Genomic DNA, 115,343 nt, shown 5'->3' with positions numbered 1-115,343 from the left:
ATAACTTAGAGAATTGTGCACAAGTCGTGTTACTCGTCGGATTTCGATTGTAAGCAAGCGAAGCCAGCCTCAGGATCGCGCCGTCATCCCTTTGAGGCTCCTCTATGAAGTTCTCCTCCATTCTCTTGTTGTCCCTTAGCCTGGCCAGTGGCATCGCTTCCGCCGGTGGTACTGCCGAAGCAGGTGTGGGCGGCGCATTGGGCGGGGTTTTGGGTTCGGTCGTCGGCCAGTCCCTGGGCGGCAACACCGGTTCCACTATCGGCGCGGCGCTGGGCGGTGCGGGCGGTAGTGCAGTCGGTGCAGACAGACACAGTCGCGGCGAAGCGGCAATCGGCGGCGCGCTCGGGGCGGCCGGCGGTAACGTAGTCGGCCGTAGTGTCGGCGGCAGCACCGGCAGCCTGATCGGTGCGGCGGCGGGCGGTGGCGCCGGTGGTGCCCTGGGTAACTACATGGGCAAGGACGATGACGATGACCGTCGCTACGACGGTCGCCGTGGTGATCGCCGTTACTACCGTGACGGCCACCCAGGTCGCGGCCATGCCTACGGGCATCGCAAAAAACATCATCGCTACTACCGCGACTAACGGCTGACCAATATCGGCCGTTGAAGATCGCAGCCTCCGGCAGCTCTACGAGCTGACAGGAGGCTGCGATTTTTTGTTTCAGACCACCAAGCGCTCCAACGCCCCGCGCAGCCGATCGGGAATCGCCACCGGCCGATTCGACGCCCGGTCCACAAACACGTGAACGAAACGCCCCGCCGCGCAAGCCTCCTCCTCACCCACTTTGAACACCGCCAGCTCGTACTGCACCGAACTGCTGCCCAACTTGCCGACCCGCAGACCGATTTCAATCCGGTCTGGAAAGGCGATCGAGGCGAAGTAGTCGCAGGCCGAACTCACCACGAACCCCACCACTTCTCCCTCATGGATATCCAGGCCGCCGACTTCGATCAGGTAGGTGTTCACGGCGGTATCGAAAAAGCTGTAGTAGGTGACGTTGTTGACGTGACCGTACACATCGTTGTCGTGCCAGCGCGTGGTGATGGGTTGCAAGTGCGGGTATTCGCTACGTTGGGGCATCAAGTGTTCTTCATGGTTGTTCAATGATTTCAGGATAAGCCTATCGGTTCGCGAATCCCTTGCCCTGCGCCGCCAGCTCGCCGATCAGGCGTGCGGGCTGCCATTGGTCGCCCTGCTTCGTTTCGAGCTCCAACAGGCGCTCGTGGATAGCTTCCAGCCCCTGCCCGTCGGCCCAGGCCATCGGCCCGCCCTTGTCCGCAGGAAAACCGTAGCCGTTGAGGTAGACCAGGTCGATGTCATGGGCCGACTCGGCAATGCCTTCCTGCAGGATCTTCGCCCCCTCGTTGACCAGCGCCAGCAAGCAACGCTCAAGGACCTCCTCCGGGCCGATCTCGCGACGCTGGAACCCCAGCGCTTCACTGACCCCCAGCACCAGCGCATCGACCTCAACGTCATGCTCAGCCTGTCGACTGCCCGGCTCGTAGTGATAATACCCATTGCCGCTTTTCTGGCCGTACCGCCCCAGTTCGCATAAACGATTGTCCACCTGCACCTCGGGCGCGTCCTGGCCCTTGCCCGCCAACTCACGGGCGCGCCACTCCAGGTCGATGCCAACGACGTCGTACATGCGAAACGGCCCCATGGCAAAACCAAAACCTTGCAACGCCGCATCCACCTGATGGGGAAATGCGCCCTCCAGCAGCATCTTGCGCGCTTCCAGCACATACGGATGAAGCATCCGGTTGCCGATGAAACCATGGCAGTTACCCGATATCACGCTGACCTTGCCCATGCGCTTGCCCAACATCAGTGCCGCGTCCAGCACCGCTTTGGCGGTTTGCGCACCGCGAACGATCTCCAGCAGCTTCATGATGTGCGCCGGGCTGAAAAAATGCAGGCCCAGGACCTGGGCTGGCCTGCGGGTAACAGCGGCGATGGCATCGATGTCCAGCGCCGACGTGTTGCTCGCCAGGATGGCCTCGGGCTTGAGCAGGCCGTCCAGTTCGCGAAAGATCGCCTGCTTGAGCTCCAGGTTTTCGTAGACCGCTTCGATCACCAGGTCCACCTCGCGGATCGCCGCGTAGTCCTCCGCCCGCGTTACCCGGGCGATCCGCGCATCCGCCTCGCCTTGGTCGATACGGCCCTGGCGCACGCCATGAGCGTAGGTCTCGGCCACGGCGACCAGCGCCTGCTCAAGCATCTGCGGATTGTTGTCGACCCACTGCACCGCTACGCCGGCGTTGGCCAGGCACATCACGATGCCCCGCCCCATGGTGCCCGCACCCACCACCGCGGCGCGCTGAATATCGAAAGATGTCTGGCTCATGTTGGTTCTCTTGTTGGCGATCCGAAGACAGCCTTCACCTTAGTCAGCCGCCGAATATTTTTGAAATTTATTCGTGTGATGAAGGGCATTCAGCGGATGGATGCAGCTCACAGGTGCGCTTGAGCCCACTGGCGAACTTCAGTGTATGGATACGCTTCCAGTGCGCCATACCCGCCGATCTTCCGCGCCTTCAATCGGGTGAACAGCGGCACGCTGATCCCGCACAGGAAGCGCGTGAGGCGCTCGGCAGACGGCACGCTGCCATTGTGCTGTTCATGCTTGTGGATAAAGTCGCCACACAGCACCTCGAAGTTTTTATCCACAAGCGCTGCTAACGCAGGCGGCTCCGGCAGGCGAGCGATATGCCCATGGCACACCGAACAATGGCCGCACTGGCGTGGCGCATTGCCGTCGCCGAAATACTCCGCCAAGCGATGACCCAGGCAACGGTCGGTGGCGAACAATTCGAGCATGGCGTGGATCCGCGCGATTTCACCCTGCTCGTGCCGGGTGAAATAATCGTGTAGCTCCATGCTCAAGACCTGCGCATCCAGGTCCGCCTCCAGCACGCTGTACACCTCGGTCATCTGTTTGCTTTCCAGCTCGATCCAGCCCTTCTCCTGGAAATAATCCAGCGCCTTGACCACGCGACTACGCTCGGCGCGATACAGCTTGTACATCCCGTCGAAATCCACCGTGGCCCAGCTCCGCGCGCGACTGGAGGTCTGGATGATGGCCGCGACGAAGTCCCTTCGCTCACCTTCGAAGCGTTCCAGCAACTCGTGCGGCTCGGCCAGGAATTTGAAGCGGTACTCAGCGAAATAGGCATAGCGCGGCGCGATCAACCGGCGCAGTTCCAACTGGACCAGCAGCGTCTTGAGCGGCAATTGCCGGATGTTGCTCTGGTCCGCCAGCGGTCCCAACAAGAATTCCCACTGTCCATCGGCTGCAGCGGCCTTCAATTCATCGAGCACGCAACGAATGCCGGCAAGCTCCGGCGTATCGCCATACACGAAGTTCTCCAGCACGTTGAGGCTGTCGCGGTTGGCCAGCACCAGGCAATCGGACGACAGCCCGTCCCGCCCGGCCCGGCCGATCTCCTGGCTGTAGTTTTCGATGGACTTGGGCAGGTCGAAATGCACGACGTTGCGGATGTCGCTCTTGTCGATGCCCATGCCGAAAGCGATGGTCGCGACGATGCAATTGGATCGGCCGTCCATGAATCGCCGCTGGATGACTTCGCGCTGCTCATGGGGCAAACCGGCGTGATAGGCCTCGGCCTGGATACCGTTGCGGCCCAGATGTTCGGCGATCTGCTCGGCGGTTCGCTGCAAGGTGACGTAGACGATGCTCGGCTGCCCGGCACGCGCGCCCAGCCATTGCACCAGCCGTGCGCGCTTATCGACACCCGCCACGGGCTCGACCAGCAGATTGAGGTTCGCTCGGTAGAAACCGGTCGTCACCACATCGGCGGCGGCAATGGCGAATTTCGCCTGCATGTCGGCGATGACCTTGGGTGTCGCGGTGGCCGTCAGCAGCAATACCTGGGGAATGTTGAACTGATGCTGGTAATCGGGAAGCTTGAGGTAATCAGGTCGGAAGTTATGCCCCCATTCCGAAATGCAGTGGGCCTCGTCCACCACCAGCAACGAGATCGGCACCTGCTGCAGGAAATTGCGAAAACGTTCGTTCTTCAGGCGCTCCACGGAAATCATCAGGATCTTCAATTCCCCCGAACGGGCCCGCGCCATGGCGTCGTTGGCTTCGTCACGGCTCTGGGCCGAGTCGATGCTGGCCGCCGCGATGCCGTGGCGCTTGAGGAACGCCAGTTGGTCCTGCATCAACGCCAGCAGTGGCGAAACCACCAGGGTCAGGTGCGGCAAGAGCAGGGCCGGCAATTGATAACACAGGGATTTTCCCGAGCCGGTGGGGAAGATGGCCGCCGCCGACCGACCGGCCAGTACGGCGCCAATGGCCACCTCCTGACCGGGACGAAACTGTGGATAACCGAAAACCTGTTCCAGGGTGCTGAGCATGCGCGGTCGCTCCTTTGACTGCTGCGATGCCCAAAGCCTAGCGGGACAACGCAGCGAGTCGAGAAAAGGTCGGGGGCAAAAACGATACCGGATGATACAGCCTCGGCGCCCTTCTGCTTTGCCATGAAGCGATACAAACTCGGGCACTTTGATGCCTCGTCCCCTTTCTGTTTGCAGGTTAAGGTACCCCCCGCACTCATGCGTTACACCAGGCCAGGAGGCCTGGTGCTCAAGACTTTGTTCAAGGAACGAACGATGCCCTACCCATTTTCCGCTCTACGCGCCCTGGCGATATCCTCGGCCTCACTGCTGGTCGGTTGCCTGACCACTCCTGAACGACCCAACGTGGAACCGGCTGTCTTCGAAACCCCGGAATACCACGCGCAACAAGGCTTGGCCGTGGTCAAGGCTTCGGCGTTGTATGCGCGCGGCGGCACGGGCCAGGATGTGACCGTGGCGCTGATCGACTCGGGGCTCAACGCCGGCCTGAAGGAGTTCGAAGGCAGGCTGAGTGACCCGGGATTCGATTATGTCGAGAACCGTCCCGGCACGGTCGACCGCGTCGGTCACGGCACGCAAATGGCCGGCATACTTGCCGCCAACAAGGACGATCAGGGCATGCATGGCATCGCATTCAATGCTCGCCTGATCCCTTTTCGCTTTGGCGACAATAACGAACCCTTCTTTTTCGACAGTGAGATCGCGCAATCCTGGCAAAGCGGCTTCGACAAGGGAGCCCGCCTGTTCAACAACTCGTGGGCCAACGCCATCCCTGCCACCGAGATCAATGAGACGCGCTACAACCAAGTGATGCCCGACGCCTTGGCCGCTGCCCGGAAATTGGTCTCGGATGGCGCGGTGTTCATCTTCCCGACCGGCAACGAACTCAAGCGAGAACCCCTGGCCGAACCAGGATTGCCACTGGCCTTGCCTGAACTGGAGAAAGGTTGGATCGCAGTCGTTGCGTTAAAAAAAGATGGCAGCGCCATTAACGCAAAGTCCAACTATTGCGGCGTTGCGGCCGCCTGGTGCATCGCCGTTCCCGGAGGCGATGCGGGCGCACAGGCAGGCTTGCTCACAGTGGGCAAGGACGGCCGTTACGTCCAAACCGCCGGCACTTCCCCGGCCGCAGCCCTGGTCAGTGGCGCCTTGGCAGCCCTGCAAAGCCGCTACCCACAACTCAGTCCGCAGCAAGTGCGCGAACACCTGCTGGCGACAACCAACCGCACAGGCATCTACGCCAACAGCGAAGCCTATGGCCGAGGGTTGATGGACCTAGAGGCGGCTTCACGGCGCGGTCCTGGGCCCATGGCTGACTAAGTCTTTCTTCTTTTTCCAACAGGCAGCAATTCCCCCTAAACTTTCCCTCCAGACGGACGCACGCCAACATCCCGGAAACCTCGCCATGCACCTCGCCCCAGACTTCCCCGACGATCAAACCATGCGCCAGCTGATGGAGCTGCTCCACGAAGAAATCGGCCTGCCTGAACGCAAGACGATTCGCCTGGACACGTCGATCAATCTCGACCTGGGTTGCGATGGCGCGGACGCTAGGCACCTGATGGAGGCTGTGGAGGAACGGTTCGCCATCGAGCTCATCGACTACGACGCCTACCGCTATTTTCAGCCTGAAGGGTTCGATGTGTTTCAAAAGCGCCGGGCCAAGGGCCGCGGGAACAAGCTGCCACTGACCATCGGCATGCTTTACAAAGCGATCAAGGTACAGCGATGGGATACGCGGGAAGTGGAAGAGGCCTAGTTGATCGGGGCGCCTCGAATAGCCGGCCATAAAAAAACCGCCCATGAAGGGCGGTTTTTTCATTCAATCACCAAGCCTTACAACTGCGGACCCGCAGCCTTGATCGCGTCGCTCACTTCGAACTTCTTGAAGTTCTCGATGAACAGACCGGCCAGCGCCTTGGCAGCTTCGTCGTAGGCGGCTTTGTCGGCCCAGGTGTTACGTGGGTTCAACAGGCCAGTCTCGACGCCTGGAACAGCCAGTGGCACGTCCAGGTTGATGATGTCCAGGTGTTCGGTTTCAGCACCGATCAGCGCGCCGCTCTGGATCGCGGCGATCACCGCACGGGTGGTCGGGATGTTGAAGCGCTTGCCGACGCCGTAGCCACCGCCAGTCCAACCGGTGTTGACCAGGTAGACCTTGGAACCGAAACCGCGGATGCGCTTGATCAGCAGCTCAGCGTACTCACCGGCTGGACGCGGGAAGAACGGGGCGCCGAAGCAGGTGGAGAAGGTCGATTTGATGCCGCTGCCCGAACCCATTTCGGTCGAGCCCACCAGTGCAGTGTAGCCGGACAGGAAGTGGTAGGCGGCTTGTTCTTCGCTGAGGATCGACACTGGCGGCAGTACGCCGGTCAGGTCGCAAGTCAGGAAGATCACGGCGTTTGGCTCGCCGCCGAGGTTTTTCGGCGCGCGTTTTTCGATCAGCTCACGCGGGTAGGCGGCGCGGCTGTTCTGGGTCAGGCTGTCGTCGGCGTAGTCGGCTTTCTTGGTGGCCGGGTCCAGCACCACGTTTTCCAGTACGGCGCCGTGCTGGATGGCTTTCCAGATGACCGGCTCGTTCTTCTCGGACAGGTCGATGCACTTGGCATAGCAACCGCCTTCGATGTTGAAGACCACACCCACGCCCCAGCCGTGCTCGTCGTCACCGATCAGGTAACGGCTTTCATCGGCGGACAGGGTGGTCTTGCCGGTGCCCGACAGGCCGAAGAACAGGGTCACATCGCCCTCTTCGCCCATGTTCGCGGCGCAGTGCATCGGCAGCACATCAACAGCCGGCAGCAGGAAGTTCTGCACGGAAAACAGGGCTTTCTTCATTTCACCGGCGTAGCGCATGCCGGCGATCAGCACTTTCTTGGCCGCGAAGTTGATGATCACGGTGCCGTCGGAGTTGGTGCCATCGCGCTCAGGCTCGCAAACGAAATTCGGCGCGTTGAGGATCTGCCACTCGTCCTTGCCGCCGGCGTTGTATTGCTCGGGGTTGATGAACAGGCAACGGCCGAACAGGTTGTGCCACGCCGTCTCGGTGGTCATCTTGACTGGCAGGTAGTGCGCAGGATCGGAACCTACATGCACATGGGAGACAAAACGCTCGCGCTCGCCCAGGTAGGCTTCGACGCGGTTCCACAGGGCATCGAACTTGTCGGCCGGGAACTTGCGGTTGATCGGGCCCCAGGCGATGGCGTCCTGAGTGGTTGGCTCTTCCACAATGAAACGGTCGACTGGCGAGCGACCGGTACGATGACCGGTACGGACAACCAGCGCGCCAGTATCGGCAAGCTCGCCTTCACCGCGATTCAGGGCTTCTTTGACCAGATCATCGACACTCAGATCGGTGTACACGGCGTTATTGGCTTGCGTCATGAGATTCCCCGTCGGCCCGTGGCCGAGTGCTCCAAACGTTTTGTAGTAGGAAGTCGCGCACTACTACCCGAAAAAAGTGGGCCGGATTATGCCAGAAAACCCCAAAAAGAGTAGGGCCCTCCCGTCAGTACGGCGTAAATCCGGCGTTTGCCAGGAGATTTACCTGCGCTGAACCGTTTTAGTGTCGAGTATCTGACGGTGTGTCGACACCCGCACCGGCGAACAATTGAGCGATGTCCGCCGCGTCGAACAGGTAGCGCTCATTGCAAAACTGGCAGTCGACCTCGATGGCGCCGCCATGCTCGATCACCAGTTGCTGCGCATCTTCCAGACCCAGACTGACCAGCGCATTGCCGGAACGTTCACGAGAGCAACTGCATTGGAAGCGCAACGGCTGGCCGTCGAACAAGCGTACCTGCTCCTCGTGGTAGAGGCGATGCAGCACCGTTTCGTTGTCCAGGCCCAGTAGCTCATCGGCGCTCAAGGTGCTGGCCAGAGCGGTGATGTGCTGCCAGCTGGCGTCACGTTCTTCCGGGTCGCGCAGGCGATCGGCAGGCAGTTGTTGCAGCAGCAAACCGCGCGCGCGCCGCCCGTCGGCGTAGAGCCAGAAGCGGGTATTGGTCTGCTGGGACATGACGAAGTAGTTGGTGAAGCAATCGGCCAGGGTTGCCCCGTCCAGATCGACAATGCCCTGGTAACGCTGGCCTTGGGTCGGATCGACCGTCAGGGCCAGCACACCGTTGGGCATCATGTCGGCCAGGGTCGCGTCGGGCGCGATCTGTTCAGCGTCATAACGGGCCAGGCCACGGATTTCGCGCTCGCTGGAGCACTCGATCATCAGCAACGGCACCGGGCCATCGGAGCGGGCCTGGAGAATCAGCAAGCCATCGAACTTCAAGGTGCCCACCAGCAACGCCGCAGCCGCCATCAGCTCGCCGAGCAGTTGTGCGACCGGCTCCGGATAGGGGTGCTTGGCGAGGACTTCGGCGTAGCTACGCTCCAACGCCACCAGCTCGCCCCGGGCGTCACTGTCATCGAAGATGAAACGTTGGGTGTAGTCGGTATCCGGTAAATCAGTCATAGGGTCTGGTATCTGAGGTGATGACAAATGATAGCGGGCATTTTATGGGCATTCAGGGAGGGTTCCAAGCAAGGCTTGGGTTTGCCTGACGGGAAGGCGCTAAAGCTTGTTCCCGCTGGATCGGAGGTACTGGCGTAGGAGCTGTCGAGTGCAACGAGGCTGCGATCTTTCCCCAGACAATTGAATCTCAAGCGAAAGATCAAAAGATCGCAGGCTTCGCCAGCTCCTACAGCGCCCAGCGGGATGACCGGCGCTTTATTCACTATTGCTGCCATGAAACTTGAACAGGTCCCGACGCTGCTTCTTGCTCGGCTTACCATCGGTGCTGACACCCAGGGCGCCAGCCTTGCGTTGCGCGGCGGCGGCTTCGCGCTTGGCGAGGCTGGCTTCGGTTTCGCGGTACAGTGCCTGCGCTTCAGGTGCGCCGCGCCGCACGATCGACAGGGCCTCGACCACCACAGTCTTTTCATCGAACCCCGTACGGATGACAAACTCATCGCCAATACGTGGTTCCTTGCCCGGCTTGCAACGCTCGCCCCGGTGATGAACCTTGCCACTTTCGATAGCGGCCTTGGCCAGGGCCCGGGTCTTGTAGAAGCGCGCCGCCCACAACCATTTATCGAGACGGACCTTGTCGTCCTCTTCTTTTTTTTGTGCCACTGCAATTCCTCTCTTCTGCCAATAGCCGGAACTGTACTACCGTTTTTGTCGGGCGCACGAATCCAGCCCGACGGATAGAATGCCCGCCAAGCCGTCTACATGCCCGTCGCTTGGAGCGGAATCGGTTACAAGCAAAAACAAGTGCGTAGATAACTGTCGCCATTTTGTGATTATTCTGCGTGAATACCGCGATTCGCGGAGTCCACGGTCCGATGCACTGATCGCAGGTTTTTTTATTGAAGACGTTTGACCATTTGACCGTTGTCGGTCTGCGCGAGTGGGTCGCGCTCCCGGATCTGGGAGTCGCGGGCCTGCGGGCAAAAATCGACACCGGGGCCAGCACCTCCAGCCTGCATGCCACTGACATCGAGCCGTTCGAGCGCGATGGCGAGAAGTGGGTGCGCTTCACTGCGCACCTCGGCACGGTGGTGCAGTTGCGCCATCGCCGTTGCGAAGCCCCGCTGGTGGCGCGCAAGACCATCAAGAGTTCCAACGGCCACGCTCAGGTTCGCTACGTGATCAGCACCACGTTGGCACTGGGTGACCGGGTCTGGCGGGTCGAGTTCACCCTTGCCTGCCGCAAATCCATGCGATATCGCCTGTTATTGGGTTCCAAAGCCTTGATCGACGGCCAACTGGTGGTCAATCCGGGTACCAAATATGTTCAAGAAAAGCCGGCATTCCCGGTGTCCACTACCTCTGCCACAGGTGTTGCATGAAGATCGCTGTGCTGTCGCGTAATCCGCGTCTGTATTCCACTCGTCGCCTGGTTGAAGCCGGGACCGAACGTGGCCATGAAATGGTGGTGATCGATACCCTGCGCGCCTATATGAACATCGCCAGCCACAAGCCGCAGATCCATTACCGTGGCAAGCCGCTGGAAGGCTTCGACGCGGTGATCCCGCGCATCGGCGCATCCGTGACGTTCTATGGCTGCGCGGTGTTGCGCCAGTTCGAAATGATGGGGGTGTTTCCCCTCAACGAGTCGGTGGCCATCGCCCGCTCTCGGGACAAACTCCGCTCGCTGCAACTGCTGTCACGCCGAGGGATCGGCCTGCCGGTCACCGGTTTTGCCCACTCCCCCGACGACATTCCCGATCTGATTGCGATGGTCAACGGCGCACCGCTGGTGATCAAGGTGCTGGAAGGCACCCAGGGCATCGGCGTGGTCCTGTGTGAGACCGCGACCGCGGCGGAGTCGGTGATCGAAGCGTTCATGGGCCTGAAGCAGAACATCATGGTCCAGGAATACATCAAGGAAGCCGGTGGTGCCGACATTCGCTGTTTCGTGGTCGGCGACAAAGTGATTGCCTCGATGAAACGCCAGGCCAAGCCCGGTGAGTTCCGCTCCAATCTGCATCGCGGCGGCAGCGCCAGCCTGATCAAGATCACGCCGGAAGAGCGCATGACCGCCCTGCGGGCCGCAAAGGTCATGGGTCTGGCCGTGGCGGGCGTGGATATCCTGCGTTCCAATCACGGGCCGTTGGTGATGGAAGTCAATTCCTCGCCAGGCCTGGAAGGCATCGAGACCACCACGAACAAGAACGTGGCGGGGATCATCATCGAGCATCTGGAAAAGAATGGCGGGCCGAACATGACCCGGACCAAGGGTAAGGGTTAACGCACCAGTACAAAACCTGTGGGAGCTAGCTTTTGTGGGAGCCGAGCTTGCTCGCGATAGCGGTGTGTCAGTCAAGATCAACTTTACTGATCCACCGCTATCGCGAGCAAGCTCGGCTCCCACAGGACTCGCTCCCACAGCTTCCCTGTCTTGCTTGAGAGAGATCGCTACACCGCATCCCGAGGCAGCATCAAGCCCAACGGCAGCCGCACCCTGGCCTCCAACCCACCACCAACGCGGTTGCGCAGCTCGACGTTGCCGCCGTGCATCGAGGCGATGCGCTTGACGATCGCCAGGCCCAGCCCCGTGCCCTTCCCACCTCGGGCGCGATCGCCCCGGGTGAAGGGATTGAAAATGGCTTCCAGTTCCGAGGGATCGATGCCGGCGCCACGGTCCATGACACTCAGCACCACGTAAGGCGCGCTGGTGTCGCCGGAGACATAGGCCGCGACTTCGACACCGGCGCCGGCATGGTTCAGGGCATTGCCGATCAGGTTGTTCAGCAAACGCTTCATCGACACCCGGCGCAACGGGAACGGCTGGATCGGCTCCAGGCGCAGGTGCACTTTCTCGTCGTTCTGGTTATAGGGCGCGACCACTTCCCGCACCAACTCGCTGAGGTCCACCTCTTCCACGGATTCATCACGACCGTCGCGTATGAACGCCAGGAACTGGTCGAGAATCGCGTCCATGTCCTCGATATCACGGACCATCTCGTCGGTCAGGTCGGTGTGTTCGCCCATCAATTCCAGCGATAACCGCAGCCGGGTCAGCGGCGTGCGCAGATCGTGGGAGACGCCAGCCAGCATCAGTTCGCGTTCGCGACCAGCCTGTTCCACATCTTCGGCCATCTGGTTGAAGGCGCGGTAGACCTCGGTCATTTCACTGGGCGTATCGCTGATGGGCAGCCGCACGCTGCGCCCCTGGCCCAGTTGGCGAGCGGCGTAGACCAGGCGTTTCAACGGTTGATTGAGCTGACTGACGAAGATCCACGCCGACGCCGTCGACAGCAGGCCGATGGCCAGGAACCAGCCGAGCACGTTCCAGATTTTCTGGCCGCGCAGCGGATGCGGGTACAACGGCACTTTCAGCCAGCCATCCCCCAGGCTCGGAGCCCGCACCCAAAGCGCCGGCGGCGAGTGCATGCGCAATCGCACCTCGGTGTCGGCGCCCAGTTCGGCCTGCATCTGGCGTTGATAGATCTCGCTGTAGGGCCAGTGCTGCTCGCCCTCCGGCACGCCGGCGCCGACGACGCGGATCAGCGTGGCCGCCTCGGCGATTTTCGCCCGATTGGTTTCGTCCGCAGCCCAGTAAGCCCGCAGGGTCAAGGCAACGCCGTGGCTGTACTGCCGGTCCACGAGCACGTCTTCGTTCATCAGCAGGTACACCAGCGTCAATGCCTTGGAGAAGAGCACGACGATCAGCACCAGCCAGAGGGTGCGGGAGAAAAAACTCTGGGGGAACCAAACGGGGGTTTTCATGGATAACCGCTACACACTTGCAGGAGCGAGCGATGCTCGCACAATGACAGACCGCGAGTCGCCTGGAAGAAGACATTTCAACCGGCCAGGCCACCCGCTCCTACAAATCGCCGATCACTTGCTGGCGGCGCCATCCGGCACGAACACATAACCGACGCCCCAGACGGTCTGGATGTACCGCGGCTTGGAAGGATCAGGCTCGATCATCCGGCGCAGGCGGGAAATCTGTACGTCGATGGAACGCTCCAGCGCATCCCATTCGCGACCACGGGCCAGGTTCATCAGCTTGTCGCGGGTCAACGGCTGGCGGGCGTTCATCACCAAGGCCTTGAGCACGGCGAACTCACCGGTGGTGAGCATGTGGACCTCATCGCCGCGCTTGAGCTCGCGGGTAGCCAGGGACAGCTCGTAGTCGCCGAAGGTTACGCTTTCGTCTTCGCTGCCCGGCGCGCCAGGTACCGGCGCCGACTGGCGACGCAGCACCGCCTTGACGCGGGCCATCAGCTCGTCGGGGTTGAACGGCTTGGCCAGGTAATCGTCGGCGCCCAGTTCAAGGCCCTTGATACGGCTCAGCTCGTCGCCCTTGGCGGTCAGCATGATGATCGGGATCTGGTTGTTGGCGCCGCGCAGGCGGCGGCAGGCGGTCAGGCCGTCTTCGCCGGGCAGCATCAGGTCGAGGACGACCAGGTTGAACACTTCACGGGCCAGCAACCGATCCATTTGCTCGGTGTTCGGGACGGTACGGGCGCGGTAGCCCTTGCTGACGAAAAAGCGTTCCAGCAGGCTGCTCAGCCCTGGATCGTCGTCAACAATAAGAATTTTTTCGCCTTCAGCAGTTTGTGCAGTGCTGCTCATAGGAAGCTCCTTTGATCTCGGCGCGCATTATGGCCTAGCTGCCGTTATACGCACCGTGTGCATTGTTAGCAGATTTTTCCTCTATCTCCACAAATCCGGGTACCAAGCCTACAGACCCTGTCCCCCCTCAGGGACGCAACGCTGGTTATAATGCGCGGCCTTTTGTGCCAGGGAATGTCGGATCGAGACTCCGGCGTGCCATTTTTTCCCTGGGCCAGGCAGCACTTTTTGAATTTCGCGGGTCAACAGGCAGCCTTTTGACCCAGGCAGCGGCGCATCCCAGGCCGCTCAACCAGTCTCGCCGAACCCGACTTCTGCGGTGGCGAGCCTGATTTCATAATTTGTCAGGTGGTTTTATGGACAGCATCAACAGCCGCATCGCCGAGGAACTCGGTGTACGCCCACAACAGGTCGAAGCGGCCGTCGCGCTACTCGATGAAGGCTCCACGGTGCCTTTCATCGCCCGTTACCGGAAAGAAGTGACCGGCAGCCTCGATGACACCCAATTGCGGCACTTGGAAGAGCGCCTGCGCTACCTGCGAGAACTCGACGAACGGCGCATCAGCATCCTGGCCAGCATCCAGGAACAGGGCAAGCTGACCCCGCAACTCGAGCGCGACATCAAGTTGGCCGACACCAAGACGCGCCTCGAAGACTTGTACCTGCCCTACAAGCAAAAGCGCCGCACCAAGGGCCAGATCGCCCTGGAAGCCGGCCTCGGCGAGCTGGCCGACGGCCTGTTCAACGACCCGACCCTGGCCCCGGAAGCCGAAGCCGCGCGTTTCGTCGATGCCGAAAAAGGCGTGGCGGACGTGAAAGCGGCGCTGGAAGGCGCCAAGTACATCCTCATGGAGCGTTTCGCCGAAGACGCCAACCTGTTGGAAAAGCTGCGTAACTACCTCAAGCAGGAAGCCACCCTCAGCGCCCGGGTGATCGCCGGCAAGGAAGAGGAAGGCGCGAAGTTCCGCGACTACTTCGAACATGACGAACCGCTCAAGAGCATGCCGTCCCACCGCGCCCTGGCGATTTTCCGCGGTCGCAACGAAGGCATTCTCAGTTCTGCCCTGAAAGTCGGTGAAGAATTGCCCGGCACCATGCACCCGTGCGAAGGCATGATCGGCCAGCAATTCGGCATCCAGAACCAGAACCGCGCCGCCGACAAATGGCTGGCCGAAGTGGTGCGCTGGACCTGGAAGGTCAAGCTCTACACCCACTTGGAAACCGACCTGCTGGGCGAGTTGCGCGACAACGCGGAAACCGAGGCGATCAACGTGTTCGCCCACAACCTGCACGACCTGCTGCTGGCCGCACCGGCCGGCCCGCGTGCGACCCTGGGCCTGGACCCGGGCCTGCGCACCGGCTGCAAGGTGGCGGTGGTGGATTCCACCGGCAAACTGCTGGACCACGCCACGGTCTACCCGCACGTGCCGCACAACAAATGGGACCAGACCCTCGCCGTGCTCGCTGCCCTGTGCGCCAAGCACTCGGTGGACCTGATCGCCATCGGCAACGGTACCGCCAGCCGCGAGACCGACAAACTGGCCGCCGAGCTGATCAAGAAATACCCGGCCATGAAAATGACCAAGGTCATGGTCTCCGAGGCCGGCGCGTCGGTTTACTCGGCATCGGAACTGGCCTCCAAGGAATTCCCCGACCTGGACGTGTCGATCCGTGGCGCGGTGTCGATCGCCCGTCGCCTGCAGGATCCACTGGCGGAGCTGGTGAAGATCGACCCGAAATCCATCGGCGTGGGCCAGTACCAGCACGACGTTTCTCAACTGAAACTGGCACGCGGCCTGGACGCAGTGGTAGAGGATTGCGTGAACGCCGTGGGCGTGGACGTGAACACTGCTTCGGTGGCGCTGCTGGCGCGTATTTCCGGCCTGAATGCCACGCTGGCGCAGAACATCGTCAGCCACCGTGACGAACACGGTGCGTTCAAGACCCGCGCCGCGTTGAAGAAAGTCCCGCGCCTGGGTGAAAAAACCTTCGAACAGGCCGCCGGCTTCCTGCGCGTCATGAACGGCGACAACCCGTTGGATTCTTCGGCTGTCCACCCTGAAGCCTACCCGCTGGTGCAACGCATCGCCGCCCAGACCGACCGCGACATCCGCTCGCTGATCGGCGATGCCGGGTTCCTCAAGCGCCTGGATCCGAAGAAATTCACCGACGAAACCTTCGGCCTGCCCACCGTCACCGACATTCTCCAAGAACTGGAGAAACCGGGCCGCGACCCGCGCCCCGAGTTCAAGACCGCCGAGTTCCAGGACGGCGTCGAAGACCTCAAGGACCTGCAACCGGGCATGATCCTCGAAGGTGTGGTGACCAACGTCACCAACTTCGGTGCCTTTGTCGACATCGGTGTGCATCAGGACGGCCTGGTGCACATCTCGGCGTTGTCCGAGAAGTTCATCAAGGACCCACGCGAAGCGGTGAAGGCCGGTGATGTGGTGAAAGTGAAGGTCATGGAAGTCGACATCCCGCGCAAACGCGTCGGCCTGTCGATGCGCATGAGCGACACGCCAGGCGAGAAAGTCGACGGTGCCCGTGGTGCGCGTCCTGGCTCGACACCTCGCCAGTCGCAGAACACCGCGCCGCGCAAGGAAACCGCCACCGCGGCCCCGGCCAACAACGCCATGGCCTCGCTGTTCGCCAACGCCAAGCAATTGAAGAAACGCTGATGGATGCGCCAGCCGGGTTGGTGGAGAGCGCGTTCTTCAAGCTGCTCGGCTGCCGTCTGCACAGCCTGGGGGACGGGGTGGCGCAAGTCGCCCTGAGCCTTGAGCCGCCGTTGCGCAATCGCGGCGGCAAGCTGCACGGCGGTGCTCTGTTCAGCCTGGTGGACATCGCCATGGGACTGGCCTGTTCCAGTGTCCATGGCTTTGACCAGCAGAGCGCGACCATCGAATGCAAGATCAACTACATTCGCGCCGTGTCCGACGGCGACGTGTTGTGCACCGCCCGGGTCATCCATCCGGGCCGGCGCACGCTGGTGGTCGAGGCCGACGTGATGCAAGGCGACAAATTGGTCGCAAAAGCGCAAGGCACGTTCGCTGTCCTATAGCTCCCTGTCATCGATTTGCGGTAATTTCGACGCCACGAATGCGGTGTCGGGCTTTCCTGTGGGAGCGAGCTTGCTCGCGATAGCAGTGGACCGGTCACTATTAAGTTGACTGACATACCGCTATCGCGAGCAAGCTCGCTCCCACAAAGGGACGGCGGCGATTTTCTTCAGCCATATGAAAACCAGGCGAAAACGCCAGTTTTAACTTCACCCTTGTAGACCGTCTTGCCCACCCCCATATTGGGGCGACTGACGCGTGAAGGAATTCAACTTGAGCGACCTTTTAAACCGCCGCCTGGCCCTGCTCGGCGAGCGCGCCAACCTCTCCCTGCTCGAACAGTGCCTGCACGGCATCGAGCGTGAATGCCTGCGCGTCACCGGCGATGGGCACCTGGCACAGACCCCGCATCCCAAGGCCCTGGGCTCGGCGCTGACCAACGAACAGATCACCACCGACTATTCCGAGTCGCTGCTGGAGTTCATCACGCCGGCCCTGGCCAACCCGGCCGATACCCTGCGCAGCCTCGACAAGATCCACCGGTTCGCCTATAGCAAGCTGGGCGACGAGTACCTGTGGAGCCCGTCGATGCCGTGCCCGTTGCCGACGGAAGAAGAGATCCCGATCGCGTATTACGGCACCTCCAATATCGGTCGGCTCAAGTACGTCTATCGCCAGGGCCTGGCCCTGCGCTACGGCAAGACCATGCAATGCATTGCCGGGATTCACTACAACTTTTCCCTGCCGGAAAAGCTCTGGCCCCTGCTCCGGCAGAACGAAGCCGCCGATGTGAGCGACCGTGACTTCCAGTCGTCGGCCTACATCGCGCTGATTCGTAATTTCCGCCGCTACAGCTGGTTGCTGATGTACCTGTTCGGTGCCTCGCCGGCCCTGGACGCCGGTTTCCTGCGGGGCCGTCCGCACCAGTTGGAACAACTGGATCCGGACACCTTGTACCTGCCCTATGCCACCAGCCTGCGCATGAGCGACCTGGGTTACCAGAGCAACGCCCAGGCCGGCCTCACGCCGTGCTACAACGACCTGGCGAGCTACACCGACAGTCTGCGCAAAGCGGTGGCGACGCCCTACGCGCCGTACGTCGAAGTCGGTACGCACCAGAACGGCGAGTGGGTGCAGCTCAATACCAACATCTTGCAGATCGAAAACGAGTACTACTCCAACATCCGCCCCAAACGCGTGACCTACACCGGCGAACGGCCGATCCAGGCCTTGATGGCCCGGGGTATCCAGTACGTCGAAGTGCGTTGCCTTGACATCAACCCGTTCCTGCCGATGGGCATCGACCTCACCGAATCGCGCTTCCTCGATGCATTCCTGCTGTATTGCGGCCTCAATGACAGCCCGCAGTTGGAAAACAACGAATGCGGCAACGCCACGAGCAACTTCCTGACCGTGGTCAAGGAAGGCCGCAAACCCGGCCTGCAATTGCAGCGTCAGGGCCAAGCGGTGGACATGCAGGCGTGGGCCGTCGAATTGCTGGAAAAAATCGCCCCGCTGGCCTCTCTGCTCGACCATAGCCAGGGTGGCGATGCCCACCGTCAGGCGCTGGACGCGCAATTGGCGAAAGTCCGCGATCCATCCCTGACGCCTTCGGCCCAGGTGCTGGCTGCCATGGCCGAGCATCAGGAAAGCTTCGCCCAGTTCTCCCTGCGCCAAAGCAAGGCCCACGCCGAATTCTTCCGTGCCGAGCCGTTGCCTGCCCAGGAGCAGGCGGCGTTCGAGGAAACTGCCCGGCAATCACTGGTCCAGCAAGCCGAGCTGGAACAGAACGAGGTGGGGGATTTCGACGTGTTCGTAGGTTCGTATCAGGCGAGCATCCTGGCGATCAGTAACTGACACCCCGCTGGCGAGAACGCTTTTTTTGGCGAGGGAGCTTGCTCCCGCTGGACTGCGCTGTAGGAGCTGCCGAAGGCTGCGATCTTTTGATCTTTTTGATCTTTCCCTTGAGACTCAAGTCGCAGCGGAAAGATCGCAGCCTCGCTTCGCTCGACAGCTCCTACAAGCCGAGCGGGAGCAAGCTCCCTCGCCACAAGGGGTCTTAGCCACTTCCAATAGATTTTTTCGCAAATAAGCTCATTCGAAAAAGTTATTTATTTTCTAATTCTTAGATCATTTAGTCTCCTTCAACGCCGAACTTCCGGCGGCCTGTTGAGGAGCTTTCCCATGTCTTTGCGCTTCCCCCTTCGCCTTCTCGCGGCCGCCTCCCTGGCTGCAACGAGTTTTTTTGCCCAGGCGGCCGACCTGACCGTCGCTTACCAGACCACCGTCGACCCGGCCAAAGTCGCCCAGGCAGACGGCGCCTATGAAAAAGCCACCCAAGCCAAGATCGACTGGCGCAAGTTCGATAACGGCGCCGACGTCATCACCGCCATCGCCTCGGGCGATGTGCAGATCGGCTACCTCGGTTCCAGCCCTTTGACCGCGGCTATCACGCGCAAGGTTCCGGTGGAAACCTTCCTGATCGCCACCCAGATCGGCGCGGCCGAGGCCTTGGTGGTGCGGGACGGTTCCGGCATCAATTCCCCGCAAGACCTGATCGGCAAGAAGATCGCCGTGCCGTTCGTCTCCACCGGTCACTACAGCCTGCTCGCTGCGTTGAAGCACTGGAACATCGACCCGTCGAAAGTCACCGTGCTCAACCTGGCGCCACCGGCCATCATCGCTGCCTGGAAGCGCGGCGATATCGACGCCACCTACGTCTGGGACCCGGCCCTGGGCGTGGCCAAGGAAAACGGCAAGGTGCTGATCACCTCCGCGGAGCTGGCCAAGTTCGGCGCACCGACCTTCGACGCGTGGATCGTGCGCAAGGATTTTGCCCAGAAGCATCCTGAAATTGTCAGCGCCTTTGCCAAAGTGACTCTCGATGCCTACGCCCAGTACCGCAAGGACCCACAGGCCTGGCTGGCCGATGCGTCCAACGTCGACAAACTGGTGAAGCTCTCCGGCGCCAAGGCCAGGGATATCCCGCTGTTGCTGCAAGGCAACGTCTTTCCCCTGGCGGCCGATCAGGTCGTGAGCCTCGGCGCACCGACCACCCAAGCCATCACCGACACCGCGGCGTTCTTGAAAGAACAAGGCAAGGTCGAAGCCGTGCTGCCGGATTACGCACCGTACGTCAGCGCCAAATACATCACTCGCTGATCAAAAAAGGGAGACATACGATGGCCTTGCTACAGCTGGAGCGCATCAGCGCACAGTACCCCGGCGCGACGGAACCGGTGCTGGCGGATATTTCACTGACCCTGGGGCCCAAGCAATTGCTGGTTGCCCTCGGTCCGTCCGGCAGTGGCAAGACCTCGCTGTTGAACCTGATTGCCGGGTTCGTCGAGCCCAGCGCCGGACAGATCACCCTCGACGGCACGCCGGTCAAGGGCCCGGGCGCCGAGCGCGGCGTGGTGTTCCAGGACGATGCGCTGCTGCCTTGGCAGGACGTGTTGGCAAACGTTGGGTTCGGCCTGGAACTGGCCGGGGTCGCCAAGCAAACGCGCGAAGCCCGGGCTCGGGAAATGCTGGCCCTGGTGGACCTGGCCGGCTTTGAGCAACGACGCGTCTGGCAGCTCTCCGGCGGCCAGAAGCAACGTGTTGGCCTGGCCCGGGCGCTGGCGGCCGACCCTCGTGTGTTGTTGATGGACGAACCGTTCGGTGCGTTGGACGCCTTCACTCGCGAGCAGATGCAGGAATTGTTGCTGCAGGTCTGGCAACGCACCGCCAAGCCGGTGTTCCTGATCACCCATGACATAGAAGAAGCCGTGTTCCTCGCCACTGACTTGATTCTGCTGGCACCGGACCCGGGGCAGATCGTCGAGCGCCTTAGCCTGGATTTCGGCCAGCGCTACGGCGCCGGGGAATCGGCGCGGTCGATCAAGTCCGACCCGCGCTTCATCGAAACCCGCGAGCATGTGCTCGCCAAGGTGTTCTCCCAACGCAGCGCCACTCGACCCCAGGAGCGCGCATGAGCAGCTACGAAATTCCCGCCGTGGTCCGTGACGCGACGAGCAAGCCCACGGCCAGCGGTTTGAAAGCCCACCTGAGTACGCGCTGGATCAGCGGCTTGACCCTGATCGCCTTGCTGGCGATCTGGTGGGCCGTCACCGCCAGCGGCTTGATCGAACCGCTGTTCCTGCCCTCGCCGTCGGCCGTGCTGGAAAAAGGCTGGTTGCTGGCGACCCGCGGCTACATGGATTCCACCCTCTGGCAGCACTTGGCCGCGAGCCTTGAACGTATCGGCCTGGGCCTGTTGTTCGCGGTGCTGACGGCAGTGCCGGTGGGCATCGCCATTGGTGCCAACCGCATCGCCCGCGGCGTGCTCGATCCGTTGATCGAGTTCTACCGGCCGATTCCACCGTTGGCGTACCTGCCGTTGATCGTGATCTGGTGCGGCATCGGCGAGCTGTCGAAGGTGCTGCTGATCTACCTGGCGATCTTCGCCCCGATTGCCATTGCCACCGCCACTGGTGTGCGCACGGTCGACCGGGCCAAGCTGCGCGCGGCGCAATCGTTGGGCGCCACGCGGGCACAGTTGATTCGCCATGTGATCGTGCCCAGTGCCCTGCCGGATATCCTCACCGGGATCCGCATTGGCCTGGGTGTGGGTTGGTCGACATTGGTGGCCGCTGAGCTGATCGCCGCCACCAGCGGCCTGGGGTTCATGGTGCAGTCAGCGGCGCAGTTCCTGGTCACCGACGTGGTGGTGCTGGGCATCCTGGTGATCGCACTGATCGCCTTCGCCATGGAAATGGGCCTGCGCGCCCTGCAACGCAAACTGGTGCCGTGGCACGGCCAGCCCCATTGATACCCAATGACCACGCCGACCCTTCGGCGCCCAGACCGAGAACATTGCGATGAACCGCCCGACCATTACACCTTTGAGCACCGCCCTTGGCGCGCAGATCGAGGGGATCGATATCAGCCAGCCGCTGAGCCTGGCGGATCGCGACACCGTTGAGCAGGCGCTGCTTGAACATCAGGTGCTGTTTTTCCGCGACCAGCCGATCGAACCGCCACAGCAGGCACGCTTCGCCGCTTATTTTGGCGACCTGCACATTCATCCGATCTACCCCAACGTGCCGGAGCAGCCCGAAGTATTGGTGCTCGACACCGCCGTCACCGATGTCCGCGACAACGCCGTGTGGCACACCGACGTGACCTTCCTGCCGACGCCCGCCCTGGGCGCGGTGCTCAGCGCCAAGCTGTTGCCGGCGTTTGGTGGCGATACGTTGTGGGCCAGTGGCATCGCCGCCTACGAAGCCTTGTCGACACCGGTGAAACGCTTGCTCGAAGGCCTGACGGCGACCCACGATTTCACCCGATCCTTTCCATTGGAACGGTTTGGCAATAGCGCCGAGGACCTGGCGCGCTGGGAAGAAGCACGGCGGAAAAATCCGCCGCTGTCCCATCCGGTGATCCGCGCTCACCCGGTGAGCGGACGCCGGTCGCTGTTCGTCAATGAAGGCTTCACCACGCGCATCAACGAGCTGTCGGAAACCGAAAGCGAGGTGATCCTGAAACTGCTCTTCGCCCACGCCACCCGCCCGGAGTTCACCCTGCGCTGGCGCTGGCAGGTCAACGACGTGGCGTTCTGGGACAACCGCGTCACCCAGCATTTTGCCGTGGACGACTACCGCCCCGCCCGACGGGTGATGCAGAGGGCGACGGTGTTGGGGGATGTGCCGTTTTTCAGGTGAGTGTCTTGCCCGAATGTTTACACCTTCTGAATAACTTCAGGGGTACACATTTCCCGTGGCGAGGGAGCTTGCTCCCGCTCGACTGCGCTGTAGGAGCTGCCGAAGGCTCGGGCCGCGTTCGGACGATCTTTTGATCTTTCCCTTGAGACTCAAGTAGCAGCGGAAAGATCGCAGCCTCGCTTCGCTCGACAGCTCCTACAAGTCCAGCGGGAGCAAGCTCCGTCGCCACAGGGATTTGTGTGCACCCTACTTGCGTTATTCAGCCGACGAAGGCTTTTCCCAAAGATTGATCCCGCCTTCCTGGGCGAACCGGTCGATCTCGGCCAGTTCTTCGGTGCTGAAGTTCAAGTTCTGCAACGCCGCGACGTTCTCGATGATTTGCTCCGGCCGGCTGGCGCCGATCAGGGCAGAAGTGATCCGTGGGTCGCGCAAGGTCCAGGCCAGCGCCATCTGGGCCAGGCTCTGGCCGCGTCGCTGGGCGATCTCATTGAGCGCGCGCACGTGGGCAAGGTTCTCCTGCGACAAGTGCGAAGCCTGCAGCGAACCGCCCCCCGGACGATTCACCCGCGCATCGGCCGGAACGCCCTTGAGGTACTTGTCGGTCAGAAGGCCTTGGGCCAGTGGCGTGAAAGCGATCACACCGGTCCCCAATTCCTCGGTGGCATCCAGCAGGTCTTTTTCCACCCAGCGGTTGAGCAGGTTGTATGCCGGCTGGTGGATCAGCAGCGGGACTTTCCACTCCTTGAGCAGCGCCGCCATTTCCCGGGTCTTTACCCCCGAATACGAGGAAATGCCGATGTACAGCGCCTTGCCCTGCTGCACCGCGGTGGCCAGCGCACTGGCGGTTTCTTCCAGTGGCGTATCGGGGTCGAAACGGTGGGAATAAAAGATATCCACATAGTCCAGCCCCAGGCGTTGCAGGCTCTGGTCGAGGCTGGCCAGCACGTATTTGCGCGAGCCCCCGCCCTGGCCGTAAGGCCCCGGCCACATGTCCCAACCGGCCTTGCTGGAGATGATCAACTCATCGCGGTACTGCTTGAAATCTTCGCGCAGCAAGCGGCCGAAATTGATCTCGGCGCTGCCGTAGGGCGGGCCGTAATTGTTCGCTAGGTCGAAATGGTTGATGCCCAGGTCGAACGCCGTGCGCAGCAAGGCGCGTTGGGTGTCGATGGGCGTACTGTCGCCAAAGTTGTGCCACAACCCCAGCGACAACGCCGGCAGCACCAGCCCGCTGCGCCCGACGCGGCGGTAAGGAATGGACTCGTAGCGGTTTTGCGCAGCGGTGTAGGTCATCGAAAAGGCTCTCTGTTCGGACGGCGAGTGGCAGAAGCTAACATCTCACAGACGCCTCGGTCAGGCTGAAAGTTCGCAAATAGAGTGGGAGCGAGCTTGCTCGCGATAGCGGTGGATCAGCCAATGAAAATATCGATTGGCAAGGCCCCATCGCGAGCAAGCTCGCTCCCACAAGGACAACGATAACTACGGGACACACTAACGCGCCTGCGCAAACACCTCCGCCACCCAATCCACGAACACACGAACCCGCGGCGACATGAGTCGATTGTGTGGATAGAGCACCGACACTGGCATAGACGGTGGTGGGGTGGCGGTGAGGACTTCCTGCATCAGGCCCTGCCGGATCGGCTCTTCCATCCGGTAATGCGGGCATTGGATCAGGCCCAGGCCGGCGATGGCCGAGGCGGCGTAGATTTCGGCGCCGGACACCGACAACGTGCCCCCGATCGGAACTTCCTTGAGCTCGCCATCGACCATGAACTCGAATGGATACAGCTTGGCCGTGGTCCGCGAGACGTAATTCACCGCCCGGTGATGTTTCAGGTCATCGAGACTTTTCGGTTCGCCGTACTGGCGCAAGTAACCAGGGCTGGCACAGGTGATCTGCCGAAGATTGGCGACACGCCGGCCAATCAATGAAGAGTCCGCCAGCGTACCGGAGCGCAACACGCAATCGACGCCCTCGGCAATCAGGTCGACGAAACGATCCGCTTCGCTGATGAACAGTTCTATTTCGGGGTAGCGGGCCATGAATTGTGGCAACGCCGGAATCACGAAATACCGAGCCTGGGTGCCGTGCAGGTCTACTCTCAGTTTGCCTTTGGGCGCCACGCCGCGAAACGCCAGTTCGGCTTCTTCCAGCTCCGCCAGCAATTGCACGCAACGCGGGTAATAGGCTTCGCCGTCGAGAGTCGGGCGTACCTTGCGGGTGCTGCGCTCCAGCAAACGAACCCCCAGCCAGGCTTCGAATTGGTTGAGCGTGTGGGTCAGCGTGGCCCGGGGCATGTTCAAGTCTTCAGCGGCCAGGGTGAAACTGCTGCGCTCGTAGATGCGGACAAACACCCTCATTGCCTTGACCTGATCCATCGGAATCCTGCGTTGTGATTGTTGGGAAATATTGAACAGTCAAGGCAACTCTCGTGCATTTATCGGCAGGAGTAAACATGTGAATCTGGCCTCAACGAATCACCAAGCCTCAACAGCAAAAGGACCCCTCACATGACTGTTCAGAACTCGAAAGTTGCCATCGTGACAGGCGCCTCCCGCGGCATCGGCGCCGAAATCGCCAAGCAACTGGCTGGCGAAGGTTTTGCCGTCGTCGTCAACTACGCCAACAGCGCCAGCGAAGCGTCTAAATTGGTGGTGCAGTTGCGCCAGGCCGGCCACCAAGCCATAGCGGTCAAGGCAGACGTATCCTCCGCCGCCGATGTCCGTCGGCTGTTCGATGAAACCGAAGCGCAGTTGGGCAAGGTCGATGTGTTGATCAACAACGCCGGCATCCTCCAGGTGATGCCCCTGGCACAGCACAGCGACGAGCTGTTCGACCAGACGTTCGCCATCAACACCCGTGGCACCTTCAACACCCTGCGTGAAGCCGCAACGCGCCTGAACGACGGTGGTCGGATCGTGAATTTTTCCAGCAGCACCGTAGGCCTGAACCTGCCCGGCTACTCGGTGTACATCGCCAGCAAGGCGGCGGTGGAATCCCTGACCCAGGTGTTTGCCAAGGAACTGCGCGGGCGCCAGATCACGGTCAATGCCGTGGCCCCCGGCCCGGTCGCCACCGAACTGTTCATGCACGGCAAGAGCGAAGAACAGGTACAACACTACGCCAAGATGCCGCCCCTGGAACGCCTCGGCCAGCCGCAAGACATCGCCAGCATCATTGCGTTTCTGGTCAGCCCGGCCGCTGGCTGGGTGAATGGGCAGATCTTGCGGGCCAATGGCGGGCTGGTCTGAAGCTTAGTTCTGTGGCGAGGGAGCTTGCTCCCGCTGGGTCGCGAAGCGGCCCTGTTTTTGGGGCTGCTACGCAGCCCAGCGGGAGCAAGCTCCCTCGCCACGGTTTGTATGTTTGCCTGTGGCATCTACTTAACTGACAGGCATTAGGCACTGCGGTCCCTTTGGGTCAACGCACCAAATGCAGGAACTGCAGGTGCCGCTCGTACTGGTCAAGGATGTCGTTGATGACTTGCTCCTTGGTATAGCCCACCAGGTCGTAATCCTGGCTGCCTTCGCTCAAGTGCACCTCGGCACGGTAGTAGCGACGGTTGTTCAGTTGCTTGGACCCCATGCCGCCACGGGCGAAGGACGGCGTGAAGTAGCCACGCATCTGCACCTGGTAGATGAACGGATGCTGTTCGCCGTGGCCGATCTCCAGGCTGACGCTGTCGTTGGCCGGGTCGGGCTGGGTCACCACCGTCAGGCCCTTTTCAACGAACACCGCCGTCACTTCTTCAATGGCCGGGCGTACCGTGGTGTCGAGGAAACGGTACACCTCATCACGGGACGGGAAATGCACCGCCTGACTCAAGCGCTGGCGCCAACCACCTGTGCCCCGGCGCGAACCCGACACCGGCGCCAGGGAATGCAATTGTGCGATCTGTTTCTGGGACTCCAGGTAGAACGCCTTGTGCAGACCCCACATCATCAACAAGAGAATCATCGAGAACGGCAAGGATGTCAGCACCACCGCCGACTTCAAGGCATCGATGCTGCCGGAGAACAACAACGCACTGGTGACCAGGGCGGTCATCGCGCCCCAGAACACCCGCAGCCATTTCGGCCCGTCCTCATCGGGGTTGCCGCCCTTGGCCGACAACGTCGAGAGCACCACGGTGCCCGAGTCGGCGGACGTGACGAAAAATACGAAGCTGATGAACACCGTGACTGCAATAACAGTCTTGCTCCAGGGGTAGGTTTCCAGCAGCAGGTAAAGGCTCATCGATGGATTTTCCAGGGCGGACATGCCCAGGGCACTCATGCCGTGGTTCAACACTTGGTCGATGGCGCTGTTGCCGAAGATCGACATCCAGGCCAAGGTGAAACCCAGGGGAATCAACAGCACGCCAAACACGAATTCACGGATGGTGCGACCACGGGAAATCCGGGCGATGAACAGCCCCACGAACGGCGACCACGCGATCCACCAGGCCCAATAAAACACCGTCCAGCCGCCCAGCCAGTCACTGGGCTCGTTGTAGGCGTACAGGTCGAAACTTTTCATCGGCAAGGCGCCGAGGTAATCGCCGATGTTCTGGATCAAGGTGTTGAGCAAATGCTGGGTGGGCCCGGCGAACAACACGAACAGCAGCAACGCACAGGCCAGCAGCATGTTGATGTCGGACATGACCCGTACACCCTTGTCGACACCGGCCACCGCGACGATGATCGCCGCGCCCATCATCAGCACGATCAGGCCGACTTGAATCCACTGGGTGTGGGCGATGCCGAACAGGTAGTCGAGCCCGGAATTGAGGTGCAGCACACCAAAGCCCATGTCCGCGCCGAGGCCGAACACCGTCGCGATAATGCCGAAGCCGTCCACGGCGTAGCCGATGGGGCCGTTGATGCGCTTGCCAATCAGCGGGTACAGCGCCGAACGCAGGGCCAACGGCAAATTATGCCGGTAGGCGAAGTACGCCAGGGCCATGCCGACGAACGCAAAAACGCCCCAGCCGTGCAGGCCCCAATGCAAAAACAAAATCTGCATGGCCTGGCGCGCCGCCTCTGCGGTACCGGCCTCGCCCTGGGGTGGCTGCACCAGGTGAGTCAGCGGCTCGGACACGCAGAAAAAAAACAGCGTGATGCTGATGCCAGCGGCGAACAGCATGCCGGCCCAGGACAGATAACTGAATTCGGGCTCGTCGTGGTCGGCACCAAGCTTGATCTTGCCGTAGCCGGACAAGGCGGTGACCACCACGAAGACCAGATACAGCGTCATCGCCAGCATGTAGTACCAGCCGACCGTATTGGCCGCCCAGTTCTGCGCGGCCAGCAACCAGGCGCCGGCCTGGGCGGGCATGGCGATCACCACCAGGCCGAACAGCAGGATAAAGGTCGCGGCGAAGTAAAAGACCGGCGGGTTCATGCGGACCAGGCCGCTGGGTGGCAGGGACGAAGCGCTCATGAACGAAGCACCTCGAGAAGCGAAAGGGTGGCAATGGAATACGGACTCGGCAAAGGCAAGCCTCCTGTTGTGAGCGGGCAGCAAACCGACGGTTTAACTTGAATGAACGTTCAAGTTAAACATGAATAGGCAGCTAAGGACTAATCGCAAGGCTCAACGGCATGCTTCCTACGCTAGCCTACGGGAGGGTATGACGTTGCCTGGCGAGCATTCGTTCAGTGTTCAAAGACAGATGTCCAGCCAAACACAATCCCTGTGGGAGCGAGCTTGCTCGCGATGGCGGCCTGACATTCAACATCTTCATTGACTGCTACACCGCTATCGCGAGCAAGCTAGCTCCCACAGGTTTTTCGGCGTTCACAAATCATTCGCCACCCCGTTTACACCCCGACAAATGATTGCCGGTTGCCCCTGAATATCCGCGTGCCTATAGTCCAGGCATCGCCTACAACCAGTACGGACCCATGATCAAAGAACAGTTGTCTCGCTTTAACCGTCTCGACCTGCTCGGCCATCCGACACCGCTGGAAAAACTCGACCGCCTCTCCACCTGGCTCGGCCGCGACATCTATATCAAGCGCGACGACCTGACGCCTCTGGCCTTGGGCGGCAACAAATTGCGCAAGCTCGAATACCTGGCCGCCGATGCCATCGCCCAGGGCGCCGATACCCTCATCACCGCCGGGGCGATCCAGTCCAACCATGTGCGCCAGACCGCCGCCCTGGCCGCGAAGCTGGGCCTGGGTTGCGTGGCCTTGCTGGAAAACCCCATCGGCACCGAAGACAGCAATTACCTGGGCAACGGCAACCGACTGCTGCTGGAATTGTTCGACGCCAAGGTCGAATTGGTGGAAAACCTGGACAACGCCGATGAGCAGTTGCAGGCCCTGGCCGGTCGCCTGCGCAGCAACGGGAAAAAACCCTACCTGGTGCCGATTGGCGGCTCGAACGCCTTGGGCGCGCTGGGGTATGTGCGCGCCGGCCTGGAGCTGGCCGAGCAGATCAAGGACACCGGGATCGAGTTCGCCGCCGTGGTGCTGGCCTCGGGCAGTGCCGGGACCCACAGTGGCCTGGCGCTGGCCTTGAGTGAAAGCCTGCCGGCGCTTCCGGTCATTGGCGTCACGGTTTCACGCAGCGAGGAGGATCAGTTCCCGAAGGTCCAGGGCCTGGCTGAGCGCACGGCAGCGTTGCTCGAAGTCGCCCTGCCCGAGGCATTCAAAGTGAACCTGTGGGATGAATATTTCGCGCCCCGCTACGGCGAGCCGAACGCCGGGACACTGGCGGCGGTCAAGCTGCTGGCCAGCCAGGAAGGCCTGTTGCTCGATCCGGTCTACACCGGCAAGGCCATGGCCGGCCTGCTCGACGGCCTGGGCCGCGACCGTTTCGACGAAGGCCCGATCATCTTCCTGCACACCGGCGGCGCACCGGCGTTGTTTGCCTACAGCGCGGCGTTCCCGATGTAATGAAGACTCAGGGAGGACTTCTGTGGGAGCGAGCTTGCTGGCGATGGCGGCGGGATCAGCCGAAATTTATTCAGCTGAAATACCGTCATCGCGAGCAAGCTCGCTCCCACAGGTTTTTCATTCCTGACAGGCATATGGGAGTGATTTAATATTATTTTCCAATCTATAAAAGCCAACTTATAGTCGCGCCGCAGGCGTATTTGCCGCGAGACGCCCAGGCTGCTTTAAGGCAGGATGTGGCAACCTTTTCGGATCGCGGCTACGCCTTATCTCAGCCAAAATAACCGCTTCATAAAAAAACACAGGGGCTTGTCATGAATTTTTCCGCACTACGTCGCAACCTGTTGGTGGGTTCGCTGGGCCTGGCATTAAGCGCCGGTTTGCTGGGGCAAGCAGTTGCTGGTGAGCAGCTACAAAAAATCAAGGACGCAGGCGTGATCAACGTCGGCCTGGAAGGCACCTATCCGCCGTTCAGTTTCGTCGACGCCGACGGCAAACTGACCGGCTTCGAAGTGGAGTTCTCCGAAGCCCTGGCCAAGGAGCTGGGTGTAAAGGTCAAGCTGCAGACGATGCCATGGGCGGGCATTCTCGCGGCCTTGGAATCCAAGCGCCTGGACGCTGTGGTCAACCAGGTGACCATCTCCGAAGAGCGTAAGAAAAAATACGACTTCTCCGAGCCGTACACCATTTCCGGCATTCAAGCACTGGTCCTGACCAAGAAGGCCGATGAGCTGAAGATCAAGAAACCCGCCGACCTGGACGGTAAAAAAGTCGGCGTGGGCTTGGGCACCAACTACGAACAGTGGGTCAAGGCAGAAGTACCGGGCGCCCAGGTCAAAACCTACGACGACGATCCAACCAAGTTCCAGGACCTGCGCGTCGGCCGTATCGATACCATCCTGATCGACCGTCTGGCCGCGTTGGAATACGCCAAGAAAGCCAAGGACACCACCGTCACCAGCGAAGCCTTTTCGCGCCAGGAGTCTGGTATTGCCCTGCGCAAAGGCGAGCCTGAGCTGCTGGCAGCCGTGAACAAGGCCATCGAGAAACTGCGCGCCGACGGTACGCTGAAAAAACTTTCGGAAAAATACTTCAGCGCTGACGTTACCCAATAATGGAAGCAGCACTTCAACTCGCACTGGACTCCGCGCCCTTCCTGCTCAAGGGCGCGTATTACACGGTCATCCTCAGCCTCGGCGGCATGTTTTTCGGCTTGCTGCTGGGGTTCGGCCTGGCGCTGATGCGCCTGTCGAGCTTCAAGCTGGTGAACTGGATCGCCCGCATCTACGTGTCGTTCTTTCGCGGCACGCCGTTGCTGGTGCAGTTGTTCGTGATCTATTACGGGTTGCCGCAACTGGGCCTTGAGCTGGATCCGCTGCCAGCGGCCCTGATCGGCTTCTCGCTGAACATGGCCGCCTATGCCTGTGAAATCCTGCGGGCCGCCATCAGTTCCATCGAGCGCGGCCAGTGGGAAGCGGCGGCGAGTATCGGCATGACCCGTGCCCAGACCCTGCGCCGGGCCATCCTGCCGCAAGCCGCACGCACGGCCCTGCCACCGTTGGGCAACAGCTTCATCTCCCTGGTCAAGGACACCGCGCTGGCGGCGACCATCCAGGTACCGGAGCTGTTCCGCCAGGCGCAGTTGATCACCGCCCGAACCTTCGAAATCTTCACCATGTACCTTGCCGCCGCGCTGATCTACTGGGTTCTTGCCACCGTGCTCTCGCACCTGCAGAACGTATTGGAAGCCCGGGTCAATCGGCACGACCAGGAGTCCTGACCCATGATTGTCGTGGAAAAACTGACAAAGCAGTTCAAGGGTCAGGTGGTGCTCAACGGCATCGACCTGAAGATCGAAGAAGGCGAAGTGGTTGCGATCATCGGCCCCAGCGGCTCGGGCAAGACGACGTTCCTGCGTTGCTTGAACTTCCTCGAAGAACCTACCAGCGGCCGGATCAAGGTCGGCGACATCGAGATCGATGGCAGCCGCCCGCTGAACCAGCAGCAAGGCCTGGTGCGCCGTTTGCGCCAGCAGGTGGGCTTCGTGTTCCAGAACTTCAACCTGTTCCCTCATCGCACTGCCTTGGAAAATGTCACCGAAGGCCCACAGGTGGTGAAGAGGGTTCCCCGTGCCGACGCCGAAGCCCTGGGGCGCAAGCTCTTGGCCAAAGTCGGGCTGGCCGGCAAGGAGGACGCCTATCCACGGCGACTTTCCGGCGGCCAGCAACAGCGCGTGGCAATTGCCCGGGCGCTGGCGATGGAACCGGCGGTGATCCTGTTCGACGAGCCAACGTCGGCCCTCGATCCAGAGCTGGTGGGCGAAGTCCTGGCAACCATTCGCGGTCTGGCCGAAGAAAAACGCACCATGGTCATCGTGACCCACGAAATGGGCTTCGCCCGAGACGTGGCCAACCGCGTGGTGTTTTTCGACAAAGGCGTGATCGTCGAACAAGGCGAAGCCAAGGCCTTGTTTGCAGCGCCCAAGGAAGAACGCACGCGACAGTTCCTCAGCAAGTTCCTCTCAGCCGGACACGGCGATCAATAAGTAAGTGTGCATCACTTCCAGGGATGGAAGTCATGTCGCTACACAACTAACGTCATCGCCACTCACTTCATCCAAACGACACAACTTGCAACTTCCGCCCCGTCCACATCTTCAACTATTTATATAGTTTCAAATACCGGCGAGCCTGGGAAAACAGCCTGTAGCACCGAGTATTCTTAACAGACACGCGTAGGACGTTTCTGAAGCCTTTCACAATGAGTTATTACGCAACCCATTCTATTGACACTGAAACTATAGAACCCTTATCTAGTTCCCGACAGGCGACGCCCATTACTTTAGCTGCGCAGTGACTCAGTGCAGACAGCCCGTATCGCTGCACAAATAAAACAGGCCTGAATTATTCGTCGCCTTTGATCTTCCCGAAACGGACTTAGTTTTCAAGTATCAAGGAGAACACCATGACATGTAAGTCGAAGAGTCCCGAACTGGCCGCCCCCACCCTGGCCAATGCCCACCCTGCCGGCGTCAATATCGCCAGTGCCGCTCACCTGGAAGTTGCCATCGCGCCCTACCCCGGCATGGACCCAGGGGACCTGATCGAACTGTTCTGGGACAACTGTTATGTTGGGTCGCACGTGCTGTCGCAGAAAGATGTACCGGACCCCGTCACGATGCGGGTCCCGGAGAGTTTCATCGTCAATGGGACCTCGCGCATCCATTATCGGGTGATGCAGGTTGGACGCGGGCCGGCGCTGTCAGCCAAGCAACCGGTGCGGGTGAAGCTCGATTGTCCCGGCGGCCAACCGTCAGCCCTGAGCGGCGATGAAAACCAGGGCCTGGCGCCGGTGCGCATTCCTGTCACCATCCGGCGCCAAGGAGTGAACCCGAACCAGATCAAGCGCGGTGTACCGCTGACCATAGAACCCTACCTGAACATGGCCGCCGGCGACGCCGTGACCCTGCGCTGGGGCGACGTGCGCATGGACCTGCCTGCGCTCACCGCCAGCGAGGTCGGCCAGCCGATCAATATCTGGGTCCCGCCGCAGATCATCCTCGAAGCAGGGGAAGACCTGCGCCTGGAAGTGACCTACTGCATCCTCGACCGCGTGGGCAACAACTCCCTTTGGGCCCCGCCACGGACGTTGAGGATCGGTAGCGCCAATCCGTACCTGAGCACGTCACCGAAATCGGCGCTCATGGCCGCCGAAACGCGCAGCCGAGAGCCTTGATGCTCCATTTCTGCGGCATACAGGCTTTTGTGGCGAGGGAGCTTGCTCCCGCTTGGGTGCGTAGCGCCCACAGGCAAAAAAGAAGGGTCGCTGCGCAACCCAGCGGGAGCAAGCTCCCTCGCCACAAAAGCTGCTTGGCCCTCGGTGAGCGTACGGCCTTCAATTAAAACCAACCTATATATATTCCTAAAAGTTAGTTCAAAAATAATTTATACACGCTTAGGGTATATACACCGGACCACCGGACATTCTTGATTTTTATTCGCCGCCTTCATCGCGGCGTTTCTAGAGATGTGAGGTGGGTATGGAACGGAACACAATCACCCCTGTGCAGTACGCCAAGGCACTGCCCGCAGCCACGGAGTGGCGGTAATGTCGGATCTGGCGCAAGCAAAGGTCCAGAGCGACCTGGACATCGCACCGCTGCTGTTGCCCGCACAGGTGTTGCGCAACGATGCCGAGGCGATCAAAGCCGCCCATGAACTGGCGCACGTCGCCCGTCAGCAGGCCGCCCGTCGTGACCAGCAACGCAAGTTGCCTTGGGCGGAAATCGAGCAATTCACCCGCAGCGGACTGGGCAGCATCGCCATCCCCCGGGCATACGGCGGTCCGCAGGTTTCGTTCGTCACCCTGGCCGACGTGTTCGCAATCATTTCCGCCGCCGACCCGGCCCTCGGACAGATCCCGCAAAACCAGTTCGGCGTGCTCCAGCTGATTCTCGGCACCGGCACCGAGCGGCAGAAGAAAATCCTCCTGCAGAGCGTGCTCGAAGGCTGGCGCATCGGCAACGCCGGGCCGGAACGTGGCACCCGCAATACCCTTGAACTCAAGGCCCGGATCACCGCCGACGGCGACGGCTTCGTCATCAATGGCCAGAAGTTCTATTCCACCGGGGCACTGTTTGCCCACTGGGTCGCGGTCAAGGCATTGAATGACGAGGGCCAGCAGGTGCTGGCGTTCGTGCGGCGCGGCACCCCGGGCCTGCGGATCGTCGACGATTGGTCGGGGTTCGGCCAGCGCACCACGGCCAGCGGTACCGTGCTGCTGAACAATGTGCGCGTGGATGCCGAGCTGGTCCTGGACAACTGGCGCATCAACGAAACGCCCGGTGTACAAGGGGCGATTTCCCAACTGATCCAGGCTGCCATCGATGCGGGCATCGCCCGTGGCGCCATCGACGATGCGATTGCCTTTGTACGCGAACGGGCCCGGCCCTGGATCGACGCCAAGGTCGACCGGGCCCGTGATGACCTCTACGTGATCGCCGACATCGGCAAGCTGAAAATCGAACTGCACGCCGCCGAAGCGTTGCTGCGCAAGGCCGGACAAGTGTTGGACCAAGTCAGTGCCGCGCCCATAACGGCGCAATCGTCCGCCCGCGCCTCGATTGCCGTGGCCGAAGCCAAGGCACTCACCACCGAGATCGCCCTGCAAGCCAGCGAAAAACTCTTCGAGCTGGCCGGCAGCCGCGCCACGCTCGCTGAATTCAACCTCGATCGCCACTGGCGCAACGCCCGGGTCCACACCCTGCACGACCCGGTGCGCTGGAAGTATCACGCGATAGGCGCCTACCACCTGAACGGCACCTTGCCGGCCCGGCATTCCTGGATCTGACGACCCGACCTCTGGAGCAGTACATGACGTTTTCCCCACACGTCGCGGTGATCATCAGCGATGAACAAGCCCTGATCGTGGCCAGCGACCTGGCCGATGACTTCAAGCGCGACAGCGCCCTGCGCGACCGCGAGCGCCGCCTGCCGTACCCGGAACTGGAAGCCTTCTCCCGCTCCGGCCTGTGGGGCATCAGTGTGCCCAAGGCCTACGGCGGCGCCGGTGTGTCCAACGTCACGCTGGCCAAAGTGATCGCCTTGATTTCCCAGGCCGACGGCTCTCTTGGGCAGATTCCGCAAAATCATTTCTACGCCTTGGAAGTACTGCGGGTAAACGGCAGCGAAGCGCAGAAACAACGTTTGTACGCCGAAGTCCTGGCCGGGCAACGCTTTGGCAATGCCTTGGCCGAACTCGGCACCAAGACCGCCCACGACCGCACCACTCAACTGCGCCGCGACGGTGAGGGCTACCGCATCAACGGGCGTAAGTTCTACGCCACCGGCGCTATCTACGCCCAGCGCATCCCCACGTCAGTTGTGGATGAACACGGCGTGCAGCAACTGGCGTTTGTCCCGCGCAACAGCAGAGGCCTGACGGTGATCGACGACTGGAGCGGTTTCGGCCAGCGCACCACGGGCAGTGGCTCGGTGGTGTTCGAAGACGTGCAGGTCGCCGCCGACGACATCGTGCCCTTCCAGAGTGCCTTCGAACGTCCCACGCCGGTGGGGCCGCTGGCGCAGATCCTTCACGCCGCCATCGACACCGGCATCGCCCGCGCCGCCTATGAAGACGCCTTGCATTTTGTCCGCAGCAAAACCCGTCCCTGGATCGATGCCACCAGCGATGTCGCCACCGAAGACCCGCATACCCTCAAGAGTTTCGGCCAACTGAGCATCCGCCTGCATGCCGCCGAAGCCCTGTTGGAACGCGCCGGTGAATTCCTCGACCGGGCCCAGGCCGACACCCGGGCCGACACGGTCGCCGCCGCCTCGATTGCCGTGGCCGAAGCCCGTGCTATCAGCACCGAAATATCCCTGGCCGCCAGCAGCACGCTGTTCGAATTGGCCGGCAGCCAGGCGACCCTGGCCGAACATGGCCTCGACCGCCACTGGCGCAACGCCCGGGTGCACACTCTGCATGACCCGGTGCGCTGGAAATACCACGCGGTGGGCAACTTCTACCTCAACGATGAAAAACCGCCGCTGCGGGGGACGATCTGATGGCGGCCGGCAAGAAAAAGATCCTGCTCAACGCGTTCAACATGAACTGCATCGGGCACATCAACCATGGCCTGTGGACCCATCCCGAGGATACGTCGACCCAATTCAACACGATCGAGTACTGGACTGCGCTGGCGAAATTGCTTGAGCGCGGCTTGTTCGACGGACTGTTCATCGCCGACATCGTCGGGGTCTATGACGTCTACCAACAGTCGGTGGACGTCACGCTCAAGGAGTCGATCCAACTGCCGGTCAATGACCCGTTGCTGCTGGTCTCCGCAATGGCCGCCGTCACGAAGAACCTGGGTTTCGGCCTCACCGCCAACCTGACCTACGAACCGCCCTACCTGTTTGCCCGGCGCATGAGCACCCTCGACCACCTGAGTCGCGGCCGGGTCGGCTGGAACATCGTCACCGGTTACCTGGACAGCGCGGCCAAAGCCATGGGCCTGACGGCGCAGGTCGAGCATGACCGCCGCTACGACCAGGCCGACGAGTACCTGCAAGTGCTCTACAAATTGTGGGAGGGTAGTTGGGAAAACGACGCGGTCATCAACGACCGCGAGCAGCGAATCTATGCCCGGCCGGAGAAAGTGCACAAGGTCCGACACCAGGGCGAGTTCTATCAGGTCGAGGGTTATCACCTGTGCCAACCCTCGCCCCAGCGCACGCCGGTGCTGTTCCAGGCCGGCAGTTCCGAGCGCGGCTTGTTGTTCGCCGGGCGGCATGCCGAGTGCGTGTTCATCAGTGGCCAGAACAAGCCGGCGACCAAGGTCCAGGTGGACAAGGTCCGCACCAGCGCCATCGAGGCCGGCCGCAACCCCGCGGACATCAAGGTGTTCATGGGCCTGAACGTGATCGTCGGCGAGACCGAAGCGGCCGCCTGGGCCAAGCATGCCGAGTACCTGGGCTACGCCAGCGCCGAAGCCGGGGTGGCGCATTTTTCCGCGTCGACGGGGATCGACTTTTCCCAATACGAACTGGACGAGCCGATCCAGTACGTCAAGAGCAACGCCATCCAATCCGCCACCAAGACCCTGCAGAACAACGATTGGACCCGACGCAAATTGCTCGAGCAACACGCCCTGGGCGGTCGCTACATCACGGTGGTCGGCTCGCCCGAACAGGTGGCCGATGAGCTGGAATCGTGGATCGCCGAAACCGGTCTCGATGGCTTCAACCTGACCCGCATCGTCACGCCGCAAAGCTACGTGGACTTCATCGACCGGGTGATCCCCGAGTTGCAGCGACGCGGCTCGTACAAGACCGAATACGACAACGGCACCCTGCGCGAAAAGCTGTTTCAAGCAGAGGCCCATTTGCCCAAGCAACACACCGGCTCGACCTACCGGCACTGATCCTGGGGCTACCGACATTGCCCCTGTGGCGAGGGAGCTTGCTCCCGCTGGTGGGCGAAGCCCGCCCAAAAAGGCATGGGGCTACTTCGTAGCCCAGCGGGAGCAAGCTCCCTCGCCACAAAAGCCTGTGACTCATTCATTAATGACTGGAATAACCGACATGACCAAACACTTCCTCACCCTGCCAGTCAAAACCCTGGCCCTGGCCCTCGGCCTGTTCAGCTCGGCGCTGTTTGCCGCTGACGCACCGTTGAAAATCGGTACTACTGCCGCGTTCGCCATTCCCCTGGAGGCAGCGGTCGAAGAAGCCGGCAAGCAAGGCCTGAAGGTCGAGCTGGTGGAGTTCAGCGACTGGATCGCGCCCAACGTCAGCCTGGCCTCCGGCGACATCGACGTGAATTACTTCCAGCACATCCCGTTCCTGGAAAATGCCAAGGCCGCCGCCGGGTTCGACCTGGTGCCGTTTGCGCCGGGGATCATCAACAACGTCGGCCTCTATTCGAAAAAATACAAAAGCTTCGACGAACTGCCCGCAGGCGCCAGCGTCGCCATCGCCAACGATCCGATCAACAGCGGTCGCGGCCTGCAACTGCTGGCCAAGGCCGGGCTGATCAGCCTCAAGCCGGGCGTCGGCTACAAGGCCACCGAAGACGACATCGTCGCCAACCCGAAGCAGCTCAAGATCCTGCAAGTCGAGGCCGTACAACTGGTGCGCGCCTATGAGGACGCCGATCTGGTGCAGGGTTATCCGGCCTATATCCGCCTGGCCAAGACCTTCGATGCCAGCTCTGCCTTGCTCTTCGACGGCCTCGACCACAAGGAGTACGTGATTCAGTTCGTGATCCAGCCCAAGAGCAAGGACGACCCACGGCTGATCAAGTTCGTCGACATCTACCAACATTCGCCCGCCGTACGCGCCGCCCTGGACAAGGCCCACGGCAAGCTCTACCAAGCCGGCTGGGAAAGCTGACATGAACGCCGTCAACGCTCGACTTCGTCAAGAAGCCCCCACGCCTCAGAGCGCCGAACACACTGAACTGCACCCGGAGCTGAACCGCGCCCATGTGCGCTTCATCGGCCTGGGCAAGACCTACCACGGCGCCCAAGGCCCGGTGGCCGCGCTGCAAGGCATCGACCTGGCGATCCAACGCGGCGAAGTGTTCGGCATCATCGGTCGCAGCGGCGCCGGCAAATCATCGCTGATCCGCACCATCAACCGGCTCGAACAACCCACCAGCGGCCGGATATTGATCGATCAGATCGACATCGGCGAATTCGATGAAAACCGCCTGGTGGAACTGCGCCGGCGCATCGGCATGATCTTCCAGCACTTCAACCTGATGTCGGCCAAGACCGTCTGGCAGAACGTTGAACTGCCCCTGAAAGTCGCCGGCGTGCCCAAGGAGCAACGCCAGCGCAAGGTCCGCGAGTTACTGGAACTGGTGGGCCTGCAAGGCAAGCACAAGGCCTATCCGGCGCAGCTTTCCGGTGGGCAGAAGCAGCGCGTCGGGATTGCCCGGGCGCTGGTGCATGATCCGCAGGTCCTGCTGTGCGACGAGGCCACCTCGGCCCTGGACCCGGAGACCACCCAATCGATCCTCGGCCTGCTGCGCGAGATCAACCAGAGGCTAGGCCTGACCATCGTCTTGATCACCCATGAGATGGCGGTGATTCGCGAAGTCTGCGACCGGGTGGTGGTGCTCGAGCAAGGACGAGTCGTCGAGCAGGGGCCGGTCTGGGAAGTCTTCGGCAACCCGCAGCACGAGGTCAGTCGAACACTGTTGGCACCGTTGCAACACGCCATCCCGGAGGAACTGCAAAGCCGCTTGCAGGTGCAACCGGCGTCGGCGAATGCGGCGACGGTGCTGCGCCTGCAATTCACCGGCATAGAACGTGAGGAACCGGATCTCGCCGCCTTGTTCAGCGCCCTCGGTGGGCGGGTGCGCCTGCTGCACGGCGGTATCGAACGGATTCAGGGCCATGGGCTGGGGCAATTGCTGCTGGCCGTGAGCGGTTCGTCGTGGGGCGCCGAGGAACTGCGTCAACGGGCGGGCAATTGGGCGCAACGGGTGGAGGTGCTGGGTTATGTGGTTTGATCGGTTGCTGCAGGGTTTCATCGACACGTTCCTGATGGTCGGCGTGTCGTCGTTGATCGCATTGCTGGCAGGCATACCGCTGGCGGTGATCCTGGTCACCAGCGGCAAGGGCGGTATCTATGAAGCGCCGGCCTTGAACCGGGCGCTGGGCGCGTTCGTGAACCTGTTCCGCTCGATACCGTTCCTGATCCTGATGGTGGCGCTGATCCCGTTCACCCGGTTGATCGTCGGCACCACCTATGGCGTGTGGGCCGCGGTCGTGCCGCTGACCATCGCCGCCACGCCGTTCTTCGCCCGCATCGCCGAAGTCAGCCTGCGGGAAGTCGACCATGGCCTGATCGAAGCGGCCCAGGCCATGGGTTGCCGACGCTGGCACATCGTCTGGCATGTGCTGCTGCCCGAAGCGCTGCCGGGCATCGTCGGCGGCTTTACCATCACCTTGGTGACCATGATCAACTCCTCGGCCATGGCCGGAGCGATCGGTGCCGGCGGCCTGGGCGACATCGCCTACCGGTATGGCTACCAGCGTTTCGACAGCCAGATCATGCTCACGGTGATCGTGTTGCTGGTGGCATTGGTCGCCGTGATCCAGTTGAGTGGCGACCGCCTGGCACGCGGCTTGAACAAACGCTGACCAAGGTGACCATCTGACCTATGAGAGCAGTTGACCTGTGGGAGCAAAGCTTGTTCCCACAGGCAGGGCGGCGGGCTTGCGGTATAGTCACCTGACGCTCCCTACCCAAGCCCGCGATCATGAAACACACGACCGAAGACCTGCACGCCATCACCGCCACGACCCTGGGCCATTACAACGCCGTGGCCGAAAGCTTCCGCGAAGGCACCCGCGACCACGATGTCAGCCAGAACATCGACGCCTTGTTGCGCCATATCCAGGGCCAGGCACCGCTGCACATCCTGGACTTCGGCTGCGGCCCGGGGCGCGACCTGCGTACATTCACGGCCCTGGGCCATATCGCGGTCGGCCTTGACGGTTCAGAGGAGTTTGCCCAAATGGCACGCCAGGACAGCGGCTGCGAGGTGTGGCAACAGGACTTCCTGGAACTCGACCTGCCGGCGGAACGCTTTGACGGAATTTTCGCCAACGCGGTGCTGTTCCATGTACCCGTCCAGGAACTGCCGCGGGTGCTCAAGCAATTGCATGCCACCCTCAAGCCCGGCGGCGTGCTGTTCAGCTCCAACCCTCGGGGCGACAACCAGGAGGGCTGGAACGGCCAGCGCTTCGGCGCCTACCACGACCTCGCGGCCTGGCGCACGCTGCTGGGCGGAGCAGGCTTCGTGGAGCTGGAGCATTACTACCGACCGGCGGGGCTGCCGCGGGAGCAGCAGCCTTGGCTGGCGAGTGTCTGGCGTAGACCTTGAGGGCAAACCCGTCCGAACCGCTGGCGCCTGTGGCGAGGGAGCTTGCTCCCGCTGGGCCGCGAAGCGGCCCCAATCCGGATGATGTGATTTTCCCGGCAGACCGCGTCATCTGCTTTACGACGGCTGCGCCGCCGAGCGGGAGCAAGCTCCCTCGCCACAAGAGTTGCGCTTGCTTTAAGGTTTTCCTCACTCCTGCTTTTTCAACCACTTCTGCGACAACTGCTCCAACCTCCCATCATCCTTGATCCGCGTCAGGGCATTGTCCAGGCTGGCCTTGAACGCCGGGTTGCCCTTCTGGAACGGAATCACCAGGCTCGGCGCCGGGTCGCTCTTCGCTTCCGGCTGGAAAGACTGCGCCATGACCAACGGACGCTGCGGCTCCTCCTTGCTCGCCAGCAATTGCGCATCCGGACGGCTGTAAGCGGCACTGAGGTCGAAACGTTCCGCCAGTTCCGGGGTCATTGCTATGTGATTGATGGCAACGTCGTACTTGCCGCTCTCCACGCCGGAGAGCAGATCCGCAGCATCGGTGACCACGAAGTCGGGGCGTACATCGAGTTCGCGCGCCAGCATTTCACCCAGCTCTACTTCGAAACCGGTGAGCTTGCCGTCTTCCTTGAAGCTGAAGGGAGCAATGTTGGCCTCGAGGGCAATGCGCAGTTCGCCACGGTCATTGATGTCATCGATCAGTTCGGCATGGGCCAGGGGGCTCAAAAGGGGTAGCAGGCAAATCAGGCCAGGCAGAAAGCGCATGGTCACTCCTTTGTATTTATACAAGCGACGCTCGTTTCAGGCTCGCTTTGCTATGGTTGTTGCAGGCTTCGACAACGATTGGCCATGAAGTTGTGATGGCCAGGCGGATTTCATGGAAAAACTGGAGAAAAAAATGAAAAGCTTTATGTCTCGTGCCGCGTTGGCCGGTCTGTTACTGGGCGCTTCGATGCTGGCAAGCGCCGCGACGCCGGCGCCCAAAGGTGCGGAAGTATTCATCGTTTCCCCGGAAGACGGCGCCACCGTTGCCCAGGAATTCACGGTCAAGTTCGGCGTCAAGGACATTGCCCTGGCCCCGGCAGGCGACGTGACCAAAAATACTGGCCATCACCATTTGCTGATCGATGTCGACAAGCTGCCTGCTGCCGGCGCGCCGATTCCAAACGACGCCAATCACATGCACTTCGGCAAGGCACAAACCCAGGCCACCATCAAACTGGCCCCGGGCAAGCACACCTTGCAACTGATCCTGGGCGACAGCGGCCACATGCCGTTCGACCCGTCGATCGTGTCCGAGAAAATCACTGTCAACGTGAAATAACACAGCACCAGCTGGCACAACGCAGGCCCCCTGTGGGAGCGAGCTTGCTCGCTCCCACAGGGGTTTGATGGTGTGTCAGATGAAAAAACGGGAGCCCTTTCGGGGCTCCCGTTTTTGATTGCAGGCCAGAACTGCTTAGAACAGCACGCGGCAACGAATGGTGCCATTGATGTGCTGCAGCTTCTCTTGCGCCAGGTCCGAGTATTCGGCATCGACGTCGATCACGACGTAGCCGACTTTCTCGTTGGTCTGCAGGAACTGACCGGAAATGTTGATGCCGTTTTCGGCGAAGACCTTGTTGATCTCGCTCATCACACCCGGGATGTTCTCGTGGATGTGCAGCAGGCGGTGCTTGCCAGGGTGAGCCGGCAGGGCCACTTCCGGGAAGTTAACCGACGATACCGACGTACCGTTGTCGCTGTACTTGACCAGTTTCTCCGCCACTTCCAGGCCGATGTTGGCTTGGGCTTCAGCGGTGGAACCGCCGATGTGTGGGGTCAGGATCACGTTGTCCAGGCCACGCAGCGGGCTTTCGAAGATGTCGTCGTTGGAGCGTGGCTCCACCGGGAACACGTCGATGGCGGCGCCGATCAGGTGCTTGTCCTTGATCGCGTCGGCCAGGGCGTCGAGCTTGACCACCGTGCCACGCGCGGCGTTGATCAGGATCCCGCCCTTCTTGATGGCACGGATTTCCTTCTCGCCGATCATCCACTGGGTGGCAGCGGTTTCCGGGACGTGCAGGGTCACGATGTCGGACATGCCCAGCAACTCGTGCAAGTCGTTGACCTGGGTGGCGTTGCCCAGGGGCAGCTTGGTCACGGTGTCGTAGAAGAACACCTGCATGCCGAGGCCTTCAGCCAGTACCGACAACTGCGTACCGATCGAGCCGTAGCCGACGATACCCAGCTTCTTGCCGCGGATTTCGAAGGAGTTGGCCGCGCTCTTGATCCAGCCGCCACGGTGGCAGGAAGCGTTCTTCTCAGGGATGCCGCGCAGCAGCAGGATCGCTTCGGCCAGCACCAGTTCGGCAACGGAACGGGTGTTGGAGTACGGCGCGTTGAACACCGCGATACCGCGCTCGCGCGCCGCGTTGAGGTCAACCTGGTTGGTGCCGATGCAGAAGCAGCCGACCGCGACCAGTTTCTTGGCGTGGTCGAAGATCTCTTCGGTCAGTTGGGTACGGGAGCGAATGCCGATGAAGTGAGCATCGGCGATCTTTTCCTTGAGCTGGGCTTCCGGCAGAGAACTGGTGATGTACTCGATGCTGGTGTAGCCCGCCGACTTGAGGACGTCGACAGCCGATTGGTGGACGCCTTCGAGAAGAAGGAACTTGATCTTGCTCTTATCGAGAGAAGTCTTGCTCATCTGCGTAAACCTGTGTCCCGGAGAAAAATGGCAGGGAATCGGACAGCGCATGCTGGCCCGACCGGCGTGACAGCCGTCGCCGCAGAACAGCCGTTGGGCACTACGCTGCGGGGTCGGTATGCTAGCATACGCACCCCGCAAACACTCATTCCTGCGACGTGAAGCGTTCTCAGGATGACCATGAATTGTTCGAGAGTTCTGTCGATGACCCATCCTGCCGTGATAGATGAGCTGAAGACCCTGGTTGAGCCTGGCAAGGTCTTGACCGATGCCGACTCCCTGAACGCTTACGGCAAGGATTGGACCAAGCATTTCGCCCCTGCGCCCTCGGCCATTGTCTTTCCCAAGACCACCGAACAGGTCCAGGCCATCGTGCGCTGGGCCAATGCACACAAAATCGCCCTGGTGCCTTCAGGCGGGCGCACCGGCCTGTCCGCCGCGGCCGTGGCCGCCAACGGCGAAGTGGTGGTGTCCTTCGACTACATGAACCAGATTCTCGACGTGAACCTGACCGACCGTACTGCCGTGTGCCAGCCGGGCGTGGTGACCGAACAGTTGCAGAACAAGGCTGAGGACCATGGCCTGTACTACCCGGTGGACTTCGCTTCGGCAGGTTCCAGCCAGATTGGCGGCAATATCGGCACCAATGCGGGTGGGATCAAGGTCATTCGCTACGGCATGACCCGCAACTGGGTGGCGGGCATGAAGGTCGTCACCGGCAAGGGTGATTTGCTGGAGCTGAACAAGGACCTGATCAAGAACGCCACCGGCTACGACTTGCGGCAGCTGTTCATCGGCGCCGAAGGCACCCTGGGCTTCGTGGTCGAGGCCACCATGCGCCTGGACCGAGCGCCGAAAAACCTCACCGCCATGGTGCTCGGTACTTCGGATTTCGATTCGATCATGCCGGTGCTGCACGCTTTCCAGGGCAAGTTGGACCTGACCGCCTTCGAATTTTTCTCCGACAAGGCCCTGGCCAAGGTCCTCGGTCGTGGCGACGTACCGGCGCCGTTCGAAACCGAGTGCCCGTTCTATGCCTTGCTGGAATTCGAAGCCACCACCGAAGAGGTCGCCAACCAGGCCTTGGAGACCTTCGAGCACTGCGTGGAGCAGGGCTGGGTGCTGGACGGTGTGATGAGCCAGAGCGAAACCCAACTGCAAAACCTGTGGAAATTGCGCGAGTACATCTCCGAAACCATCTCCCACTGGACGCCCTACAAGAACGATATTTCAGTGACCGTCTCCAAGGTTCCAGCGTTCTTGCAGGAAATCGACGCGATCGTCGGCGAACATTACCCGGACTTCGAAATTGTCTGGTTCGGTCACATCGGCGACGGCAACCTGCACTTGAACATCCTCAAGCCGGAAAACCTGAGCAAGGATGAGTTCTTCGCCAAATGCGCGACCGTGAACAAATGGGTCTTCGAAACCGTCGAGAAGTATAACGGCTCGATTTCCGCCGAACACGGCGTGGGCATGACCAAGCGCGACTACTTGACCTATAGTCGTTCGCCGGTGGAAATCGAATACATGAAAGCCGTGAAGGCGGTGTTCGACCCGAACGGCATCATGAACCCGGGCAAGATTTTCGCGATTTGACGTTAAAAGACCCGATGAACCCCAGAAGCAGGAGTCGGTAATGAGCTATCAGCACCAGTATGTCGACGGCACACGTATTCATTTCCCGGTCGGGAAAGTGGTGTGCATTGGCCGTAACTACGCCGAACATGCAAAGGAACTGGACAACCCGGTGCCCACCGAGCCCTTGCTGTTCATCAAGCCGGGCAGTTGCGTGGTGCCACTGGAAGGCGGTTTCAGCATTCCCGCCGACCGTGGTTCGGTGCACTACGAGGCGGAAATCGCCGTGCTGATCGGCAAGCCGCTGTCTACCAAGCCCAGCGTTGAAGAAGTGCTGGACGCGATCTCCGGCTTCGCCCCGGCCCTGGACCTGACCTTGCGGGACAAACAGGCCGAGCTCAAGGCCAAGGGCCTGCCGTGGGAAGTCGCCAAGTCCTTCGACGGCGCGGCAGTGATCGCGCCATTCGTCTCGAAGGATACCTTTGCCGACCTGACCGACATCCCCGTGCGCCTGACCATCAACGGTGAAGTGCGCCAGGACGGCAACAGCAGCCTGATGCTCAACCCCATCGTGCCGATGATCCAATACATGGCCGGCTGCTTCTCGCTGCAAGCCGGCGACGTCATCCTCACCGGCACCCCGGCGGGCGTCGGGCCGCTGAATGCAGGCGATGAACTGGTCCTGGAACTGCCAGGGGCGAGCCGCTTCGAGAGCAGCGTTCGTTAACAGCCATCCTGTACCCCTGTGGGAGCGAGCTTGCTCGCGATAGCGGTCTATCCGACACATCAATGTTGGCTGACACACCGTTATCGCGAGCAAGCCCGCTCCCACAGGGTATAGATGGTGCATATCCGATCATTTGCCGTTTTTTTCACATGCCATCCGGATAATTCCGGGGACTCCGGCATCTGAGCCAGCCACTCCCCAGCCGAATTTTCTGGAACGCATCCTCCGATGGCCAAATCCCAAGCATTGCACGCCGCCAAACCTGCCCGCCGTTCTCGCTTCACCCTGCCCTGGTATGTTTGGTCGCTGCTGGCGGTGGCCGCCGCTTATGCCCTGGCGTTTGCGATGCATTGGGACGACCGCGGCCTGCTTTGGCTATCGGAGCACTTCCAGAGCCCGGCCCAGCGCCAGGAAAGCATCTGGTTGCCGGGCTACCACGCCGTGATCGACGCCAAGCCGCTACCCGGCATGGAGAAGGACGAGGCGTCCGATGTGACTTATAACCCGCAGACCAAAACCCTGTTCGCGGTCATGGGCAAGAATCCGTTCCTGGTGGAGCTGACCCTGCAAGGCGATGTATTGCGCAAGATGCCCCTGGTTGGCTGGGGCAACCCAGAAGGCGTGGCCTTTATGGAAAACGGCCTGCTGGCCATCACCGATGAACGAAAACACCTGTTGTCGATCGTTCAGGTCGACGCCGACACCCGCACGCTGAACATCAATGACTTTCCTCGCTATGACCTGGGCACGTCGAAGAATCAGAACAAGGGATTCGAAGCCATCGTCTGGGACCCGAAAAACCAGCAACTGGTCCTCGGCGAGGAGCGCCCACCTGCGCTGTTCACTTGGAAAAGTGACGGCAGCCAATTGCTCAAGGGCGATAAGCAGATCCATGTCAGCAACGAATTGGACCTGCGCAACCTTTCGGCATTGGCCGTAGACCCCCGCACCGGTCACACGCTGGTGCTGTCAGCCGACTCCCATCTATTGCTGGAATTGGATGAGGAAGGCGAGCAGGTCAGCTTCATGACGTTGCTCGGCGGTTTCAACGGCCTGAAGGACACGATCCCACGCGCCGAAGGGGTGACAATCGATGAAACCGGCGCGCTTTACATAGTCAGTGAGCCGAACCTGTTCTACCGTTTCGAAAAACAGCGCTGAGCCTGTAAGTAAAATTTCCCCAGCTTTGTAGGATGTGGCACGCGGCCATTAAGCTTCAGTTCAGGCAGCAGTGGTATTTCCAACCACCTGTTTTTATCCGAGCCCACCCTCATGCGTCGACTTGCCCGTTCCAAGCCCCTGGCCCTGCTACTGGTGGTCCTGCTGATCGCCCTGATCGCAGCTGGCCAGCACCTGCGCCTGTTCGAGCGTGCCTGGTTCAACTTGAACAGCCTGTGGCAGCCGATCAATGAACAGGCAATCGCGCTGGATCAATATCGGGTCACACTGGAGGCGCAGGCAATCGAAGGCCTGGACGCAGACGTTTCGGCGCTGACCTACGATCCGATCCGCAAAAGCCTGTTCACTGTCACCAACAAAAATCCCGAGCTGATCGAGCTGTCACTGGATGGCAAAATATTGCGGCGCATAGCCCTGGTCGGGTTCGGTGACTCGGAAGCGGTGGAATTCATCAGCGAAAACATCTACGTCATCACCGACGAGCGCCAGCAGCGGCTGATCAAGATTCACCTGGACGAAGACGCCCGGTTCCTTGACGCGGCCGAAGCCGAGCAGATAACGCTTGGGGTGCACATGAGCAGCAACAAGGGGTTCGAAGGGCTGGCCTATGACTCCGTTGGCAAGCGCCTGTTCGTTGCCAAGGAACGCGACCCGATGCTGATTTATGAAGTGCACGGTTTTCCCCATCACAATCCGGAAAAATCCTACGCAGTCCACGTAATCAATAACCCCAAGCGCGATGCCGGGCTGTTTGTACGCGACCTCTCCAGCCTGCAGTACGACGAGCGCAGCGGCCATTTGCTTGCGTTGTCCGATGAGTCCAGGTTGATTATCGAGCTGGATATCGACGGTCGGCCGTTGAGCACGCTGTCGTTGAACAAGGGACGCCATGGACTGGAGAAAAACATACCCCAGGCGGAGGGCCTGGCCATGGACGACGACGGCAATCTGTACGTGGTCAGCGAGCCAAATCTGTTCTATGTGTTCAAGAAGCCACAGCCTTGATGCCCGCAAAACTGATGTGGGAGCGAGCTTGCTCGCGATAGCGGTGTGTCAGCCAACATTAACGTGTCGGATAGACCGCTATCGCGAGCAAGCTCGCTCCCACAGGGTTCGGTGTTGAATCAGCGAGTTTAATCAGCCCGCAGGGTCTTCACCCCTTCAGCGGTCCCCAGCAACAGCACATCCGCCGGACGAGCAGCGAACAAACCGTTGGTGACCACGCCAACGATGGCATTGATCTGGCTTTCCAGCTCCACCGGCTGGGTGATCTGCAGGTTGTGCACATCCAGGATGATGTTGCCGTTGTCGGTCAGCACGCCTTCGCGATACACCGGGTCGCCGCCCAGTTTCACCAGTTGGCGGGCCACGTGGCTGCGGGCCATGGGAATGACTTCCACCGGCAACGGGAACGCACCGAGCACCGGCACCAGCTTGCTGGCGTCGGCGATGCAGATGAAGGTCTTGGCCACCGCCGCGACGATCTTCTCGCGAGTCAGGGCCGCGCCGCCGCCCTTGATCAGGTTCAGGTGCGCGTCGCTTTCGTCGGCACCGTCGATGTAGAACTCCAGGTCGCTCACGGTATTGAGCTCATACACCGGGATCCCATGGCCCTTGAGGCGCGCGGCGGTCGCTTCGGAGCTGGCGACTGCGCCATCGAATGCGCCCTTGTGTTGCGCCAGCGCGTCGATGAAGCAATTGGCCGTGGAGCCGGTGCCGACCCCGATGACGCTCTTGTCATCCAGCTTCGGGAGGATGAGGTCGACCGCGGCCTGGGCCACGGCCTGTTTGAGTTGATCCTGGGTCATGCGGGCTCCGAAGGTGCCTAGAGGGAACGAAAGGCCGGCATTATAGGCGCCGAAAGAGGCCTGGTCATTGCCTGATTGGCACCGAGGCCGCAGGAGCTGCGTAGCCACTGTGTAGGAGCTGACGAGTGCAACGAGGCTGCGATCTTGCCCCAGACAATTGAGTCGAGAGCGAAAGATCAAGATCAAAAGATCGCAGGCTTCGCCAGCTCCTACAGAGCCCAGCGGGAGCAAGCTCCCTCGCCACAGGGGTTCGGTGCCTTCAAACCCTTTAATTCGTGTGGTCGCCCGGCCAAAAGCCGGGTTAGACTCCTTGGCCCTGCCCAACCCGCTCAGTGATGCTTTCCGATGCTTGAACAGTACGTCAAAAAGATCCTCACCTCGCGCGTTTACGACGTTGCCGTAGAAACCCCGCTGCAGACCGCTCGCCAGCTCTCCGAGCGGCTGGGCAACAGCATATTGCTCAAGCGTGAAGACTTGCAGCCGGTGTTCTCGTTCAAGATTCGCGGGGCCTACAACAAGCTGACCCAGCTCAGCGACGAAGAACGCGCACGCGGCGTGGTCACCGCTTCGGCGGGCAACCACGCCCAGGGCCTGGCCCTGGCGGCCAAGGTGCTGGGGGTCAAGGCCACCATCGTGATGCCCAAGACCACGCCGGAAATCAAGGTCGAAGGCGTGCGCTCCCGTGGCGGCAAAGTGGTCCTGCACGGCGACTCGTTTCCCGAAGCCCTGGCCTATTCGCTGAAACTGGTCGACGAAAAAGGCTACGTCTACATCCACCCGTATGACGATCCGCACACCATTGCCGGGCAGGGCACCGTGGCGATGGAAATCCTGCGCCAGCACCCCGGGCGCCTGGATGCGATCTTCGTCCCGGTGGGCGGTGGCGGGCTGATTGCCGGGATCGCGGCCTACGTGAAATACCTGCGCCCGGACATCAAGGTCATCGGCGTCGAGCCAGACGATTCCAACTGCCTGCAAGCAGCCATGGCCGCGGGCGAGCGCGTGGTGCTGCCAACCGTGGGGCTGTTCGCCGACGGCGTTGCCGTGGCGCAGATCGGCCAGCACACCTTCGATATCTGCAAGCACCACGTGGACGAAGTGATCACCGTCAGCACTGACGAGATCTGCGCCGCCATCAAGGATATCTACGACGATACCCGCTCGATCACCGAACCTGCTGGCGCCCTGGGCGTGGCCGGGATCAAGAAGTACGTCGAGTCACGGGGCATCAGCGGCCAGACCCTGGTGGCCATCGACTCCGGCGCCAACGTCAACTTCGACCGCTTGCGCCACGTCGCCGAACGCGCCGAACTGGGCGAGGGCCGCGAAGCGATCATCGCCGTGACCATTCCCGAGAAGCCGGGCAGCTTCAAGGCGTTCTGCGAAGCCGTCGGCAAGCGCCAGATCACCGAGTTCAACTATCGCTACAACACCGGCAGTGAAGCGCACATCTTCGTCGGCGTGCAGACCCACCCGGAAAACGACCCGCGCAGCAAGCTGATTGCCAGCCTGACCGAGCAAGGTTTCCCGGTGCTGGACCTGACCGACAACGAACTGGCCAAGTTGCACATCCGCCACATGGTTGGCGGGCATGCGGCCCATGTCATCGACGAAGTGGTACTGCGTTTCGAATTCCCGGAACGCCCGGGGGCGCTGTTCAACTTCCTCAACAAGCTGGGTGGGCGCTGGAATATCTCGATGTTCCACTACCGCAACCATGGCGCGGCGGATGGCCGTGTGGTCGCGGGGCTGCAAGTGCCTCACGATGAACGCCACCTGGTCCCGGCCGCCCTGGAAGAAATCGGCTACCCCTACTGGGATGAAAGCGATAACCCGGCCTATCTATTGTTCCTGGGATGAACCCCATAGTTGCTCTCGCTGGGCTCTGTAGGAGCTGGCGAAGCCTGCGATCTTTTGATCTTTCGCTTGAGACTCAAGTGCCTGGGGAAAGATCGCAGCCTCGCTTCGCTCGTCAGCTCCTACAGCGGGAGCAAGCTCCCTCGCCACAGGGGCTAAGCTGTAGCACAAGTCATAAGGAAATCGAACGATGGAAACGTTAACCACGCTGAAAATCGCTCACGTCATCGCCACCGTACTGCTGCTGGCAGGTGCCCTGGGACTGGGCGCCTGGGTCTGGCGCACGCGCCGCAACGGCGATGCCACGGCAGCCGCGCGTACGTTGCAACGTCCGCGGTTGTTCATCTGGCTGGTGATGATCCTGGCGCTGGCGAGCCTACCCTTCACCGGCTGGTGGATGGTTCATCAAGTCGGCTGGCCGCTGGGGCAGACCTGGCTGCTGGCGTCCAGCGTGCTCTACACCTTGGCGGCGCTGGCGGGGTTCTGGCTGGTGGTGCGGCTGAACAAACTGCGCAAGGCGCCGGGCGGTAGCGGCAAATTTACCTTTGCCCTGGCGCTGTTCAGTGTTGTCTGCTTTGTCGCCATTGCGGGGTTGATGGGGGCCAAGCCGGTTTAAGACCTGAGACCGGGTTGGCTTCATCGCGAGCAAGCTCGCTCCCACACTGGATTTGGGTTGTTCACCACTCCCTTGTGGGAGCGAGCGCTCGCGATAGCCATCTCAGCCGCGCAACGAAATCACCGGCCAACCCCGCTTCTCGGCCTCGGCCCGAAGGTTCGGATCCGGATCCACCGCTACCGGATGCGTCACCGCTTCCAGCAACGGCAGGTCGTTCATCGAATCGCTATAAAAGTAGCTGCCTTCGAGCGAATACCCGGTTTCCTCCAACCAACGGTTCAACCGGGTCACCTTGCCCTCGCGAAAGCACGGGACATCCGTGCTGCGCCCGCTGTAGCGCCCGTCGATCATCTCGCACTCGGTGGCGATCAGGGTTTCGACCCCCAGGCGCTCGGCAATCGGTGCGGTGACAAAGCGGTTGGTAGCGGTGATGATCACCAGCTTGTCGCCGGCGTCACGGTGCTTCTTCAGCAATTCGATGGCCTGGGGCAATACGATCGGCTCGATGCAGTCGCGCATGTAGTCCAGGTGCCATTGGGCCAGCACTTCCATCTCGGTACGACCGAGAATTTCCAGGCAGAAGTTCAGGTACGCGGCGTTGTCGAGCTTCCCGGCCAGGTAATCCTGATAGAACTCATCGTTGCACGCCTTATACGTAACCGCGTCCAGGAAACCGCGCTCACACAGGTAATCGCCCCACGCGTGGTCGCTGTCGCCGCCCAGCAATGTGTTGTCCAAGTCGAATAAAGCCAGCCGCATTGCAGTTACTCGCTGAAAAATCTAAAGAAAGGCGTCCAGAATACGGACTTTTCACAAGAGTGCACATAAGCTAGGCGGGTTCGTTGCTGCTTTCACAACCTTTGTGGAACAATGCGGCGACATGCGTTTGCGAGGTTGTTGCCGTGATCGATCCCGATGGTTTCCGTCCCAATGTGGGGATCATTCTTACGAATGATGCTGGGCAGGTGCTATGGGCACGCCGTATCAATCAAGACGCCTGGCAGTTTCCCCAGGGTGGGATCAACCCCCAGGAGACGCCGGAAGAGGCCTTGTACCGCGAGCTGAATGAAGAAGTGGGGCTTGAGCGAGAAGATGTCGAAATACTCGCCTGCACCCGAGGCTGGTTGCGCTATCGTTTGCCGCAACGCCTGGTCAGGACGCACAGCCAACCGCTGTGCATCGGCCAGAAGCAGAAATGGTTTCTCCTGCGCCTGATCTCCAACGAGCAGCGGGTGCGGATGGATTTGACCGGTAAACCGGAGTTCGATGGCTGGCGCTGGGTCAGCTATTGGTATCCGTTGGGCCAGGTGGTGACATTCAAGCGCGAGGTGTACCGACGCGCCCTCAAAGAGCTTGCCCCGCGCCTGCTGACGCGCGACTGACGACGGAGTTCGACCCCGAGCCATGCTCAATACGCTGCGCAAGATCGTCCAGGAAGTTAACTCCGCCAAGGATCTCAAGGCGGCGTTGGGGATTATTGTATTGCGCGTCAAAGAGGCCATGGGCAGCCAGGTCTGCTCGGTCTACCTGCTGGACCCCGAGACCAATCGTTTCGTGCTGATGGCCACCGAGGGCTTGAACAAGCGCTCCATCGGCAAGGTCAGCATGGCCCCCAATGAAGGCCTGGTCGGCCTGGTCGGCACGCGCGAAGAACCCCTGAACCTCGAAAACGCCGCGGACCACCCGCGCTACCGCTACTTCGCCGAAACGGGCGAAGAACGCTACGCCTCGTTCCTCGGCGCACCCATCATCCACCACCGCCGCGTCGTCGGCGTGTTGGTCATCCAGCAAAAAGAGCGCCGCCAGTTCGACGAAGGTGAAGAAGCCTTCCTTGTAACCATGAGCGCGCAACTGGCCGGGGTTATCGCCCATGCCGAGGCCACTGGCTCGATCAGCGGCCTGGGTCGCCAGGGCAAGGGTATCCAGGAAGCGAAGTTCGTCGGTGTGCCGGGCTCACCGGGCGCGGCAGTGGGCACGGCGGTGGTCATGTTGCCGCCCGCCGACCTCGACGTAGTGCCGGACAAGATCATCACCGACATCAACGCCGAGCTGGGCTTGTTCAAGACTGCCATCGAAGGCGTGCGGGCCGACATGCGGGCCCTGTCGGCCAAGCTGGCGACGCAGCTGCGCCCTGAAGAGCGCGCGCTGTTCGACGTTTACCTGATGATGCTCGACGATGCCTCCCTGGGCAGCGAGGTGACCACGGTCATCAAGACCGGCCAGTGGGCCCAGGGCGCGTTGCGCCAGGTGGTGACCGATCACGTCAACCGTTTCGAACTGATGGACGACGCCTACCTGCGCGAGCGCGCCTCGGACGTCAAGGACCTGGGCCGCCGCTTGCTGGCCTACTTGCAGCAAGAGCGCCAGCAGACCCTGGTCTACCCTGACAACACCATCCTGGTCAGCGAAGAGCTGACCCCGGCCATGCTCGGCGAAGTGCCCGAAGGCAAGCTGGCGGGGCTGGTCTCGGTATTGGGCTCGGGCAACTCCCACGTGGCGATCCTGGCCCGGGCCATGGGCATCCCGACGGTGATGGGCCTGGTGGACCTGCCGTACTCCAAGGTCGACGGCATCCAGATGATCGTCGATGGCTACCACGGCGAGGTCTACACCAACCCCAGCGACGTGCTGCGCAAGCAGTTTGCCGATGTGGTAGAGGAAGAAAAGCAACTGTCCCTGGGACTGGATGCGCTGCGGGACCTGCCGTGCATTACCCTCGATGGCCACCGCATGCCATTGTGGGTCAACACCGGCCTGCTGGCCGACGTGGCCCGGGCGCAGAAGCGCGGCGCCGAGGGTGTGGGCCTGTACCGCACCGAAGTGCCGTTCATGATCAACCAGCGCTTCCCCAGCGAAAAGGAACAACTGGCGATCTACCGCGAACAACTGGCCGCGTTCCACCCGCAACCGGTGACCATGCGCAGCCTGGACATTGGCGGCGACAAGTCCCTGTCCTACTTCCCGATCAAGGAAGACAACCCTTTCCTCGGCTGGCGCGGCATTCGCGTGACGCTCGACCACCCGGAAATCTTCCTGGTCCAGGCCCGTGCCATGCTCAAGGCCAGCGAAGGCCTGAACAACCTGCGCATCCTGTTGCCGATGATCTCCGGCACCCATGAACTGGAAGAGGCCCTGCACCTGATCCACCGGGCCTGGGGCGAAGTTCGCGACGAAGGCACCGACGTGCCGATGCCGCCGGTCGGGGTGATGATCGAGATTCCGGCCGCGGTGTACCAGACCAAGGAACTGGCGCGGCAGGTGGACTTCCTGTCGGTGGGCTCCAACGACCTGACCCAATACCTGTTGGCCGTGGACCGCAACAACCCGCGGGTCGCCGACCTGTACGACTACCTGCACCCGGCGGTGCTGCAAGCCTTGCAGAACGTGGTGCGTGACGCCCATGCCGAAGGCAAGCCGGTGAGTATCTGCGGCGAAATGGCCGGCGACCCGGCCGCCGCGGTGCTGCTGATGGCAATGGGGTTCGACAGTTTGTCGATGAACGCTACCAACCTGCCGAAAGTGAAGTGGATGCTGCGCCAGATCAACCTCAGCAAGGCCCAGGAACTGCTGGCGGAAGTGATGACCATCGACAACCCGCAAGTGATCCACAGCTCCCTGCAACTGGCGCTGAAGAACCTTGGGCTGGCGCGGATGATCAATCCGGCGTCGAACAAGACCCTCTAGGCACGAGCACCTGTGGCGAGGGAGCTTGCTCCCGCTGGGCTCTGTAGGAGCTGGCGAAGCCTGCGATCTTTTGATCTTTTGATCTTTTGATCTTTTGATCTTTTGATCTTTTGATCTTTTGATCTTTTGATCTTTTGATCTTTTGATCTTTTGATCTTTCGCTTGAGATTCAAGTGTCTGGGGAAAGATCGCAGCCTCGTTGCACTCGACAGCTCCTACACAGCTCCTACACAGCTCCTGCGGGGCTGAATTAAATGTGCAGCTCCACCTCCCCCAAATGCCCCCCATGCGGCCCGAAACTGCGCTCGACCATCTGCCGCGTCCCATCGGCATGGACAATCAGCGCCGTACTCGCCCGTGTCCCGTAGGCCGGGCTGGCGATGAACACACTCGATAGCAACATCTCGGTCGCCACTCCCACCCCCGTATCAGGCAGCTCAGCCACAGGCGCGGGCTGAGGGTCGTTCAGCAGCGCCAACAAGGCCTGGGGCTGCGGATCGTCCAGCACCTCGCCCAGGGCCGCCCGGGCCTTGAGCAACTTGGGCCAGGGCGTGTTCAGCCCAGCGTTCGACACCCCATAGACGCCCTCGGCCAACTGCTGTGGCCCGCTATCACGGGCGTTGTAGTGCCACAGCTCGGCACCGTCGCCGAGCAGCAGGTTGAAACCACCGTACTCGCCAGCGCGAGGCACGACTTCGCTCAGGTAGTCGGCAATCGACAGATTTCCGGTCAGGAAGCGCGCCACCAGTTCACCGCGGGACTTGAAGGCCGGCAACTGGCCCGGGTCGCGGATGTTGGTCAGCGCGGCAAAGCGGCCCTCGGCGCCGATGCCGAGCCAGGTGCCACCGGCTTCGAGATCGCGCCCGGCATGGACATGGGGCGCGTCAGGCCATTGGGCCAGGGGCAGGGTCGGCCGGGCGTAGAACTCGTCACGGTTGGCCGCCACGATCAGCGGCTGGGCATGGCCGGGGCGCCAGGCGAATACGATCAGGCACATCAGGTTGTCCTGTTAACAATGCCAATCCGTTAAAAAAATAAAGCCCAACACCGCTTTTGTGGCGAGGGAGCTTGCTCCCGCTGGGCTACGAAGTAGCCCCAAAAACCTTGTTGGGTGGGCTGCGCCCACCAGCGGGAGCAAGCTCCCTCGCCACAAAGGCGATTAGTCGCATCCCCACCACTCTACCCATACATCACTGACGCATCCATCGCCTTCAGTAGAGCCCAAGCCCCTCGATCCGTTACCATGCCGCTCTTATTTCGGGGATGGGCGGGAGAGTCTGGTGGAATTTGTGCTCTATCTGCTGCTCGGCGCCTGCGCCGGCGTACTGGCCGGGTTGTTCGGCGTGGGGGGTGGGATCATCATCGTCCCGGTGCTGGTGTTCAGTTTCACCCTGCAGGGCTTCGACCCGCAGGTGTTGACGCACCTGGCGGTCGGCACATCCCTGGCGTCGATCATCTTCACCTCGGTCAATGCCGTGCGCGAGCATCAGCGCAAAGGCGCGGTGCGCTGGCCGGTGTTCGCCTGGATGACCGTCGGCATCCTGATCGGAGCCGGTTTCGGCGCGATCACCGCCGAAGCGATTTCCGGCCCGCACCTGCAAAAAATCATCGGCGTGTTCGCCTTGATCGTTGCCGTGCAATTGGCCCTGGACTTCAAGCCCAAGGCCAGTCGCACCGTGCCGGGCAAGGCCGGGCTGACCGTGGCCGGCACGGTGATCGGCTGGGCCTCGGCGATTTTTGGCATTGGCGGCGGTTCACTGACCGTACCGTTCCTGACCTGGCGCAGCGTGCCGATGCAGCAAGCGGTCGCGACGTCATCGGCCTGCGGACTGCCCATCGCCCTGGTCAGTGCGTTAAGTTTCATGATTCTGGGCTGGCACGACCCGCTGCTGCCGGCCCATAGTCTCGGTTTTGTGTATTTGCCGGCGTTGCTGGGCATCGCCTTGACCAGCATGGTCTTCGCCCGTTTCGGCGCGCGACTTGCCCATCGCCTGTCACCGCGCTTGCTCAAGCGGATGTTCGCCGCCTTGCTATTCTGCGTGGGCCTGAGTTTTCTGTTCTGACGCAATCCTGGCTTAATCCCGAGGTGGCAGCGTCGCCCGGGTATTTTTGACGTTTACGAGGAATATCAATGCTGCCTTACCCGCAGATCGATCCGGTGGCCCTGGCCATCGGCCCGCTGAAAATCCACTGGTACGGCCTGATGTACCTGATTGGCATCGGCGGCGCCTGGTGGCTGGCGTCGCGCCGGCTCAACCGCTTCGACCCGACCTGGAACAAGGAAAAACTCTCCGACCTGGTGTTCTGGCTGTCCATGGGCGTGATCGTCGGCGGACGCTTGGGCTATGTGCTGTTCTACGACCTGAGCGCCTACCTGGCCAACCCGACGCTGATCTTCGAAGTGTGGAAGGGCGGCATGTCGTTCCACGGCGGGTTCATCGGCGTGATGCTGGCGGCGTTGTGGTTCGGCAAGCGCAACAACAAGTCGTTTTTCGAGCTGATGGACTTTGTCGCACCGATGGTGCCGATCGGCCTGGGCGCCGGGCGCATTGGCAACTTCATCAATGCCGAGCTGTGGGGCAAGCCGACCGATGTGCCCTGGGCGATGATCTTCCCGCCGTTCAGCGACCCGGCGCAGTTGCCACGCCACCCGTCGCAGCTCTATCAGTTCGCTCTGGAAGGCGTGGCATTATTCCTTATCCTCTGGCTGTTTTCGCGCAAGCCACGACCAACCATGGCGGTGTCGGGCATGTTCGCGCTGTTCTACGGGATCTTCCGTTTCATCGTTGAATTCGTCCGCGTCCCGGACGCCCAGCTCGGCTATCTGGCGTGGAACTGGCTGACCATGGGCCAGGTGCTGTGCCTGCCGATGATCATCGGTGGTCTCGCGCTGATCTGGCTGGCTTATCATCGTGCGCCGGCTGCGGCGGCCAAGGTTTAAAATTCGAACCCCGAGGCGCAGGCCTCGGGTTCAAGGACACAGGTAATCCATGAAGCAATATCTCGATCTGGTGGCCGACGTCATCGAGCACGGCACCCGACAAGCCAACCGCACGGGCGTAAATACCATCAGCCTCCCCGGCGCCATGCTGCGCTACGACCTGAAGAAAGGCTTCCCGGCCATCACCACCCGCAAAATGGCTTTCAAATCGGCCATTGGCGAGATGTGCGGATTTCTCCGTGGCGTGAACAATGCCGCCGAATTCCGTGCCCTGGGCTGCAAGGTCTGGGACCAGAACGCCAACGAAAACACCCAGTGGCTGGCCAACCCGTTCCGCCAGGGTGAAGACGACCTGGGCGAAATCTATGGCGTGCAATGGCGCAAATGGCCGGCCTACAAGCAGATCCCGGTGAGCAACCCGGCAGCCATCGAACAGACGCTGGCCCAGGGTTACCGGCAGATCGCCGAGGGCGAAGAAAACGGCCAGGCCTATGTGGTGCTGTACAAGGCCATCGACCAGGTTCGCCAGTGCGTTGACACCATCATCAAGGACCCGGGCAGCCGGCGCATCCTGTTCCACGGCTGGAACTGCGCCCAGCTCGATGAAATGGCCCTGCCGCCGTGCCACCTGCTCTACCAGTTCCACCCGAATGTCGAGACCCGGGAAATTTCCCTGACCCTCTACATCCGTTCCAACGACCTGGGCCTGGGCACGCCGTTCAACCTCACCGAAGGCGCCGCGCTGCTGAGCCTGATCGGTCGCCTGACCGGCTACACGCCGCGCTGGTTCACCTATTTCATCGGCGATGCCCACGTCTACGAAAATCATCTGGATATGCTTAAGGAACAGCTCAGGCGCGAGCCGTTCCCGATGCCCAAGCTGGTGATATCCGAACGTGTGCCGGAATTTGCCAAGACCGGCGTGTACCAGCCTGAGTGGCTGGAGCTGGTGGAGCCGGGCGACTTTTCCCTTGAAGGCTACCAGCACCATGCGCCGATGACCGCGCCGATGGCGGTCTGAAGGAATCCCACCATTGATCGCTCCCACGCTCTGCGTGGGAGTGTATCCAGTGACGCTCTGCGTCACACAGGGACGCGGAGCGTCCCAGGCTGCATTCCCACGCGGAGCGTGGGAACGATCAATGGGCTTTCAATGCCCGTGGCTACGCCCCACATGTGAATGCTCCACCTCCGGCGCCACCGCCCCGCTCACTTCCAACCGCTGCAAGATCCCGCATTGATCCAAATCCGGTCCTTCGCCACAGCGATGGCGCAGGTCGATCAGTTGCGTCTGCAGGGCCAGCAGGCCATCGATGCGGGCCTTGACGTGCTGGATGTGTTCGTCGATCAGTGCGTTGACGCTTTCGCACTGGTCCTGGGGGCTGTCGCGCAGGGCCAAGAGGCTGCGGATTTCTTCCAGGGTCATGTCCAGGGTGCGGCAGTTGCGGATGAACGTCAGCCGTTCGGCGTGGGCCTGGGTGTAGACGCGGTAGTTGCCGTCGCTGCGGGCCGGTTCCGGCAGCAGGCCTTCGCGCTCGTAATAGCGGATGGTTTCGACCTGGCAGTCGGTGATCTTCGCCAGTTCTCCGATCTTCATGATGCGACCTCCTAAATAGGCGCTTGACCCTATAGTGGCTACAGGGTCTTTACTGCGCAACAGGCACTTTTCACGGACGTCACCCGATGAGCGATTCCCTTCACATCCACAAACCCGACCACGGCCATGACCACGGGCATTCCTGCTGCGCCTCGAAGGCGGCGCCAGCGGTGGTCAACCTCGGCAAAACGCCGACGGACGGTGCGCGGCTGAGCAGTTTTCGCATCGAAGCCATGGACTGCCCCACCGAACAGACGCTGATCCAGAACAAGCTCGGCAAGCTCGAAGGCGTGCAGCGACTGGAATTCAACCTGATCAACCGCGTGCTGGGCGTGACCCACGATTTGCCCAGCGACGCGCCGATCATCAAGGCCATCGAATCTTTAGGCATGCAGGCCGACCCGCTGACCGCGGGCGAGAAACCGGAAACCAACGACCTGCCCGCCCCGGCCAAGCCCTGGTGGCCGTTGGCACTGTCCGGGGTGACGGCCCTGGGCGCCGAGGTGATCCATTTCACCAGTGCGGCGCCAAACTGGGTGGTCGCCCTGGTGGCACTGATGTCGATCCTCAGCGGTGGCCTGGGCACCTACAAGAAGGGCTGGATCGCCCTGAAGAACCGCAACCTGAATATCAATGCGCTGATGAGCATCGCCGTGACCGGCGCCGTGCTGATTGGCCAATGGCCGGAAGCGGCGATGGTGATGTTCCTGTTCACCGTGGCCGAACTGATCGAAGCCAAATCCCTCGACCGGGCGCGCAACGCCATCAGCGGCCTGATGCAGATGGCCCCGGAACAGGCCACCGTGCAGCAGGCCGATGGCACCTGGCAGGTCCAGGAGGTCAAGGCTATTGCCTTGGCTGCGCGGGTGCGAGTGCGGCCTGGCGAACGCGTCGGGCTGGACGGTGAGGTGGTCGCCGGCCGTTCGACCGTCGACCAGGCGCCGATTACCGGTGAAAGCCTGCCGGTGGAAAAAACCGTCGGTGACAAGGTGTTCGCTGGCACCATCAACCAGGCCGGTGAACTGGAATACCGCGTGACCGCCGCGGCCGATCAATCGACCCTGGCGCGAATCATCCACGCCGTGGAGCAGGCCCAGGGCTCCCGGGCACCGACCCAGCGCTTCGTCGACCGCTTCTCGACGATCTATACCCCGGCGGTGTTTGCCCTGGCCCTGGCAGTGGCGGTCATTCCACCGCTGTTCATGGGTGCGCTGTGGTTCGACTGGATCTACCGGGCATTGGTGCTGCTGGTGGTCGCCTGCCCGTGCGCGCTGGTGATTTCCACACCCGTGACTATCGTCAGCGGCCTCGCCGCCGCGGCGCGCAAAGGCATCCTGGTCAAAGGCGGCGTGTACTTGGAAGGCGGCTACAAGCTCGATTACCTGGCCTTGGACAAGACCGGCACGATCACCCACGGCAAGCCGGTGCAAACCGACTACGTGGCGCTGGACCCAACCGTGGAAAATACCGCCCCGGCACTGGCCGCCAGTCTCGCCGCCCGTTCCGACCACCCCGTGTCGCGGGCGATTGCCAATGCGGCTGTGGATAAGCAACTGGAACCGCAGGTTGTGGATAACTTCGCGGCGCTTGCCGGGCGCGGCGTGCGCGGCGACATCGGCGGCCAGACCTATCACCTGGGCAACCACCGCCTGGTGGAAGACCTTGGCCTGTGCTCTCCCGAACTGGAAGAGAAACTCTTCGCCTTGGAAAAACAAGGCAAGTCCGTGGTGCTGCTACTCGACAGTACAGGCCCCTTGGCGCTGTTTGCCGTGGCCGACACCGTGAAGGACTCCAGCCGCGAAGCCATCCGGCAATTGCATGACCTGGGCATCAAGACCCTGATGCTCACCGGCGACAATGCCCACACCGCCGAAGCGATTGCCGCACAGGTGGGCATGGACCAGGCGCGGGGCGACTTGTTGCCGGAAGACAAGCTCAAAGCCATTGAAGCACTGTATGCCCAGGGTCACCGCGTCGGCATGGTCGGCGACGGCATCAACGACGCCCCGGCCCTGGCCCGTTCGGAAATCGGCTTCGCCATGGCGGCGGCTGGCACCGACACGGCCATCGAGACCGCCGATGTCGCGCTGATGGACGATGACCTGCGCAAGATCCCGGCCTTCATTCGCCTGTCGCGGCAGACGTCCAGCATCCTCAAGCAGAACATTGCCCTGGCCTTGGTGATCAAGGCGATCTTTCTCGGGGTCACCTTCGCCGGGTTCGCCACCATGTGGATGGCGGTATTTGCCGACATGGGGGTGAGCTTGCTGGTGGTGTTCAATGGGTTGCGGTTGTTGCGTAAGTAAAGATCCGCGGTGACCGGAAGGGCCTCATCGCGAGCAAGCTCGCTCCCACAGTTTTTGTTTTGTGCTGGCCGAAATATCCGCATCAACTTCGAATCCCAGCGGGAGCAAGCTCCCTCGCCACAAGGGCTGCACATGCAGCCGTGTCAATCACGCTTGGGCTCGCGGATCTTGTACCAGGCCACATACAGCGCCGGCAGGAACAGCAGCGTCAGCAGGGTGGCGATGATGATCCCGCCGATCATCGCGTAGGCCATCGGCCCCCAGAACACTTCCCGGGCAATCGGGATCATCCCCAGGCTCGCCGCAGCGGCCGTGAGCAGGATCGGTCGACGCCGGTGTTCGGTGGCCTCCACCACCGCATCCCAAGGCTCGTAGCCGTCACGTTCGTACTCATCGATCTGGGTCACCAGGATCACCGAGTTACGGATGATGATGCCAATCAACGCGAGAATCCCCAGGATCGCCACGAAGCCCATGGGCGTGCCCGTCGGCACCAGCGCCAGCACCACGCCGATCAACCCGAGGGGCGCGACGCTCGCCACCAGGAACAGTTTCTGCACGCTGTGCAACTGGATCATCAGGAAGGTTGCCATCAGGAACAGCATCAGCGGCACGACGCTGGCGATCGGCCCTTGGGCCTTGCTGCTCTCTTCCACCGTACCGCCCGTGGCCACCTTGTAGCCCACTGGCAGGCCGGCGGCGAACTTGTCGATGTCCGGTTGCAGCTGCTTGACCAGGTCGGTGGGCTGGATCTCGTCGCGCACCGCAGCCTTGATGGTGATGGTCGGCTTGCGGTCACGACGCCACACCAGTGGCTGTTCCAGTTCATAGCGCACCGTGGCAAACGCCAGCAACGGAATCGACGTACCGCCCGGGGTGACGATTTGCAGGTTCTGCAAGGTTTCCGGCGAACCGCGCTCGGCATCTTCGGCACGGCCAACCACGTTGACCAGGTAGATATCGTCGTTGACCTGGGTCACCGGCGAGCCGCTGACGATGCTGTTCATCAGCCTGGCCACATCATCGGACGACAAGCCCAACTGCCGCGCCTTGTCCTGGGCGATGTCGATACGCAGCACTTTGCCCGGCTCGTTCCAGTCGTAGATGATTTCGCCAATGTGCGAGTTCTTGTCCAGCTCGGTGGCCAGTTCGATCGCATGCTTGCGCACCTGGTCGATGTCCTTGCCGCTGACCCGGTACTGGATCGGCCGGCCCACCGGCGGGCCCATTTCCAGGGCCTGGACGTAGCTGCCAATGCCGACGAAATTCTCGCGCAGACGCTTTTGCAGACGCTCGGTCAGCGCGGTGCGCGACTCCAGGCCTTTGCTGACGATCACCAGTTGCGCGTAGTACGGGTTCTGCAGTTGTTGGTCCAGCGGCAGGTAGAAGCGAATCGCGCCTTCGCCGATGTAGGTGCTCCAGCGCGCGATGTCCGGGTCGTCCTTGAGGGTCGCTTCCAGGCGGTCGACGGCTTTGCGGGTCTCGTCCATCGAAGCGTTTTGCGGCAGGTTGAGGTCCACCAGGATTTCCGGTCGGTCCGAGGACGGGAAGAACTGGTTCTGCACGAAGCGCATGCAAAACACCGCCAGCACGAACAGCAGCACGGTGATGCCGATGGCCCACCAGCGGTTGCGCATCGCCCACAACAGGCCGCCGTTGAATGCCCGGCCGATCCGCCCCGGCTCGGCACTGTGGGGTTTGACGTTGGTGCTGAGGATGTGCACGCCGATCACCGGGGCAAACAGCACCGCGACGATCCACGACACCAGCATCGCCACGGCGATGACCGCGAACAAGGTGAAAGTGTACTCGCCAGCGGAACTCGCATTCAGGCCGATGGGGACGAAACCGGCCACGGTCACCAGGGTCCCGGTGAGCATCGGGAACGCCGTCGAGGTGTAGGCGAACGTCGCGGCCTGGTCCTTGCTGTCGCCTTTTTCCAGGCGCGTGACCATCATTTCCACGGTGATCATCGCGTCGTCCACCAGCAGGCCGAGGGCGATGATCAACGCGCCGAGGGAAATCCGCTGCATGGTGATGCCGCTGTATTCCATGAACAGGAAGACCATCGCCAGCACCAGCGGAATCGAGCAGGCCACCACCAGCCCGGCCCTGACGCCGAGGCTGACGAAGCTGACGAGCAGGACGATGATCACCGCCTCGAACAAGGCACTGGTGAAACCGCCGACCGCCTCCTCCACCACCTCGGCCTGGTCCGACACGGTGTGCACGCCAACGCCCACCGGCAAGTCGGCGGTCAGTTCGTTCATGCGCGCGTGCAGCGCCTTGCCGAAGTCCTGGATGTTGCCGCCCTTTTTCATTGCGATGGCGAGGCCGATGGCCGGCGTGCCGTTGAAGCGGAACATCGGTGTGGCGGGGTCGACGTAGCCGCGACGGATGTCGGCGATGTCGGCCAGTCGATAGAACCGGTCATTGAGCCGCAGGTTGACGTTGGCCAGGTCTTTTTCCGACTGGAACTGCCCGGACGTGCGCACGGAAATCCGCTCCGGCCCGGCATCGATCACCCCGGCTGGGGTTACGGCATTCTGCGATTGCAGGCTTTGCACCACCTGGCGCTGGTCGATCCCCAGGGCGGCGAGCTTGCGCGTGGAGAAATTCAGGTACAGCACTTCGTCCTGCTCGCCCACCATCTCGACCTTGCCCAGGCCCGGTACGTCACGGATCTCGGCGCGCACCTGCTCCACGTAGTCGCGCAACTGGCGCATCGACAGACCGTCGCCGGTGAAGGCGTACACCGAACCGTAGACATCGCCGAATTCGTCATTGAATCCGGGCCCTTGCAAGCCTTCGGGGAAGTCGCCACGGATGTCGTTGATCTTCTTGCGCACCTGGTACCAGATCTCGGGGATCTCCTTGGCCCCGGTGGTATCGCGCAAGTACACGAACACCGTCGACTCTCCCGGACGGGTATAACTTTTGACGTAGTCGAGGGAGTCGAGCTCTTCGAGTTTTTTCTCGATGCGGTCGGTGACCTGCCTGAGGGTTTCTTCCTGGGTCGCGCCTGGCCAGCGGGTCTGGATGATCATGGTCTTGATGGTGAACGACGGGTCTTCCTCGCGACCCAGGTTCATGTACGAAAACACGCCCATCAACAGGGCCACGAACATCAGGTACCAGACGAACGACTGATGCCGCAGGGCCCATTCGGATAAGTTGAAAGGCCCTTTCATCGTGCGTCCTCGTCGAGCTTCACTTTCTGTCCTGGCTGGAGACTGTTCACGCCGGCACTGACCACGCGGTCGCCAGCCTTGATGCCGTTGGCCACCAGTACCGAGCTGGCCGAACGTTCGAGAATCCGTACCTCACGGGGTGAGACGGTCTGGGTTTGCGGGTCGACCAGCCAGATGCGTGCCTTGCCATCGATCTCTTGCAACGCGCTGAGCGGCAGTTCGAGGCGCGGTTCGATGGTCGAGCTCAGGGTCACGCTGATGGCCGTGCCCAAGCGAAAACCTGGCGGTGTGTCGGTCAGCGTCAGGCGCGCGCGGCGGGTGCGGGTCGCGCTCTGGGCCTGGGGTTCAATCTCGCGGACGATGGCGGTGGTACGGATGCTCGGGTCCAATTGCGCGGCGACTTCGAACACCACGTCCGTGGGCAGCCGCTCGACCAGCCCGGCCGGCAGGTCGATCACCGCTTCCTTGATGTCCGGGCGGGCCAGGGTCACTACTTGCTGGCCGGCGGTGACTACTTGTCCGGCTTCGGCGTTCCAGGCGGTGACGACCGCGTCGTGGTCCGTGTGCAATTGGCTGTAGTTGAGCTGGTCGCGGGCCTGCTCCACCGCCGCCCGGGCCTGTTCGAGCGAGGCGCCGGTGGTTTTCAGGTCAGTCTGGGCGATGTCCAGTTGCGCCTGGGCACCCACGCCACGGTCGAACAATTGCTGCTGGCGACGGGCATTGGCCTGGGCATTGATGTACTGCGCCTCGATCCGCGCCAGATCGCCCTGGGCGGCGCGCAACTGGTTCTGCTGGTCGGTGGGGTCGAGCGTGGCGAGCAGGTCGCCCTTCTTCACTTCCGCGCCGACATCGACATTGCGGCTGGCAATGCGTCCGGGCACGCGAAAACCCACGTTGCTCTCGTAGCGCGCCTGGATATTCCCGGCGAACCGCCCGAGCGCCTGTTGGTCGAGGGCCCGGACTTCAACGGACAACACCGGGCGCACCGGTTCGGGCGGTGCTTCTTCCTTGGAGCAGGCGGCCAGCAAGAGGCCCGCCGAGACCATCCACACACGCTTCATGGCTGGGCTCCCGGGGTGGATTTTTCATAAGTGTTTTCAGCGATCTCGACGCGTACGCCGGGGTGCAGCAATTGCCCGCCGGCGGTGACGATTTTCTCGCCGCCCTTGAGGCCGTCGCTGATGATGACCTTGCCGGTCAGGTAGCGGCCGACCGTCACCGTTTGCAATTGCGCCTTGCCGTCGCCGTCCACCCGCCACACGGCCGGGTCACTGAGGTTCTTGGTCAGGGCCGACCAAGGCAGCTCGAAGGCGGTCTTGCCGGCGGACTTGGCCGTGGCGCTGACCACCGACCCCAGGCGCATGCCTTCGGGCAAGTCATTGAGGGTGACCTTGACCTGCACGGTGCCGGTCTGGGCAGACACCGCCGGGGTGATCTCGCGCACCGTGCCGGTGGTCTTGATGGCGGGGTTGTCCAGCAGACTGATGGTGATGGCAGGGTCCGACGGCGGTTCGCTCAACAACGATTCATAGATATTGAACACCGCGTCGCGCTCGCCGTCCCGGGCCAGGCTGAAGATCGGCTCCGTGGCCTGCACCACCTGGCCGACTTCCGCCTGGCGCGCCGTGATGATGCCCGGCGCTTCGGCAATCAGCGCGGTGTAGCTCAGTTGCTCACGGGCGTTGGCCAGTTGGGCCTGGGCGGCGGTCAGCGCACTCTGGCTGCTGCGCAGTTGGGCCTGGGCCGTGTCGTATTCGCTCTGACTGGTGTAGCCCTTGGGCAGGAGTTTCTGCTGGCGCACGAATGCCGCCGCACTCTGCTTGACCCGCGCCTGCTCGGCGGCGACCTGGGCCTCGGCGGAGTCGACGTTGGTCTGCAGGTCCCGGGGATCGAGCCGGGCCAGCACTTGTCGGGCCGAGACCCGGTCACCGACATCCACCTTGCGTTCGATGATCTTGCCACCGACGCGAAACGACAGATCGGCCTGCACTCGCGCCTGGATATCGCCGGTCAGGGTCACCGAGGCGGCGTATTCGCTGGGCACGGCCTGCTGCACGAAAACCCGTGGCAGGGCCTTTTCTTCGGGCTTCTTGTCACCGCACCCCGTCAACAACGCACACACGCCCAAGCCAACAATCAATTTGATTCCGGGACCAGCCATGCAGACTCCTTTGCGTTGTACGGACGTACCAGTGACGATACGACTGTGAGCTTAGAACAGGGTTCCACGAATACAATGGGTGCAGCAAATCAGGCGAACTGATCGCCTCCTGTAGGAGCTGTCGAGCGAAGCGAGGCTGCGATCTTTTGTTCTTTCGCTTGAGATTCAATTGGGCTCGGAAAGATCGCAGCCTCGCTGCGCTCGACAGCTCCTACGAACCCAAGCAGCAGGAGTCTGCCCATGCTCAAGACATTGGCGGTGGCCAACTACCGATCCATCAATAAATTGGTCATCCCCTGGGCCGGCTGAACCTGATCACCGGCCGGCGTGGCATTGGCCGGACTAGCCAGTGTCCCTGTGGCGAGGGAGCTTGCTCCCGCTCGGCTGCGCAGCAGTCGCAAAAGCGGCTAATGCGGTCAGCCAGCAGGAATGCTGGGGCCTGCTTCGCAGGCCAGCGGGAGCAAGCTCCCTCGCCACAGGATTATAGGTTGCCTGCTGGATCACATTCTTCAGCCCATCACCCCTGCCACTTGCCCCCCTCGACAATCACACTCTCAGGTTTGGTGTCATCGCCCAGTTCCTTGCGCACATATTGGTCGTACAGCTTGAGCAGGTACTTCTCTTCACCCAGCTTCGCCAGCTCGGCATTGACCCAGTCACGCAGCTCGAGATTGCCCTTCTTCACCGCCGGTGCGATCGGTGCTTCGGCGCCCAGCGTCTGCTCCAGCACGCGATAGCCGGGGTTCTGCTTGGCCCAACTGAACAGCACCAAGTTGTCCTGGGCATAGGCGTCACCACGACCGTTGGCCAGCGCTTGCAAGGACTCGGAATTTTTCTCGAACTTGAGCAGCTTCCAATCCGGGTGATTCTTGGTCAGCCAGATGTCCGCCGTGGTGCCGGTGGTCACGATAATAGTGCGGCTCGCCAGGTCATCGAGGCTTTTCACCGCGCTGGCTTGCGGCACCAGCGCCTGCACCGCGACTTTCAGGTTCGGGTTGGTGAACTCCACCGCCTCCTTGCGCTCCGGGGTCACGGTCATGTTGGCGAGGATCAGGTCGACCTTGTCGCTCTGTAGGAATGGAATCCGGCTCGCCGGTTCGACCGCGACGAACTCGACCTTGTTTTCATCGCCCAGCAGGTCCTTGGCGAATCGACGGCCGATGTCGGTATCGAAGCCGACATATCGTCCCGCCTCATCGACGAAACCAAACGGCGGCTTGTCGGTGAAGACGCCGACAATCAATTTGTCCCGCGCCTTGATTTTGTCCAGGTAGCTGGCCGGCGCGGTGCCTTGGCTGGCGACGTTCGGCTTCGGCGGTTCTTCGGTTTTATTGCAGCCGGCCAGCAGGAAGGCGGCGAGCAATGGCAGTAGCAGCAGAGAAGACTTGGCAGTTTTCATGACAGTTCCAGTTCCTTTGTTTGAGTCGTTTTGGGTAGTGCGGCGACGTAGGAGAACTTCTCCAGGAACTGCTGCGCGCGTGCGGTTTGCGGGTTCGTAAAGAAAATCTCGGGAGGGTTCTGTTCAAGGATTCGCCCGGCGTCCATGAATACGATGCGGTCAGCCACGGCGCGGGCGAAGGCCATTTCGTGGGTGACGATCAACAGCGTCATGCCTTCGCGGGCCAAGCCCTGGATGACTTCCAGCACCTCCTTGACCATTTCCGGATCGAGGGCGGCGGTGACCTCATCGAACAACATGACCTTGGGGTTCATGCACAGCGAACGCACGATGGCGATACGTTGCTGCTGGCCGCCGGAGAGCTGGCGTGGAAAAGCGTCGCGCTTGTCCAGCAGGCCCACACGGGCCAGCAAGGCTTCGGCCTGGCCGCGCGCTTCGTGGCGGTCGCGTTTTTGCACTTTGACCGGACCGAGCAGCAGGTTATCGAGCACGCTCATGTGCGGGAACAGGTGGTAGCTCTGGAACACCATGCCGATCTGCTGCCGCACTTCGCGCCAGTCGGTGCCCTTGTCCAGCAACTCGCGGCCGGCGAATCTCAAGCGGCCGCTGTGGGCCACTTCCAACCCATTGAGGCAACGCAGCAAGGTACTTTTGCCGCAACCACTGGGGCCGAGGATGACGATCACTTCGCCTGTCTTCACTTGCAGGTCGATGCCGTCCAGCACCTGCTGCTCGCCGAAAAACTTGTTGAAACCCTTGAACTCGATCAATGCGCTCATGCTTGCGTCCAACGCCGCTCCAGCACGCGGGAGGCGGCCGAGAGCGGGTAGCAGATGAAAAAGAAAAACAGGAACAGCGCGCCGTAGATCAGCACGGATTCGTAGGTGCGCTCGATGATCTGCTGGCCGACCTTGATCACATCCACCACGCCAATCAGCACCGCCAGCGAGCTGGTCTTGATAATGCGCGTGTAGACGTTGATGGTCGGCGGTGTCATGCGTCTCAGTGCTTGCGGTAACAGCACATGACCGTAGAGTTGCGGACCGTTCAACCCAATCGACAACCCCGCCTCCCGTTGACCGCGCGGCAACGAACGCAATGCGCCGCGCACCACTTCGCCGACTTCACTGGCGCCCCACAGCGACAACACCAGGACCGCGCACCAGAAGCTTGGAAGGCTCAGGCCAAAAAAGATCGGCAGGCCGAAGAACAGCAGGTACAACCAGACCAGCACCGGAATCGCCCGGAACAGCTCCAGGTAGACCCGCAGGACGGCGTCCAACCACTTCACACCCAACGTACGCAACACACCGTAGAGCACGCCGCCGACGGTGCTGATGGCGATGCTCAGGAAGGAAATCGACAGGGTTTGCGCCGCGCCCTTGCCCAGTTGCGGCAACGACACCCAGAGCAACTCAAGACCCGAACTGGCCATGCTGGAGCCTCCTTTCCAGGCGGCTGAGCAACAGCGACAGCGGCAAGAACAGCAGCACGCAAATCAGCGTCAGCACGGCGAGCATTTCATAGGTCTTGTAGTAGAGCGCGATGTAGCTTTTGGTGGTGTAGAGAATCTCCGGCACCGCCACGGCCGAGACCACGGTGGTCTCCTTCAACAGGAAAATGAAGTTGGCGAACAGCGACGGCAGGCTGAGGATGCCGGCCTGCGGCAGGATCACGTAGCGCAGCAATTGCCCGTGGGACAGCCCGATGGAGCGACCGGATTCCAATTGCGCCTGGGGCACCGCGTCCACCCCCGCGCGCAGCACTTCCGTGAGGTAGGCGCCGCCCAGGAACGTCATGGTGATGATCGCTGCCGCAAACCCCGACACCTTGATGCCCAGCGCCGGCAAGGCGAAGTAGACGAAGAACAACTGGATGAGCAGCGGCGTGTTGCGGGCCAGCTCCACGTACAGCCCCACCAGGCGTTGCAGGTAAGGCGTGCGCAGCACAAGGATCGTCGCGTTGAACAGCGCCACCAGCAGCGACGTGGCGATGGCGATAAGGCCGACCTGCAACGTCACGCCCACGGCCTTGAGAAACGCCGGGAGGGTGTTGAGGATAAAAGCGTAATCGAAGTTCATTGAACATCCTGGACGCCGCTCGATAAGCGGCGGTCATGCGGTCCATGGGCAGCGGATAGCTACTCGGCAAGCACGACTTTAATGGCATAAGAACTGGAATTTAAATACCGTTAAAGCATATTGATATCACGCAAAAAACTATTCACTCGGATTTGCCGGGAAGGTCAAAGACGACTATTTTCCTTGCGCCGCAGGGAGGATCTTTCGCGACATCCTCCTCACCATTACAAGGAAGAAAACATGGCTGACATAAAAGTGCCGCAGCGAATGGAACCGCAGGAAATCGTGAAATTGTTGGTGGCGTTGCGTAGGGCATTGAAGAGCGGGGTGGCCTGATTTGCGCCTTTGATCTGTGACCTGTAGGAGCTGTGTAGGAGCTGACGAGTGCAGCGAGGCTGCGATCCTTCCAAAGACACTTGAATCTCAAGCGAAAGATCAAAAGATCGCAGGCTTCGCCAGCTCCTACAGAGCCGAGCGGGAGCAAGCTCCCTCGCCACAGGTAATCCTGTTCCTGACCCAAGCAATCCTTCGAGCACAAAAAAACGCCGACGCTGTATCAGCCGTCGGCGTTTGAAACCGTAAAAGGGATTACCTCGCGAATCAGAACGCCGGCAGTACCGCGCCGCTGTATTTCTTCTCGATGAACGCCTTCACTTCAGGGCTGGTCAGGGCCTTGGCCAGCTTCTGGATGGCCGGGCTGTCCTTGTTGTCCGGACGGGCCACCAGGAAGTTGACGTAAGGCGAATCCGCGCCTTCGATCACCAGGGCATCCTTGGCCGGGTTAAGACCCGCTTCCAGGGCATAGTTGGTGTTGATCAGGTCCAGGTCGACCTGGTCCAGCACCCGCGGCAGCATGGCCGATTCCAGTTCCTTGAACTTGAAGTTATGCGGGTTCTTGGCGATATCTTTCGGGGTCGCCAACGCGTTTTTCGGATCCTTCAACTCGATCAGCCCAGCCTTCTGCAACAGGATCAGCGCACGGCCGCTGTTGCTGCCTTCGTTGGGCAGCGCGATAGTCGCGCCGTTTGGCAGGTCAGCCAGCTTCTTGTACTTCTTCGAGTAGCCGCCGAACGGTTCGACGTGAACACCGATCACGGTCACCAGGTTCGTGCCTTTGCCTTCGTTGAAGTTAGTCAGGTACGGCAGGGTCTGGAAGTAGTTGGCGTCCAGGCGCTTCTGGTCAACCTGTACGTTGGGTTGGACATAGTCGGTGAAAACCTTGATTTCCAGGTCCACGCCTTCCTTGGCCAGGGCCGGCTTGATCAGCTCGAGGATTTCAGCGTGGGGCACTGGCGTAGCGGCCACGACCAGTTTCTCTGCGGCCTGGGCCAGGCCCGACGCCAGGGCTGCCGCCAATGCGGTGAACAACAGAACCTTTTTCATGCAGTGTCCTTATCGAAAATCACAGTCGTCATGGACGACGGCTAAATGTGGTGTGCCAGTGAAGTGCTATCGCTGGCGTGATGCGGACAATACCGATATTTTTTATTCCTTAACAATATCTTTTATTCAAGTTCATATTCATTTTACTCATATATAAAAACACCGCCTTTTGTGGCGAGGGAGCTTGCTCCCGCTGAGCCGCGCAGCGGATCCAAGATTTTTGCGGTCGCTGCGCAACCGAGCGGGAGCAAGCTCCCTCGCCACAGTGGGTGTCCAGGCCTACGGTATTTGGTCCAGTCGATTGAGCAGCGCCTTGAGGGCTGTGCGCTCGGCGTCCGAGCCCCGGGCGATGACCTGCGCCACCTGCCGGTCAATCAGCTCCAGGGCTGAAGGCTGGGCCGGCAGATTCAAATGCTCCGGCAAAATTTCATCCCCCGTGCTCACCAGCAACGCGAAGTGGATGACGTTTTCCAGTTCGCGGGTATTCCCCGGCCAACTGTGCTGTTCGAGGGCATGTTGCGCCGCTTCACTGATCAGCGGCACGGCCAGGCCGAGTCGCTGGCTGTAGATGCCCAGGAAATATTCGGCCAGGGACAGGATATCGCCCACTCGTTCGCGCAGGGCCGGCAGTTCGAGCCGGCCTTCGCCCAGGTAGTGGTAGAGCCGTTCGTGGAATTTCCCGGCCGCCACCGCTTGCGCCAGGTCGATGCTGGTGGCCGCGACCAGGCGGACATCCACCGGGCTGGGCTGATGGGCACCCACTCGGGTGACTTCATGGTTTTCCAGCGCAGCCAGCAATTTGATCTGGATCGGCAGCGGCAAATCGCCGATTTCATCCAGGTAAAGGGTGCCGCCGTTGGCCGAACCGAACCAACCGGCCCGGCTGCTGGCCGAACCGCCGTAGCTGCCGGCGGCATAGCCGAACAGTTCAGCGTCGGCGTAGGTCGGGCTGATGGCGCCGCAGTTGACCGACACAAACAACCCACCGCGATCGCTTTCGCGATGGATATGCCGGGCCAGCAATTCCTTGCCGCTACCGGTTTCGCCGCGTATCAGCACCGAAATCGCCCGGGGCGCCAGTTGCTCCAATTCCTGGCGCAACTGCCGCGAACGAGGGTCGACGAATACCAGCGCCTTGGCGCGAATGCTCAGGGGACTTTTTTCCGCATCGGGAAAGGTCAGCAAGGGCTGACCGAAGGTTTCATGCAAACTCATGGCAGGCTCCCGCCCCAGACCGCCGGGAGACGGGGGGCGCTAAAAATTCAGGCGCGACGCAGGGCGTGATGCTCCATGCGGTTTTGCAGACGGTAGAGATAAGCGAAACCCTGCTCCCAACGCTGGTGGCCGGACTTCACATTGATATGCCCCGCCCCTGACAGGATCCCGGCCTCGGCCCCCCAGTTGCGGGCCAACTCCAAGGCGCGCGGAGCGCTCACGGCGGCGTCGTTGTCGGAGCTGACCACTTGGCTTGGGAACGGCAATAGATCATTGGGAATCGGCGCGAAGTTGCGCAGTGCCGGGACGCAGGCCGGCCGCTCGACATCCGCCGGTGCCACCAGCAACGCCCCGCGCACCTGCCGCAGGAACTGCACCGGCGCGGTGGCCGCCCAATGGGCCACCGTGATGCAGCCCAGGCTATGGGCGATCAGGATGACCGGTGTGCTGTCAGCGGCCACGGCCTCGGCCAACGCCGCGACCCAGTCCTCACGCCGTGGCGTCACCCAATCGGCCTGCTCGACCCGGGCACTGTTGGGCAGGCTGTTCTGCCAGTGGGTTTGCCAATGATTTTCCGGCGATCCTTGCCAGCCCGGCACAATCAGGTAGCGAATCGATTCGTTGCGCATGGGTGCTCTCCTGCGTGTCTGTTCCCGGACGAGTATAGGGAGGAGAGCTATATTACTTAAGGAATAAGAAGCTATTTGTTAATAACTAAAACAAATAACCAATCAACCCTCAGGTATTGCGTCGGTCTCACTCGCTACGCCCCTTGCGCAACAACACATCCAACTGATCCACCACCACCGCCCAATCTGCATCCTCAAGGATTTCCTCGCGCAGCATATCCCGCTGGCCCTCATTCCAGAAAAACGCATCGGACAGGTGCAGGTCGGGTTTGAGCGGTGAATGGCTGGCAATGAATTGATCGATGCTGACGGCGTCGTCAGGCAGGCCGAGTTGTTTGAACAAGGCGGGAAGCGTATGGATCGGGGTTTCCATGTCGGACTCCTGAGCATGAATGGATGACTGGGTTCTATTCATGCAGTCTAGTCCCTTGGAGCCGAGCACACTGTGGCGAGGGAGCTTGCTCCCGCTCGGTTGCGCAGCAACCGCAAAAAGCTTGGGGCCGCTGCGCAGCCCAGCGGGAGCAAGCTCCCTCGCCACAAAAGCGTGTTACAGCGGCAGTGACTTCAACGCCTCGTAAGGCCCCTGCGCCCAGTGCAACACCCGCTCACGCAACAACGCCGAAGCCTCCCGGCGCTTGTCCTCGCTATCGCCAACAAACACCTGCGCCGGCTGCTTGGCGTGCTGCCCCACCGCCGCGAACACCCGCTTGCACTGCCGATCATCGAGGCCGAAAAACGTCGCCAGCCTACCCGTCATCGCCTCGGGCAGCTCGGTGTAGTTGACCGCCATCCCAGCCGATGCCCGGCAGTGTTCCAAGCCCGTCGCCAACAACCGCCCCACCCGACGCGGGATGAAATCTTCCTGGCTGGCGAACGGCAACCCATCGTCCAGGACCGTTGCCCCGATCATCCCCGGCACCATGTGCATGCCGGGACGGCGCAGGTGGGAGACGGCGATTTCCAAGGGGTCGCGATAGACAAACAGCCAGGGCGTGTCGGGAAAGCACTCACGCAACAGCGCCAGCTCACCGATGTTCCAGGCGTCGAGCTTGACCACCAGGCGTCGCTCCACGCCTCGACGGCGCTGCCCATAGGCCGACAGCAAGCCCTTGAGCGCCACGCACCGTTCGGCGGGCGGCAGATCACCGCGCAGCAACGCATCCAGGGGTGGCGGTTCCGAGATGACGATGTGGTCGTCCAATTGGGCGAGCATCTGGCTGATCAAGGTCGAACCGCAACGGGAGGCATGGAAAATGAACGCACTGGGCCCAAGGCCCGGGCTTTGCCGTTGCCACAGACCCAGAGCGTCCAAGGGCGTCTGGCGGCGGAATGCCTGGTTGAAGGGCAGGCGCAGCGCGTGTTCCACGGCGTCGCCAAAAAATGGCTGCCGCAGTTGCGCGTCACCAAACCAGCACCAATCGACCCGCCACTGCCCGGCCTCTTGCCATAGGCGGATCGGCAGCCAACCGTGCAGATTCAGGTTTTCCACTGCTCTCTCCACTGCCGGCGACCGTTGCGCATAGTGGCTCGCAATTCTTCCCGGGTGAAATGAAACCCTCGTTCGGCTCCCAGCGCTAGCGCCGACGCAATGAAAGCGTCGAGGTCAGGCAGGCTCTGCAAGGTCCGGGTGAGGTCAGGATCGGTTTCGACGCGCTGCTGGAACCGAGCGAAGTCGCTTTGCCTGGCACGCGCGACGGGTGTAGTGGGCAGCCCATCGGCAATCTGCTGGACCAGCCACGGCCCGGGGCGACAATCGAGTACCAGGTGAACCCGCGAATGAGCACTTCGGTTAACCACTCGATGAGGCCGCGCCAAGTCGAGAAACCAGCATTCGCCGGCCGTCATCGGAATGATTTGTCCATCCAGGAAAAAATCCACGTCAGGGGGGCTGAGCAGGGGAACGTGCAGGCGCAGGTCGGCGTCCGGCCCACCCAGGTCATAGTCGCGATGCTCGTGGATGCACCCGCCCGGCCCTAGCCGCAGCAGCCGGGCCGAGACGATCTCCACCGGCCAGTTGCGCAACGCCTCATGCCAGCGACCGTCCGTTGTCCAAGGCGCGCGATGCACGGGCTGACCGCGCCCCGGCGACAGTTCGGTAACCGCATCGGTCGCCGAAATCAGCGCCACGCCGCTCCAGTCGCCGCTGTGATAGGCACTGTTGAAATGCCCCTGCCAGCGCGCGTCTTCAATGGCCGCCAGCGCCTGCAACAGCAGCGGCAGGTTCACCGCCACCGGCAGTCGGGAAAACGCCGGGCGCGTCATGCCAGCGCCCGGTTACTGAGTCACCGGGGCAGGCTGGGGCAGCGTGATATCGCCCTGGGCCCAGGCCGCTTCGCGGTTGGCCAGCGCCGTGGCAATCGACTGGACTTCGGTCGATTGCACTTCATTCGGCAGCGGGTCGAGGCCGGCGCTGGCGAAGATCTGCCCATAGGCGTTGCGCAGGTCGGCGTAGGCCAGGTCCCGACGCAGATCGGCCTGCAGAGTGTTCAGTTCACCCTGGATCAGGTCCAGCTCACCGATGCCGGCAGCCTGGTGACGACTGCGCAGTTGACCGACAATCTGCCCATCGATGTCCGACAGTTGCTGGCTGGTCTTGAACTGGCGCAGGGCTTCGCGATAATTCGCGTTGGCCACGTACAGTTGCGCCAGCACGGCAATCGACATCGCCTGGCGACGCGCCGACGCCACTTCTTCACCGGCCTTGGCCACGTCGATGGCCGCCGGGGCGGAGATCACGTTGAACAGGTTCCAGGTGACTTTCACGCCATAGTCAGCCCAGCCCTGCTCCACCAGGAACGAGTTGCTGTCGTAATGCCCGCCGGCGGAAAACTCCAGCCCCGGCAGCAGGCGCAACATGGCCTTGCGGGTTTCGGCGGCGGTGATGCGGGTCTGGTAATCCTGCTCGCGCAGTTCCGGACGGCTGGCCAGGGCTTCCTGTTCGAGACGGGCCAGGTCGACCTTGAGCTCCGGGATGGTGTATTCATCCTGGGTCGCCAGCGTCAGCTCGGTGCCCAGGGGCAAGTTGATCAGGGTTGCCAGTTCGGTCTTGGCCAGGGACAGCGCCCGGCGTTGCTCTTCCAGCTGGCGAGTGGCCTGGATCAGTGAACGCTGGTAACCCAGGGCCTGTACCGGATCGCCGATGCGCTGTTCGCTCATGCTCTGGCTGTTGTCGCGTGCGGCCTCGACCCGGGCCATCAGGCTGTCGATCTGCTTGAGCAGGCGTTCGGCGGCCATGGCCCGCCAATAGGCCGAACGCACGTCCTGGACGATAGTGTTGATCACCTTGCGTCGGCGCTCCTGCACGATCAAGCGCTGGTCCCCGGCCTGCTTGGCGCTGATGTAGCTGACGCCGAAATCGAGCACGTTCCAGACCATGGTCAGGTCCGCCACCTCGCGGTCACGATCCTGGGAGGTCGACGGTTCCAGGGACTGGGTACCGGTTTCCACACTCTGGCTGCTGGAGGCATTGACGTTGTTACGGCCCACATACCCGGCGTCCAGGGCCATGCGCGGCAGCATGTCGAAACTGGCCAGGTCCAACTGACGCTTGGCCAGAGCCTCCTCCATGATCTTCAAGCGCCCTTCGAGGTTGTACTTCACCGCCCGGGCCATGGCCTGGTGCAGGGTCAGTGGACCACTCAGCGGCTCCTGATCCTTGTACATGTTCTGCAGGTCGGTTCGAGCGCGCTGTTCGCTGACGCTGCGCTCGATCGGATCGCTGGTGACCGCACATCCACTCACCACCAACGCCAGCACACTCATACCGAATAACTTCTGACTTCTATTCATTCCCTGGACTGCCCCTGACTGCCCCAATATTTTTAGAATTCAGGCCTGCACTTGGCTGATGCCGACCTGTCGTAACGCGGTTGCCAGGCTGTCGACCTGATGTTGTTCAGTGTCCTTGAGCTGTTGCAGTTGCTGACCCAGGGTGGGTGCCCCGAACATCCCCCGCACCCCTTGGGATACATCGCCGCCCTGCATCGATTGGTTGCCGAAGGCGTCCATCGACTCGCCCTCGGAAGCGGAGTCCTGGCTGAACAAGGTCGACAGCGTACTGCTGCCGAACACCCCGCCATCGCCGCCACCAAAGCCTAGGAACCCTTGGCCACTGCCATCGCCAGCGGCATCCGTGCTGAACACCTGGGCGATATAGCTCGGCGCCAGGGCGCCACGGTTGATGAAAATATCCCCAATCGGCCGCAGGCCCCCGCCCACGTCCCGTTGCTCGAACAGCGGCGGGAAGCCCAGCGGCGAACCCAGGTTGCCGGTCGGCGGGGTAAAGACGATCGGTTGCAACGGCACCTCGGACGGCGGGATCACCGTGACCGGGTCGGAGGTCAGGAACTCCGGCGGTGGCTTCACATCGTTGGGCACCACGGTGTCGATCGCATAGTTGTTGGACACCGCCACGCTGGCCCCGGCGTTGCCCGACAGGTCGCTGACGTTGCTGGTGTCCAGGGCGATGAAGTTGCTCGGATCGGTGAGGTTCACCGTTGGTGTAAACGTCGCGGTCCAGGTCCTGCCGCCGTCGCTGGTGGTCAGGTTGGTCAGTTCACCGTTGGTGACGCTGAGGTCCGACAGGTCGAAATCCGTCACCGCTTCACTGAAGGTGAAGGTCACCTGGGTCGTCTCGCCCACGCTCAGGCTCGGGTCGGCGACCACGATCGTCGCCGTCGGCCGGGTGGCGTCGAGTGCGTAGTTGCTGGAAATCGCGATGCCCACGCCGGCGTTGCCGGCCAGGTCCTGCACAGTGCCGGCGTCAAGCAGGATCAGGTTGGTGGCGTCGTTGACACCCGCGGTCGGCGTCAAGGTCGCCGTCCAGGTCAGGCCGCCATCACTGCTGGCGAGGTTGGACAACACGCCATTGGCAACACTGAGGTCCGACAAGTCGAAACCGGACACCGCCTCGCTGAAGCTGATGGTCACGGTGGTGCTCTGGCCGATGCCCAGCGTAGTGTCACCCACGGTGATGGTGGCGCCTGGGCGAACCGTGTCGATCGCGTAGTTGTTGGAGTTCACCACGCCGACGCCGCTGTTGCCCGAGGCGTTGATCACGTCACTGGTGTCCAGGCTGATCAGGTTGCTGGTGTCGGTGATGTTGGTGGTTGGGGTGAACGTGGCCGTCCAGGTGACGCCGCCGTCGGTGGACGACACGTTGCTCAACGTACCGTTGCTGATGGTCAGGTCGCTGTTGTCGAACCCGCTGACCGCCTCCGAGAAGGTAATGGTGACCAGTGAGGTTTCCCCGATGCGCAGCGCGCTGTCAGCCACCACGATGGCGGCCGTCGGTACCTGCGTCTCGACCGCATAGTTGGCCGAATCGGTCGTGCCTGTCCCGGTGTTGCCGGCCGCATCGCTCACGCCGGTATTGTCCAGGGTGATCAGGTTGGTGGCGTCGGTCACGCCCAGGGTCGGCGTAAAGGTCGCGGTCCAGGTCAGGCCGCCGTCACTGCTGCTGACCGCGCTCAGGGTGCCGTTGGCCACGCTCAGGTCAGCGTTGCTGAAGCCCGTCACCGCCTCGCTGAAGGTGATGGTCACCTGGGCGGTTTCACCCGGTTTCAACACCGAATCGCTCAGCACGATGGTGGCGCTCGGACGCTGGCTGTCGACGCTGTAGTTGTTAGAGTCGGTGCCGCCGACGTTGGCGTTGCCGGCCAGGTCGACGATGCCACCGCTGTTGAGAGAGATGAGGTTGCTGGTGTCCGTGACGCCAGCGGTCGGCGTAAAGGTCGCGGTCCAGGTGATGCCGCCGTCGCTGCTGCTCAGTCCCGAGATCACGCCGTTGGCGACCGTCAGGTCGGCGCTGGTGAACGCTGTCACGGCCTCGCTGAAGGTGATGGTGACCAACGAAGTTTCGCCGGCGGCAATGGCGGTATCGGCAACGACGATGGTCGCTGTCGGGCGCACGGTGTCGATGGCGTAGTTGTTCGAATCGGTGGTGCCGACGCCGGCATTGCCCGCGCCGTTGATCAAGCCGGTGTTATCCAACGTGATCACGTTGCTGGTATCGGAAATACTGGTGCTCGGCGTGAACGTGGCCGTCCAGGTGACGCCACCGTCGGTGCTGCTCATGGTGCTCAGGGTGCCATTGCTGACGGTCAGGTCCGCGTTGTCGAACCCGCTGACCGCCGAATTGAAGGTCACGGTGACCACGGTGGTTTCACCGATGCTCAGGGACGAATCGGCAACCACGACGGTGGCTGTCGGCACGTTGGTGTCGACGGCGTAGTTGTTGGAATTGGTCGTGCCGCTGCCGGTATTGCCCGCCCCATCGCTGACCCCGGTGTTGTTCAGGACGATGAGGTTGGAGACGTCGGTGACCCCGAGGCTGGGCGTGAAGGTGGCGGTCCAGGTGATGCCACCATCGCTGCTGCTGACCGCACTCAGCGTGCCGTTGGCCACGCTCAGGTCGGAATTGTCAAAACCTGTGACCGCCTCGGAGAAGGTAATGGTCACCAGCGAGGTTTCGCCGACGCTCAACGCCGTGTCGGCCACTACGATGGTGGCGGTCGGACGCTGGGTGTCGACCGCATAGTTGTTGGAATCGGTGGTGCCGCTGCCGGTATTGCCCGCGCCATCCACCACGCCGGTGTTATTGAGCGTGATCAAGTTGGTGGCATCGCTGACACCCCCACTCGGCGTGAAGGTCGCGGTGTAGGTGATATTGTCGCTGGTGCTCAGGCCGCTCAGGCTGCCGTTGGTGACACTCAGGTCCGCCAGGGTGAAACCGGTCACCGCCTCGCTGAAGGTAATGGTCACCACCGATGTTTCGCCGATGCCGACGGTGGCGTCGGCGACCACGACGGTGGCGGTCGGACGCGCGGTGTCGATGGCGTAGTTGTTGGAATCGGTGGTGCCGCTGCCAGCGTTGCCCGCCGCGTCAGCCACGCCGGTGTTATCCAGGGTGATGAGGTTGCTGGTGTCGCTGGTGCTGGCGCTTGGCGTCAGTGTCCCGGTCCAGGTAATCCCACCGTCGCCGCTGCTCAGGCCGGTGACGGTGCCGTTGGCGACCGTCAGGTCGGCGGTGGTAAAGCCGGTCACCGCTTCGTTGAAGGTGATGGTCACCAGGGAGGTTTCGCCAACGCTCAGGGAGGTGTCGGCTACAACGATGCTAGCGGTTGGCCGCTGCGTGTCGACCGCGTAGTTGTTGGAGCTGGTGGTGCCGCTGCCGGTGTTGCCCGCCGCGTCCGCCACACCGGTATTGGCCAGGATGATCAGGTTGGTGGCATCGCTGACGCTGGCGCTCGGGGTGAGCGTCGCGGTCCAGGTGATACCGCCGTCGCTGCTGCTCAACCCGCTCAAAGAGCCGTTGGCCACGGTCATGTCCGCCAGGGTGAAACCCGTGACGGCCTCGCTGAAGGTGATCGTCACCAGCGATGTTTCGCCGATGTTCAACGCGGTGTCGGCCACCACGATGGAAGCGGTCGGGCGCTGGGTATCGATGGCGTAATTGTTCGAGTCGGTGGTGCCGCTGCCGACGTTGCCCGCCAAGTCCGCAATGCCGGTGTTATCCAGGGTAATCAGGTTGCTGGTATCGCTGACGCTGGCACTTGGTGTGAGCGTCCCGGTCCAGGTGATACCACCGTCGCTGCTGCTCAGGCCGGTGACCGTACCGTTGGCGACCGTCAGGTCGGCGGTGGTGAAACCGCTCACGGCCTCGGTGAAGGTGATGGTCACCTGGGAGGTTTCACCCACGCGCAGCGCGGTGTCGGTCACCACAATGGTAGCGGTGGGGCGTTGCGTGTCGATGGCGTAGTTGTTGGAGTTGGTCGTCCCCACGCCAGCGTTGCCATTGAGGTCCGCCACGCCCGTATTGTTCAGGACAATGAGATTGGAGGTATCGGTGATCGCCGCATCCGGCGTCAGGGTGGCGGTCCAGGTGATGCCGCCGTCGCTGGTGCTCAGGCCGCTGATCGAGCCGTTGGCGACGGTCAGGTCGGCGGCAGTGAAACCGCTCACCGCTTCGCTGAAGGTGATGGTGACCGTCGAGGTCTCGCCAATCCTGAGGGCGGTGTCGCTCACCACGATGGACGCCGTCGGCGCCACCGTGTCGTTGACGATGTAATTGTTCGAGTCGGTGGTGCCCACGCCGGCATTGCCGGCCAGGTCGGCAACGCCGGTATTGTTCAGGGTGATGATGTTGGTGGTGTCGGCGATGTTGCTGGCCGCGGTCAACGTACCGGTCCAGGTGATGCCGCCGTCGCCACTGGTCAAGGTGCCGACACTGCCGTTCTGCACCGTCAGGTCCGCCGCGGTAAGGCCGGTCACGGCTTCGGAGAAGGTGATGGTCACCGTCGACGTGCCACCGGAGTTCAGATTGGTGTTGGCCACCACGACGGTCGCGGTGGGCGGTGTTTCGTCCGGCACATAGTTGGTGTTGATGGTGCCGCCATCGCCGTAGACGTTGGCCACCGACGCCGGCGAAACACCGGCGGTGCCCGCACTCGTCCCGCCCACGCCACTGCCGCCGACGTTGCCGGCCAGGGCGGCGAAGTTGACGGCGGTGATCAGGATCGAGCCTTTGTTCCAGATCGCGCCGACACCGACGCCGCCCGCACCGCCCGCCTGGAGATAACTACCGCCAGCCCCGCCGCCGCCACCGCCACCACCGGCGCCGACGTTGTTGGAAATGGTCGAGTTGCCGATGATCCGCAGGGTCGCGCCGGTATCGTTGTAGATACCCCCCACCGCGCCACCACCATCGCCGCCGAAGTTGTCGTACCCGTCGCCGCCGCCGCCACCGCCGATGGACAAGCCACCGCTGGAGGCCGTGCCACCCGCCGAACCGGTGCTGTAGCCCGGATACGCAGCGCCACCCGCGCCACCTGTGGTGGAACCACCACGCCCGCCAATGTTGAAGAAGCCGCCGCCCGCGCCGCCCTGTCCGGCCGTGCCGTTGGAGCCCGTGGAGTTGAGCGTGTCGCCGCCCTTGCCACCGGTGCCACCCGTGATCGCACCGCCGCCACCGCCGCCACCACCGGCGTACTGCGGCGTCACACCGCCGCCACCACCACCGCCCGAAGCGGCGTTCGCGGTCACCGTGACGTTGCGCAGGGTCAAGGTGCCGGCGTTATAGATGCCGCCGCCCTGGGACACCAGCGCATCGTCGCCGCCGTTACCACCGTTGCCTGCCACCATGCCCCGGGTTATCACCAGGCCATCGAGGGTGGCGGTGGTGCCGGACGTCACTTGCATGATCTGGGTGCGGTACTGACCGTCGAGGGTCACGTCGGCGACGTTGTCGTTATTGAGGTCGCCATCGATGGTGATGTTCCTGTCGACCACCAGCACCTGGGTCAGGGCGACGGTCATGCTGGTATTGAACGTGACGATGTCGCCGTTCTGCGCCGAGCCCAAGGCAGCGCGCAAAGAACCGATACCCGAATTGAGGTTGTTGGTGGCGGTCCAGGTGGCCAGGCCCCATTGGTATTCGCTCATGGCGGAGTTCGAGAGCACGTTGGCGCTTTCGATATTGCCGGTGGCGATTTCCAGGTCCCAGTCGCCGCCCAGGCCGGTGCGGTCGTTGGACGCCGCCACGTCGCGGCCGGTCAACTGCGCCAATGAATCGACAAAGTTCAGGCCACGCTCGCCTTCGGCGGTGTAGCAGCCATAGATCAGGATGTCGCCGCCAGCGTTCATGTCCTGGCCGATCTGCGCCAGCACTTCGCTGCGGGCCTGGACGTTATCCGCCGACAGGTAGCTGTTGCCCAGCCACAAATCACCGGCGTTACCGTGAGCAATGATCTGCACCGAGCTGACGCCCTGGTGGGTGTCCAGGTAATCGGCAATCTGCTGCAAGCCGTCCTTCGTGGCATCCAGCTGCACCACCTCGGTACCAGGCGCCACGCCTTCGAGCAGGTTGGCGGAGTCCTTGACCCGGGAATCGACAAACACCACGGATTTGCCCGGCACGACAGCCTGGGTGGCATCGACCTGGCCCTGGGGCGCATGGGTGTCGGTCGGCTGGTCCGCCGTGGGGGTCTTGGCCGCCTCGGCAGTGGGCTGGGCGTCCGGTTGCGCGGCATCGGCCACGGTGGCCGCCACCGCGCCGTCGAACAGCATTCGCGGCTCCAGGGACATGATCATTGGCGATGCCAGGGCCTGTGTGCCCTCGGTTACCCGCGATTTGCCTTTGCTCCACCACATGATGATCACCTGGACTCGAACTTTTTGAAACGCAAATGAAAAAAACCGCAGTCAGCTGACGGCGGCGTCGGTTTTCATACGAATGACATTGGCGGCGCTGGCCGACCCATCGCGCCAGAACGACAACTCGGCATACTTTTCAAACAGGTCCGGCGGCAACAAGGTCCGCCGGGCTTGCGGCGCGACCTTGGGCTTGACCTTGTGCAGGCCGGCCACGCCCAGGGCCTGGTCGAAGGCCGGTGCGTCGTAGGTCAAGTGATTGAAATCGTGCTCGAACCAAGGCTCGCCGATGAACTCGTACACCAGGCGCATCACCCGCTCCGGGGCCTGGCTCAACAGATCGTAATCCACGATCAGCAGCGACTCGGCGTTCTCACCGTAATAGGCCTCTTTGAGCGCCGTCCAGGCGAACCCCACTAGGCGGTTGCGCTGGGCCAGGGTTTCACAGCGGCTGTAGACGGTGTTGCGTTCATCATCGTCGTTGAACAGCTTGGTGTTCTCGAACGGGTTGGCGCGGTAGAGCCGCTCCAGGCTGTCGAGTACCCAGGCCACGTTGCGCACGCAGGCGATGGTCTTGGCTTGGGGGAACAGATCCTGCAGGGCAGGCAGGCGGGCGCACCATTGGCGGTTGGTGTCGAAGATGACCGGTTTATCGGCTTTGTCGGCGTAATAGGAATCGAAAAGGCCGCGCAAAAGGCGGCGGCGCAGGTCGGTGTCGATCACCGAGCCAAACTCGCTGCCGGCGCTGCATTGCTGCAGGACGCTGCTGAACAGCGTGCCAACGGGACTGGTCATGCCGGCATGAAAGCGCGGGTTCTGCAACAAAATGGCAGACAGCAGGGTCGAGCCTGAGCGCGGTAAACCGGAAATAAAGTGAAACTGCGGCAATCCATTCACCTTTGTTTGTAGTCCCTTTGTACCGCCAAGCGTAGCCGAGGAAATAATCTTCGCCTAGTAGTACTTTGATATCAGATTCATCCCGAGCTATAAAAAAGATGGACGGTAGAGACGCTCGGGAACCTGAATCGATTAAGCCATGTCGTGGCATTTTCCGCCCGCTTCGTTCGGCAGAATCAAACATCCCGGTCTACGCTCAGCCGTGCGTGACCAGGCCAGGGAATGAAGGAGTCGGGCTGATCGCACTCTTGTCCTTCACGTCCGGGCACTGCAAGACCAATCACCTGAAGGATGAGGAATCTATGGAAGTATTCATCGGCACTATCCAGTCATTCGCCTTTAGCTTTGCACCCGCTAATTGGGCCCTGTGCAACGGGCAGACGCTTGCCCTTTCCCAATACCAGACCTTGTTCGCCCTGATCGGCGTGTCGTACGGAGGCAATGGCCAGACCACCTTCATGCTGCCCAACCTGCAAGGTCGCCTGCCCCTGTGCCAAGGCAATGGCCTGGGCCTGAGCCAGCGTGTCATCGGAGAAATCTCCGGCACCGAAAACGTCACGGCAACAATCAACAACCTGCCCAACCACACCCACGCCCTCACCGGCATCACCGCCTCGACCACCCTGCAGTTGGCCAACCCGGCCAGCAACCCGGTGAATACGCCAACGGCCACCAACTCGTTCATTGGCACCTCGGGCACCGGGCCAGGTTCGGCAGCAATCTATTCCGACCAGATCGGCGCTTCGCCAGTGCCGCTGCAAGGCGTCACCACCACCGTCAACGGCACAGTCGCCCCCACCGGCGGTAACACGCCGATGACGGTCATGAATCCGTTCCTGGTCATCAACTTCAGCATTGCCCTTCAAGGCTACTTCCCGTCCCGCAACTGATGAACCGCCGGAGGGCTGCGGTCCTCCGGCCTCTTGGAGTGTCGACATGCTGCAACAGGTTCATAGCCACCATTTCCAACCGCTGCTGGGCCAGACCGGCAGCCTGACCCTGCCCGACGGCAGCTGCCTGCCGGTGCGCTTCGAAACCCTTGACGAAACACCTCGTGCGAAGCTGCCGAACACCGCGCGCATGCCGTTCAGCGTGGAATTCAACAGCCTGGAAAGCACCGCCTTCGTGGACGGCCTCTGCGCTCTGGAAGTGCCGGAGCTGGGCAAGCTCGAGGGGGTGTTCGTGTCCCGGATACCGCCCATGGGACGGGATCCGGCGCTGGGGTATTTCTACATCGCGTTCAACTGAGGACTGATGAGGTTCCTGTGGGAGCGAGCTTGCTCGCGATGGCATTAGCCCAGACGACCCGGAACCTGTGGCGAGGGAGCTTGCTCCCGCTCGGCTCTGTAGGAGCTGGCGAAGCCTGCGATCTTTTGATCTTTCGCTCCAGACTCAATTGGCAGTGGAAAGATCGCAGCCTCGCTTCGCTCGTCAGCTCCTACAGATCCAGCGGGAGCAAGCTCCCGCGCCACAGGTTCCGGGTGGATGGGAGATCGCCTTCGCGAGCAAGCTCGCTCCCACATGGGCCATGGGGTAAGTCAATTGCCTTTCGGATACCAGACCAACCGCTCCGCCGCCGGATTGCGCTCTTGCACTTCGAAGCCCAGCGCCAGGTAGTGCCGGCGTGCATGGGGGTTGCTGGCCCAGACCACGGTCGCCACCGGGCAACGGATCTGTTGCGCGGCGTTCTGCACGCCTTGCAGCACTGCCCGGCCATACCCTTGCCCACGGGCCTGGGGAATGAAGGCCAGGTACAGCACGCGAATTTCATTGGGGCCGAAATCCGTGCTCAAGGCGCCGATGGCGGTGCCGAGTTTTTCCACGACGTAATGCATGGCGTTGGGGAAATTTTCGCCCAGCCCTTGCTCCTGCACCTGGAACTGCTGGGCAATCACCTGTTGCACCTGCTCGTGCTCGCCGTCGATCCATTGCAGGTCCGGCCGCGCCGCCTGGTACAGACTCTGCAAGAACGGACCATCGCTGACCCGCGATGGACGCACCACCAATCCTTCTGCCGCCACTGAGTCCATGCTTGCTCCCTAGGGTTAGAACCCGCTTTCCCTGACACCCAACGCCGCCAACCGACGCCAGGCCGCTCCCAACACCGACTCGCCCTTGCCCTGCAGCACCGCCACGCCACGCAGCGGTTGCACCGGAGCCGACGCCTCGTCGACCGCACTCAAGCGCACGCCATATTGCGCCTGCACCGGCTCGGCCCGCTGTTGCGAATCGCGGCGCACTGCAATTGGCCCATGGTGGTCGGACGTCAACGCTTGCTGTTCGACCCAGGCCACCCCGTTGGTATCGATTTCATTCAACTGCACGGCAATCGAAGGGTGCATCGGATCATCCGCGATGAAACGTCCCGTGGCTCCCGGCCCAATCCGCCAAAGCTCGGCTTCAGTGAGATACCCGCGCAACCGCGAATCGGTCTGCACCACCCGCGCCAGCGCCTGCGTCGGTGACAACCAGCGCCCTACCGACAGTTGCGGCAACACATCGCGCACCTGGCCGGCATGGGGCGCACGCAACAACAAGCGTTCACGCTGGGCGACCAGGCCCCGGTATTCGGCCACCGCTTCGGCCAGTTGCTGTTCGATGATGCCGGCATCGGCAGCGGTTTCGCTGCGCCCGGCCTGACGACGCATCTGCAATTGCTGGATCTGGATTTCCCGGCGCACGATGGCCAGGCGCGACGCCATGTCCGGTGACTCCAGCTCGATCAACACATCGCCCTGGGCCACGGTCTGGCCGTCGTGCACATTCACCTGCTTGACCCGAGCCGCCACTGGCGCATGCAGGGCACTGGCCCGCCCGGCCTCAAGCATGGCTGGCACCTCCACCGCGCTGCGCCAGGGCAACAGCAACACCAACAGCAACGCCAGCAACACCACGCCGCTCAAGAGCATCCGCCCACCATGGGCTTGCTCACGGCGGCTCCACCATTGCCGCCACTCATTCACGATGGGCATGAAAATGAACCACACCAATTCCACCATCATCAGAAAAATGCCCAGCACCTTGAAGAACAGGTGATAGACCGCCAAGGCAATCCCGAAAAACAACAGCGCCCGCCACAGCCAGGAGCCATAGCCCCATACCAGCAAACGCCGACGCATCTTCGGCGACCAGGGTTCAGGCGCCGCCGCGCCATACCCGAACAAGGCTTCGCGCAGGCGCCAGCGACACAGGGCGAACGCACGCCCCTGAAGGTTATCCACCGCCCAGAAATCACTGAGCAGGAAATACCCGTCAAAACGCATGAAGGGGTTCAGGTTGATGATCAGCGTGGTGATCCAGGTCGCGCTGGCCAGCATGAACGCCGCGGTGCGCGCCGGCCCGTCGGGCAACAGCGACCAGGCCAGCAGCGCAATGCACGCCAGCAGCAATTCGGCCAGGACCCCGCCCGCACCGATCAACAACCGTGCGCGTCGATCGTTGATCCGCCAGGCGTCGCTGACGTCGGTATAGAACATCGGCAACAGCACCATGAACGCCACACCCATGCTTTGCACCCGGCAACCGGCCCGCTTGGCCATGAAGGCATGGCCGAATTCGTGGCACAGCTTGGCGAAGAGCAACGCCGTCCCGAACGCCAGCGCACCGCCCAGGCTGAACAGGTGCGGAAACGTCGCGACGAATCGCTGCCAGTCCCGCGACACCAGGAAGATACCGAGGCCCAGGGTCAGCGGCAGGCCATAACGCAGGATTCCGGGGCCGAACCGCGCCAACCGGGGCCAGGCACGATTGAGAAAAGCGTCCGGGCGCCACAGTGGAATGCGAAAAAACAGGTATTGATGCAGCAGGATCTGCCACAGGCTCTGGCGCTGTGCGGCGGTCTTGAACAGATAACTGTCACGCTGTTGCGGGTCCATCGCGCTGATCAGGTCATGGCCGCGCAAGAAGCCCAGCAGTTGCTCCAGCGATTCGCCATTGAGCGGCAGGCCTGGCTCACGGTTCGCAGCTTGCAGCACCTGCTCCGGATCACCGAGGGACCAGTGCCGCAACATGCGCATCGCCGCCGCGCCCAACTTGAAATAGCGCCCGCGCACCGGATCGGCCAAGGTCCACTGCGGCGAACCGTCCGGGTCCGGCGCCGCCGGGGACAGTTGCAGGTCCGGCCGCAGGCTCGGCAGGTCCATGCTACAGGCCTACGCTCTGGCGCAGGCCGGCCAGTGGCCGCCGCAACAGGTACAACGCCAGCGGCGCACGGTCCCCGAAGACCTTCGCCGTGCCCCGCAGGCCGATGCGCGGCGCCGTGGCATCGAAACGCGCATCCAACCGATACGCCAACTGCCCGGCGGCGGTAGGCTGCGCTTCATAGGCCGAACGCTCGAGCCAGGCCAGGTGCCGCTGCAACGGGTCGCTGTCGAGAAACAACGCCACTTGCGCACCGGGTTCCAGGGCAATCGCGTCGCCCACGGCCAATTCAATGCGCAATTCGGCCTGGTTCGGATCGGCGATTTCCATCAGGCGCTCGCCGGTCTGCACGGGCTTGCCAAGCCAGCGCTCGGCGTCGGCGAACACCGCGATGCCGTCACGCTCGGCGCGGACTTCGCTGCGCTTGAGCAGTTCAAGCGCGTAGTTGCGCTCGGCGCGTTTCTGCTCGACGCGGGCGGCGAGCAAGTCAATCTTCGAACTGGATTCAGCGTCGGCAAACGAACGCTGGGAATTGGCCTTGAGTTCCGCCTCGGCCACGCCCAACGCCCGCTCGGCCACATCGGCCTGGGCCTTGAGACTGGTACTTTCGAAACGCAACAACAGGTCGCCGTTCTTGACGCTCTGGTTGGGCTTGACCAGGAATTCGGCGATCACGCCATCCAACGGCGCTGCCACCACCTGCCCGCCCAGCGGCACCACTTCGGCCGGGGCCAATACGGACTGGCGCACCGGGATCAGCAAGCCCAGCAGCAACACCGCCACCAGGACGACCTGGCGCTTGCGCGTCCAACGCAGGCGCCACGGCTTGCGCGGTTGCAGCGCCAGCCACGCATGGCTGTAGGTGTCGCCCAATTGCGACAGCAGCACTTGTTCGGGCGGGGTCCAGGGCAGGTCGCGGGCCAACCACAAGCCGCCGAACACCTGGCCCTGGTGATCAATCAATGGCAGCCAGAACACCTGCCCGGCCGACAGGCTGCGCCAGTCTGCCCGGATGGATTCACTCACCCCATCGGCGGCGATCACCCGGGCCTGATTCAATTGACCCTGCTTGAACAGTTGCGCCACCGCCTGCTCGACAAACGCCACGAATGGCGCATTCGGCTCCACGGTACTGACGCCGGTCACGGCCTGGACCTTGCCGGCGATCAACAACGCGGCATGACGAAAGCCGAACAGGGCCTGGCCATCGTTGACCAGGCTGTAGCTCAATTGCGCCGGCGTCCGCGCCGCCCGTGCCTGACGTTCAAGGTCGAGGAAGCGGGCAAACACCTGCTCGGCGCTGCCCGATATCGGCGCGTTCACTTGGGCTCCGCGAAACGCGCCGTGCCGCTCATGCCGGACAGCAAGCCGCTGGCGTCCGGCACGCTCGCCACCAGCAGCAGGGTCTGGCTGCCCTCGTCGATGCGCGCGCCCAGGCGCTTGACCGTCGCTTGCAACGGCTTGCCGGTTTCATCGGGAACAAAGGTAAAAGGCTGGCCGGGTTTGAGCCTGTCCATCCAGCGTGAAGGCACCAGCAGGTGAATCTCCAGGGTGCGGTTGTCGACCACGTCCAGCAACGGCGCGCCGGCCGCCACGCTTTCATAACGCTGGACCTTGCGCGCCACCACTTGCCCGTCGAACGGAGCGATCACGCTGCAGCGCTTGACCTGGACCTGATAGACCTGGGATTGCGCCTGGGCCTCGCTGAGCCGCGCCTCGGCCCGCGACACCTCGAAACGCCCGACGGATTTCAACGCTGCCAATTGCCGGTTATGGGCCAGTTCTTCACCGGCACCACGGCTGGCCGCCTGGGCCGCATTGAGCTGGGCCTGATAGGCCGAACAATCGAAACGCGCCAGGGTGTCGCCCTTCTTGAACGACTCGCCCTCACTGAACGGCAGCTCGACAATGCGCCCTGCCAACTCGCTGGCCAACACCGCCTGATCCCGCGCCCGAAGCACCCCACGCGCCTCGCTGCCCGACGCATTGGCGGCGACGTTGCTCTCCAGCAACGGATCGTCGGAAGCCGGCGTCTGCGCCTGGACCCCGCACGTGATGAAGGCCAATCCCACAACCCAACTACTCAAACGACGCATGACCGTTACTCCCTGACGGATGGGCGGAGTCTACGACAGCGGTGGGGGGCGTCAAGGGAGTAGCGGTGAAGAGAGGGAAATCTTTGTGGCGAGGGAGCTTGCTCCCGCTGGACTGCGCAGCAGTCCCAAATCCTGGCGCCACGGTGTGTCAGGCAGATCGCATTCAAATTGCTTGGGGTTGCTGCGCAACCCAGCGGGAGCAAGCTCCCTCGCCACAGGGATCGGGGTTGTGCAGGGTGAGTAAGATGGCCATCGCGAGCTCGCTCCCACGGGGGCTTGTGTCGAATGAAGTATCAAGGCCAACACCGACCTACTGTGGGAGCGAGCTTGCTCGCGATGACTTCGTCCAGACAACCCAGTGCCTGGCAGATGTCCCAACGGTCTACTCCACCAACCTCAACACCCCATCGCAATACACCACCTCACGCCCCAACCACCCCACATCCACCTGAGGCAGTACCGCCGAAGGTTTGCGCAGTTCACGCAGCAACGTCGAGCCGTGGGACAAGCGTCCGCCCATGCGCGCGATCACGGCGCGGGCGCTTTGGTAGTGAGCGTGGCGACCTGGGTCCAGGGTGTCCTCCAACAGAATGTCTTCACCCAGGATGCCCTGGGCCCGCCCCGGGTAGATCAGGAGCCCACTCGCCTGCTCAGTGCCTTCACGACCGTCCTGCCAGAAGCTGCCGTCGCGGCTGCGGATGTCCGGGTGCGGGGCGAACCAACGCGCGCGGTCGGCGCTTGGCATGGCGTGGTGCAGGCGGAAGAAGATTCGCATCAGGTTGTCGCGATACCATTCGCGCACCTGCAAGTAATAGCCGCGCAACCCCGGCAGGCCAGCCCCATGGGCCAAGCGAATCGCCCGGGACCATTGTGGGAATGCCTGCAATGGCAGCGCGGTCGGCGCCGGGCGTGGCGTCGCTGGGTCGGTTTCCCAGGGCAGGCGATGGGGGCTGTGTTCAAGGTTGTCATAGGCGGTCGGCGGTCGTCCCAACCAGTCTCCGCCGCTGCTGGCCAAGGCGCTGGCGATGCACAGGTTGCCCTGCACCACGAACACGTAGAAGCGGGTAAACCAGTCGGCCAGTTGCTGGCCGTCGGCGCCTTGCTCGGTCAGTTCGTACAGTTCTCGATCAAAACGTAGCAAACCGTTTTCCAGCGTCAGCAAATGCCCGCGGGCGATGCGTTGCATGCGCAGGAACAACGGCAGCGAACGCAACAGGCGCAGCGGCCGCCAAGGCAGGTGCGGTGTCGCGCCGCCGACCTCGCCGGCGTAGCTGCTGGCGCTGATGCCCCAGTCGGCCAGCCGGGCGAGAAACAGGTCGTTGTTGATGTACGAAGCGCCGCCAAACACCGCCGTGAAGGGCTCGTTGTCCTGCAACACCCGTGAGTCCCAACGCGCCATGATCGCCGGAATGCTCACCGCCGCACGGCGCTGGGCGTACTCCACCAGGACGCTGGGTTGCGGCGGCAGGATCTCGGCGATGTTGGCCGCGGTCAGGTGGCGGCGCCAGCCGTAGTCGCTGATCGGCCGGTATTGCAGCAGCCACAGCTGGGTGCCGTCCCAAGCCCATTCAACGTCGCCGGGCACGTAGTGAAAGACCCGCAATACGTCTTGGAGAAACCGCCACAGCGCTTCGGCGGTCAGGCCATGGGCTGGCTTGAACCCGCCGCTATTCCATGACTCGCCGAGACGGGACATGATCGCCCGCTCGGGGCTCACCTTGCCATCGGCCAACGACTCCAGATGCCCTTCGACCCACTCCAATTCAACGGACAGGTGGCGCACGAACGCGATCCCGGACAACCGGGGCGCGATAAAACGCTGCACCACCACTTCCTCGACGCCCGCCGCACTCAACTCGGCAATGCGCGCCGGCACGTTGTGTGTCGGTTCACGCAGGTACGTAGTGCTCAAACCCGCATTGGCCGCATCGGCCTGATCCTCCCCGTAGCTGGAGGAACGCACGGCCCAAATAGCGTCCGGCTGACTGTTCAGAAACGTTGGCAGACGCGGATCATCGCAATGGTTGAGTGACAGCGCCGCCGGCACCGGCTGCCCCGCCAGCGCCGCGAGACGCAAGCGGCCGCCCTTGGTGTGCGCGACGAAACCACGCTCGCCGGACTCCAGCCACGCCGTGAATTCAGCGGGCGAGTCGATCCACGGGTAGTGGCCCCAGCCGGGCTTCAAGCTGATGGTCAAATCGGCACGGGCCAGAATGGCCGACCAGGCCGCCGCCTGCGCGACGCCCAATACTTTGTCCTGATCGCCCCACACCAGTTCGACCGGGTCGGTGATCCACTCCAGCAACGGCAGCGCGGTGTCGGCACGCACCAGGTCCCAGTGCGGCACAAAGGCCCGGCAACGAGCGTAGCCGGCGCCCATGCGTTGGTACTGCGCGGGCGTCCAGGCCTGGCTGGAAAACTTGTGGGCAAACAACGTTGGCTTGTTCGCCAGCAACCAGTGAATGGTCTTGCGAATCGGCAGCGGCGACATCAACGCCGGCAGCCGCCGCTGCCACAAGAAAGCCCCCACCGGCGCCAGCAACACGCTGCGGCAAAAGTGCCCGGGCTCGCGTTGCAAAGCGTGCAACACCAACAAGGCGTTGACCCCGACCGCCATGATCGCGCTGCCCTTGACCGTCGCCACCAGCAACGCCTGGGCGTAGGCCGCCAAGTCTTCGCAAGGGGCCTGGGGGTTGTTGCCAAAGCCGGGCAGTTCCAGCGGCACCACGTCGTAGTGTTGAAAGTGCGGCAACGCGTCGTCCCACCAATCGGCGGCGCTGCCGTTGCCGGCCAGCAGGTACATCCGGGGCTTGTTCATGAGCGCTCCTTAGGCCAGGTCGCGCAGGGCAGCGTCGAGCGTCGGGTAACGGAACGTATAGCCGGCCTCGACGAGACGATTGGGCACCACGCGCTGGCCGTCGAAAAACAACTGGGCCATTTCGCCTGCCAAGACACGCACCGGCGCGGCAGGAATGTGGAACCACACCGGGCGCTTGAGCACCTTGCCGACGCTTTCGGCGAACAGCGCCTGGCTGACCGTTTCCGGCGCCACCAGGTTGTAAGTGCCGCTCAGGCTTTCGTCATCGAACGCACGGGCGATCACCTGGATGACATCGTCGCGGTGCACCCAACTCATGATTTGCCGACCGTCGCCCATCCGCCCGCCGAACCCCAGCCGAAACGGAATCAGCAACGGCAGCAACGCACCGCCCGGGCCGAACACCACGCCCAGGCGCATCACCACCTGTCGCACACCCAATTCCGTGGCGGGCCGGGCGGAGGCTTCCCAGCGCACACACAGTTCAGCCATGAAACCATCGCCCTGGGCCGCACTTTCATCGAGGCTTTCGCTGGCGTCACGCACGCCGTAAAAACCGACGGCCGAGGCCTGTATCCACAACGCCGGTTTATGTCGGGCGTTTTTCAACCAAGTCATCAAGGCTTCGGTGGTGTTGACCCGGCTGGCAATGAGTTGCGCCTGGCGCTTGGGACTCCAGCGCGGCCCGGCCACTGGTGCGCCCGCCAGGTTGATCAGTACATCGAAGGTTTCGTCATGGCCCAGTTTGCCCAGCGAGCGCACGCAACGGGCGCGGCCGTCAAACAGATAGGCCGCTTTCAACGGATCGCGAGCCAGCACGCTGACCGTGTGCCCGGCGTCGAGCAGTTGATTGACCAGCGTCTCGCCGATAAACCCGGTGCCACCCGTGACCAGCACGCGCTTGTAGGCACCCCCGGCAAACGGGTTGGCGGGCTTGCCCGCGCGCTGCATGCGCAAGGCCGCCAAACCGTCGCGAATCCCCGAGGCCGTGACGCCGATGGCGAACAAGGTCAGCAGCCAGCCGCGCCAGCCGAGGTCGATCGCGCCCAGGCCGGTTGGCAAACTCGCCCACTGCGCCAGTTGCACGCCGTACAGCGCAAAGAAGGCCCCGCCGTTGACCGCCAGCACGGTGTGCATGATGCGCTCGATGGGCGGCAATTTGCGGCTGCGGTCCTCGACCACGAAGTCCCACAGCGTCAGGCAAATCTCCAGTGCGAACAGCAGCGCGATAACAACTGCCCACGTTCCCTCGAAGGCCAGATGCGCAATGCCCAGGAACAGAATCCCGTAGAAGCACGAGCGCAAGGCGTGGATCGACAGCTCCAGCCGCGCACTGTGGCGATAGGGCAAGGCGACGGTGAGTTCGTGGTGATACAGGGTATCCAGCGCGCCGAGGATTGCCTGGGCGATCAGCAGGGAGATGGCCCAGTCCAGCAGTGAAAAATCAGCCATGGTTAGAGTCACTCGACGCGTTGTCAGTCTGGGAGGGGCGGCGATCGTGGCGATAGAGCCAGAACAGCGGCGGCAATAAAACGAGCAAGGCAAAGCTGTCGAACCACAGGTGCGACCAGACCCGGGCCTGGGCGGAAATCAACATGTCCTGGGGCGCCCAGAGCAGGATGCCGGCGACCAGCCAACCCCAGGGCATGGCGCGCTTCAATCGATTGCCAATATGGACGAGGGCGAGCATGTACAGCCCATAGCTCTGCAATGTGGCGCCGAACAAGGCCAGCCACCAGACCTGTTGCGCGCGGGCCGTCGCGGGCACGGCATTGGCGCCCCAGAACGCCTGTTCGATGGTGTTCAAGTAGTTATCGAGCAAGCCGGAATGACCGGCCCACGTCAGCGTGAGGCCGGCGAGCAGATGCATCAGGGCTGCCGCGTACAACCAAACGACCAAGGCGTTGCGAAGGGTGCTGGAGGGGACTGGCATTCCGTGTCCTGAAGGCTTGCTGAGGGCCGCAAGTCTAAAGGAAAAGGGAGGGGCTTTACTGGGCGGATGGACTGGCAGCGATAATTAAATTTCACCAACGAGACCTGCTTCGCAGGCCCCCAGCATTCCTTCAGGTAAACCGCATGGCCCGGTTTTGCGACTGCTGCGCAGCCGAGCGGGAGCAAGCTCCCTCGCCACGGGTTCGGAGTATTACTTCAGAACGGTTCACCGCTGCATCCCCCACCGCTTCACCGTCACCCGCTCCAAACTGTCGAACACCAGGTTCTCCACCAGCAGTCCGATCAGGATTACCACCGCCAACCCGGCAAACACCTTGTCGGTGTACAGCTCGTTGCGATTCTGGAAAATGTACCAGCCCAGGCCGCCCTTGCCGCTGGTGGCGCCAAACACCAGCTCGGCGGCGATCAGGGTCCGCCAGGCGAAGGCCCAGCCGATCTTCAACCCGGCGAGGATCGACGGCAGTGCCGCCGGGATCAAGATGAACAGCACAAAGCGCAGGCCCTTGAGCCCGTAGTTGCGCCCGGCCATGCGCAGCGTTTCCGACACGCCAAGAAACCCCGCATACATGTTCAACGCCAGCGCCCACAACACCGAATGCACCAGCACGAAAATCAGGCTGTTCTGCCCCAGGCCAAACCACAATAGCGCCAACGGCAACAGGGCGATGGCCGGCAGCGGATTGAACATCGACGTCAACGTGCTGAGCAGGTCGCGACCCAACTGGGTCGACACCGCCAGGGTGGTCAGGCCAAACGCCAGGAGGATGCCCAGCAGATAGCCCTTGAGCAGCACCACCAGGGAAATCCACACCTTGCCCAGCAGCTCGCCACTGAGCAAACCGTCGTACAACGCGCTGGCGGTCTGCAAGAAGCTCGGCAGCAGCAGGTCGTTGTTCTGGTAACGCGCCACGCCCTCCCACACCAGCGCCAGCAGCAACAGGATCAAACATTTCCGCAGCCACCCCTGTTGCCAGAGGCGCTGCCCCAAGGGCAATTCCCGCTCCAGCGGCACATGGGTCAGCGGTTGCAGGTCGACTTCGTATTCTTCGCGCGCAGGCGATAACTGGCTCATAGACTCTCTCTTTTTCAGAATCTGGCACCGCCCCGTAGGAGCTGTCGAGTGCAACGAGGCTGCGATCTTTCCCCTGACGCTTGAGTCTCGGACGAAAGATCAAAAGATCGCAGCCTCGTTGCACTCGACAGCTCCTACAGGGTCAGTAGGCGATACGGATGTCGGTGAAATCCAGCTCTCGCTCGGTTTCAGGCGGCTGACCTTCATTGAACAGCAATCCATGAATCCGCCGCGCCGTGTGTTGGAACCCGACGCCGCCGAGGCTGTGCAGATCGTATTGATGGCTGTGGATCTCCGCCCGGACCCGTCCCGGGTGCGGTGACAACAGCAGGATGCGATTGCCCACCACCAACGCTTCTTCGATGGAGTGGGTGACGAACAGCAACGTGAAACGCACTTCCTCCCAGAGCAGCAGCAATTCTTCCTGCATCTTGCGTCGGGTCAGGGCATCGAGGGCGGCGAAGGGTTCGTCCATCAGGAGGATTTTCGGTTGCATTGCCAACGCCCGGGCAATCGCGACGCGGGCTTTCATGCCGCCGGACAACGTGTGGGGGTAGGCATCGGCAAACGCCGCCAGCCCGACCTTGTCGAGATAGTGCAACGCCCGCTCCTCGGCTTCGCGACGCTTGAGCGTGCCCGACGCCAGCAGGGCAAACATCACGTTCTGCTTGACGGTTTTCCACGGTGGCAGTTGGTCGAACTCCTGAAACACCACAATGCGATCCGGGCCCGGTGCGCGGACGGTTTGGCCTTGCAAGCGAATCTCGCCTTCGCACGGCGCGATGAAACCGCCAATGGCCTTGAGCAGTGTGGACTTGCCGCACCCGGACGGGCCGAGCAGTACGAAGCGGTCCGCCGGATCGACCTCGAAGCTCACTTGGTGGGTGGCCCGCACCACTCGTTGCGGGGTGCGGTATTCCAAGCTGACGTTATCCACCGACAACAACGCCGTGCCGGTGGAGGTGGGGTTGCTGGCCGCGTGGCCTTGCAATGGCGCGTTCATGACGATCAGCTCCCCTGCAACGGTTTGGCGTCTTGGAAGAAATAGTCCTCCCACGAAGCCGGCTTGTTCTTGATGGCGCCGACGCGGTAGAGGAATTCCGCCAGCGGGTAAGTGTTTTTCGGGGTGACGGTGAATTCGATCTGCGGGTTGTCGATGATCTTCAGCAAGGTCGCCCGGTCGATCTTGGCCTTGGTCACCCGCAGGTAGGTGTCCGCCGCCGCGCCTTTGTCCTTCTGGGCGAACTCGGCCGCTTCGGTCAGGGCCTCGACGAAGGCCTTGTAGGTCTTCGGGTTCTCGTCGCGGAATTTTTCGGTGGCGAACAGCACCGTGGGCGAATTCGGCCCGAGCACGTCATAGGAGTTGAGTACGACGTGGACGTTGGGGTTTTGCAGGGCCTGGTCCTGGAACGGCGGGTTGGAAAAGTGCCCGCTCAACTCTGTACCACCGGCAATCAGCGCGGCCGTGGCGTCCGGGTGCGGGACGGCCAGGGTGTACTTGTCGAGGCGATTGAAGTCCTTGTCGCCCCACTGTTTCGCGGCGGCGTATTGCAGGAAGCGCGACTGCACGGAGACACCCACCGCCGGCACCGCGATGCGGTCCTTTTCGGTGAAGTCGGCGATGGTCTTGACCTTCGGGTTGTTGCTCAACAGGTAATAGGGAAAGTTGCCCAGGGAGGCCACGGCCTTGACGTTCTGCTTGCCACGGGTGCGGTCCCACACCGTCAACAACGGCCCGACGCCGGCCCCGGCAATGTCGATGGAGCCCGACAACAACGCATCGTTGACCGCCGCGCCGCCTGATAGCTGGGTCCAGTCGACCTTGATGTCGATGCCCTCTTCCTTGCCGTGTTTCTCGATCAGTTGCTGGTCACGGACCACGTTCAGCAACAGGTAAACGATGCCGAACTGCTCGGCGATGCGAATCTCGCCCTCGGCGTGAGCACTGGCCGGCGCGACCAGGCTGCCGGCCAGCAAACTGAACCCCAGACCGATGGCAGCGGCCAGCGGTGCAAAAGCAATGCGTGTGGACATGGTGATTCTCCGGGCTCTTTGCGCGCTGCGCAGCCGATCAGAAAGGGGCGTCGCCCTGGATGGTGGTGCGATACAGCTTGCGGCGCAGATGGCTCGGGCACCCGGCGGCCAAGTGGATCAGCGAGCGGTTGTCCCAGAACACCAGGTCGTGGGGCTGCCATTGGTGGCGATAGATGTTCTGGGGCAGCACGCTGTGGGCATACAGCTCCGTCAGGATGGCTTGGCTTTCATCCTCCGGCAGGCCAACGATGCGGGTGGTGAACCCCTCGCTGACGAACAACGCCTTGCGCCCGGTTTCCGGGTGGGTGCGGACAATCGGATGGACGACTTCGGCGACCTGGGCCAGTTGTTCAGGCGTCAACGTCGGGCGCCAGTTGCCTTCGAATTTGGTTTCGCTGTAGCGCGCCGTGTAGGAATGGGCCGCCGAACGGCCTTCGACCGCTTTACGCAATGCGTCGGGCAAACCGTCCCAGGCCTTGTGCATGTCGGCGAACAGCGTGTCGCCGCCTTCGCTCGGCAGTTCCTGGGCATGAAGCATCGAGCCGAGGCTGGGCAATTCTTTATAGGAAAGGTCCGAATGCCAGAACTTGCCGGCATCCCCCAGGCCGATGGATTGGCCGTTTTCGATGATGTTGGAAACGATGAGGATTTCCGGATGCCCGGCCAGCAGGAACTGCTTGAGCACATGGATCTGCAGCACGCCAAAACGACGGCTGAAAGCGATGTGCTGTTCGGGGGTGATGCGTTGGTCGCGGAACACCACGACGTGATAGTCCAGGTGCGCACGGTGGATGCGGGCGAAGTCCTGGTCATTGATCGGTCGGGACAGGTCCAGCCCGACGATCTCGGCACCCACGGCATCGGGGAACGGGCGAATGTCGAACGACTGCGGCGCAATGTTCGCGATAGGTGAATCTGGAGAATAAGAGACGGCTGGCATACATCACTCCCACGCACGGCGCGCTTCAATGGGCGCGCAATCGATCAAAACTCACGGGGTCACCGTGTTGGTTTGTGTCGTGCGGCGCGCCGATTGGTCGGCAGGTACGCAGGGGGATGACTTTAAGGGTATAAGAAACGAAATTTAAATATTAAAAATGCATAACCATATGGCAGAACCTGCGGCAGCAACTCTGATCCTGTGGGAGCGCCGCGGTCCTGTGGCGAGGGAGCTTGCTCCCGCTGGGGCGCGCAGCGGCCACAAAAAAGCGATGAGCGCTACGCACTCAAGCGGGAGCAAGCTCCCTCGCCACAAAGGCCTCAAACCTTCAAACCCTCAAGCCTTCAAGCCTTCAAGCCTTCAAGCCCTAAAGGCCTCAAGCCCTAAAGGCCTCAAACCCTCAAGCCATAAATCGGCAGCTTGAGGAGTCAGCTCTGAGGTGCTACCGCTCGTGCAACGCCTCGGACCGGGCCTTGATGATCGGCTTGAGCAGGTAGCTCAGCACGGTTTTCTTGCCGGTGATGATGTCCACCGACGCCACCATCCCAGGGATGATCAGCAAGGGCTTTTCAGGCGTGCCCAGGTGGCTGCGTTCGGTGCGCAGCTTGATGATGTAGTAGGTGGTTTTCTTGTCTTCATCGGTGATGGTGTCGGCACCGATCTGTTCCAGCTTGGCTTTCATCCCACCGTAGATGGTGTAGTCGTAGGCGGTGAATTTTACCGTGGCGTCCTGGCCGGGGTGCAGGAAGGCGATGTCCTGGGGACGGATTTTCGCTTCCACCAGGAGGGTGTCGTCCAGCGGCACGATTTCCACCAGGTCGCTGCCGGGCTGGATCACCCCGCCGATGGTGTTCACCAGCAGTTTATTGACAATGCCGCGCACCGGCGAGGTCACCAGGGTACGGCTCACACGGTCCTCCAGGGCCTTGCCGGTGGCTTGGGCCTTGTTCAGGTCGGTGCGTGCTTCGTTGAGTTGGGTCAGGGCTTCGCTGCGGAATTTTCCGCGGGTCTCGTCGATCTTGCGCTGCACTTCCTTGATCGCCGACTCGGCGCGAGGAATCGCCAGCGTCGTGGCGTCCAGTTGCCCGCGGGTCTCGACTTCGGCGCGCTTGAGCCGCAGCACTTCCACCGGCGACACCGCGCCTTGGGCTACCAGCGGCTCGGACATGTTGATTTCCTGGCGTTGCAGCGCCAGGCCGGAGCGGTACTGCGCCTGCTTGGACACAAACTCGCGCAGCTCTTGCTGACGCTGGATCAACTGCTCCTGCAAGCCACCAATTTCATCGTGCAACTGCTGGCGGCGGCTGATGTACAGCGACTCTTCACTGGCGGCCTGGCCCGGCACCGCCTTGAGCACATCGACCGGGAAGTTCAGCGGCCGGTCATCGACCTCGGCACTCAGGCGCTCGACCCGCAACAGCATGGACAGGCGATCCGCTTCGGTCTCGCCGACGTTGGAGACGAACCGCGTGTCGTCCAGGCGAATCAGCGACGCGCCGGCTTCGACGATCTGCCCTTCCTTGACGAACAGCTCTGCAACGATGCCGCCTTCCAGGTTCTGGATCTTCTGGATCTTGGACGATGGAATCGCCTTGCCGTCGCCCTTGGTCACTTCGTCGATCTCGGCGAAGTTGGCCCACAGCACCAGGAATACAAAAAAGCCGATGATGCCCCAGATCGTCAAACGCACCACCCGGGGAGCGTCCTCGATCAGGGCTTTGTTGACCTCGGGCAGCGGTTGGCCGTGCAGCGAGTCGGTGCCTTTGAAATAGCGGCCCACCGCGCCCTTCAAACCTGATTTAAGCAACACTGATCTGCCCCTTTTTCAACGCTTCCATGACAGCGGCTTTCGGACCATCGGCGAGGATCTGTCCACGGTCGATCACCAGCAGGCGGTCCACCAGCGACAGCAAGGATGCCCGGTGCGTCACCAGCAGCACGGTCTTGTTTTCCACCACGGCGGCCAGGCGCTGTTTCAAGCGCTCTTCACCGGTGTTGTCCATGGCGCTGGTGGGTTCGTCCAGCAGCAGGATGGGCGGGTTGAGCAGCAGCGCGCGGGCCAGGGCGACGTTCTGGCGCTGACCGCCGGACAGGTGCTGCCCGCGCTCACCGACTTGCAGTTCATAGCCTTGCGGATGCAGGCGGGCGAATTCATGCACACCTGCCAACTCGGCGGCCTGGAGCACCAGCTCGTCTTCGACATAGCGGGCGCCGGAGGTCAGGTTGTCCCGCAGGGTGCCGGACAGCAATTGGATGTCCTGGGGCACGTAGCCAATGTTGTAGCGCAGCTCGCTGACGTCGATCTGGCGGATGTCCACGCCGTCCACCAGCAAGGCGCCGTCGTCAGGCTGGTAAAGCCCCACCAGCAACTTGGCCAGGGAGCTCTTGCCCGAGCCACTGCGGCCGATGATGCCGATTTTCTCGCCTGGCTTGATCACCAGGTTGATGTTCTTCAGCGCGGGGTTCTGCTGGTTCGGGTAGGTGAAATTCAACTGACGGCATTCAACGGCGCCCTGCAGGACCTTGCGGCTCAGCGGGCGCTCGTCGAAATTGCGCTCTTGGGGCAGCTCCATCATCTGGTCGACCGAGGTCATGGTCACCCGTGCCTGCTGGTAACGGGTCAGCAGGCCCGACAGCGAGGCCAACGGGCTGAGGGCGCGGCCGCTGAGCATGTAGCAGGCCACCAGCCCGCCCATGCTCAGGTTGCCGGCGATGATCAGGTAAACGCCGAAGACGATCATGATCACCCCGGCCAATTGCTGGATCAGCAAGGTGATGTTCATCGCCAACCCGGACAGCAACTTCACCCGCAGTTCGAGGCGGCTGAGGGTGCCGATGGTCTGCTCCCATTGGTACTGACGTTCGCTCTCGGCGTTGTTGACCTTCACCGCGTCCAGGCCGGCCAGGGTTTCGATCAGGCTGGATTGGCGCTCGGCGCCCAGGGCCATGGTGCGCTCCATGGTCGCTACCAACGGTTTCTGCAAGGCATAGCCGATCAGCAGGGCGATGGGGAACGCCAGCACCGGAATCCACACCAGGTGCCCTCCGATAATCGCGATGACCATAAAGATCAGCAGGGTGAACGGCAGGTCGATCAGGCTGGTGAGGGTCAGCGAGGCGAGGAAGTCCCGCAGGCTCTGGAATTCATGGATGTTCTGGGCAAAGCTGCCGACCCGTGCCGGGCGGTATTTCATGGCCATGCCGACGATGCGCTCGAACAGCGTCGCCGAGATGATCAGGTCGGTTTTCTTGCCCGCCAGGTCCAGGCACAAACTGCGCAGCATCTTGAGGATCAGGTCGAACACATAGGCGCCGGTGATGCCGACGGCCAGCACCCACAGGGTCGACTCGGCCTGGTTCGGCACCACGCGATCGTAGACGTTCATCACGAACAGCGGCGCAGCCATGGCGATGATGTTGATCAGCAAGCTGGCGGCGATGGCATCGGCGTACAGCCAGCGGGACCGTTTGAGGGTGTCGCGGAACCACGAGCGCGCCCGGGGAATGAGCGTGCCGTGGTTAACGTCAAATTTATGCTGCGGTTGGGCGAAGAACACCTTGCCGCTGTAGTCATCGGCCAGCAGCTCGCGGCTGACGGTTACCTCACCGCCGTCGCTTTCGCTGAGCAGCAATCGCGCCTGGTCGTCACCGACCCAGCCCAGCAGCACGGCGCTGCGGCCGTCTTTAAGCAGTAGCAGCGCCGGCATGGCGATGGTCGGAATTTGCTCGAGCTTGCGTTGCAGCACCCGGCCTTGCAGACCGGCACGGGCCGCCGCGCGCGACAATAATTCGACGCTCAGCCGTTGCTTGGGCAACGGCAGGCCGGTGGTGAGCATCGCCGCGCTGGCCGGTTTCTGATGCAACATGCAGAGCGCCAGCAGACCGTCCAGCAGCGGGTCGTCGTGCAGCGTGCGCGGGTCATGAACTAGTTCGACTGGACTGACTTCTGATTCCACGCTCGGCACTCTGACTGATTAAAACGGGTGGTAGGACTCAATTCATCCCAGGCAACTGAACCTTGGGCTTCATGTCGTTCTGCACAACCGATGCCAACGGCGCGACCACACCCTGGCTTTTCAACAGTTGGCCCATGGTTGCCTTGATCCGGTACTGGGTGAACAGCTGCACATTCTTGATTTCCGCCAGGCGACGGGAAGCGCTGAACAGCTCGTTTTCGCTGTCGAGCAAGTCGAGCAGGGTCCGCTCGCCAAGGCTGAACTGCTTCTGGTAGGCGGTGCGCACGTTGGCGCTGCGGTCCACGTATTGTTGAGCGACCGGCACCTGGGCGTTGGCGTTGTTCAAGGCGTTCCAGGCCAGGCCCAGCTCTTCGTTCAACTGGCGCAGCGCGTTGTTGCGAATGTCCAGGGCCTGGTTGGACAGGTACGACTTGGATTCCAGGTCGGCCTTGTTGCTGCCACCGGCATACAGGTTGAAACGCATGCGCAGCATGGCTTGCCATTCGTTGTTGTGACCGTTCTGGCCGTCCAGGTCGTTGTCGGCGGTGCGACCCAACTCGGCGTCGAAACGTGGGTAGAAGCTCGACTTGGCGGCTTCGTACTGTTGCTCGGCGGCGGCGATGTCGGCTTCGGCCGAACGCAGCACCGGGCTGTTTTCCAGCATCTGGGTGCGGGCTTCGGTCAGGTTGGCCGGCAACAGCGCCATAAAATCGGCGGGACGCTCCAGTTGATCGGGCAGTTGGCCAACGGCACTGAGGTAGTTGGTCTCGGCATCGGCCAGGTTGGTTTGTTCGGTGATCAGGTTGTTGCGGGCCTGAGCCATGCGCGCTTCGGCCTGGTCCAGGTCGGCGCCGCTGCCCACGCCACGGGAGGTGCGCAGCTTGATCTGATCGAAGATGCGTTCGTGGCTCTTGAGGTTTTCCTCGGCCAGGCGCACGAACTCGCGACGGGTCAGCACGTCCAGGTAGACCTGGGCCACCGTCAAACCGGTGCGCTCGGAGGCGTCCAGCAACGAGTAGGCACGGGCATTGACGGTGGCTTGTTGACGCCCCACTTCGCTGGACGTCGCAAAACCGTCAAAAACCATTTGCGACAGGCGCAGGCTCGACTCACTGCGATTCAGGGTTTCCCAGTGGTTAGTACCGCCCGAGCGAGTGGTGACACTGTCGGTGCCTTCACGGCCATACCCGGCTGCAAGGTCCACTCTAGGCAGGTAGCCGCCCTTGGCCGCCTTGAGTTGGTAATCCGCCGCGAGACGGCTGTTCACACCCGCCTGGATTTCCGGATGGACATCCAAAGCCTGCTGCATGGCCTGCGGCAAGGTTTGTGCTTGTACGAAACTGGCGGCGAGGACGAAAGGTAAAGCCTTGAGCAGGTGCGAACGCATGTCGGATTATTCCCAGAACTCTTGTCTTGAATCACAGCGAAACGTGGCGCTGCATCGGATGATGGCAACCGGAATGACCGTATGTCGGAAAGTTCAAAACAGGAGCTGGAACACGCACTGAAAGAACAGGTCGCCGCTTAAATATCAATGTGACATTACGTCGGCGATTGTTTAGGATGGCCGGCAGAAGGTCAATAGTTTGGCACAAACAAAATAATCGGCAAAAGCACAGCCAAAATATTGACAGCACAAAGCGTCAAATAACCTTACTTTGTGAACATGAACGTCCAGACCGCTGCTGCCCAAAAGCCGCCGGGTCCATGGAAGTCTACTGAGCGTGGCACCCGGAGAGTCTTCAATGAGCAGTGTTATTGCCGTTGTCAAAAGCATTGTTGGTCAGGTTTTCGTCGTATCCCCAGAGGGCATCCGGCGCGTACTCATTGAAGGTGATCGCCTGAACGTAGGCGACCAGTTGGACACCGGCCCTGCCGGCGCCGTCACATTGGAACTGGCCGATGGCCGCACCCTGGACCTGGGCCGCGACACCCAGTGGAGCGCCAATGCCCCGGACTCATCCACTGACCTGGCACAAGCCACCGCCCAGGCCGCGCCGTCGGTAGAAGAGCTGCAACAAGCCATCGCCGCGGGCGTCGACCCGACGACCGCCCTGGAAGCCACCGCCGCCGGCGCCACTGCCGCGGGTACGGGTGGTGCCGCCGGTGGCGGTCACAGCTTTGTGGTGCTGGATGCCACCGCTGGCAGCGTCGACCCTACCGTCGGTTTCCCAACTGAGGGCCTCGCTGCGGCTGCAGCCACCGATGACAACATCCTGGGTGGCGATACCACGGATACGACCGCGAACGCCGTGCTCAATGCGACCATGACCCTGAGCGCCACGCCGACCTTGACCGAGGCGGGCGGCGTGCTGGTGTACACCGCGACCGTGACCCAGGCCCCGCAGACCAACCTGACCGTGACCTTGTCCAACGGCGCGGTCATCGTGATCCCGGCCGGACAGCTGACCGGCACCGTTAACGTTCCACTCGCACCGAATGACACGGTCTACAACGACCCAAGCCAGATCAGCGTGACCGTCACCGGCACCACCGGCGGCACCGGCATCGCCGTGACCCTGCCCACCACGCCAGCCGTGACCCAGATCACCGACACCGTCGACACCACCACTGTCACCCTGAGTGCGGGCAATACCGTTACCGAAGGCGGGCAAATCACCTACACCGCCACGCTGACCAACCCGGCTCAAACTCCGGTGACTGTGACCTTGAGCAACGGCTCGGTCATTACCATTGCTGCTGGCCAGACGACCGGCACCGTCAACGTCGATACCCCGGCCAATGACGTCTACAACAACGGCAGCACCGTCAGCACCACCATCACCGGTACAACGGGTGGCAACTTTGAAAATCTGGTGCCGAGCACTGCGCCTGCGGTCACCACGATTACTGATTCGGCGGATACCACTGGCCTGACCCTGACGGCCAGCAACACCATCACCGAAGGCGGTTCGATTGTTTACACCGCGACCCTGACCAACCCGGCCCAAACCCCGGTGACTGTGACCTTGAGCAATGGCTCGGTCATTACCATTGCTGCTGGCCAGACGACCGGCACCGTCAACGTCGATACCCCGGCCAATGACGTCTACAACAACGGCAGCACCGTCAGCACCACCATCACCGGTACAACGGGTGGCAACTTTGAAAATCTGGTGCCGAGCACTGCGCCTGCGGTCACCACGATTACTGATTCGGCGGATACCACTGGCCTGACCCTGACGGCCAGCAACACCATCACCGAAGGCGGTTCGATTGTTTACACCGCGACGCTGACCAACCCGGCTCAAACTCCGGTAACCGTGACTTTGAGCAACGGCTCGGTCATTACCATTGCCGCAGGCCAGACGACCGGCACCGTTAACGTCGAGACGCCAGCCAATGACGTCTACAACAACGGCAGTACCGTCAGCACTACGATTACCGGCGCAACCGGCGGCAACTTCGAAAACCTGGTCCCGAGTACTGCGCCTGCGGTCACCACGATTACCGATTCGGCCGACACCACCGGCCTGACCCTGTCTGCCAGCGAAACCATCACCGAAGGCGGCCAGATCACCTACACCGCGACGCTGACCAACCCGGCTCAAACTCCGGTGACTGTGACCTTGAGCAACGGCTCGGTCATCACCATTGCCGCGGGCCAGACGACCGGCACCGTTAACGTCGAGACGCCGGCTAATGACGTCTATAACAACGGCAGCACTGTCAGCACCACGATTACCGGTGCAACAGGTGGCAACTTCGAGAATCTGGTGCCGAGCACTGCGCCTGCGGTCACCACGATTACCGATTCGGTAGACACCACTACCGTGACGCTGACTGCTACGCCGACCGTGAATGAAAACGGCACCATCACTTACACCGCGACTCTGACCGATGCCAATGGCAATCCGGTCACGGCGCAGAACGGTCCGGTGACCGTGACCTTGGACAGCGGCAAGACCATCACCATCGCCGCTGGTGCAAGTTCGGGTGTACTGGACATAGCCGTTGGAAACGACGTTTACCAGGGTCCGACCACCGTCACTGAGTCGATTGCCTCGGCATCGGGCGGCAACCTCGAAGCCATCGCGCCAAACACCGCTCCGGTCAGCACCGTCGTCAGCGACGTCAACGACACCACCACCGTGACGTTGAGCGCCACGCCGACCGTGAACGAAAACGGCACGATCACCTACACCGCCACCCTGACCGGTGCCGACGGCAAACCCGTCACCGCGCAAAATGGGCCGGTTACCGTCACCCTCGACAGCGGCAAGACCATCACCATCGCCGCTGGTGCAAGTTCGGGTGTACTGGACGTAGCCGTTGGAAACGACGTTTACCAAGGTCCGACCACCGTCACTGAGTCGATTGCCTCGGCATCGGGCGGTAACCTCGAAGCTATTGCTCCAAACACCGCTCCGGTCAGCACCGTCGTCAGCGACGTCAACGACACCACCACCGTGACGTTGACTGCCACGCCGACCGTGAATGAAAACGGCACCATCACCTACACCGCGACCCTGACCGGTGCCGATGGCAAACCCGTCACTGCGCAGAACGGTCCCGTGACTGTGACCCTCGACAGCGGCAAGACCATCACCATCGCAGCGGGCGCAAGCTCGGGTGTGCTGGAGGTGGCCGTTGGCAATGATGTCTATCAAGGTCCTACGACCATCAGCGAAAGCATCAGTACCGCCACTGGCGGCAACCTCGAAGCCATCGCACCGAACACGACTCCAGTCAGCACCGTCGTCAGCGATGTCGATGACACCACCACGGTGACATTGACCGCGACACCAACCGTGAACGAAAACGGCACGATCACTTACACCGCGACCCTGACCGGTGCCGATGGCAAACCCGTCACCGCGCAAAATGGTCCGGTGACCGTGACGTTGGACAGCGGCAAAACCATCACCATCGCAGCGGGCGCGAGCTCGGGCGTCTTGGACGTAGCTGTCGGCAACGACGTGTACCAAGGCCCGACCACCGTCACCGAATCGATTGCCTCGGCATCGGGCGGTAACCTCGAAGCCATTGCTCCAAACACCGCTCCGGTCAGCACCGTCGTCAGCGACGTCAACGACACCACCACCGTGACGTTGACTGCCACGCCGACCGTGAATGAAAACGGCACCATCACCTACACCGCGACCCTGACCGGTGCCGATGGCAAACCCATCACTGCGCAGAACGGTCCGGTGACTGTGACCCTCGACAGCGGCAAGACCATCACCATCGCAGCGGGCGCAAGCTCGGGTGTGCTGGAGGTGGCCGTTGGCAATGATGTCTATCAAGGTCCTACGACCATCAGCGAAAGCATCAGTACCGCCACTGGCGGCAACCTCGAAGCCATCGCACCGAACACCGCTCCGGTCAGCACCATCGTTAGCGATGTCAACGACACCACCACGGTGACGCTGACCGCCACGCCGACCGTGAATGAAAACGGCACCATCACCTACACCGCGACCCTGACCGGTGCCGATGGCAAACCCGTCACTGCGCAGAACGGTCCGGTCACCGTCACGTTGGAAAGCGGCAAGACCATCACCATCGCAGCGGGCGCGAGCACGGGTGTGCTGGACGTGGCCGTTGGAAACGACGTTTACCAAGGTCCGACCACCATCACTGAGTCGATTGCCTCGGCATCGGGCGGCAACTTGGAAGCCATCGCACCGAACACCGCTCCGGTCAGCACCATCGTTAGCGATGTCAACGACACCACCACCGTGACGTTGACTGCTACCCCGACTGTGAACGAAAACGGCACCATCACTTACACCGCCACCCTGACCGGTGCCGACGGCAAACCCGTCACGGCGCAGAACGGTCCAGTCACCGTCACCCTCGACAGCGGCAAAACCATCACCATCGCTGCGGGGGCAAGCTCGGGCGTGTTGGACGTAGCGGTCGGCAACGACGTGTACCAAGGTCCAACGACGGTCACTGAGTCGATCAAAGGTGCATCCGGCGGCAACCTCGAAGCCATCGCGCCAAACACCGCGCCAGTCAGCACCGTAGTCAGCGACATCAACGACACCACCACCGTGACGTTGACCGCCACGCCGACCGTGAACGAAAACGGCACCATCACCTACACCGCGACCCTGACCGGCGCTGACGGCAAACCCGTCACCGCGCAGAATGGCCCAGTCACCGTCACCCTCGACAGCGGCAAGACCATCACCATCGCCGCCGGTGCAAGTTCCGGCGTGCTGGACGTGGCCGTCGGCAACGACGTGTACCAAGGTCCAACGACAGTTACTGAATCGATCAAAGGAGCGACTGGCGGCAACCTGGAAGCCATTGCACCAAACACCGCTCCAGTCAGCACCGTGGTCAGCGACGTCAACGACACCACCACCGTGACGTTGACCGCCACGCCGACCGTGAACGAAAACGGCACCATCACCTACACCGCCACCCTCACCGGTGCCGACGGTAAACCCGTCACTGCGCAAAATGGCCCGGTCACCGTCACGTTGGAAAGCGGCAAGACCATCACCATCGCCGCTGGCGCGAGCTCGGGTGTGTTGGATGTAGCTGTCGGCAACGACGTGTACCAAGGTCCAACCACCGTCACCGAATCGATCAAAGATGCATCCGGTGGCAACCTCGAAGCTATCGCGCCGAACACCGCTCCGGTCAGCACCGTCGTTAGCGATGTCAACGACACCACTACCGTGACATTGACCGCTACACCGACCGTGAACGAAAACGGCACCATCACCTACACCGCCACCCTGACCGGTGCCGACGGCAAACCCGTCACTGCGCAAAATGGCCCGGTCACCGTCACGTTGGAAAGCGGCAAGACCATCACCATCGCAGCAGGTGCCAGCTCGGGTGTGCTCGATGTCGCTGTGGGTAACGATGTTTACCAAGGTCCAACGACGGTTACTGAGTCGATCAAAGGTGCATCCGGCGGTAACCTGGAAGCCATTGCACCGAACACCGCTCCAGTCAGCACCGTGGTCAGCGATGTCAACGACACCACAACGGTGACATTGACCGCCACGCCGACCGTGAATGAAAACGGCACCATCACTTACACCGCGACCCTGACCGGCGCCGACGGCAAACCCGTCACCGCGCAAAATGGGCCAGTCACCGTCACCCTCGACAGCGGCAAGACCATCACCATCGCCGCCGGTGCAAGTTCCGGCGTGCTGGACATGGCCGTCGGCAACGACGTGTACCAAGGTCCGACCACCGTCACTGAGTCGATTGCCTCGGCATCGGGCGGCAACTTGGAAGCCATTGCTCCGAACACCGCTCCGGTCAGCACCGTCGTTAGCGATGTCAACGACACCACCACGGTGACATTGACCGCCACACCAACCGTGAACGAGAACGGCACCATCACCTACACCGCCACCCTCACCGGCGCCGACGGTAAACCGGTCATGGCGCAGAATGGCCCAGTCACCGTCACCCTCGACAGCGGCAAAACCATCACCATCGCTGCGGGGGCAAGCTCGGGCGTGTTGGACGTAGCGGTCGGCAACGACGTGTATCAAGGCCCAACCACCGTCACCGAGTCGATCAAAGATGCATCCGGTGGCAACCTCGAAGCCATCGCTCCAAACACCGCTCCAGTGAGCACTGTGGTCAGTGATATCAACGACACCACCACGGTGACATTGACCGCCACACCGACCGTGAACGAAAACGGCACCATCACCTACACCGCCACCCTGACCGATGCCGACGGCAAACCCGTCATCGCGCAAAATGGTCCAGTCACTGTCACCCTCGACAGCGGCAAAACCATCACCATCGCTGCCGGCGCAAGCTCGGGCGTGTTGGACGTAGCGGTCGGCAACGACGTATACCAAGGTCCAACGGCGGTCACCGAGTCGATCAAAGGTGCATCCGGCGGTAACCTGGAAGCCATCGCGCCAAACACCGCTCCGGTCAGCACCATCGTTAGCGACGTCAACGACACCACCACCGTGACGTTGACCGCGACACCAACCGTGAACGAAAACGGCACCATCACCTACACCGCGACCCTGACCGATGCTGACGGCAAACCCGTCATCGCGCAGAACGGTCCGGTGACAGTCACCCTCGACAGCGGCAAGACCATTACTATCGCAGCGGGCGCAAGCTCGGGTGCGCTGGATGTGGCTGTCGGCAACGACGTGTATCAAGGCCCGACCACCGTCACCGAAAGCATCAGTACCGCGACGGGCGGCAACCTCGAAGCTATCGCACCAAACACCGCGCCGGTTAGCACCATCGTCAGCGATGTTGATGACACCACCACGGTGACATTGACCGCCACACCAACCGTGAATGAAAACGGCACCATCACTTACACCGCCACCCTGACCGGTGCCGACGGCAAACTCGTCACTGCGCAAAACGGTCCAGTCACCGTCACTTTGGAAAGCGGCAAGACCATCACCATCGCTGCCGGCGCAAGCTCGGGTGTACTGGATGTGGCCGTCGGCAACGACGTGTATCAAGGCCCAACCACCGTCACCGAGTCGATCAAAGATGCATTCGGTGGCAACCTCGAAGCCATCGCTCCAAACACCGCTCCAGTGAGCACTGTGGTCAGTGATATCAACGACACCACCACGGTGACATTGACCGCCACACCGACCGTGAACGAAAACGGTACCATCACCTACACCGCCACCCTGACCGATGCCGACGGCAAACCAGTCATCGCGCAGAACGGTCCGGTGACCGTCACCCTCGACAGCGGAAAAACCATCACCATCGCTGCGGGTGCAAGTTCCGGCGTGTTGGACGTGGCCGTTGGCAACGATGTTTACCAAGGCCCAACTACAGTTACTGAATCGATCAAAGGCGCAACGGGTGGCAACCTCGAAGCCATCGCACCAAACACGGCGCCAGTCAGCACTGTGGTCAGCGATGTCGATGACACCACCACCGTGACATTGACCGCCACGCCAACTGTGAACGAAAACGGCACCATCACCTACACCGCCACCTTGACCGATGCCGACGGCAAGCCCGTTACCGCGCAAAACGGTCCGGTGACGGTGACGTTGGACAGCGGCAAGACCATCACCATCGCCGCGGGCGCAAGCTCGGGTGTGTTGGACGTAGCGGTCGGCAACGACGTGTACCAAGGTCCAACGACAGTTACTGAATCGATCAAAGGAGCGACTGGCGGCAACCTGGAAGCCATCGCACCAAACACGGCGCCAGTCAGCACTGTGGTCAGCGATGTCGATGACACCACCACGGTGACCTTGACCGCCACGCCAACCGTGAACGAAAACGGCACCATCACCTACACCGCCACCCTGACCGGTGCCGACGGCAAACCCGTCATCGCGCAGAATGGTCCGGTGACCGTCACCCTCGACAGCGGCAAAACCATCACCATCGCCGCCGGTGCAAGTTCGGGTGCGCTGGATGTAGCCGTTGGCAACGACGTGTACCAAGGCCCAACGACAGTTACTGAGTCGATCAAAGACGCATCCGGTGGCAATCTCGAAGCCATCGCCCCAAACACCGCCCCGGTCAGCACCGTGGTCAGCGACGTCAACGACACCACCACCGTGACGTTGACTGCCACACCGACCGTGAACGAAAACGGCACGATCACCTACACCGCCACCCTGACCGGCCCTGACGGCAAACCCGTCACCGCACAGAACGGTCCGGTGACAGTCACGCTCGACAGCGGCAAGACCATCACCATCGCCGCTGGCGCAAGCTCGGGCATCTTGGACGTAGCCGTTGGCAACGATGTCTACACCGGCGCGCCGTCTATCAGCGAGACGATCAAATCGGCCTCCGGCGGCAACCTCGAAGCCATCGCGGTCGATAAGACCGGCGCGTCGACGGCCGTGGGCGACACTGTCGACAACACCAGCGTCAGCATCACCGGCAGCACATCGGTCACCGAAGGCCAAGCCGCGACATACACCGTCAGCCTGACGAACCCGGCGCAAACCGAAGTGACGCTCAAGATCGTCTACAGCGGCACCGCCGCCGACGGCACGGACTTCACCGGCGTCTACACCGTGAAGATCCCGGCCAACGCCACCAGCGCGACCTTCAACGTGGCGACGCTGGATGACAAGATCACCGAAGGCACCGAAAACTTCGTGGTCAAGATCGACTCGGCCACCGGTGGCAACTTCGAGCACCTGGCGGTCAGCGGCACCAACGGCAGCGTCAGCACCTCGATCATCGACAACGATGCGCCGCCGGTACTCGACCTGGACGCCAACAACTCCAGCGGCAAGACCGGCGCCGATTACCAGGTGACTTTCACCGAAGGCACCACCGGCCCGGGCGTGTCCATCGCCGACACCGACCTGAAAATCACCGACCCGGACAGCACGATGCTGACCGGCGCCACCATCGTGCTGACCAACCGTCAGCCTGGCGATCATCTGAACCTGGGCAACAGCGTCAACGGCATCAGCATCAACGCCAACAGCACCGACGGCAAAGTCGTCCTGACGCTGACGGGCAATGCGACGCTGGCCGACTACATGCAGCAGATCAAGAACATCAGCTTCATCAATAACAGCGAAGACCCGAGCACAGTACCGCGCATCATCACCGTGACGGTGACCGACGGCGCGAGTTACTCCAACACCGCCACCACCACCGTGAACGTGGTCGGGGTCAACGACGCCCCCGTCGCCACCGGTGGCGCAGTGACGGGTACCGAAGACACTTCACTGGTCCTCGGCTGGTCGACGTTCGGCATCAGCGATGTGGACAGCGCCGCGGCCAGCCAGGGAGTGAAAATCACCGGGCTGCCGAGCGACGGCAAGTTGCAGTACCTGGACGGCGCAACCTGGAAGGACGTGGCCAACAACCAGACCTTCACCAAGGCTGACATCGACGCTGGCAAGCTGCGCTTCACCCCCGATGCCAACGAATCCGGTGCCAATGGCAACCCGGCCGGCGTGGGCAATCAAAAGGCCGACTACGCGCAAATCAGCTTCCAGCCAACCGACGGCCAGACGCTGGGCAATACCGGCACCGTGAAGATCGACATCACGCCGGTCGCCGACGCACCGAGCCTCAACGTGGCCGGCAACAACGTGACCTCCACCGGTTTGATCAAGGAAGTCTGGACCGGCCTGTCGGGCCTGGGCACCGATGGCAGCGGCGCGCCGTCCGGCACGCTCAAGTCGGTGATCGATGCCGCCGGCACGCCGAACAGCAGCACCAATGTGAGCAACGTTCAGAACGACGGCAACGTCAATCCGGGCACCGCGTCGAAAACTTCAGGGCTGATTTTCCTCGAGGCCGGCAAGACCTACACCTTCAGCGGCACGGGCGATGACAGCCTGCTGGTGACCATCGGCGGCAAGACCGCCGCGGCAACCACGTGGGGTGCGGGCGGTCAGTTGAACGGTTCGTTCACGCCAACCGCCAGCGGCTACTACACCCTGGACATCTACCACCACAACCAGACCGGCCCGGGCAGCTACGACGTGAACCTGTCGGTCAACGGCAGCACGCCAGTGGACCTGAGCAATGCCGGCGTGCCGCTCTACACCGGTGTGACCGACCTGGCGAACGCGGGCGTGACCGTCTCCGACCTGCACGGCACCAACGGCGAAGGCTACTACGACGGCTTCAAGCTCAACGAAGGCGCCGAAGGCACCAGCGTGCACCTGTCGAAGATCACCACCGCCCTGACCGACACCGACGGCTCCGAAAGCCTGAGCGTGAAGATCGGTGGCATTCCGGAAGGCAGCGTACTGACCGACGGCGCCGGCCATACCGCGACCGTGGGCAGCAACGGCGAAGCCTCGGTCACCGGCTGGAACCTGGG

At 62.0% G+C, this 115,343-nt stretch carries 88 protein-coding genes and 1 pseudogene (1 of these 89 only partly in view); 42 read left to right on the top strand and 47 right to left on the bottom strand.

The genetic code is table 11. The annotated features are described in order from the left end of the window. The first annotated feature begins 104 nt into the window (after positions 1-104). Positions 105-584, top strand: coding sequence for a glycine zipper domain-containing protein (locus AD659_RS00670; protein ID WP_053117350.1), 480 nt, complete (start codon positions 105-107; stop codon positions 582-584). Between the two features lie 78 nt (positions 585-662). On the opposite strand, the gene AD659_RS00665 is transcribed toward AD659_RS00670, so the two are convergent. From AD659_RS00665 to AD659_RS00655, 3 genes are all read right to left on the bottom strand, one after another. Then, positions 663-1,082: an acyl-CoA thioesterase gene (locus AD659_RS00665; RefSeq protein ID WP_053117348.1), complete on the bottom strand. Its 420-nt coding sequence runs from the start codon at positions 1,080-1,082 to the stop codon at positions 663-665. A 40-nt stretch (positions 1,083-1,122) separates the two neighbouring features. Continuing rightward, on the bottom strand, positions 1,123-2,349 hold the full coding sequence (locus AD659_RS00660; RefSeq protein WP_053117345.1) for a 3-hydroxyacyl-CoA dehydrogenase: 1,227 nt from the start codon (positions 2,347-2,349) through the stop codon (positions 1,123-1,125). A gap of 107 nt (positions 2,350-2,456) precedes the next feature. Continuing rightward, complete coding sequence (locus tag AD659_RS00655) at positions 2,457-4,385, bottom strand: RecQ family ATP-dependent DNA helicase (RefSeq protein WP_053117343.1); 1,929 nt, start codon at positions 4,383-4,385, stop codon at positions 2,457-2,459. Positions 4,386-4,640: 255 nt separating this feature from the next. Between AD659_RS00655 and AD659_RS00650 the strand changes: the two genes are divergently transcribed. After that, positions 4,641-5,705 carry a S8 family peptidase gene (locus AD659_RS00650; protein ID WP_053117340.1) on the top strand — a complete coding sequence of 355 codons (1,065 nt, stop codon included), beginning with the start codon at positions 4,641-4,643 and terminating at the stop codon, positions 5,703-5,705. Between the two features lie 85 nt (positions 5,706-5,790). Next, entirely contained in the window at positions 5,791-6,144 is a 354-nt protein-coding gene (locus tag AD659_RS00645) for a DUF1493 family protein (RefSeq protein ID WP_053117337.1), read from the top strand. A 77-nt stretch (positions 6,145-6,221) separates the two neighbouring features. On the opposite strand, the gene AD659_RS00640 is transcribed toward AD659_RS00645, so the two are convergent. The 3 genes from AD659_RS00640 to AD659_RS00630 form a co-directional block, all read right to left on the bottom strand. Then, positions 6,222-7,766: a phosphoenolpyruvate carboxykinase gene (locus tag AD659_RS00640; RefSeq protein WP_053117335.1), complete on the bottom strand. Its 1,545-nt coding sequence runs from the start codon at positions 7,764-7,766 to the stop codon at positions 6,222-6,224. Between the two features lie 178 nt (positions 7,767-7,944). After that, positions 7,945-8,847 (bottom strand): Hsp33 family molecular chaperone HslO, encoded by a 903-nt coding sequence (hslO, locus tag AD659_RS00635; protein ID WP_053117333.1) that lies wholly within the window; start codon positions 8,845-8,847, stop codon positions 7,945-7,947. Positions 8,848-9,102: 255 nt separating this feature from the next. Continuing rightward, positions 9,103-9,507: an RNA-binding S4 domain-containing protein gene (locus tag AD659_RS00630; protein WP_053117330.1), complete on the bottom strand. Its 405-nt coding sequence runs from the start codon at positions 9,505-9,507 to the stop codon at positions 9,103-9,105. A gap of 236 nt (positions 9,508-9,743) precedes the next feature. Between AD659_RS00630 and rimB the strand changes: the two genes are divergently transcribed. Further along, complete coding sequence (gene rimB, locus AD659_RS00625) at positions 9,744-10,226, top strand: retropepsin-like aspartic endopeptidase RimB (RefSeq protein WP_053117327.1); 483 nt, start codon at positions 9,744-9,746, stop codon at positions 10,224-10,226. Further along, on the top strand, positions 10,223-11,128 hold the full coding sequence (gene rimK / locus AD659_RS00620; RefSeq protein ID WP_053117324.1) for a 30S ribosomal protein S6--L-glutamate ligase: 906 nt from the start codon (positions 10,223-10,225) through the stop codon (positions 11,126-11,128). Before rimB ends, rimK begins: the two co-directional genes overlap by 4 nt. Positions 11,129-11,295: 167 nt before the next feature. Here the strand turns inward: rimK and AD659_RS00615 are convergent, their stop codons facing one another. Further along, positions 11,296-12,609, bottom strand: coding sequence for an ATP-binding protein (locus AD659_RS00615; protein WP_053117321.1), 1,314 nt, complete (start codon positions 12,607-12,609; stop codon positions 11,296-11,298). A gap of 114 nt (positions 12,610-12,723) precedes the next feature. Next, complete coding sequence (gene ompR / locus AD659_RS00610; protein ID WP_003196691.1) at positions 12,724-13,464, bottom strand: osmolarity response regulator transcription factor OmpR; 741 nt, start codon at positions 13,462-13,464, stop codon at positions 12,724-12,726. Positions 13,465-13,820: 356 nt separating this feature from the next. On the opposite strand from ompR, the gene AD659_RS00605 reads away from it, so the two are divergent. The 7 genes from AD659_RS00605 to tauD all read left to right on the top strand — a co-directional run bounded on the left by AD659_RS00605 (position 13,821) and on the right by tauD (position 22,231). Beyond that, positions 13,821-16,145 (top strand): Tex family protein, encoded by a 2,325-nt coding sequence (locus AD659_RS00605; RefSeq protein WP_053117318.1) that lies wholly within the window; start codon positions 13,821-13,823, stop codon positions 16,143-16,145. Next, complete coding sequence (locus tag AD659_RS00600) at positions 16,145-16,528, top strand: PaaI family thioesterase (RefSeq protein WP_053117315.1); 384 nt, start codon at positions 16,145-16,147, stop codon at positions 16,526-16,528. The genes AD659_RS00605 and AD659_RS00600 overlap by 1 nt, the downstream gene beginning before the upstream one ends. Positions 16,529-16,799: 271 nt before the next feature. Further along, positions 16,800-18,383, top strand: coding sequence for a glutamate--cysteine ligase (gene gshA / locus AD659_RS00595; protein ID WP_053117312.1), 1,584 nt, complete (start codon positions 16,800-16,802; stop codon positions 18,381-18,383). Between the two features lie 327 nt (positions 18,384-18,710). Beyond that, positions 18,711-19,688: a taurine ABC transporter substrate-binding protein gene (gene tauA, locus AD659_RS00590; protein ID WP_053117308.1), complete on the top strand. Its 978-nt coding sequence runs from the start codon at positions 18,711-18,713 to the stop codon at positions 19,686-19,688. 20 nt (positions 19,689-19,708) lie between these two features. Further along, positions 19,709-20,503, top strand: coding sequence for a taurine ABC transporter ATP-binding subunit (tauB, locus tag AD659_RS00585; RefSeq protein ID WP_053117305.1), 795 nt, complete (start codon positions 19,709-19,711; stop codon positions 20,501-20,503). Next, positions 20,500-21,339 carry a taurine ABC transporter permease TauC gene (gene tauC, locus AD659_RS00580; protein WP_053117302.1) on the top strand — a complete coding sequence of 280 codons (840 nt, stop codon included), beginning with the start codon at positions 20,500-20,502 and terminating at the stop codon, positions 21,337-21,339. The genes tauB and tauC overlap by 4 nt, the downstream gene beginning before the upstream one ends. A gap of 49 nt (positions 21,340-21,388) precedes the next feature. Beyond that, the gene (tauD, locus tag AD659_RS00575) at positions 21,389-22,231 is read left to right on the top strand and encodes a taurine dioxygenase (RefSeq protein ID WP_053117300.1); all 843 of its coding nucleotides are present in this window, start codon (positions 21,389-21,391) and stop codon (positions 22,229-22,231) included. 255 nt (positions 22,232-22,486) lie between these two features. Here tauD and mgrA read toward each other — a convergent pair whose 3' ends face one another. Together mgrA and AD659_RS00565 are read right to left on the bottom strand one after the other, a co-directional pair. Then, positions 22,487-23,524, bottom strand: coding sequence for an L-glyceraldehyde 3-phosphate reductase (gene mgrA / locus AD659_RS00570; protein ID WP_053117298.1), 1,038 nt, complete (start codon positions 23,522-23,524; stop codon positions 22,487-22,489). A gap of 198 nt (positions 23,525-23,722) precedes the next feature. Then, positions 23,723-24,613 (bottom strand): LysR family transcriptional regulator, encoded by an 891-nt coding sequence (locus tag AD659_RS00565; RefSeq protein WP_053117296.1) that lies wholly within the window; start codon positions 24,611-24,613, stop codon positions 23,723-23,725. 132 nt (positions 24,614-24,745) lie between these two features. On the opposite strand from AD659_RS00565, the gene AD659_RS00560 reads away from it, so the two are divergent. Next, entirely contained in the window at positions 24,746-25,486 is a 741-nt protein-coding gene (locus AD659_RS00560; RefSeq protein WP_053117294.1) for an SDR family oxidoreductase, read from the top strand. A gap of 166 nt (positions 25,487-25,652) precedes the next feature. On the opposite strand, the gene betT is transcribed toward AD659_RS00560, so the two are convergent. Continuing rightward, on the bottom strand, positions 25,653-27,614 hold the full coding sequence (betT, locus tag AD659_RS00555) for a choline transporter BetT (RefSeq protein WP_167352849.1): 1,962 nt from the start codon (positions 27,612-27,614) through the stop codon (positions 25,653-25,655). 503 nt (positions 27,615-28,117) lie between these two features. On the opposite strand from betT, the gene AD659_RS00550 reads away from it, so the two are divergent. The 12 genes from AD659_RS00550 (at position 28,118) to AD659_RS00495 (ending at position 40,516) form a co-directional block, all read left to right on the top strand. Beyond that, positions 28,118-29,116 carry a D-cysteine desulfhydrase gene (locus tag AD659_RS00550; RefSeq protein WP_053117290.1) on the top strand — a complete coding sequence of 333 codons (999 nt, stop codon included), beginning with the start codon at positions 28,118-28,120 and terminating at the stop codon, positions 29,114-29,116. Between the two features lie 314 nt (positions 29,117-29,430). Next, positions 29,431-30,231, top strand: coding sequence for a cystine ABC transporter substrate-binding protein (gene tcyJ, locus AD659_RS00545; RefSeq protein WP_053117289.1), 801 nt, complete (start codon positions 29,431-29,433; stop codon positions 30,229-30,231). After that, entirely contained in the window at positions 30,231-30,896 is a 666-nt protein-coding gene (tcyL, locus tag AD659_RS00540; RefSeq protein ID WP_053117286.1) for a cystine ABC transporter permease, read from the top strand. The genes tcyJ and tcyL overlap by 1 nt, the downstream gene beginning before the upstream one ends. A gap of 3 nt (positions 30,897-30,899) precedes the next feature. Next, positions 30,900-31,661 carry an L-cystine ABC transporter ATP-binding protein TcyN gene (gene tcyN / locus AD659_RS00535; RefSeq protein WP_053117283.1) on the top strand — a complete coding sequence of 254 codons (762 nt, stop codon included), beginning with the start codon at positions 30,900-30,902 and terminating at the stop codon, positions 31,659-31,661. 419 nt (positions 31,662-32,080) lie between these two features. Continuing rightward, entirely contained in the window at positions 32,081-32,851 is a 771-nt protein-coding gene (locus tag AD659_RS00530) for a hypothetical protein (protein WP_053117281.1), read from the top strand. 372 nt (positions 32,852-33,223) lie between these two features. Further along, positions 33,224-34,465, top strand: a complete 1,242-nt coding sequence (locus tag AD659_RS00525) for an SfnB family sulfur acquisition oxidoreductase (RefSeq protein ID WP_053117279.1) — start codon at positions 33,224-33,226, stop codon at positions 34,463-34,465. 23 nt (positions 34,466-34,488) lie between these two features. Then, the gene (locus tag AD659_RS00520) at positions 34,489-35,682 is read left to right on the top strand and encodes an SfnB family sulfur acquisition oxidoreductase (protein ID WP_053117277.1); all 1,194 of its coding nucleotides are present in this window, start codon (positions 34,489-34,491) and stop codon (positions 35,680-35,682) included. Next, positions 35,682-37,040 carry an LLM class flavin-dependent oxidoreductase gene (locus AD659_RS00515; protein ID WP_053117275.1) on the top strand — a complete coding sequence of 453 codons (1,359 nt, stop codon included), beginning with the start codon at positions 35,682-35,684 and terminating at the stop codon, positions 37,038-37,040. Before AD659_RS00520 ends, AD659_RS00515 begins: the two co-directional genes overlap by 1 nt. Positions 37,041-37,200: 160 nt before the next feature. Continuing rightward, positions 37,201-38,010, top strand: coding sequence for a MetQ/NlpA family ABC transporter substrate-binding protein (locus tag AD659_RS00510; protein ID WP_053117272.1), 810 nt, complete (start codon positions 37,201-37,203; stop codon positions 38,008-38,010). A 1-nt stretch (position 38,011) separates the two neighbouring features. Then, positions 38,012-39,136, top strand: a complete 1,125-nt coding sequence (locus AD659_RS00505) for a methionine ABC transporter ATP-binding protein (protein ID WP_053117270.1) — start codon at positions 38,012-38,014, stop codon at positions 39,134-39,136. After that, positions 39,126-39,770: a methionine ABC transporter permease gene (locus AD659_RS00500; protein WP_014336013.1), complete on the top strand. Its 645-nt coding sequence runs from the start codon at positions 39,126-39,128 to the stop codon at positions 39,768-39,770. The genes AD659_RS00505 and AD659_RS00500 overlap by 11 nt, the downstream gene beginning before the upstream one ends. 119 nt (positions 39,771-39,889) lie before the next feature. Beyond that, on the top strand, positions 39,890-40,516 hold the full coding sequence (locus AD659_RS00495) for a class I SAM-dependent methyltransferase (RefSeq protein ID WP_053117268.1): 627 nt from the start codon (positions 39,890-39,892) through the stop codon (positions 40,514-40,516). Between the two features lie 186 nt (positions 40,517-40,702). Here AD659_RS00495 and AD659_RS00490 read toward each other — a convergent pair whose 3' ends face one another. After that, the gene (locus AD659_RS00490; RefSeq protein WP_053117266.1) at positions 40,703-41,269 is read right to left on the bottom strand and encodes a transporter substrate-binding domain-containing protein; all 567 of its coding nucleotides are present in this window, start codon (positions 41,267-41,269) and stop codon (positions 40,703-40,705) included. A gap of 133 nt (positions 41,270-41,402) precedes the next feature. Between AD659_RS00490 and AD659_RS00485 the strand changes: the two genes are divergently transcribed. Then, entirely contained in the window at positions 41,403-41,828 is a 426-nt protein-coding gene (locus AD659_RS00485; protein WP_053118169.1) for a DUF4399 domain-containing protein, read from the top strand. 135 nt (positions 41,829-41,963) lie between these two features. Here the strand turns inward: AD659_RS00485 and serA are convergent, their stop codons facing one another. Then, positions 41,964-43,193, bottom strand: a complete 1,230-nt coding sequence (gene serA, locus AD659_RS00480; RefSeq protein ID WP_053117264.1) for a phosphoglycerate dehydrogenase — start codon at positions 43,191-43,193, stop codon at positions 41,964-41,966. Positions 43,194-43,397: 204 nt separating this feature from the next. On the opposite strand from serA, the gene AD659_RS00475 reads away from it, so the two are divergent. The 4 genes from AD659_RS00475 to AD659_RS00460 all read left to right on the top strand — a co-directional run bounded on the left by AD659_RS00475 (position 43,398) and on the right by AD659_RS00460 (position 47,682). After that, positions 43,398-44,792, top strand: a complete 1,395-nt coding sequence (locus AD659_RS00475; protein WP_053117262.1) for an FAD-binding oxidoreductase — start codon at positions 43,398-43,400, stop codon at positions 44,790-44,792. 40 nt (positions 44,793-44,832) lie between these two features. Further along, the gene (locus AD659_RS00470; protein ID WP_053117260.1) at positions 44,833-45,498 is read left to right on the top strand and encodes a fumarylacetoacetate hydrolase family protein; all 666 of its coding nucleotides are present in this window, start codon (positions 44,833-44,835) and stop codon (positions 45,496-45,498) included. 228 nt (positions 45,499-45,726) lie between these two features. Beyond that, positions 45,727-46,659: an SdiA-regulated domain-containing protein gene (locus AD659_RS00465; protein ID WP_053117258.1), complete on the top strand. Its 933-nt coding sequence runs from the start codon at positions 45,727-45,729 to the stop codon at positions 46,657-46,659. Between the two features lie 111 nt (positions 46,660-46,770). Next, the gene (locus AD659_RS00460) at positions 46,771-47,682 is read left to right on the top strand and encodes an SdiA-regulated domain-containing protein (RefSeq protein WP_053117256.1); all 912 of its coding nucleotides are present in this window, start codon (positions 46,771-46,773) and stop codon (positions 47,680-47,682) included. Positions 47,683-47,810: 128 nt separating this feature from the next. On the opposite strand, the gene rpiA is transcribed toward AD659_RS00460, so the two are convergent. Beyond that, complete coding sequence (gene rpiA, locus AD659_RS00455; RefSeq protein ID WP_053117254.1) at positions 47,811-48,485, bottom strand: ribose-5-phosphate isomerase RpiA; 675 nt, start codon at positions 48,483-48,485, stop codon at positions 47,811-47,813. A gap of 345 nt (positions 48,486-48,830) precedes the next feature. Between rpiA and ilvA the strand changes: the two genes are divergently transcribed. Continuing rightward, on the top strand, positions 48,831-50,345 hold the full coding sequence (ilvA, locus tag AD659_RS00450) for a threonine ammonia-lyase, biosynthetic (protein WP_053117252.1): 1,515 nt from the start codon (positions 48,831-48,833) through the stop codon (positions 50,343-50,345). Between the two features lie 187 nt (positions 50,346-50,532). Continuing rightward, positions 50,533-50,958, top strand: a complete 426-nt coding sequence (locus tag AD659_RS00445) for a DUF2269 family protein (RefSeq protein ID WP_053117250.1) — start codon at positions 50,533-50,535, stop codon at positions 50,956-50,958. A gap of 102 nt (positions 50,959-51,060) precedes the next feature. Here AD659_RS00445 and AD659_RS00440 read toward each other — a convergent pair whose 3' ends face one another. Next, positions 51,061-51,717: a histidinol-phosphatase gene (locus tag AD659_RS00440; protein WP_053117248.1), complete on the bottom strand. Its 657-nt coding sequence runs from the start codon at positions 51,715-51,717 to the stop codon at positions 51,061-51,063. A gap of 143 nt (positions 51,718-51,860) precedes the next feature. On the opposite strand from AD659_RS00440, the gene AD659_RS00435 reads away from it, so the two are divergent. Beyond that, positions 51,861-52,340: an RNA pyrophosphohydrolase gene (locus tag AD659_RS00435; protein ID WP_003186867.1), complete on the top strand. Its 480-nt coding sequence runs from the start codon at positions 51,861-51,863 to the stop codon at positions 52,338-52,340. A gap of 22 nt (positions 52,341-52,362) precedes the next feature. Continuing rightward, on the top strand, positions 52,363-54,642 hold the full coding sequence (gene ptsP / locus AD659_RS00430) for a phosphoenolpyruvate--protein phosphotransferase (protein ID WP_053117246.1): 2,280 nt from the start codon (positions 52,363-52,365) through the stop codon (positions 54,640-54,642). Positions 54,643-54,892: 250 nt separating this feature from the next. Here the strand turns inward: ptsP and AD659_RS00425 are convergent, their stop codons facing one another. Next, a complete protein-coding gene (locus AD659_RS00425) occupies positions 54,893-55,639 on the bottom strand; it encodes an NRDE family protein (RefSeq protein ID WP_053117245.1) in 747 nt (248 codons plus the stop codon). A 283-nt stretch (positions 55,640-55,922) separates the two neighbouring features. Between AD659_RS00425 and AD659_RS00420 the strand changes: the two genes are divergently transcribed. The 3 genes from AD659_RS00420 to AD659_RS00410 all read left to right on the top strand — a co-directional run bounded on the left by AD659_RS00420 (position 55,923) and on the right by AD659_RS00410 (position 58,604). After that, the gene (locus AD659_RS00420) at positions 55,923-56,705 is read left to right on the top strand and encodes a sulfite exporter TauE/SafE family protein (RefSeq protein WP_053117242.1); all 783 of its coding nucleotides are present in this window, start codon (positions 55,923-55,925) and stop codon (positions 56,703-56,705) included. A 68-nt stretch (positions 56,706-56,773) separates the two neighbouring features. Further along, on the top strand, positions 56,774-57,583 hold the full coding sequence (gene lgt / locus AD659_RS00415; protein WP_053117240.1) for a prolipoprotein diacylglyceryl transferase: 810 nt from the start codon (positions 56,774-56,776) through the stop codon (positions 57,581-57,583). Positions 57,584-57,632: 49 nt separating this feature from the next. Beyond that, positions 57,633-58,604, top strand: coding sequence for a thymidylate synthase (locus tag AD659_RS00410; protein WP_053117238.1), 972 nt, complete (start codon positions 57,633-57,635; stop codon positions 58,602-58,604). Between the two features lie 129 nt (positions 58,605-58,733). Here the strand turns inward: AD659_RS00410 and cadR are convergent, their stop codons facing one another. Beyond that, on the bottom strand, positions 58,734-59,180 hold the full coding sequence (gene cadR / locus AD659_RS00405) for a Cd(II)/Pb(II)-responsive transcriptional regulator (protein WP_003196623.1): 447 nt from the start codon (positions 59,178-59,180) through the stop codon (positions 58,734-58,736). Positions 59,181-59,266: 86 nt separating this feature from the next. Between cadR and AD659_RS00400 the strand changes: the two genes are divergently transcribed. Continuing rightward, a complete protein-coding gene (locus AD659_RS00400) occupies positions 59,267-61,486 on the top strand; it encodes a heavy metal translocating P-type ATPase (RefSeq protein ID WP_053117235.1) in 2,220 nt (739 codons plus the stop codon). Positions 61,487-61,629: 143 nt separating this feature from the next. Here the strand turns inward: AD659_RS00400 and AD659_RS00395 are convergent, their stop codons facing one another. From AD659_RS00395 to AD659_RS00320, 16 genes are all read right to left on the bottom strand, one after another. Continuing rightward, a complete protein-coding gene (locus AD659_RS00395) occupies positions 61,630-64,677 on the bottom strand; it encodes an efflux RND transporter permease subunit (RefSeq protein ID WP_053117233.1) in 3,048 nt (1,015 codons plus the stop codon). Beyond that, the gene (locus AD659_RS00390) at positions 64,674-65,738 is read right to left on the bottom strand and encodes an efflux RND transporter periplasmic adaptor subunit (protein ID WP_053117231.1); all 1,065 of its coding nucleotides are present in this window, start codon (positions 65,736-65,738) and stop codon (positions 64,674-64,676) included. Before AD659_RS00390 ends, AD659_RS00395 begins: the two co-directional genes overlap by 4 nt. Beyond that, complete coding sequence (locus AD659_RS00385) at positions 65,735-66,838, bottom strand: efflux RND transporter periplasmic adaptor subunit (RefSeq protein WP_053117229.1); 1,104 nt, start codon at positions 66,836-66,838, stop codon at positions 65,735-65,737. Before AD659_RS00385 ends, AD659_RS00390 begins: the two co-directional genes overlap by 4 nt. A 517-nt stretch (positions 66,839-67,355) precedes the next feature. Beyond that, positions 67,356-68,237 carry a transporter substrate-binding domain-containing protein gene (locus AD659_RS00380; protein ID WP_053117227.1) on the bottom strand — a complete coding sequence of 294 codons (882 nt, stop codon included), beginning with the start codon at positions 68,235-68,237 and terminating at the stop codon, positions 67,356-67,358. Then, positions 68,234-69,016 (bottom strand): amino acid ABC transporter ATP-binding protein, encoded by a 783-nt coding sequence (locus AD659_RS00375; RefSeq protein WP_053117225.1) that lies wholly within the window; start codon positions 69,014-69,016, stop codon positions 68,234-68,236. Before AD659_RS00375 ends, AD659_RS00380 begins: the two co-directional genes overlap by 4 nt. Continuing rightward, on the bottom strand, positions 69,013-69,672 hold the full coding sequence (locus AD659_RS00370) for an amino acid ABC transporter permease (protein WP_053117223.1): 660 nt from the start codon (positions 69,670-69,672) through the stop codon (positions 69,013-69,015). The genes AD659_RS00375 and AD659_RS00370 overlap by 4 nt, the downstream gene beginning before the upstream one ends. Beyond that, positions 69,653-70,318 carry an amino acid ABC transporter permease gene (locus tag AD659_RS00365; RefSeq protein WP_053117221.1) on the bottom strand — a complete coding sequence of 222 codons (666 nt, stop codon included), beginning with the start codon at positions 70,316-70,318 and terminating at the stop codon, positions 69,653-69,655. The genes AD659_RS00370 and AD659_RS00365 overlap by 20 nt, the downstream gene beginning before the upstream one ends. Before the next feature lie 600 nt (positions 70,319-70,918). Next, on the bottom strand, positions 70,919-71,701 hold the full coding sequence (locus AD659_RS00360) for a MetQ/NlpA family ABC transporter substrate-binding protein (RefSeq protein ID WP_053117219.1): 783 nt from the start codon (positions 71,699-71,701) through the stop codon (positions 70,919-70,921). A 279-nt stretch (positions 71,702-71,980) separates the two neighbouring features. Continuing rightward, positions 71,981-72,916: a sigma 54-interacting transcriptional regulator gene (locus AD659_RS00355; RefSeq protein WP_053117217.1), complete on the bottom strand. Its 936-nt coding sequence runs from the start codon at positions 72,914-72,916 to the stop codon at positions 71,981-71,983. A gap of 47 nt (positions 72,917-72,963) precedes the next feature. After that, a complete protein-coding gene (locus AD659_RS00350) occupies positions 72,964-73,545 on the bottom strand; it encodes an alpha/beta hydrolase (protein WP_053117215.1) in 582 nt (193 codons plus the stop codon). Between the two features lie 127 nt (positions 73,546-73,672). After that, positions 73,673-73,918, bottom strand: a complete 246-nt coding sequence (locus tag AD659_RS00345) for a DUF2789 domain-containing protein (RefSeq protein ID WP_053117213.1) — start codon at positions 73,916-73,918, stop codon at positions 73,673-73,675. A 174-nt stretch (positions 73,919-74,092) separates the two neighbouring features. Then, the gene (locus tag AD659_RS00340) at positions 74,093-75,034 is read right to left on the bottom strand and encodes a sulfotransferase family protein (protein ID WP_053117211.1); all 942 of its coding nucleotides are present in this window, start codon (positions 75,032-75,034) and stop codon (positions 74,093-74,095) included. Continuing rightward, positions 75,022-75,807, bottom strand: coding sequence for an aspartyl/asparaginyl beta-hydroxylase domain-containing protein (locus tag AD659_RS00335; protein WP_053117209.1), 786 nt, complete (start codon positions 75,805-75,807; stop codon positions 75,022-75,024). The genes AD659_RS00340 and AD659_RS00335 overlap by 13 nt, the downstream gene beginning before the upstream one ends. Before the next feature lie 12 nt (positions 75,808-75,819). Then, the gene (locus AD659_RS00330; protein ID WP_053117207.1) at positions 75,820-77,334 is read right to left on the bottom strand and encodes a TolC family protein; all 1,515 of its coding nucleotides are present in this window, start codon (positions 77,332-77,334) and stop codon (positions 75,820-75,822) included. Between the two features lie 39 nt (positions 77,335-77,373). Continuing rightward, positions 77,374-83,694, bottom strand: a complete 6,321-nt coding sequence (locus AD659_RS00325; RefSeq protein WP_053117205.1) for an Ig-like domain-containing protein — start codon at positions 83,692-83,694, stop codon at positions 77,374-77,376. Between the two features lie 51 nt (positions 83,695-83,745). Then, positions 83,746-84,591: a sulfotransferase family protein gene (locus tag AD659_RS00320; protein WP_053117203.1), complete on the bottom strand. Its 846-nt coding sequence runs from the start codon at positions 84,589-84,591 to the stop codon at positions 83,746-83,748. Between the two features lie 302 nt (positions 84,592-84,893). On the opposite strand from AD659_RS00320, the gene AD659_RS00315 reads away from it, so the two are divergent. Further along, positions 84,894-85,481, top strand: a complete 588-nt coding sequence (locus tag AD659_RS00315; protein WP_053117201.1) for a phage tail protein — start codon at positions 84,894-84,896, stop codon at positions 85,479-85,481. Between the two features lie 46 nt (positions 85,482-85,527). Continuing rightward, positions 85,528-85,839, top strand: coding sequence for a DUF6916 family protein (locus AD659_RS00310; RefSeq protein ID WP_053117199.1), 312 nt, complete (start codon positions 85,528-85,530; stop codon positions 85,837-85,839). A gap of 290 nt (positions 85,840-86,129) precedes the next feature. On the opposite strand, the gene AD659_RS00305 is transcribed toward AD659_RS00310, so the two are convergent. The 14 genes from AD659_RS00305 to AD659_RS00240 all read right to left on the bottom strand — a co-directional run bounded on the left by AD659_RS00305 (position 86,130) and on the right by AD659_RS00240 (position 104,987). Further along, the gene (locus AD659_RS00305; protein ID WP_053117197.1) at positions 86,130-86,621 is read right to left on the bottom strand and encodes a GNAT family N-acetyltransferase; all 492 of its coding nucleotides are present in this window, start codon (positions 86,619-86,621) and stop codon (positions 86,130-86,132) included. 15 nt (positions 86,622-86,636) lie between these two features. Beyond that, positions 86,637-88,733, bottom strand: a complete 2,097-nt coding sequence (locus AD659_RS00300; protein WP_053117195.1) for a site-2 protease family protein — start codon at positions 88,731-88,733, stop codon at positions 86,637-86,639. A gap of 1 nt (position 88,734) precedes the next feature. After that, entirely contained in the window at positions 88,735-90,054 is a 1,320-nt protein-coding gene (locus tag AD659_RS00295) for an efflux RND transporter periplasmic adaptor subunit (RefSeq protein WP_053117193.1), read from the bottom strand. Continuing rightward, positions 90,051-90,827 (bottom strand): efflux RND transporter periplasmic adaptor subunit, encoded by a 777-nt coding sequence (locus tag AD659_RS00290; protein WP_053117191.1) that lies wholly within the window; start codon positions 90,825-90,827, stop codon positions 90,051-90,053. The genes AD659_RS00295 and AD659_RS00290 overlap by 4 nt, the downstream gene beginning before the upstream one ends. Before the next feature lie 382 nt (positions 90,828-91,209). Continuing rightward, positions 91,210-93,645, bottom strand: coding sequence for an alpha/beta hydrolase (locus AD659_RS00285; protein WP_053117189.1), 2,436 nt, complete (start codon positions 93,643-93,645; stop codon positions 91,210-91,212). 9 nt (positions 93,646-93,654) lie between these two features. Continuing rightward, positions 93,655-95,097, bottom strand: coding sequence for a TIGR01777 family oxidoreductase (locus AD659_RS00280; protein ID WP_053117188.1), 1,443 nt, complete (start codon positions 95,095-95,097; stop codon positions 93,655-93,657). Continuing rightward, the gene (locus AD659_RS00275; protein WP_053117186.1) at positions 95,090-95,578 is read right to left on the bottom strand and encodes a hypothetical protein; all 489 of its coding nucleotides are present in this window, start codon (positions 95,576-95,578) and stop codon (positions 95,090-95,092) included. The genes AD659_RS00280 and AD659_RS00275 overlap by 8 nt, the downstream gene beginning before the upstream one ends. 225 nt (positions 95,579-95,803) lie before the next feature. After that, the gene (locus AD659_RS00270; RefSeq protein ID WP_053117184.1) at positions 95,804-96,670 is read right to left on the bottom strand and encodes an ABC transporter permease; all 867 of its coding nucleotides are present in this window, start codon (positions 96,668-96,670) and stop codon (positions 95,804-95,806) included. A 142-nt stretch (positions 96,671-96,812) separates the two neighbouring features. Further along, on the bottom strand, positions 96,813-97,673 hold the full coding sequence (locus AD659_RS00265) for an ABC transporter ATP-binding protein (protein WP_053117182.1): 861 nt from the start codon (positions 97,671-97,673) through the stop codon (positions 96,813-96,815). A 5-nt stretch (positions 97,674-97,678) separates the two neighbouring features. Further along, positions 97,679-98,704, bottom strand: coding sequence for an ABC transporter substrate-binding protein (locus AD659_RS00260; RefSeq protein ID WP_053117180.1), 1,026 nt, complete (start codon positions 98,702-98,704; stop codon positions 97,679-97,681). Between the two features lie 37 nt (positions 98,705-98,741). Next, on the bottom strand, positions 98,742-99,644 hold the full coding sequence (locus tag AD659_RS00255) for a TauD/TfdA dioxygenase family protein (RefSeq protein ID WP_053117176.1): 903 nt from the start codon (positions 99,642-99,644) through the stop codon (positions 98,742-98,744). Between the two features lie 442 nt (positions 99,645-100,086). Further along, entirely contained in the window at positions 100,087-101,454 is a 1,368-nt protein-coding gene (locus AD659_RS00250; protein ID WP_053117173.1) for an HlyD family type I secretion periplasmic adaptor subunit, read from the bottom strand. Next, positions 101,444-103,600 carry a type I secretion system permease/ATPase gene (locus AD659_RS00245; RefSeq protein ID WP_053118167.1) on the bottom strand — a complete coding sequence of 719 codons (2,157 nt, stop codon included), beginning with the start codon at positions 103,598-103,600 and terminating at the stop codon, positions 101,444-101,446. The genes AD659_RS00250 and AD659_RS00245 overlap by 11 nt, the downstream gene beginning before the upstream one ends. 37 nt (positions 103,601-103,637) lie before the next feature. Further along, positions 103,638-104,987: a TolC family outer membrane protein gene (locus tag AD659_RS00240; protein ID WP_053117171.1), complete on the bottom strand. Its 1,350-nt coding sequence runs from the start codon at positions 104,985-104,987 to the stop codon at positions 103,638-103,640. A 358-nt stretch (positions 104,988-105,345) separates the two neighbouring features. Here AD659_RS00240 and AD659_RS30405 point away from each other — a divergent pair. Further along, a pseudogene (locus tag AD659_RS30405) lies at positions 105,346-105,723 on the top strand (retention module-containing protein); the annotation flags it as partial. Positions 105,724-105,867: 144 nt separating this feature from the next. Then, positions 105,868-115,343, top strand: partial view of an immunoglobulin-like domain-containing protein gene (locus tag AD659_RS00235; RefSeq protein WP_428838848.1) — the 5' portion only. 1,780 nt of this gene lie beyond the right edge of the window; 9,476 of the gene's 11,256 nt are visible here — the first part of the coding sequence; the start codon lies at positions 105,868-105,870; its stop codon lies off the right edge, out of view.

Origin of the sequence: Pseudomonas thivervalensis (genome assembly GCF_001269655.1) — a bacterium.
Taxonomy (GTDB): domain Bacteria; phylum Pseudomonadota; class Gammaproteobacteria; order Pseudomonadales; family Pseudomonadaceae; genus Aquipseudomonas; species Aquipseudomonas thivervalensis.
This window is presented reverse-complemented; position numbering and strand designations above follow the sequence as displayed.

Coding starts and splice junctions, on each gene's coding strand:
- AD659_RS00600 (WP_053117315.1), top strand. CDS start 16,145: ATGGATGCGCCAGCCGGGTTGGTGGAGAGCGCGTTCTTCAAGCTGCTC.
- tauD (WP_053117300.1), top strand. CDS start 21,389: ATGAACCGCCCGACCATTACACCTTTGAGCACCGCCCTTGGCGCGCAG.
- ompR (WP_003196691.1), bottom strand. CDS start 13,464: ATGAGCAGCACTGCACAAACTGCTGAAGGCGAAAAAATTCTTATTGTT.
- ptsP (WP_053117246.1), top strand. CDS start 52,363: ATGCTCAATACGCTGCGCAAGATCGTCCAGGAAGTTAACTCCGCCAAG.
- AD659_RS00475 (WP_053117262.1), top strand. CDS start 43,398: ATGACCCATCCTGCCGTGATAGATGAGCTGAAGACCCTGGTTGAGCCT.
- AD659_RS00495 (WP_053117268.1), top strand. CDS start 39,890: ATGAAACACACGACCGAAGACCTGCACGCCATCACCGCCACGACCCTG.
- AD659_RS00490 (WP_053117266.1), bottom strand. CDS start 41,269: ATGCGCTTTCTGCCTGGCCTGATTTGCCTGCTACCCCTTTTGAGCCCC.
- AD659_RS00400 (WP_053117235.1), top strand. CDS start 59,267: ATGAGCGATTCCCTTCACATCCACAAACCCGACCACGGCCATGACCAC.
- AD659_RS00270 (WP_053117184.1), bottom strand. CDS start 96,670: ATGAGCCAGTTATCGCCTGCGCGCGAAGAATACGAAGTCGACCTGCAA.
- AD659_RS00665 (WP_053117348.1), bottom strand. CDS start 1,082: ATGCCCCAACGTAGCGAATACCCGCACTTGCAACCCATCACCACGCGC.
- AD659_RS00510 (WP_053117272.1), top strand. CDS start 37,201: ATGACCAAACACTTCCTCACCCTGCCAGTCAAAACCCTGGCCCTGGCC.
- AD659_RS00240 (WP_053117171.1), bottom strand. CDS start 104,987: ATGCGTTCGCACCTGCTCAAGGCTTTACCTTTCGTCCTCGCCGCCAGT.
- AD659_RS00330 (WP_053117207.1), bottom strand. CDS start 77,334: ATGAATAGAAGTCAGAAGTTATTCGGTATGAGTGTGCTGGCGTTGGTG.
- AD659_RS00350 (WP_053117215.1), bottom strand. CDS start 73,545: ATGCGCAACGAATCGATTCGCTACCTGATTGTGCCGGGCTGGCAAGGA.
- AD659_RS00300 (WP_053117195.1), bottom strand. CDS start 88,733: ATGGACCTGCCGAGCCTGCGGCCGGACCTGCAACTGTCCCCGGCGGCG.
- cadR (WP_003196623.1), bottom strand. CDS start 59,180: ATGAAGATCGGAGAACTGGCGAAGATCACCGACTGCCAGGTCGAAACC.
- AD659_RS00310 (WP_053117199.1), top strand. CDS start 85,528: ATGCTGCAACAGGTTCATAGCCACCATTTCCAACCGCTGCTGGGCCAG.
- AD659_RS00260 (WP_053117180.1), bottom strand. CDS start 98,704: ATGTCCACACGCATTGCTTTTGCACCGCTGGCCGCTGCCATCGGTCTG.
- AD659_RS00605 (WP_053117318.1), top strand. CDS start 13,821: ATGGACAGCATCAACAGCCGCATCGCCGAGGAACTCGGTGTACGCCCA.
- tauC (WP_053117302.1), top strand. CDS start 20,500: ATGAGCAGCTACGAAATTCCCGCCGTGGTCCGTGACGCGACGAGCAAG.
- AD659_RS00470 (WP_053117260.1), top strand. CDS start 44,833: ATGAGCTATCAGCACCAGTATGTCGACGGCACACGTATTCATTTCCCG.
- AD659_RS00460 (WP_053117256.1), top strand. CDS start 46,771: ATGCGTCGACTTGCCCGTTCCAAGCCCCTGGCCCTGCTACTGGTGGTC.
- mgrA (WP_053117298.1), bottom strand. CDS start 23,524: ATGACCTACACCGCTGCGCAAAACCGCTACGAGTCCATTCCTTACCGC.
- AD659_RS00670 (WP_053117350.1), top strand. CDS start 105: ATGAAGTTCTCCTCCATTCTCTTGTTGTCCCTTAGCCTGGCCAGTGGC.
- AD659_RS00375 (WP_053117225.1), bottom strand. CDS start 69,016: ATGAGCGCATTGATCGAGTTCAAGGGTTTCAACAAGTTTTTCGGCGAG.
- AD659_RS00485 (WP_053118169.1), top strand. CDS start 41,403: ATGAAAAGCTTTATGTCTCGTGCCGCGTTGGCCGGTCTGTTACTGGGC.
- AD659_RS00505 (WP_053117270.1), top strand. CDS start 38,012: ATGAACGCCGTCAACGCTCGACTTCGTCAAGAAGCCCCCACGCCTCAG.
- tcyL (WP_053117286.1), top strand. CDS start 30,231: ATGGAAGCAGCACTTCAACTCGCACTGGACTCCGCGCCCTTCCTGCTC.
- AD659_RS00520 (WP_053117277.1), top strand. CDS start 34,489: ATGACGTTTTCCCCACACGTCGCGGTGATCATCAGCGATGAACAAGCC.
- AD659_RS00355 (WP_053117217.1), bottom strand. CDS start 72,916: ATGAGTTTGCATGAAACCTTCGGTCAGCCCTTGCTGACCTTTCCCGAT.
- AD659_RS00345 (WP_053117213.1), bottom strand. CDS start 73,918: ATGGAAACCCCGATCCATACGCTTCCCGCCTTGTTCAAACAACTCGGC.
- AD659_RS00395 (WP_053117233.1), bottom strand. CDS start 64,677: ATGAAAGGGCCTTTCAACTTATCCGAATGGGCCCTGCGGCATCAGTCG.
- AD659_RS00465 (WP_053117258.1), top strand. CDS start 45,727: ATGGCCAAATCCCAAGCATTGCACGCCGCCAAACCTGCCCGCCGTTCT.
- tauB (WP_053117305.1), top strand. CDS start 19,709: ATGGCCTTGCTACAGCTGGAGCGCATCAGCGCACAGTACCCCGGCGCG.
- AD659_RS00265 (WP_053117182.1), bottom strand. CDS start 97,673: ATGAACGCGCCATTGCAAGGCCACGCGGCCAGCAACCCCACCTCCACC.
- AD659_RS00660 (WP_053117345.1), bottom strand. CDS start 2,349: ATGAGCCAGACATCTTTCGATATTCAGCGCGCCGCGGTGGTGGGTGCG.
- AD659_RS00305 (WP_053117197.1), bottom strand. CDS start 86,621: ATGGACTCAGTGGCGGCAGAAGGATTGGTGGTGCGTCCATCGCGGGTC.
- AD659_RS00440 (WP_053117248.1), bottom strand. CDS start 51,717: ATGCGGCTGGCTTTATTCGACTTGGACAACACATTGCTGGGCGGCGAC.
- AD659_RS00650 (WP_053117340.1), top strand. CDS start 4,641: ATGCCCTACCCATTTTCCGCTCTACGCGCCCTGGCGATATCCTCGGCC.
- lgt (WP_053117240.1), top strand. CDS start 56,774: ATGCTGCCTTACCCGCAGATCGATCCGGTGGCCCTGGCCATCGGCCCG.
- AD659_RS00530 (WP_053117281.1), top strand. CDS start 32,081: ATGACATGTAAGTCGAAGAGTCCCGAACTGGCCGCCCCCACCCTGGCC.
- rimK (WP_053117324.1), top strand. CDS start 10,223: ATGAAGATCGCTGTGCTGTCGCGTAATCCGCGTCTGTATTCCACTCGT.
- AD659_RS00325 (WP_053117205.1), bottom strand. CDS start 83,694: ATGTGGTGGAGCAAAGGCAAATCGCGGGTAACCGAGGGCACACAGGCC.
- AD659_RS00645 (WP_053117337.1), top strand. CDS start 5,791: ATGCACCTCGCCCCAGACTTCCCCGACGATCAAACCATGCGCCAGCTG.
- AD659_RS00560 (WP_053117294.1), top strand. CDS start 24,746: ATGACTGTTCAGAACTCGAAAGTTGCCATCGTGACAGGCGCCTCCCGC.
- tauA (WP_053117308.1), top strand. CDS start 18,711: ATGTCTTTGCGCTTCCCCCTTCGCCTTCTCGCGGCCGCCTCCCTGGCT.
- AD659_RS00515 (WP_053117275.1), top strand. CDS start 35,682: ATGGCGGCCGGCAAGAAAAAGATCCTGCTCAACGCGTTCAACATGAAC.
- AD659_RS00360 (WP_053117219.1), bottom strand. CDS start 71,701: ATGAAAAAGGTTCTGTTGTTCACCGCATTGGCGGCAGCCCTGGCGTCG.
- hslO (WP_053117333.1), bottom strand. CDS start 8,847: ATGACTGATTTACCGGATACCGACTACACCCAACGTTTCATCTTCGAT.
- AD659_RS00410 (WP_053117238.1), top strand. CDS start 57,633: ATGAAGCAATATCTCGATCTGGTGGCCGACGTCATCGAGCACGGCACC.
- AD659_RS00550 (WP_053117290.1), top strand. CDS start 28,118: ATGATCAAAGAACAGTTGTCTCGCTTTAACCGTCTCGACCTGCTCGGC.
- AD659_RS00290 (WP_053117191.1), bottom strand. CDS start 90,827: ATGCGTCGTTTGAGTAGTTGGGTTGTGGGATTGGCCTTCATCACGTGC.
- AD659_RS00655 (WP_053117343.1), bottom strand. CDS start 4,385: ATGCTCAGCACCCTGGAACAGGTTTTCGGTTATCCACAGTTTCGTCCC.
- AD659_RS00275 (WP_053117186.1), bottom strand. CDS start 95,578: ATGCCAGTCCCCTCCAGCACCCTTCGCAACGCCTTGGTCGTTTGGTTG.
- AD659_RS00640 (WP_053117335.1), bottom strand. CDS start 7,766: ATGACGCAAGCCAATAACGCCGTGTACACCGATCTGAGTGTCGATGAT.
- AD659_RS00525 (WP_053117279.1), top strand. CDS start 33,224: ATGTCGGATCTGGCGCAAGCAAAGGTCCAGAGCGACCTGGACATCGCA.
- serA (WP_053117264.1), bottom strand. CDS start 43,193: ATGAGCAAGACTTCTCTCGATAAGAGCAAGATCAAGTTCCTTCTTCTC.
- AD659_RS00315 (WP_053117201.1), top strand. CDS start 84,894: ATGGAAGTATTCATCGGCACTATCCAGTCATTCGCCTTTAGCTTTGCA.
- AD659_RS00285 (WP_053117189.1), bottom strand. CDS start 93,645: ATGAACAAGCCCCGGATGTACCTGCTGGCCGGCAACGGCAGCGCCGCC.
- ilvA (WP_053117252.1), top strand. CDS start 48,831: ATGCTTGAACAGTACGTCAAAAAGATCCTCACCTCGCGCGTTTACGAC.
- tcyJ (WP_053117289.1), top strand. CDS start 29,431: ATGAATTTTTCCGCACTACGTCGCAACCTGTTGGTGGGTTCGCTGGGC.
- AD659_RS00380 (WP_053117227.1), bottom strand. CDS start 68,237: ATGAAAACTGCCAAGTCTTCTCTGCTGCTACTGCCATTGCTCGCCGCC.
- betT (WP_167352849.1), bottom strand. CDS start 27,614: ATGAACCCGCCGGTCTTTTACTTCGCCGCGACCTTTATCCTGCTGTTC.
- AD659_RS00385 (WP_053117229.1), bottom strand. CDS start 66,838: ATGGCTGGTCCCGGAATCAAATTGATTGTTGGCTTGGGCGTGTGTGCG.
- AD659_RS00255 (WP_053117176.1), bottom strand. CDS start 99,644: ATGCCAGCCGTCTCTTATTCTCCAGATTCACCTATCGCGAACATTGCG.
- AD659_RS00335 (WP_053117209.1), bottom strand. CDS start 75,807: ATGACGCGCCCGGCGTTTTCCCGACTGCCGGTGGCGGTGAACCTGCCG.
- rpiA (WP_053117254.1), bottom strand. CDS start 48,485: ATGACCCAGGATCAACTCAAACAGGCCGTGGCCCAGGCCGCGGTCGAC.
- AD659_RS00445 (WP_053117250.1), top strand. CDS start 50,533: ATGGAAACGTTAACCACGCTGAAAATCGCTCACGTCATCGCCACCGTA.
- AD659_RS00365 (WP_053117221.1), bottom strand. CDS start 70,318: ATGAACTTCGATTACGCTTTTATCCTCAACACCCTCCCGGCGTTTCTC.
- AD659_RS00280 (WP_053117188.1), bottom strand. CDS start 95,097: ATGGCTGATTTTTCACTGCTGGACTGGGCCATCTCCCTGCTGATCGCC.
- AD659_RS00390 (WP_053117231.1), bottom strand. CDS start 65,738: ATGAAGCGTGTGTGGATGGTCTCGGCGGGCCTCTTGCTGGCCGCCTGC.
- AD659_RS00370 (WP_053117223.1), bottom strand. CDS start 69,672: ATGGCCAGTTCGGGTCTTGAGTTGCTCTGGGTGTCGTTGCCGCAACTG.
- AD659_RS00565 (WP_053117296.1), bottom strand. CDS start 24,613: ATGGATCAGGTCAAGGCAATGAGGGTGTTTGTCCGCATCTACGAGCGC.
- tcyN (WP_053117283.1), top strand. CDS start 30,900: ATGATTGTCGTGGAAAAACTGACAAAGCAGTTCAAGGGTCAGGTGGTG.
- AD659_RS00500 (WP_014336013.1), top strand. CDS start 39,126: ATGTGGTTTGATCGGTTGCTGCAGGGTTTCATCGACACGTTCCTGATG.
- AD659_RS00615 (WP_053117321.1), bottom strand. CDS start 12,609: ATGAAAACCCCCGTTTGGTTCCCCCAGAGTTTTTTCTCCCGCACCCTC.
- AD659_RS00425 (WP_053117245.1), bottom strand. CDS start 55,639: ATGTGCCTGATCGTATTCGCCTGGCGCCCCGGCCATGCCCAGCCGCTG.